Annotated in this window: 113 protein-coding genes, 1 tRNA gene and 1 other RNA gene (2 of these 115 running past the window's edge); 30 read left to right on the forward strand and 85 right to left on the reverse strand. The window is 57.6% G+C overall.

Going from position 1 to position 112,663, the window contains the following annotated elements; all coding sequences use genetic code 11:
• On the forward strand, positions 1 to 288 hold the 3' end of the coding sequence (locus tag AVI_RS11400) for an MFS transporter (RefSeq protein ID WP_015916502.1). The gene continues 1,017 nt to the left of window position 1, outside the view; the window shows 288 of its 1,305 coding nt (coding positions 1,018-1,305); its start codon lies beyond the left edge, outside the window; it ends in the stop codon at positions 286 to 288.
• Between the two features lie 116 nt (positions 289 to 404).
• Here AVI_RS11400 and murB read toward each other — a convergent pair whose 3' ends face one another.
• From murB to AVI_RS11480, 17 genes are all read right to left on the reverse strand, one after another.
• On the reverse strand, positions 405 to 1,379 hold the full coding sequence (gene murB, locus AVI_RS11405; protein ID WP_015916503.1) for a UDP-N-acetylmuramate dehydrogenase: 975 nt from the start codon (positions 1,377 to 1,379) through the stop codon (positions 405 to 407).
• The gene (gene murC, locus AVI_RS11410; protein ID WP_015916504.1) at positions 1,376 to 2,791 is read right to left on the reverse strand and encodes a UDP-N-acetylmuramate--L-alanine ligase; all 1,416 of its coding nucleotides are present in this window, start codon (positions 2,789 to 2,791) and stop codon (positions 1,376 to 1,378) included. Before murC ends, murB begins: the two co-directional genes overlap by 4 nt.
• Positions 2,788 to 3,909 (reverse strand): undecaprenyldiphospho-muramoylpentapeptide beta-N-acetylglucosaminyltransferase, encoded by a 1,122-nt coding sequence (gene murG / locus AVI_RS11415; RefSeq protein WP_015916505.1) that lies wholly within the window; start codon positions 3,907 to 3,909, stop codon positions 2,788 to 2,790. Before murG ends, murC begins: the two co-directional genes overlap by 4 nt.
• Positions 3,910 to 3,927: 18 nt before the next feature.
• Complete coding sequence (gene ftsW / locus AVI_RS11420) at positions 3,928 to 5,082, reverse strand: putative lipid II flippase FtsW (protein ID WP_015916506.1); 1,155 nt, start codon at positions 5,080 to 5,082, stop codon at positions 3,928 to 3,930.
• Position 5,083: 1 nt separating this feature from the next.
• Positions 5,084 to 6,499, reverse strand: a complete 1,416-nt coding sequence (murD, locus tag AVI_RS11425) for a UDP-N-acetylmuramoyl-L-alanine--D-glutamate ligase (RefSeq protein WP_015916507.1) — start codon at positions 6,497 to 6,499, stop codon at positions 5,084 to 5,086.
• Positions 6,500 to 6,506: 7 nt separating this feature from the next.
• The gene (gene mraY / locus AVI_RS11430) at positions 6,507 to 7,607 is read right to left on the reverse strand and encodes a phospho-N-acetylmuramoyl-pentapeptide-transferase (RefSeq protein ID WP_015916508.1); all 1,101 of its coding nucleotides are present in this window, start codon (positions 7,605 to 7,607) and stop codon (positions 6,507 to 6,509) included.
• Between the two features lie 52 nt (positions 7,608 to 7,659).
• Positions 7,660 to 9,093 carry a UDP-N-acetylmuramoylalanyl-D-glutamyl-2,6-diaminopimelate--D-alanyl-D-alanine ligase gene (locus AVI_RS11435; protein ID WP_015916509.1) on the reverse strand — a complete coding sequence of 478 codons (1,434 nt, stop codon included), beginning with the start codon at positions 9,091 to 9,093 and terminating at the stop codon, positions 7,660 to 7,662.
• Positions 9,090 to 10,550, reverse strand: a complete 1,461-nt coding sequence (locus tag AVI_RS11440) for a UDP-N-acetylmuramoyl-L-alanyl-D-glutamate--2,6-diaminopimelate ligase (protein ID WP_015916510.1) — start codon at positions 10,548 to 10,550, stop codon at positions 9,090 to 9,092. The genes AVI_RS11435 and AVI_RS11440 overlap by 4 nt, the downstream gene beginning before the upstream one ends.
• Positions 10,551 to 10,614: 64 nt before the next feature.
• Positions 10,615 to 12,363 (reverse strand): peptidoglycan D,D-transpeptidase FtsI family protein, encoded by a 1,749-nt coding sequence (locus tag AVI_RS11445; protein WP_041696803.1) that lies wholly within the window; start codon positions 12,361 to 12,363, stop codon positions 10,615 to 10,617.
• Positions 12,363 to 12,782: a cell division protein FtsL gene (gene ftsL, locus AVI_RS11450; RefSeq protein WP_015916512.1), complete on the reverse strand. Its 420-nt coding sequence runs from the start codon at positions 12,780 to 12,782 to the stop codon at positions 12,363 to 12,365. The genes AVI_RS11445 and ftsL overlap by 1 nt, the downstream gene beginning before the upstream one ends.
• A 3-nt stretch (positions 12,783 to 12,785) precedes the next feature.
• Entirely contained in the window at positions 12,786 to 13,811 is a 1,026-nt protein-coding gene (rsmH, locus tag AVI_RS11455) for a 16S rRNA (cytosine(1402)-N(4))-methyltransferase RsmH (protein ID WP_015916514.1), read from the reverse strand.
• Between the two features lie 116 nt (positions 13,812 to 13,927).
• Positions 13,928 to 14,368, reverse strand: coding sequence for a division/cell wall cluster transcriptional repressor MraZ (gene mraZ / locus AVI_RS11460; protein WP_015916513.1), 441 nt, complete (start codon positions 14,366 to 14,368; stop codon positions 13,928 to 13,930).
• A gap of 430 nt (positions 14,369 to 14,798) precedes the next feature.
• An RNA gene (rnpB, locus tag AVI_RS29225) (RNase P RNA component class A) lies at positions 14,799 to 15,198 on the reverse strand.
• A gap of 50 nt (positions 15,199 to 15,248) precedes the next feature.
• The gene (locus AVI_RS11465) at positions 15,249 to 16,442 is read right to left on the reverse strand and encodes an NAD(P)/FAD-dependent oxidoreductase (RefSeq protein ID WP_015916515.1); all 1,194 of its coding nucleotides are present in this window, start codon (positions 16,440 to 16,442) and stop codon (positions 15,249 to 15,251) included.
• A gap of 162 nt (positions 16,443 to 16,604) precedes the next feature.
• Entirely contained in the window at positions 16,605 to 17,198 is a 594-nt protein-coding gene (locus AVI_RS11470) for a lytic transglycosylase domain-containing protein (protein ID WP_015916516.1), read from the reverse strand.
• A 295-nt stretch (positions 17,199 to 17,493) separates the two neighbouring features.
• Positions 17,494 to 18,252, reverse strand: coding sequence for an N-acetylmuramoyl-L-alanine amidase (locus tag AVI_RS11475; protein ID WP_015916517.1), 759 nt, complete (start codon positions 18,250 to 18,252; stop codon positions 17,494 to 17,496).
• Positions 18,249 to 18,986 (reverse strand): J domain-containing protein, encoded by a 738-nt coding sequence (locus tag AVI_RS11480; RefSeq protein ID WP_015916518.1) that lies wholly within the window; start codon positions 18,984 to 18,986, stop codon positions 18,249 to 18,251. The genes AVI_RS11475 and AVI_RS11480 overlap by 4 nt, the downstream gene beginning before the upstream one ends.
• Positions 18,987 to 19,306: 320 nt before the next feature.
• Here AVI_RS11480 and AVI_RS11485 point away from each other — a divergent pair, with 320 nt between their 5' ends.
• The 3 genes from AVI_RS11485 (at position 19,307) to AVI_RS11495 (ending at position 22,757) form a co-directional block, all read left to right on the forward strand.
• Positions 19,307 to 20,521, forward strand: a complete 1,215-nt coding sequence (locus tag AVI_RS11485; RefSeq protein ID WP_015916519.1) for a pyrophosphate--fructose-6-phosphate 1-phosphotransferase — start codon at positions 19,307 to 19,309, stop codon at positions 20,519 to 20,521.
• Positions 20,522 to 20,760: 239 nt separating this feature from the next.
• Positions 20,761 to 21,396: a LysE family translocator gene (locus AVI_RS11490; RefSeq protein WP_015916520.1), complete on the forward strand. Its 636-nt coding sequence runs from the start codon at positions 20,761 to 20,763 to the stop codon at positions 21,394 to 21,396.
• A gap of 254 nt (positions 21,397 to 21,650) precedes the next feature.
• Positions 21,651 to 22,757, forward strand: coding sequence for a transglycosylase SLT domain-containing protein (locus AVI_RS11495; RefSeq protein WP_015916521.1), 1,107 nt, complete (start codon positions 21,651 to 21,653; stop codon positions 22,755 to 22,757).
• Between the two features lie 54 nt (positions 22,758 to 22,811).
• On the opposite strand, the gene AVI_RS11500 is transcribed toward AVI_RS11495, so the two are convergent.
• On the reverse strand, positions 22,812 to 24,191 hold the full coding sequence (locus tag AVI_RS11500) for a serine hydrolase domain-containing protein (RefSeq protein ID WP_015916522.1): 1,380 nt from the start codon (positions 24,189 to 24,191) through the stop codon (positions 22,812 to 22,814).
• A gap of 292 nt (positions 24,192 to 24,483) precedes the next feature.
• On the opposite strand from AVI_RS11500, the gene AVI_RS11505 reads away from it, so the two are divergent.
• The 6 genes from AVI_RS11505 to AVI_RS11530 all read left to right on the forward strand — a co-directional run bounded on the left by AVI_RS11505 (position 24,484) and on the right by AVI_RS11530 (position 30,521).
• Positions 24,484 to 25,731 carry a BtaA family protein gene (locus tag AVI_RS11505; protein WP_015916523.1) on the forward strand — a complete coding sequence of 416 codons (1,248 nt, stop codon included), beginning with the start codon at positions 24,484 to 24,486 and terminating at the stop codon, positions 25,729 to 25,731.
• Positions 25,728 to 26,414 carry a class I SAM-dependent methyltransferase gene (locus AVI_RS11510; protein ID WP_041696805.1) on the forward strand — a complete coding sequence of 229 codons (687 nt, stop codon included), beginning with the start codon at positions 25,728 to 25,730 and terminating at the stop codon, positions 26,412 to 26,414. Before AVI_RS11505 ends, AVI_RS11510 begins: the two co-directional genes overlap by 4 nt.
• A 221-nt stretch (positions 26,415 to 26,635) precedes the next feature.
• Complete coding sequence (locus AVI_RS11515; RefSeq protein ID WP_015916525.1) at positions 26,636 to 27,439, forward strand: glycoside hydrolase family 25 protein; 804 nt, start codon at positions 26,636 to 26,638, stop codon at positions 27,437 to 27,439.
• A gap of 116 nt (positions 27,440 to 27,555) precedes the next feature.
• Positions 27,556 to 28,746, forward strand: coding sequence for a lytic murein transglycosylase (locus AVI_RS11520; protein ID WP_015916526.1), 1,191 nt, complete (start codon positions 27,556 to 27,558; stop codon positions 28,744 to 28,746).
• 201 nt (positions 28,747 to 28,947) lie between these two features.
• Positions 28,948 to 29,514 carry an isochorismatase family protein gene (locus tag AVI_RS11525; protein WP_015916527.1) on the forward strand — a complete coding sequence of 189 codons (567 nt, stop codon included), beginning with the start codon at positions 28,948 to 28,950 and terminating at the stop codon, positions 29,512 to 29,514.
• Positions 29,515 to 29,519: 5 nt separating this feature from the next.
• Entirely contained in the window at positions 29,520 to 30,521 is a 1,002-nt protein-coding gene (locus AVI_RS11530) for a GlxA family transcriptional regulator (protein ID WP_015916528.1), read from the forward strand.
• 579 nt (positions 30,522 to 31,100) lie between these two features.
• Here the strand turns inward: AVI_RS11530 and metF are convergent.
• The 6 genes from metF to AVI_RS11560 all read right to left on the reverse strand — a co-directional run bounded on the left by metF (position 31,101) and on the right by AVI_RS11560 (position 40,769).
• On the reverse strand, positions 31,101 to 32,018 hold the full coding sequence (gene metF / locus AVI_RS11535; protein WP_015916529.1) for a methylenetetrahydrofolate reductase [NAD(P)H]: 918 nt from the start codon (positions 32,016 to 32,018) through the stop codon (positions 31,101 to 31,103).
• Positions 32,018 to 33,019 (reverse strand): ArsR/SmtB family transcription factor, encoded by a 1,002-nt coding sequence (locus AVI_RS11540; protein WP_041698089.1) that lies wholly within the window; start codon positions 33,017 to 33,019, stop codon positions 32,018 to 32,020. Before AVI_RS11540 ends, metF begins: the two co-directional genes overlap by 1 nt.
• Before the next feature lie 226 nt (positions 33,020 to 33,245).
• A complete protein-coding gene (locus AVI_RS11545) occupies positions 33,246 to 35,438 on the reverse strand; it encodes a methyl-accepting chemotaxis protein (RefSeq protein WP_015916531.1) in 2,193 nt (730 codons plus the stop codon).
• Between the two features lie 304 nt (positions 35,439 to 35,742).
• Complete coding sequence (locus tag AVI_RS11550) at positions 35,743 to 38,121, reverse strand: methyl-accepting chemotaxis protein (protein WP_015916532.1); 2,379 nt, start codon at positions 38,119 to 38,121, stop codon at positions 35,743 to 35,745.
• 129 nt (positions 38,122 to 38,250) lie between these two features.
• A complete protein-coding gene (gene ettA, locus AVI_RS11555) occupies positions 38,251 to 39,900 on the reverse strand; it encodes an energy-dependent translational throttle protein EttA (protein ID WP_015916533.1) in 1,650 nt (549 codons plus the stop codon).
• A gap of 146 nt (positions 39,901 to 40,046) precedes the next feature.
• Complete coding sequence (locus AVI_RS11560) at positions 40,047 to 40,769, reverse strand: ribonuclease T2 family protein (RefSeq protein ID WP_015916534.1); 723 nt, start codon at positions 40,767 to 40,769, stop codon at positions 40,047 to 40,049.
• Between the two features lie 187 nt (positions 40,770 to 40,956).
• Between AVI_RS11560 and AVI_RS11565 the strand changes: the two genes are divergently transcribed.
• The 3 genes from AVI_RS11565 (at position 40,957) to AVI_RS11575 (ending at position 44,638) form a co-directional block, all read left to right on the forward strand.
• Complete coding sequence (locus AVI_RS11565) at positions 40,957 to 41,907, forward strand: alpha/beta hydrolase (protein WP_015916535.1); 951 nt, start codon at positions 40,957 to 40,959, stop codon at positions 41,905 to 41,907.
• Between the two features lie 76 nt (positions 41,908 to 41,983).
• Entirely contained in the window at positions 41,984 to 42,955 is a 972-nt protein-coding gene (locus tag AVI_RS11570) for a DMT family transporter (protein ID WP_041696807.1), read from the forward strand.
• A gap of 30 nt (positions 42,956 to 42,985) precedes the next feature.
• On the forward strand, positions 42,986 to 44,638 hold the full coding sequence (locus AVI_RS11575) for a thiamine pyrophosphate-binding protein (RefSeq protein WP_015916537.1): 1,653 nt from the start codon (positions 42,986 to 42,988) through the stop codon (positions 44,636 to 44,638).
• 60 nt (positions 44,639 to 44,698) lie between these two features.
• Here the strand turns inward: AVI_RS11575 and AVI_RS11580 are convergent, their stop codons facing one another.
• Positions 44,699 to 45,175, reverse strand: coding sequence for a MarR family winged helix-turn-helix transcriptional regulator (locus AVI_RS11580; RefSeq protein ID WP_015916538.1), 477 nt, complete (start codon positions 45,173 to 45,175; stop codon positions 44,699 to 44,701).
• 95 nt (positions 45,176 to 45,270) lie between these two features.
• On the opposite strand from AVI_RS11580, the gene AVI_RS11585 reads away from it, so the two are divergent.
• Entirely contained in the window at positions 45,271 to 45,711 is a 441-nt protein-coding gene (locus AVI_RS11585) for a carboxymuconolactone decarboxylase family protein (RefSeq protein ID WP_015916539.1), read from the forward strand.
• Positions 45,712 to 45,766: 55 nt separating this feature from the next.
• Here AVI_RS11585 and AVI_RS11590 read toward each other — a convergent pair whose 3' ends face one another.
• From AVI_RS11590 to AVI_RS11600, 3 genes are all read right to left on the reverse strand, one after another.
• Positions 45,767 to 46,108 carry a RidA family protein gene (locus AVI_RS11590; protein ID WP_015916540.1) on the reverse strand — a complete coding sequence of 114 codons (342 nt, stop codon included), beginning with the start codon at positions 46,106 to 46,108 and terminating at the stop codon, positions 45,767 to 45,769.
• Positions 46,109 to 46,183: 75 nt separating this feature from the next.
• Complete coding sequence (locus AVI_RS11595) at positions 46,184 to 46,519, reverse strand: protein tyrosine phosphatase family protein (protein ID WP_015916541.1); 336 nt, start codon at positions 46,517 to 46,519, stop codon at positions 46,184 to 46,186.
• 103 nt (positions 46,520 to 46,622) lie between these two features.
• A complete protein-coding gene (locus AVI_RS11600) occupies positions 46,623 to 47,456 on the reverse strand; it encodes an aldose 1-epimerase family protein (RefSeq protein ID WP_041696811.1) in 834 nt (277 codons plus the stop codon).
• Positions 47,457 to 47,849: 393 nt separating this feature from the next.
• Here AVI_RS11600 and AVI_RS11605 point away from each other — a divergent pair, with 393 nt between their 5' ends.
• On the forward strand, positions 47,850 to 49,187 hold the full coding sequence (locus tag AVI_RS11605; RefSeq protein WP_049777198.1) for a L,D-transpeptidase family protein: 1,338 nt from the start codon (positions 47,850 to 47,852) through the stop codon (positions 49,185 to 49,187).
• An 87-nt stretch (positions 49,188 to 49,274) separates the two neighbouring features.
• On the opposite strand, the gene AVI_RS11610 is transcribed toward AVI_RS11605, so the two are convergent.
• The 3 genes from AVI_RS11610 to AVI_RS11620 all read right to left on the reverse strand — a co-directional run bounded on the left by AVI_RS11610 (position 49,275) and on the right by AVI_RS11620 (position 53,201).
• Positions 49,275 to 49,991, reverse strand: coding sequence for a ParA family protein (locus tag AVI_RS11610; protein ID WP_015916544.1), 717 nt, complete (start codon positions 49,989 to 49,991; stop codon positions 49,275 to 49,277).
• Positions 49,992 to 50,167: 176 nt separating this feature from the next.
• A complete protein-coding gene (locus AVI_RS11615) occupies positions 50,168 to 51,313 on the reverse strand; it encodes an iron-containing alcohol dehydrogenase (protein ID WP_015916545.1) in 1,146 nt (381 codons plus the stop codon).
• A 316-nt stretch (positions 51,314 to 51,629) separates the two neighbouring features.
• The gene (locus AVI_RS11620; protein ID WP_015916546.1) at positions 51,630 to 53,201 is read right to left on the reverse strand and encodes an amino acid permease; all 1,572 of its coding nucleotides are present in this window, start codon (positions 53,199 to 53,201) and stop codon (positions 51,630 to 51,632) included.
• Between the two features lie 912 nt (positions 53,202 to 54,113).
• Between AVI_RS11620 and AVI_RS11625 the strand changes: the two genes are divergently transcribed.
• The 6 genes from AVI_RS11625 (at position 54,114) to AVI_RS11650 (ending at position 61,070) form a co-directional block, all read left to right on the forward strand.
• Positions 54,114 to 55,172: an ABC transporter substrate-binding protein gene (locus AVI_RS11625; protein ID WP_049777301.1), complete on the forward strand. Its 1,059-nt coding sequence runs from the start codon at positions 54,114 to 54,116 to the stop codon at positions 55,170 to 55,172.
• Between the two features lie 87 nt (positions 55,173 to 55,259).
• Positions 55,260 to 56,252 carry an ABC transporter permease gene (locus AVI_RS11630; protein ID WP_015916548.1) on the forward strand — a complete coding sequence of 331 codons (993 nt, stop codon included), beginning with the start codon at positions 55,260 to 55,262 and terminating at the stop codon, positions 56,250 to 56,252.
• Entirely contained in the window at positions 56,249 to 57,100 is an 852-nt protein-coding gene (locus AVI_RS11635; RefSeq protein ID WP_015916549.1) for an ABC transporter permease, read from the forward strand. Before AVI_RS11630 ends, AVI_RS11635 begins: the two co-directional genes overlap by 4 nt.
• Positions 57,097 to 58,155, forward strand: a complete 1,059-nt coding sequence (locus AVI_RS11640) for an ABC transporter ATP-binding protein (RefSeq protein ID WP_015916550.1) — start codon at positions 57,097 to 57,099, stop codon at positions 58,153 to 58,155. Before AVI_RS11635 ends, AVI_RS11640 begins: the two co-directional genes overlap by 4 nt.
• A gap of 139 nt (positions 58,156 to 58,294) precedes the next feature.
• A complete protein-coding gene (locus AVI_RS11645) occupies positions 58,295 to 60,022 on the forward strand; it encodes a methyl-accepting chemotaxis protein (protein ID WP_015916551.1) in 1,728 nt (575 codons plus the stop codon).
• Positions 60,023 to 60,176: 154 nt separating this feature from the next.
• A complete protein-coding gene (locus AVI_RS11650) occupies positions 60,177 to 61,070 on the forward strand; it encodes a protein phosphatase 2C domain-containing protein (protein WP_015916552.1) in 894 nt (297 codons plus the stop codon).
• A gap of 2 nt (positions 61,071 to 61,072) precedes the next feature.
• Here the strand turns inward: AVI_RS11650 and hisC are convergent, their stop codons facing one another.
• Positions 61,073 to 62,131 (reverse strand): histidinol-phosphate transaminase, encoded by a 1,059-nt coding sequence (gene hisC / locus AVI_RS11655; RefSeq protein WP_015916553.1) that lies wholly within the window; start codon positions 62,129 to 62,131, stop codon positions 61,073 to 61,075.
• A 310-nt stretch (positions 62,132 to 62,441) separates the two neighbouring features.
• Between hisC and AVI_RS29100 the strand changes: the two genes are divergently transcribed.
• The 3 genes from AVI_RS29100 to AVI_RS11675 all read left to right on the forward strand — a co-directional run bounded on the left by AVI_RS29100 (position 62,442) and on the right by AVI_RS11675 (position 65,414).
• Positions 62,442 to 63,185, forward strand: coding sequence for a helix-turn-helix transcriptional regulator (locus tag AVI_RS29100; RefSeq protein ID WP_187152357.1), 744 nt, complete (start codon positions 62,442 to 62,444; stop codon positions 63,183 to 63,185).
• Between the two features lie 314 nt (positions 63,186 to 63,499).
• Entirely contained in the window at positions 63,500 to 63,904 is a 405-nt protein-coding gene (locus AVI_RS11670; RefSeq protein ID WP_015916555.1) for a helix-turn-helix domain-containing protein, read from the forward strand.
• A gap of 340 nt (positions 63,905 to 64,244) precedes the next feature.
• Positions 64,245 to 65,414, forward strand: a complete 1,170-nt coding sequence (locus tag AVI_RS11675) for an acyltransferase family protein (protein WP_015916556.1) — start codon at positions 64,245 to 64,247, stop codon at positions 65,412 to 65,414.
• A gap of 44 nt (positions 65,415 to 65,458) precedes the next feature.
• Here the strand turns inward: AVI_RS11675 and AVI_RS11680 are convergent, their stop codons facing one another.
• The gene (locus AVI_RS11680) at positions 65,459 to 65,941 is read right to left on the reverse strand and encodes a GNAT family N-acetyltransferase (protein WP_015916557.1); all 483 of its coding nucleotides are present in this window, start codon (positions 65,939 to 65,941) and stop codon (positions 65,459 to 65,461) included.
• Positions 65,942 to 66,027: 86 nt separating this feature from the next.
• Complete coding sequence (locus AVI_RS11685; RefSeq protein WP_015916558.1) at positions 66,028 to 66,408, reverse strand: MerR family transcriptional regulator; 381 nt, start codon at positions 66,406 to 66,408, stop codon at positions 66,028 to 66,030.
• A gap of 78 nt (positions 66,409 to 66,486) precedes the next feature.
• Between AVI_RS11685 and AVI_RS11690 the strand changes: the two genes are divergently transcribed.
• Positions 66,487 to 67,302 (forward strand): aminotransferase class IV family protein, encoded by an 816-nt coding sequence (locus AVI_RS11690; protein WP_041696818.1) that lies wholly within the window; start codon positions 66,487 to 66,489, stop codon positions 67,300 to 67,302.
• A gap of 104 nt (positions 67,303 to 67,406) precedes the next feature.
• On the opposite strand, the gene AVI_RS11695 is transcribed toward AVI_RS11690, so the two are convergent.
• Together AVI_RS11695 and metH are read right to left on the reverse strand one after the other, a co-directional pair.
• Positions 67,407 to 67,979 carry a hypothetical protein gene (locus AVI_RS11695; protein WP_015916560.1) on the reverse strand — a complete coding sequence of 191 codons (573 nt, stop codon included), beginning with the start codon at positions 67,977 to 67,979 and terminating at the stop codon, positions 67,407 to 67,409.
• Between the two features lie 79 nt (positions 67,980 to 68,058).
• Positions 68,059 to 71,832 carry a methionine synthase gene (metH, locus tag AVI_RS11700; protein WP_015916561.1) on the reverse strand — a complete coding sequence of 1,258 codons (3,774 nt, stop codon included), beginning with the start codon at positions 71,830 to 71,832 and terminating at the stop codon, positions 68,059 to 68,061.
• 258 nt (positions 71,833 to 72,090) lie between these two features.
• Between metH and AVI_RS11705 the strand changes: the two genes are divergently transcribed.
• A complete protein-coding gene (locus AVI_RS11705) occupies positions 72,091 to 73,347 on the forward strand; it encodes an AGE family epimerase/isomerase (RefSeq protein ID WP_015916562.1) in 1,257 nt (418 codons plus the stop codon).
• A 175-nt stretch (positions 73,348 to 73,522) separates the two neighbouring features.
• On the opposite strand, the gene AVI_RS11710 is transcribed toward AVI_RS11705, so the two are convergent.
• The 5 genes from AVI_RS11710 to AVI_RS11730 form a co-directional block, all read right to left on the reverse strand.
• Positions 73,523 to 74,002, reverse strand: a complete 480-nt coding sequence (locus AVI_RS11710) for a hypothetical protein (RefSeq protein ID WP_139192273.1) — start codon at positions 74,000 to 74,002, stop codon at positions 73,523 to 73,525.
• Positions 74,003 to 74,147: 145 nt separating this feature from the next.
• Complete coding sequence (locus AVI_RS11715; protein ID WP_041696822.1) at positions 74,148 to 74,372, reverse strand: hypothetical protein; 225 nt, start codon at positions 74,370 to 74,372, stop codon at positions 74,148 to 74,150.
• Positions 74,373 to 74,754: 382 nt separating this feature from the next.
• Positions 74,755 to 75,576 carry a thermonuclease family protein gene (locus tag AVI_RS29105; RefSeq protein ID WP_015916565.1) on the reverse strand — a complete coding sequence of 274 codons (822 nt, stop codon included), beginning with the start codon at positions 75,574 to 75,576 and terminating at the stop codon, positions 74,755 to 74,757.
• Positions 75,577 to 75,761: 185 nt separating this feature from the next.
• A complete protein-coding gene (locus AVI_RS11725) occupies positions 75,762 to 76,193 on the reverse strand; it encodes a plastocyanin/azurin family copper-binding protein (RefSeq protein ID WP_015916566.1) in 432 nt (143 codons plus the stop codon).
• Positions 76,194 to 76,273: 80 nt separating this feature from the next.
• Positions 76,274 to 77,677: an aminotransferase-like domain-containing protein gene (locus AVI_RS11730; protein ID WP_015916567.1), complete on the reverse strand. Its 1,404-nt coding sequence runs from the start codon at positions 77,675 to 77,677 to the stop codon at positions 76,274 to 76,276.
• Positions 77,678 to 77,784: 107 nt separating this feature from the next.
• Here AVI_RS11730 and AVI_RS11735 point away from each other — a divergent pair, with 107 nt between their 5' ends.
• The gene (locus tag AVI_RS11735) at positions 77,785 to 78,648 is read left to right on the forward strand and encodes a DMT family transporter (RefSeq protein WP_015916568.1); all 864 of its coding nucleotides are present in this window, start codon (positions 77,785 to 77,787) and stop codon (positions 78,646 to 78,648) included.
• Positions 78,649 to 78,945: 297 nt separating this feature from the next.
• Positions 78,946 to 79,584: an outer membrane protein gene (locus tag AVI_RS11740; RefSeq protein WP_015916569.1), complete on the forward strand. Its 639-nt coding sequence runs from the start codon at positions 78,946 to 78,948 to the stop codon at positions 79,582 to 79,584.
• A gap of 59 nt (positions 79,585 to 79,643) precedes the next feature.
• On the opposite strand, the gene AVI_RS11745 is transcribed toward AVI_RS11740, so the two are convergent.
• Positions 79,644 to 80,390 carry an SIMPL domain-containing protein gene (locus tag AVI_RS11745; protein WP_015916570.1) on the reverse strand — a complete coding sequence of 249 codons (747 nt, stop codon included), beginning with the start codon at positions 80,388 to 80,390 and terminating at the stop codon, positions 79,644 to 79,646.
• Positions 80,391 to 80,552: 162 nt separating this feature from the next.
• On the opposite strand from AVI_RS11745, the gene AVI_RS11750 reads away from it, so the two are divergent.
• Positions 80,553 to 80,628, forward strand: a tRNA-Ile gene (locus tag AVI_RS11750).
• A gap of 219 nt (positions 80,629 to 80,847) precedes the next feature.
• Here AVI_RS11750 and AVI_RS11755 read toward each other — a convergent pair.
• The gene (locus tag AVI_RS11755; RefSeq protein ID WP_041696824.1) at positions 80,848 to 81,651 is read right to left on the reverse strand and encodes a hypothetical protein; all 804 of its coding nucleotides are present in this window, start codon (positions 81,649 to 81,651) and stop codon (positions 80,848 to 80,850) included.
• A gap of 222 nt (positions 81,652 to 81,873) precedes the next feature.
• Here AVI_RS11755 and AVI_RS30540 point away from each other — a divergent pair, with 222 nt between their 5' ends.
• On the forward strand, positions 81,874 to 82,764 hold the full coding sequence (locus tag AVI_RS30540; protein ID WP_015916572.1) for a hypothetical protein: 891 nt from the start codon (positions 81,874 to 81,876) through the stop codon (positions 82,762 to 82,764).
• Between the two features lie 114 nt (positions 82,765 to 82,878).
• Here AVI_RS30540 and AVI_RS11765 read toward each other — a convergent pair whose 3' ends face one another.
• From AVI_RS11765 to AVI_RS11955, 42 genes are all read right to left on the reverse strand, one after another.
• Positions 82,879 to 83,403 (reverse strand): SDR family oxidoreductase, encoded by a 525-nt coding sequence (locus tag AVI_RS11765; protein ID WP_041696828.1) that lies wholly within the window; start codon positions 83,401 to 83,403, stop codon positions 82,879 to 82,881.
• On the reverse strand, positions 83,403 to 85,658 hold the full coding sequence (locus AVI_RS11770; protein WP_015916573.1) for a hypothetical protein: 2,256 nt from the start codon (positions 85,656 to 85,658) through the stop codon (positions 83,403 to 83,405). Before AVI_RS11770 ends, AVI_RS11765 begins: the two co-directional genes overlap by 1 nt.
• Positions 85,659 to 85,666: 8 nt before the next feature.
• The gene (gpJ, locus tag AVI_RS11775; RefSeq protein ID WP_015916574.1) at positions 85,667 to 89,002 is read right to left on the reverse strand and encodes a TipJ family phage tail tip protein; all 3,336 of its coding nucleotides are present in this window, start codon (positions 89,000 to 89,002) and stop codon (positions 85,667 to 85,669) included.
• Entirely contained in the window at positions 88,999 to 89,418 is a 420-nt protein-coding gene (locus AVI_RS11780) for an NlpC/P60 family protein (protein WP_015916575.1), read from the reverse strand. The genes gpJ and AVI_RS11780 overlap by 4 nt, the downstream gene beginning before the upstream one ends.
• A 171-nt stretch (positions 89,419 to 89,589) precedes the next feature.
• Positions 89,590 to 90,105, reverse strand: a complete 516-nt coding sequence (locus AVI_RS11785) for a hypothetical protein (RefSeq protein ID WP_041696831.1) — start codon at positions 90,103 to 90,105, stop codon at positions 89,590 to 89,592.
• A complete protein-coding gene (locus tag AVI_RS11790; protein WP_015916576.1) occupies positions 90,102 to 90,524 on the reverse strand; it encodes a hypothetical protein in 423 nt (140 codons plus the stop codon). The genes AVI_RS11785 and AVI_RS11790 overlap by 4 nt, the downstream gene beginning before the upstream one ends.
• Positions 90,521 to 94,327, reverse strand: a complete 3,807-nt coding sequence (locus AVI_RS11795) for a phage tail length tape measure family protein (RefSeq protein WP_015916577.1) — start codon at positions 94,325 to 94,327, stop codon at positions 90,521 to 90,523. Before AVI_RS11795 ends, AVI_RS11790 begins: the two co-directional genes overlap by 4 nt.
• Complete coding sequence (locus AVI_RS11800; RefSeq protein ID WP_041696833.1) at positions 94,324 to 94,629, reverse strand: DUF1799 domain-containing protein; 306 nt, start codon at positions 94,627 to 94,629, stop codon at positions 94,324 to 94,326. Before AVI_RS11800 ends, AVI_RS11795 begins: the two co-directional genes overlap by 4 nt.
• 50 nt (positions 94,630 to 94,679) lie before the next feature.
• Positions 94,680 to 95,132 (reverse strand): hypothetical protein, encoded by a 453-nt coding sequence (locus tag AVI_RS11805; protein WP_041696835.1) that lies wholly within the window; start codon positions 95,130 to 95,132, stop codon positions 94,680 to 94,682.
• 32 nt (positions 95,133 to 95,164) lie between these two features.
• On the reverse strand, positions 95,165 to 96,091 hold the full coding sequence (locus AVI_RS11810; protein ID WP_015916580.1) for a phage tail tube protein: 927 nt from the start codon (positions 96,089 to 96,091) through the stop codon (positions 95,165 to 95,167).
• 2 nt (positions 96,092 to 96,093) lie between these two features.
• Positions 96,094 to 96,264, reverse strand: a complete 171-nt coding sequence (locus AVI_RS31095; protein WP_156753170.1) for a hypothetical protein — start codon at positions 96,262 to 96,264, stop codon at positions 96,094 to 96,096.
• Positions 96,261 to 96,677 carry a phage tail terminator protein gene (locus AVI_RS11815; protein ID WP_015916581.1) on the reverse strand — a complete coding sequence of 139 codons (417 nt, stop codon included), beginning with the start codon at positions 96,675 to 96,677 and terminating at the stop codon, positions 96,261 to 96,263. Before AVI_RS11815 ends, AVI_RS31095 begins: the two co-directional genes overlap by 4 nt.
• Entirely contained in the window at positions 96,674 to 97,249 is a 576-nt protein-coding gene (locus tag AVI_RS29110; RefSeq protein WP_015916582.1) for a phage virion morphogenesis protein, read from the reverse strand. The genes AVI_RS11815 and AVI_RS29110 overlap by 4 nt, the downstream gene beginning before the upstream one ends.
• A 1-nt stretch (position 97,250) precedes the next feature.
• Complete coding sequence (locus tag AVI_RS11825; RefSeq protein ID WP_015916583.1) at positions 97,251 to 97,688, reverse strand: gp436 family protein; 438 nt, start codon at positions 97,686 to 97,688, stop codon at positions 97,251 to 97,253.
• Between the two features lie 11 nt (positions 97,689 to 97,699).
• A complete protein-coding gene (locus AVI_RS11830) occupies positions 97,700 to 98,041 on the reverse strand; it encodes a hypothetical protein (RefSeq protein WP_015916584.1) in 342 nt (113 codons plus the stop codon).
• Positions 98,042 to 98,148: 107 nt separating this feature from the next.
• Positions 98,149 to 99,045, reverse strand: a complete 897-nt coding sequence (locus AVI_RS11835) for a Mu-like prophage major head subunit gpT family protein (RefSeq protein ID WP_015916585.1) — start codon at positions 99,043 to 99,045, stop codon at positions 98,149 to 98,151.
• A 12-nt stretch (positions 99,046 to 99,057) separates the two neighbouring features.
• Entirely contained in the window at positions 99,058 to 99,465 is a 408-nt protein-coding gene (locus tag AVI_RS11840) for a hypothetical protein (protein ID WP_015916586.1), read from the reverse strand.
• On the reverse strand, positions 99,462 to 100,544 hold the full coding sequence (locus AVI_RS11845) for a phage protease (RefSeq protein ID WP_049777203.1): 1,083 nt from the start codon (positions 100,542 to 100,544) through the stop codon (positions 99,462 to 99,464). Before AVI_RS11845 ends, AVI_RS11840 begins: the two co-directional genes overlap by 4 nt.
• 365 nt (positions 100,545 to 100,909) lie before the next feature.
• A complete protein-coding gene (locus AVI_RS29115) occupies positions 100,910 to 102,205 on the reverse strand; it encodes a phage head morphogenesis protein (protein ID WP_015916588.1) in 1,296 nt (431 codons plus the stop codon).
• Positions 102,202 to 103,755 carry a DUF935 domain-containing protein gene (locus AVI_RS11855; protein ID WP_015916589.1) on the reverse strand — a complete coding sequence of 518 codons (1,554 nt, stop codon included), beginning with the start codon at positions 103,753 to 103,755 and terminating at the stop codon, positions 102,202 to 102,204. Before AVI_RS11855 ends, AVI_RS29115 begins: the two co-directional genes overlap by 4 nt.
• A complete protein-coding gene (locus tag AVI_RS11860; RefSeq protein WP_015916590.1) occupies positions 103,755 to 105,398 on the reverse strand; it encodes a hypothetical protein in 1,644 nt (547 codons plus the stop codon). Before AVI_RS11860 ends, AVI_RS11855 begins: the two co-directional genes overlap by 1 nt.
• On the reverse strand, positions 105,395 to 105,979 hold the full coding sequence (locus AVI_RS11865; protein ID WP_015916591.1) for a DUF3486 family protein: 585 nt from the start codon (positions 105,977 to 105,979) through the stop codon (positions 105,395 to 105,397). Before AVI_RS11865 ends, AVI_RS11860 begins: the two co-directional genes overlap by 4 nt.
• A gap of 2 nt (positions 105,980 to 105,981) precedes the next feature.
• Positions 105,982 to 106,299 carry a hypothetical protein gene (locus AVI_RS11870; protein ID WP_015916592.1) on the reverse strand — a complete coding sequence of 106 codons (318 nt, stop codon included), beginning with the start codon at positions 106,297 to 106,299 and terminating at the stop codon, positions 105,982 to 105,984.
• The gene (locus AVI_RS11875; protein WP_015916593.1) at positions 106,280 to 106,663 is read right to left on the reverse strand and encodes a DUF2730 family protein; all 384 of its coding nucleotides are present in this window, start codon (positions 106,661 to 106,663) and stop codon (positions 106,280 to 106,282) included. The genes AVI_RS11870 and AVI_RS11875 overlap by 20 nt, the downstream gene beginning before the upstream one ends.
• The gene (locus AVI_RS11880; RefSeq protein ID WP_041696838.1) at positions 106,660 to 106,878 is read right to left on the reverse strand and encodes a TraR/DksA C4-type zinc finger protein; all 219 of its coding nucleotides are present in this window, start codon (positions 106,876 to 106,878) and stop codon (positions 106,660 to 106,662) included. Before AVI_RS11880 ends, AVI_RS11875 begins: the two co-directional genes overlap by 4 nt.
• Positions 106,868 to 107,062 carry a hypothetical protein gene (locus AVI_RS11885; protein WP_049777204.1) on the reverse strand — a complete coding sequence of 65 codons (195 nt, stop codon included), beginning with the start codon at positions 107,060 to 107,062 and terminating at the stop codon, positions 106,868 to 106,870. The genes AVI_RS11880 and AVI_RS11885 overlap by 11 nt, the downstream gene beginning before the upstream one ends.
• A gap of 10 nt (positions 107,063 to 107,072) precedes the next feature.
• Positions 107,073 to 107,426: a hypothetical protein gene (locus AVI_RS11890; RefSeq protein ID WP_041696840.1), complete on the reverse strand. Its 354-nt coding sequence runs from the start codon at positions 107,424 to 107,426 to the stop codon at positions 107,073 to 107,075.
• A complete protein-coding gene (locus AVI_RS11895; RefSeq protein WP_041696842.1) occupies positions 107,423 to 107,695 on the reverse strand; it encodes a hypothetical protein in 273 nt (90 codons plus the stop codon). Before AVI_RS11895 ends, AVI_RS11890 begins: the two co-directional genes overlap by 4 nt.
• Positions 107,695 to 107,871, reverse strand: coding sequence for a hypothetical protein (locus tag AVI_RS31100; protein ID WP_156753171.1), 177 nt, complete (start codon positions 107,869 to 107,871; stop codon positions 107,695 to 107,697). Before AVI_RS31100 ends, AVI_RS11895 begins: the two co-directional genes overlap by 1 nt.
• Complete coding sequence (locus tag AVI_RS11900) at positions 107,868 to 108,374, reverse strand: M15 family metallopeptidase (protein ID WP_015916596.1); 507 nt, start codon at positions 108,372 to 108,374, stop codon at positions 107,868 to 107,870. Before AVI_RS11900 ends, AVI_RS31100 begins: the two co-directional genes overlap by 4 nt.
• 101 nt (positions 108,375 to 108,475) lie before the next feature.
• On the reverse strand, positions 108,476 to 108,835 hold the full coding sequence (locus AVI_RS11905; RefSeq protein WP_015916597.1) for a hypothetical protein: 360 nt from the start codon (positions 108,833 to 108,835) through the stop codon (positions 108,476 to 108,478).
• A complete protein-coding gene (locus tag AVI_RS11910) occupies positions 108,828 to 109,019 on the reverse strand; it encodes a hypothetical protein (protein ID WP_041696845.1) in 192 nt (63 codons plus the stop codon). The genes AVI_RS11905 and AVI_RS11910 overlap by 8 nt, the downstream gene beginning before the upstream one ends.
• Positions 109,020 to 109,021: 2 nt before the next feature.
• The gene (locus AVI_RS11915; protein ID WP_080516989.1) at positions 109,022 to 109,279 is read right to left on the reverse strand and encodes a hypothetical protein; all 258 of its coding nucleotides are present in this window, start codon (positions 109,277 to 109,279) and stop codon (positions 109,022 to 109,024) included.
• A complete protein-coding gene (locus tag AVI_RS11920; protein ID WP_041696847.1) occupies positions 109,276 to 109,713 on the reverse strand; it encodes a hypothetical protein in 438 nt (145 codons plus the stop codon). Before AVI_RS11920 ends, AVI_RS11915 begins: the two co-directional genes overlap by 4 nt.
• Positions 109,713 to 109,883 (reverse strand): hypothetical protein, encoded by a 171-nt coding sequence (locus AVI_RS31105; protein ID WP_156753172.1) that lies wholly within the window; start codon positions 109,881 to 109,883, stop codon positions 109,713 to 109,715. Before AVI_RS31105 ends, AVI_RS11920 begins: the two co-directional genes overlap by 1 nt.
• Positions 109,883 to 110,530 (reverse strand): regulatory protein GemA, encoded by a 648-nt coding sequence (locus tag AVI_RS11925; RefSeq protein ID WP_015916600.1) that lies wholly within the window; start codon positions 110,528 to 110,530, stop codon positions 109,883 to 109,885. Before AVI_RS11925 ends, AVI_RS31105 begins: the two co-directional genes overlap by 1 nt.
• Positions 110,527 to 110,817 (reverse strand): hypothetical protein, encoded by a 291-nt coding sequence (locus AVI_RS11930; protein WP_015916601.1) that lies wholly within the window; start codon positions 110,815 to 110,817, stop codon positions 110,527 to 110,529. Before AVI_RS11930 ends, AVI_RS11925 begins: the two co-directional genes overlap by 4 nt.
• Positions 110,817 to 111,023 (reverse strand): hypothetical protein, encoded by a 207-nt coding sequence (locus AVI_RS11935; RefSeq protein WP_041696849.1) that lies wholly within the window; start codon positions 111,021 to 111,023, stop codon positions 110,817 to 110,819. The genes AVI_RS11930 and AVI_RS11935 overlap by 1 nt, the downstream gene beginning before the upstream one ends.
• Positions 111,020 to 111,331, reverse strand: coding sequence for a hypothetical protein (locus tag AVI_RS11940; protein WP_041696852.1), 312 nt, complete (start codon positions 111,329 to 111,331; stop codon positions 111,020 to 111,022). Before AVI_RS11940 ends, AVI_RS11935 begins: the two co-directional genes overlap by 4 nt.
• Positions 111,328 to 111,762: a hypothetical protein gene (locus AVI_RS11945; RefSeq protein ID WP_041696854.1), complete on the reverse strand. Its 435-nt coding sequence runs from the start codon at positions 111,760 to 111,762 to the stop codon at positions 111,328 to 111,330. Before AVI_RS11945 ends, AVI_RS11940 begins: the two co-directional genes overlap by 4 nt.
• Before the next feature lie 11 nt (positions 111,763 to 111,773).
• Positions 111,774 to 112,427, reverse strand: coding sequence for a DUF3164 family protein (locus AVI_RS11950; protein ID WP_015916602.1), 654 nt, complete (start codon positions 112,425 to 112,427; stop codon positions 111,774 to 111,776).
• A gap of 4 nt (positions 112,428 to 112,431) precedes the next feature.
• On the reverse strand, positions 112,432 to 112,663 hold the 3' portion of the coding sequence (locus tag AVI_RS11955) for a hypothetical protein (protein WP_041696856.1). 56 nt of this gene lie beyond the right edge of the window; the window shows 232 of its 288 coding nt (coding positions 57-288); its start codon lies off the right edge, out of view; the stop codon is at positions 112,432 to 112,434.

Raw genomic sequence — 112,663 nt, forward strand, 5'->3', positions numbered from 1 at the left:
GCAGGTGAGACAGGCGTGGCGATCTTCGCCGCAGGCTCCATGGCCTTGATGGGCATGACCTACGCGCTGATCGGGGCTGCCCTGTCGGCCCCCTTCCCGACCAATGTTCGCTATACCGGCGCTTCGCTGACCTTCAACTTCGCAGGCATTGTCGGCGCGTCGCTGGCGCCCTATGCAGCCACCTGGCTCCAGGCCAATTACGGCATGGCCTATGTCGGCTACTATCTCGGCCTTGCCGCCGCGATCACGCTGGTCTGCATTCTCGCATCGCGTAAAGGTGAAGTTTAACGTGTCGATGCCCGGCTTGCCGGGCATCGAATGCAAAGTTGAATCAGATTCTGAACAATAAAAAACGCCGCCAAGTGATTCACTTGGCGGCGTTTTTTATTAATTAGCCGTTTCGTTTATTCGCTTGTCACGCCCATGAACGGCTTCACTTCGCTGCCAGGCATGAACAGGCCGAGACGCTTGATTTCCCATTGCAGCTTGATGCCGGACTGTTCGAATACCTGACCACGGATTGTCTCGCCCAGATATTCAAGATCATAGGCCGTGGCATGGCCGACATTGATCATGAAATTGCAATGCAGCGACGACATTTGTGCGCCGCCTATCATCAGACCGCGTCCACCAACTTCGTCGATCAATTCCCAGGCGGAATGGCCTTCCGGGTTTTTGAAGGTCGAGCCACCAGTCTTTTCCTTCACAGGCTGCACGGTTTCGCGGTGCTGGCGCACGGCGTCCATTTCAGCCCGGATCGCCGATTTCTCCTGGGAGAAACCTTCAAACAATCCGCTAATGAAGATCAAACCTTCCGGCGCTGAGGAGTGACGGTAGCCATAGCCCATATCAGCCTTGGACAGCACATGCAGATTGCCCTGGCGATCCACGGCCTCGACCTCGATGACCCGCTCTGCCGTCTCGCCACCATTGGCACCGGCATTCATCCTGAGTGCGCCGCCAATCGAGCCGGGAATGCCGTAGTAGAACGCGAACCCGCCGATATTATTGTCCATCGCCATGGCGGCGATATGCTTGTCCGGGCAGATGGCACCAGCGCGGATGCGATTTTCGCCTTCCAGCTCAAGGCCGCCAAACCCCTTAGCCGACAGGCGGATCACCACGCCGGGAATGCCGCCATCTCGCACCAGCAGGTTGGAGCCGACGCCGACCACGGTGAGCGGCACATCATCGGGTAGCAGTTTCAGGAAGGTGACCAGATCGTCCCTGTCATGCGGCTGAAACATCAGTTCCGCCAAACCGCCCGCCTGGAACCACGTCACGCGGTCCATCGGCGCGTCCGGCGTCAACCGTCCCCGCAGCGCATCCACACCCGGCCCCAAGCGGGCCAGCAGCTTTTCCCCATCCACCTGTTTCATTCCGATTTTCCCGAAAGCGCTTGCAATTCTGAAGGCAGCGCCGCTGCCCATTGTGTAATATTTCCAGCCCCCAACAGGACCACAAAATCACCCGGCTGTGCAATGGTCGAAATAATTCCGGCCAGCTGATCCGGCGAGGCCAGATAGCGCACATCCCGATGACCGCCCGACCGGATGCGCGACACCAGCGCCTCAGAATCGATGCCCTCGATGGGATCTTCTCCCGCAGCATAAACTGGCGACAACAGAATACTATCGGCATCGTTGAAGCAATTGGCGAAATCCTCGAATAGACTCGACAAACGCGAGAAGCGATGCGGCTGATGCACGGCGATGATCCGCCCCTTGCAGCTCTCCCGCGCCGCCTTAAGCACCGCCTTGATTTCCACCGGATGGTGGCCGTAATCGTCAAACACCTGCACGCCATTCCAGGTGCCGGTCAGGGTGAAGCGCCGCTTGACGCCACCGAAGGTGGACAGACCCTTGCGGATTGCTTCCTCGGAAATATCCAGCCGGTTGGCCACCGCAATCGCCGCGCAGGCATTGGAAATATTGTGGCGGCCCGGCATCGGCAGAGTCAGGTCTTTGAAGCTAAAGACACGGCCCGTGCGGCGACGGCGGATTTCCACATCGAAAATCGACTTGGTGCCTTCGTTGCGCACATTGAAAAAACGCACATCGGCCTGCGGATTTTCGCCATAGGTGACAACCTTGCGGTCTTCGATCCGGCCAACCAGCGCCTGCACTTCAGGGTGATCGAGGCACATGACCCCAAAACCGTAGAAAGGCACATTCTCGACGAACTGGCGAAACGCGGCCCGCACGGCGTCAAAATTGCCGTAATGGTCCAGATGCTCAGGGTCGATATTGGTGACGACAGCCACATCGGCGGGCAGCTTCAGGAAGGTGCCGTCCGATTCGTCGGCCTCGACCACCATCCACTCACCCTCGCCCATGCGGGCATTGGTGCCATAGGCATTGATGATACCGCCATTGATCACAGTCGGGTCGAGCTGGCCTGCCTCAAGCAGCGCCGCCACCATTGAGGTGGTCGTCGTCTTGCCATGCGTGCCGCCGATGGCGATGGCATTGCGGAACCGCATCAACTCGGCCAGCATTTCGGCCCGGCGAACCACCGGCAGCAGCTTTTCACGCGCAGCCACCAGCTCGGGATTGCTTTTCTTGATGGCGGTGGAAACGACAACAACCTCGGCATCGCCCAGGTTCTCCGGCTTGTGGCCGACAAACACCTCAATGCCCTTGGCGCGCAAGCGCTGCACATTGGCGCTTTCAGCCTGGTCCGATCCCTGTACCCGATGGCCGAGATTGTGCAGCACTTCGGCAATGCCGCTCATACCGATCCCGCCGATCCCGATGAAATGCACCAGACCGATGCTCTTCGGCATTTTCATGCTTTCACGTCCTTTAAAGTCTTTAGGTTCTTACCTTCGGCAATAGTCTGAACCAGATCAGCAAGCAAGCCTGCTGCTTCCGGTTGTCCCGCACTTCGCGCCGAGGCAGCCATTTGGGCCAGCTTGGCCGGGCTGGTCATCCAGTCCTTCAACAGTGCCGACAGTTTTTCCGGCGTCAAATCCGATTGTGGCACGACAACCGCCCCGCCCTGACCGGAAATCGCCGCCGCATTGGCGGCCTGATCGTGATCCAGCGCATAGGGATAGGGCACCAGCACCGCAGGGCGGCCAATGACGCCAAGCTCCGACACGGTCGATGCGCCGGAGCGGGAAATAACCATTTGCGATGTGGCGATCCGCTCGGCCATATCGCCAAAGAACGGCGAAACCGACGCGGGAACCTTGAGCTTCTCATAGAGCGCTTTCACCCGGTCGGCATCTTCAGGCCGCGCCTGCTGGGTGATGCGCAGGCGCGCGCGCAACACGTCGTCCAGAATGCAGATGGCGCTTGGCACAGCATTGGAAAAATGCTGGGCGCCCTGGCTGCCGCCAAACACCACAAGCTCAAATGGATCGCCATCGCCGGACGGCTGATAATCCGTCTCGGAGGCCGCCAATACCGCAGGCCGCACCGGATTACCTGTCACCACAGTTTTGTCGGCATAGGCACCGCCCGCTGGCAAGAAGCCACCGGCAATGGCCTTGACCCTTGGGGCCAGAAACCGGTTGGCCCGGCCCATGACGGCATTCTGCTCATGGATAACGGTTGCAACACCAAGCGCGCGCGCCGCCAACAACGGCGGAATGGTCGGATAGCCACCAAAGCCGATGACCACAAGTGGTTTTAAGCCAGCAATTAACGAGCGGGCGGCACGGTAGCCGCGCCACAGTGTCAGCAGCGCTTTCGCGATGGCAACAGGATTTTTCGAGCCTATGGTAGCAGAAGGTACGACATGGATGGCGTCGGCTGGAAACTTGCCCGCATAGCGTTCGGCGCGGCTATCCGTCACCAGATGCACGCTATAGCCCCTGGCTCTCAGTTCATGAGCCAGCGCTTCAGCCGGAAACAAATGGCCGCCGGTTCCCCCGGCGGCAAGAAGAATGAGACCCTTGGTCATGATTTACTCCGCTGGCCCCTATTCTGCTGGAACACCCTGGACCGACCTGAACAAGCGTCGCTCCTGTGAGCGCTTTTCAGGCCGGTGGCGGGTCAGCGCCAGAATGAAGCCCGCTGTGACCCCAATCGCCACCATGGAAGACCCACCATAGGAGATCAAGGGCAGCGTCATGCCCTTGGCCGGCAGAAGTTCCAGGTTGACGCCGATATTGATCATCGACTGCACGCCGATTTGCAGGATCAACCCGGCCACCGCAAAACGGTTGAAGTCGTTGCGCTCGCGAAAGGCATGGCCAAGGCCGCGAATAACCAGAAAGGCGAAGATCGACACCAGCAGCAGGCAGAAAATAATGCCGAACTCCTCGGCGGCGACCGAAAAGATAAAGTCGGTATGGGCATCGGGAATGATCCGCTTGACAATGCCTTCACCCGGCCCGACGCCGAACCAATTGCCTCGAATGATCGCCTCACGCGCCGTATCCACCTGGAACGTATCGCCCTCGCCGGTCAGGAAGCGGTCGATACGGCCAGCCACGTGCGGCATAGTATAATAGGCAATTGTCGAACCGGCGCCGCCGACCAGGGCCAGCACGATGATGAAGATCCACGGCACGCCCGCCATGAAGAACATGCCGCTCCACACGACAGAGGTCAGGATGGTCTGGCCGAAATCCGGCTGAACCATCAACAGCGCCACGACGACCATGAACAGCAGGATGGCAAAGAAATTGCCGGGAATATCAGGCTGGCGGGCATGTTCGGCAAACAGCCAGGCACAAACCACCACGAAGGCGGGCTTCATGAATTCTGAAGGCTGGATCGACAGGCTGCCGAAATTGATCCAGCGATGCGCACCCTTGACCTCCGGTCCGAAGAACAGCGCCAGGATCATCAGGGCAATCGAGGCAAGCAGGATGAGGACGGCGGCGCGGCGCACCTGCCGGGGCGACAGGAAGGACAGGCCGACCATGGTCGCAAGGCAGGGAATGGTAAAGGCCGCCTGACGGCGCACGAAGTGGAAGCTGTCCAGCCCGATGCGCTCGGCCACCGCTGGCGACGCGGCAAAGGACAGCATGAAGCCGATGCCCAGAAGCACGATGAATGTTACCAGAAAGAGCCGGTCGATGGTCCAGAACCAATCCGCCAAAGCTCCACGTTCTGCACGGCTTACCATGTCATGTCTCTCCTGAAGCCTGTTGGATCAGCATCGTCACATCGTCAAGCCCGGCTACCAGCGAAACGAAGGCTTCGCCCCTGACTTCAAAATTCTTGTACTGGTCGAAGCTTGCGCAAGCCGGGGAAAGCATCACGGCAACCTCGCCGCCATTCCCATCGTCTTGCGCATCGGCGCTGGCATGGGCAAGCGCCCGGTCCAGCGTACCGGAAATCTCGTAAGCAACGGCATTGCCAAGCGTAGCCGCAAAGCCGGACGCTGCCTCGCCGATCAGATAGGCCTTGGCAATGCGCGGAAACAGCGGCGAAAGGCTGGCAATGCCACCCTGCTTGGGCAGGCCGCCAGCAATCCAGTAGATCCGCTCATAACTGGACAAGGCCGGTGCAGACGCCTCGGCATTGGTCGCCTTGCTGTCATTGACAAAGACCACATGTCCCCGCCGCCCAACCGGCTGCATCCGGTGCTTCAACCCTGCAAAGGAGGACAATCCGGCCTGAATCTGGTCTTTGGACAATCCCACCGCCATACAAGCGGCAATGGCCGCTGCCGCGTTCTGAGCATTGTGGCTGCCACGCAGCGTGGCGATCCCGTTCAGGTCGGCAATCACCTCGGCGGCTCCACCAGAGCCACGCACAATCCGCTGGCCGTCATTGTAAAGACCGTCGGTCAAAGGCTGGCCCTTGGAAATCCGCACGACCTCTTTGCCCGCCTCTTCCAAACGCTTGGCGATCTCAAGGCAATAGTCGTCATCGACGCCGATGATCGCCACATCACTGCCTGAGACCAACCGCTCCTTCACAGCCGCATAATTTTCCATGCTGCCATGGCGGTCGAGATGGTCGGGGGTGAGGTTCAGGAGAATGCCTGCCGTTGGATCAATGCCGGGGGCAAGATCAATCTGGTAGGATGAGCATTCCACTACATAATAACGATCAGGCGCGGGCGGCTCCAGGGTCAGCACCGCCGTGCCGATATTGCCGCCGATCTGCACATCATAACCGTTGTGGCGCAGAATATGGCCAATCAGCGCCGTGGTGGTCGATTTGCCATTGGTGCCGGTAATGGCGATGAACGGGCAATCCGGGGCTTTCGCCTGCCGCTCGCGCACGAAAAGCTCGATATCGCCGATGATCTCGACGCCTGCTGCCCTTGCCAGATCCACCGTCCAATGCGGCTTGGGATGGGTCAGCGGCACGCCCGGCGACAAAACAAAGGCGGAAAGCCCGCTCCAGTCGATCTGGCGTAGATCCCGTGCCTCCAGCCCTTCTGCCCGCGCTTTCTCAACGCTGTCAGGATTGTCATCCCAGACCGTCACCGCCGCACCCCCGGCCACCAGGGCGCGCGCCGTGGCAAGGCCGGAGCCGCCAAGCCCGAACAGGGCGACGCTGCGATCGGAAAAGCTTGAAACCGGGATCATCGCGCCCTCACCGCAGCTTCAGTGTGGCAAGGCCGAGCATGGCGAGACCGACAGCAATGATCCAGAACCGGATGACGACCTGGCTTTCCGTCCAACCCTTCTTTTCGAAATGGTGATGGATCGGTGCCATCAGGAACACCCGCTTTTTGGTGCGCTTGTACCAAAACACCTGGATGATGACAGACAGGGTTTCCATGACGAACAACCCGCCGATGATCACCATGACGATCTCGTGCTTGGTGGCCACCGCTACCGTGCCGATCAACCCACCCAAAGCCAGCGAACCGGTATCGCCCATGAAAATTGCCGCGGGCGGCGCATTGAACCATAGGAAACCAAGCCCAGCCCCGATGACCGAGCCGAGGATGACGGCAAGTTCGCCGGTGCCCGGCACGAAATTGATCTGCAAATATCCTGAGAACACCGCATTACCGGCGAGATAAGCAATCAACCCAAAAGCAGCCGAAGCGATCATCACAGGCACGATGGCTAGCCCGTCCAGCCCGTCTGTCAGGTTGACGGCGTTACCAGCGGAAACGATAACGAAGCCGCCAAAGACGATGAAGAAATAGCCGACATTGAGCAGCGCATCCTTGAAGAACGGAAAGGCGATGGAGGTCGCCAGATGCGGGCCTTGCGGCGCGGAAATCTTTGCCGCTTCCATCATGAAGAACACCGCGATCCCGGCAATCAGAAACTCGATGGCCAGCCGCGCCTTGCCGGAGAAGCCCTTGTCAGATTGTTTGGTAACCTTCAGGTAGTCGTCGTAAAAGCCGATGGCACCAAAACCCAGCGTCACCAGCAGCGTTGCCACCACATAAACATTGGAGAGATCAGCCCAGAGCAGTGAGGAGCCGACAATACCGGCCAGAATCATCAGCCCGCCCATGGTTGGCGTACCGGACTTCTTGAAATGGGTCTGCGGCCCATCGGCACGGATCGGCTGGCCCTTGCCCTGGCGCACTTTGAGAGAGGCGATGATTTTCGGCCCGAACAGGAAGACGATCAAGGCTGCCGTGAACATCGCCGCCCCGGTCCGGAAGGTGATGTACCGGAACAGGTTGAAAAATTGTACGTGGTTTGCGAGTTCGACAAGCCAAATCAGCATCAAAGGCACTTTCTAACATCTATCCAGCCCGCGACGCGGGTCCGGCATTAGCCTATTCTGGGCGGCGGGTGTCGTCCAATGGGGGATAGTTGTCAAGCAGAGCCGCGACGATCTTGCCAAAACCGATGCCCAGTGACGACTTGACCATCACCACATCACCACCGTGAACCGAGGCGACAGCAAAAGCGGCCAGATCTTCAGCGGTATTGAAAGACGCAACCGAAACGGTCTCCGGCAATTGCGCCCGCAGTGCTGCCATGGCGGGTCCGGCCAGCCAGACATGCTCGATCCCGGCGGCCAGCAACGGCCCTGCCAGATCGGCGTGCAACTCCTCGGAAAACTCGCCCATTTCCAGCATATCGCCAAGCACGGCGATGCGATGGCCCTCGCCGCGCGGCTGGGCTGCGGCCAGGACAGCAATGGCGGCGCGCATGGAAGCCGGATTGGCGTTATAGCTTTCATCAATCAGGGTGAAGAGACCAGAGGCGCAGCGCAGCCGATGGCGCTCACCCCGGCCCTTGACCGGTGACAGTCTGCTCAATGCATCGACCGCACCATCCAGATCGGCACCCAGAAGACGGGCAGCGCCCAGCGCCGCCATGGCGTTTTCTGCGATATGGCGGCCCGGCGCGGCAATCACCACTTCACGGGTCTCACCGTCGATGATCGCCCAGGCGGTCGAGCTTTCGGCAGCGCCATCAAATTCCGCCAGCCGGAATTCCGCCTTGGCATGCTGGCCAAAGGAATGGATATGGGTGATGCCCGCTTCCTGCGCCTTGTGTTCCAGATATTCGAAATAGGGATTGTCGTGGTTCAAAAGCACGCCGCCATTGGCCGCGACACCGGAAAAGATTTCCGCCTTGGCATCGGCGATCTCATCGACACTGGTGAAATTGCCGAGATGGGCAGGCGCAATGGTGGTGATAACAGCTAGATGCGGGCGGACCATCTGCACCAGCGGAGTGATTTCGCCGGAATGATTCATGCCGATCTCAAACACGCCGTATTGTGCAGTGGCGGGCATCCGCGCCAGCGTCAGCGGCACACCCCAGTGATTGTTGAAGGAGGCAACAGCCGCATGCACTTCGCCTGACGGTGCCAGCACCTGGCGCAGCATTTCCTTGGTCGTCGTCTTACCGACCGAACCGGTCACAGCAACAATCTTGGCGCGCGATCGGGCACGGGCGGCAATCGCCAGCCTTCCCAACGCCTGCAACACATCGTCAACAACGATCATCGGCACGGTCAACCGGCCAAGCGCGGGCAGTTTGGCCTCATTGACCACCATCAGCGCCGCGCCATTCGCCACAGCAATGCTGGCATAATCATGCCCGTCTACCCGGTCGCCCTTGATAGCGAAGAAGGCTTCTCCGGGCTGGATGCTGCGGCTATCGATGGAAATGCCGGTAATGCCCGGCGGCATGGTGCCGACCGGGCGTCCGGTCATGGCCGCAACCAGATCTTCAATGGTCCAGAGCAAGGTCAAGGGTGAAACTCCTCCATGGCTTTGCGGATTTCGGCGTGATCGGAAAACGGCAGCGTCTGCGCGCCGACAATCTGGCCCTCTTCATGGCCTTTGCCTGCAACAATCAGCGTATCGCCAGTCGCCAGCATTGCCACAGCGGCGCGAATTGCCTGGGCGCGGTCCCCGATCTCAATGCCTTTCGGTGTCGCTGCCATCACCTCACTGCGAATGGTGGCGGCCACTTCCGAGCGTGGATTGTCATCGGTGACGATGACAATATCGGCCAGCCGGTCGGCGATCTCGCCCATGATCGGCCGTTTGCCCTTGTCGCGGTCGCCACCGCAGCCAAACACCACGATAATTCTGCCGCTGGTAAAAGGCCTGACCGCCGTCAGCACCTTTTCCAAAGCATCCGGCTTGTGAGCATAATCGACATAGGCGAGCGCGCCGCTGTTCGCCTGCCCCACCAGCTCCAACCGGCCCGAAGCACCTTGCAGCTTTTCCAGTGCTTTCAGGGCAAGCGAAGCCTCGACGCCGGTCGAAATGGCAAGACCGGCGGACACCAGCGCATTGGCAATCTGGAAATCCCCTGCCAGCGGCAGATCAACCTCAAAGATCGCCCCCTGATGATGAATTTCAGCAATCTGCTTGTGGCGGAAATGCTCGACCCGCTTCAGGCTGAGGAAATCCCCGGCCCGGCCAACGGTGCGCACATCATGACCCGCCTGCCTTGCCACCCGGATTGCTTCCGCCGACCATTCGTCATCGGCAAAGATCACCGCTGGAGACCCTTTGGGCAGCAGGGTGTCGAACAGGCGCATCTTGGCGGCCATGTAATCGGCAACGGTCGGGTGATAATCCATGTGGTCGCGGCCAAGATTGGTAAAGGCGGCAGCGGCAAGACGCACGCCGTCCAACCGGCTCTGGTCGAGACCATGGCTGGAGGCTTCCATGGCGGCGTGGGTCACGCCCTCTTGCGCAAGATCTGCCAGCAATTGGTGCAGGGCGACCGGATCAGGCGTGGTCAGTGAACCGTAATCGCTGCGGGTTGGGGAAATCACCCCGGTCGTGCCAATCTGCGCACTGGCAAGCCCGGCATAAGCCCAGATCTGACGGGTGAAGGAGGCAACCGATGTTTTCCCAGCCGTGCCGGTCACCGCCACCATGGTTTCCGGCTGGCCGGAATAGACGCGGGCAGCAAGAAGCGCTAACGCATGACGCGGCTGGTCGGTGACCAGAGCCGGAACGGCAATATCCAGATGAGAACCGGAGAGCACGGCAGCAGCGCCCCGCGCTACGGCATCGGCAACGAAACCCGCACCATCAGCCTTAACGCCCTGCAAAGCCACGAACAGCATGCCGGGTTCAACCTTGCGGCTGTCGGCGGTTATTCCGGTGATCTCCACGTCGCCGACCGGCCCATCCAGTGGTCCGGTCAGATCCCCAAAATCGCCGCTGGCGAGATCTCGCAATTTCATCGTCTACCTGTCCCCTGCCGCGCAGCAGGAGCAGAGCCCTGCGGCAACGGCGAATCAATCGTCCTCAATATGAGACGAGCATATCATTGCCCACCTGTCCGTAATTGGGTTCTACACCGAGAATTGGGGCAGTTCTGCGAATAACGTCGCGCACGATCGGCAAAGCGGTAAAGGCCGAAATCGTACCACCGCCCTCGCCGCTCAAGGGTTCGTCGATAAAGCTCAGAACTACATAGCGTGGCTTGCTCATCGGGAATGCACCCAGAAAGGCGTTGAAATTCAGCTTGCTGTCATAACGGCCATTGACGACCTTATCGGCTGTCCCTGTCTTGCCGCCGACATCGAGACCTGGGACACGCGCGCCACGGCCGGAGCCGTTAATGCCATTATATTCAAAGAGATAACGCATATCGGCGCTGGTGGATGGCTTAAGCACCGCCTCGGCCACTTCATTGGCCTCATCCACAGTGCGCGGCAGGAATGTCGGCTGGATCAACTTGCCGCCATTGATGAGCGCCGCACCGGCGACCGCTGTCTGCAGCGGCGTCGTCGCGACACCGTGGCCGAAGGAAATCGTGACCGAGCTGATCTTCTTCCACTCACCCCGTGGCTGAGATGGCATTTTCACTTCCGGCAATTCCGTCTTCATCTTGGTCAGAAGACCCAGGCGGTTCAAATATTCCTTCTGTTCGGGAATGCCGACCACGTCGATGATCTTTGCCGTACCGATATTGGAGGAATATTTGAAGATATCGGGAACGCTCAGGAATTTGCTCTGGCCGTGAAAATCGTGGATGGTAAATCCACCGATCTTCAGCGGATAGCGTGCATCGAACACGTCGCTCAGTTTTACCCGACCGGTATCCAGACCCATCGCCATCGTGAAGGATTTAAAGGTCGAGCCCATTTCGAACGTGCCGTTCGACATCCGGTTCAACCAGCCTTCCTTGGCACCTTCCTCCGGCTTGTTGGGATCGAAATCGGGATAAGACGCCATGCCCAGCACTTCGCCGGTCTCAACGTCCAGCACCACGGCACCCGCCGACTTGGCCTTGAAATTCACCTGGGCAGCGGCCACCACATCATGAACGATATTCTGGACGCGCAGGTCGATGGAGAGCTTGACCGGCTCCAGCGGCGCATTGCTGGTCATGCCGAGATCGGCCAGATCCGCCAGGCCCTGGTTGTCGATATATTTTTCCATCCCGGCCATGCCGCGATTGTCGATATTGACGAAGCCAACAATATGGGCCGCTGTAGAACCGCCGGGATAGAAACGGCGAATTTCCGGCCGGAAACCAATGCCGGGAATGCCCAGCGCCAGGATCTGGCTCTGTTGCTTGGGCGTCAACTGACGGCGAAGCCACTGGAAATGCGATTTCGACGAGAGTTTCTTGTAGGTGTCGCGGCTGTCTAGGTCGGCCAGCACCGTTTGCAGCTTTTCAACGGCTTCATCGACATCGACAATCTTGTGCGGTTCTGCAAACAGCGACACCGTCCTGATATCGGTGGCCAGAACCTGGCCATTGCGATCGAGAATATCGGGACGCGCCGCCATCAACCGATCCGGTGGCATGATGCTGGAGGTGCTTTCCGGATGGGCATAGCCGTATTGCACCAGCCGACCGCCGATTACGCCATAGACCAGCGTAAAACCGAGGATCAGCAGGCCGACGCGACGCTTGGCCATATCGGCCTTGCGCTTGCCAGCGCCTTCGAACGCGCGGCCCTTGCCGCGCACAGCGCCACGGCGCACATCGGTGGAGAAATGGGCCCGGCTTTTCAGGAGCATCATACGGGAAAGAAAAGTCATCAGCGTTTCACCGATCCGGTTATGACCTTATCCATCGGCACTGGGACCGGCTTACCATTCACAATCTTAATACCATCGGCGATCTTGGGACCGCCTGTCTTTGCCGCCGGGGCCTGTACCACAGGCACCTGGGATTTCAACATCGGCAATTCATTGGCCCGCGCCAACTGGTTGGGATCGGTTTGCTGGAGCTTCAGCTCCTGACCGAAAGTATTGGCCAGTTTTTCGAGGCGGTTCGGCTGGGTCAACAAGGCCCAGTCGGCCTGGAGAAGCTCGATCGTATCCTTCTCCAGCTTGATCTCGGCTTCGATGCGCTTCAGATCCTGCACTTTCTCATCGGTATTGTGCTTGATCTGGTAAGTCACGGCTGCCGCTGCCGCCATGGCGCCGATCATCACGATGTCAAAGGTTCGCAGCATGGCTCAGGCCCCCAATCGCTCGATTTCCGCGAGATCCGGCAAATCGAAAATGGAAAAATCGGCCTTCATGGCTGGATGCGCGGTACGGATGCCCGCGCGTAGTTTTGCAGAACGGGCACGAGGATTGATCTCGGCCTCCTCTTCGGTGGCTGTTACCATTCCCTTACCGACCGGCTCAAAGGTTGCCGGACGCTCGAACGCCATGGGCATATGCCGCGAACCGGCGGCCTTGCCGGAACGGTCTGAGAAGAATTTCTTGACGATTCGGTCTTCAAGCGAATGAAAGGTGACGACAACCAGCCGCCCCCCCGGCTTCAAGGCCCGCTCGGCGGCAAACAGCGCCTCGGCCAATTCGCCAAGCTCGTCATTGACGAAAACCCGCAGCGCCTGAAACACCCGCGTCGCCGGATGGATCTTGTCCTTCGCCTTGCGTGGGGTGACGATCTCAATCATGCCCGCCAGATCGCGCGTGGTCTGGAAAGGATGATTGACCCGGCGCTTTTCGATAGCGCGGGCAATTCGTCCGGATTGCTTTTCCTCGCCCAGAAAGCCGAAAATCCTGATGAGGTCGCCAACCTTGGCTCGGTTGACGACATCGGCGGCAGACACACCCGTGCCGGACATCCGCATATCAAGCGGCCCGTTGCGCTGGAAGGAAAACCCACGCTCGGCCTCATCGATCTGCATGGAGGAAACGCCGATATCGAGAACGATGCCATCCAGCCCGCCTTCGGGGGCAAAATTATCCAGCGTGGAAAACCGGGTATGATGAAGCGTGAGACGACCGGCGCGAGCGGCGACCATGGCTTGCCCGCCAGCAATCGCATTCGGATCACGGTCAAGCGCGATGACATCGGCACCAGTATCGAGAATAGCTGAGGTATAGCCACCCGCCCCAAACGTGCCATCCAGGATGACCTTACCGGCAGAGGGCTCGAGGGCTTCTATGACAGGCTCGAGAAGAACCGGAATGTGACGGACCGGTCCGCCTTCGGCTTCAGCATACCCTCCGCCAAGATCCGTCACCATTCCGCTTCTCCGCCTTAGACTATCTCCCTTTTTCTTTGAAAAAGGGAGATAGTCCACATCATTGCATTTGCGCATTTCCGGACGGAAAACCGTTTTCCACTTTTCCTGGAAATGCTCTAACTTGAACCCGCCCTCTTCAGACCGAGCGCCTTTCTTGCCGCCGCCTGCGCCTCGTGAAACGCCTGCGGCTGCCACACTTGAAAATGATCCGAACGACCGACAAAGGTCACCTCGGACGTAATACCCGTAAAGTCGCGGATAAAATCCGTGACCATCAGCCGCCCCTCGCTGTCGAGGCGCATGAAAACGCCGCCGCCATGTACGAGAAGCGACATCTCGTTGGCAACCGACGAAAACGGATCCTCGCCGACAATTTGCCGCTCGTAACGCTCCAGCAGATCCGGCCCACCGATACTGATCGCCGGAAAGGTGAAATCCTGGAAGCAATACAACTCCTGAATTTCTCTGGCCGCCAGAACAGCACGGAACGCCGCCGGAACGGAAACCCGCCCCTTCGTATCGATCCGGTTCGTCGCATTGGACAAGAAGCGGTTCATTACGCGCTACCGCCGCCCCTTTTCGATCAACGCGGTCCACACACCCGCATTTCCATTGATACACCCGAGCCGACAAGCCCCTTGCCGCTAGGACGAAACAGGAAAAATAGCCACTCCAGGCCTGCTTCTCAGTCTCGCATGTCGGGGCTGTTATCCGCCCCTCGGCAGTGCACTTATGGGATAACATGGGACACCATGGGCGTCAATGGGATTAGGGTTGGCAAACCAGTCTACTTCATCGGAAATTTATAACCCGTTAAGATTAATGAATGGTTATTATGGCTTGACGGAAGCAAGCCACCCATATCCGCAAGTATGCTTTCTAATAATATGAAAATAAACGAAAATTAGCAAAAGAGGGAAAAAGGGGCGCAACGGCGCCTATGGTTTTTCAACCTCAAGCAAGGCCTCCGCACGGCCCTCGGCAGGAAATACCAGTCGGCCTGTAAGCCGGGTTCTGTATGGCCCCGGTTTCCCGGAACGTGGCAGCCATTCATCTGGGACGATACTTGCGCACCGCCTCTCGCAACCCACCCGGATGACTGGCCCGAAAACCGGCTGTAGCGCAACTTGCGTTGCACCCGCGTCATCCCTATTCGGTCTTGCTCCCGGTGGGGTTTACCATGCCGTCCCTGTCACCAGCGACGCGGTGGGCTCTTACCCCACCCTTTCACCCTTACCCCGATAAACGGGGCGGTCTGCTTTCTGTGGCACTTTCCCTGAGGTCGCCCTCGCCGGACGTTATCCGGCACCGTGTTTCCGTGGAGCCCGGACTTTCCTCACCCTACCGCCTTTCGGCATTGGTAAAGCGCGGCTGCCCGGCCGACTGGTTCGGCGTGATTAACGGAGACATCTGGAGAAAGCCACCGAAATCATGCGCTCAAACGAAAACAGGCGTGAAATCTGCATCATACTCCTCATGGACAATCGTGCCGCGCAGGATCAACTCGGCACCCAGCCGGCCAATTTCGTCCGAGCTTTTCGCCGCCGCCCCGCAGCCGCCAGTCAGCACCGCGATGCGTGGGCTGTCGCTAAACCCGATGGCCGGATAGCCACTGCCCGTAAAGGAGGTCACGCAGGAGGCCATCGACACCGGCGCCTGGGCAACGCCCGGCACCAGCGATCTGCAAATGCGCGCCAGATGATCACGCGCGCTTTCCCGTCCGCCACCCCTGAACCAGGCGCGGATTTCGGGCTCGGTCTTCAGCCTGACATCATCGGGATCGCCGCCGATCTTGAGATAGGTTTTACCATCAGGGTAGCGCACGGGCGGCAGCAGATAGATATGATCGCGTGGATTGGACGGCTCGTGAATGAGCGACGGCATACCGTGATAGGCGGGCAGATCCTGATCGGCGATTTCGAAAAAGGTCACCGTGCGGGCATAAACCGACAGATCAATCCGGCGCGGCAACAGTCTTTCGGCAATGGAAAATCCGCCCGTGGCAACCAGCAGCTTTTCGGCTTTCAACGCCTTGCCGCCTGCGGTCGTGACCACCGCATGGCCGCCCTCGTCGCGAATGTCTATGACCACATCGTTGATCAGAGATGCCCCCGCCCGAGCAGCCAGCTCCGACTGGGCCTCCACCAAACGGCGCGGATTGACGTAGCCGGCGTGATGCGCCTCATAAATCCCAATGGAAACAGGCTCGAACCGGAAATAACTGAAACGCTCGGCAAGACCGGCATGGTCGAAAGACTGGGTGGAAACGCCGAGCCCTTCGGCAGCGCGCGCCGCCTTGGCGACATAGTCGGAATGACCATCCGGGCTCGTTCCGACGATCAGGCAACCAGCCTCGTGGTAAAACCGGATGCCGCTCTGCTGTTCGATTTCACTATAGCGGGCAATCGACGCATGCGCGAGCTTTGCCCAGACAGGATCGCTATCGATGGTACGGGTGATTCGCGCTTCGTCGTAATGGCTGGCAAAGACGCCTTCGTGGCTTTGCTTGTCAGCGGGCTCATCCGGCCCGACCAGTGCCACGCCATCCGTTTGCAGTGCCAGATGCCGCGCCGCCGCCGCACCCATCATACCGCGTCCGATAATGAGATATTTGAAAACCTGATCCATCATGCCGCTCGTCCAAAATGATTTGCCAATTGGATAGCATTATCGATCAGACTTGCCACATAGTTTGATTGATCTGACGCAAGAACCGGCAGAAACTGCGGTTCTTGCGTGATCGTCAAACCCGATCACCCCACAAGATCGGCAGAGGGGACGCTGTCAGCGTTTTCAGCTATTTTCCAGCGCAGCTTCCACCTGACCGCAATATTGTTTGGAAACCGGGTTCATGCGTGTCGCGCCGTGGCCGGCATTATAGCGCAGGATGGCGCCGCAAGTATCGCCGCCGCCGAGCTGGTGGGCCATGGCGAGATATTTCATCCCATATTTGAGATTGGTGGATGGGTCGTAAAGCCCGGCGACAGTACCGGTATAGCCCATGGCGCGGGCGGTGGCGGGCTTGATCTGCATCAGGCCGACTTCGCCATGCGTGCCGCGCGCTTTCGGATTGAAGCCGCTTTCGATTTTCACCACGGCGCTGGCCAGTTCCACCGGCACGCCATATTGCTTGGCATAGGACGAGATCAGGGCATGATAGGGCGCCTTGCCAGCAGCCCCCTGCATATCGGCTTTCTGATCATCAGTCCCGGTTTTATTCGAGAGCCTGGTTTTCTCCAGAGGCTTGGCGAGGTCGGCTTGCTGTTTATTGGCACGCAACATGTCCATCAGGGTCAAGCCCTTGCCGGCATCAGCCGCCTCGGCTTGGGAAACAGCAGACATAGAAACGGCGATGCATGCCGCGGCAGCGAAAAGCGAGGTTTTCATGAAAAAAGTCAGTCTCCAGACAAAGGGGCGGACACGGATGCCAGCAAAGCGCACTATTTACCCGTCCACTGCCCAGCAAAGGACAGCGATGTTCATCGCCCTCATCGTTGATATTTGCGAAAGACTTCCATTTCGGAAATCACATTCGCTGTTCATCTCAACCGCTGCCGAGGAATACCATGGCTGCGACGGCTGCTGTTAGACAGACTCAATAAGGAAATCCTATGGCATGGCAAAAAGAGGTGATTTTCGACCCTGCCGAAAGCCGTCTGCGGACGACAACAGCCCGCAATCCTCAGCTGAAACGCGGCAACGCCGCCAGCAGACGATGCAGGGTGTCGATGGTCGAATAATCAGCCACGCCATCGACCTTGGAGGGGCGGAAATGCAGCTGGAAACTTCTGACGACACCCTCGGTCACAGCATCAAAATCCGCATTTATTTCAACAGGGTATCCATAGAGAGACAACATGGATTGCAATGCCTCGACCGGCTGGCCGCGATCGCCTCTCTGGAAGAACCGGCCACCAGTGATCGCGGTTGGTTCCACCCAATGCCCTACGCCCAGGGCGTGTAGCTGATCCCAGGGGAAATGTTCGCCCGGATCGACCTTGCGAACCGGGGCAATATCGGAGTGGGCCAGCACCCGCTCCGGGGCGATGGACCAGCGACTTGCACAATCAAGACACAATTGCGCGACGGCATCCACCTGTTTTTCGGGATAATCCGGCAGAGACGGATGTCCGGCATTGGCAATCTCGATACCAATTGAGCGGGAATTGATATCGGTCGCGCCTGCCCAGAAACTCTTGCCGGCATGCCAGGCTCGGCGGCTTTCCGGCACCATCTGCACGACATCACCGTTTTCACGCACCAGATAATGGCTGGAAACCTGGCTTTCCACAGTGCAGAGCCAGGAGAGTGCTGCCTCTTCGCTGGGCATGCCGGTATAATGCAGAATGATGGTGTCAGGGGCCGCGCATTCGATGCGCTCACCGTGATTCGGGGATGGCACCACCACGGCGTCTGGATAATCGGCGATGAATGCAGTCATGCGGCCCGGCGTTCCTTTTCAATCGCGGCATAGGCTGCGTTGAAACTGGCCATGCGTTGATGGGCAGCGGCGTGCATTTCCACTGGCAGGCCGCGCGCATGCAGCCGGTCGGGATGGTGCTCAGAGGCCAGCGCCCGGTAGCGTTTGCGAATCGTGCCAAAATCATCGCTGCGCGACACGCCGAGAATACCGTAGGGGTCCTGGTCGGGCGCGAGATGACGGGCAGAAATCTGTTCGAAGCGATCCTCACCAATCTCGAAAATTTCGGCGATGCGAGAGAGAAAAGCCAATTCCTTCTCGTGGATCAGCCCATCCGCCGTGGCGATGTGAAACAGGGCATCGACAATCTCTTCAAGCACCGGGCAGCCTCTGGTGCGCGAGCCGCAGAGATTGGCGAGCTTTTCGGCATAGGCCTCGTAACCGGCAATATCCTGCTTGGCAAGATTATAAAGGCGCGCGACATTACGGGCCTCTTCCGGCGGAAAATCGAAAATGCTGCGAAACGCATTGACCTCAGCCTGCGACACGACGCCATCGGCCTTGGCCATCTTGGCCGAAAGCGCGATGATCGCCACGGAAAAAGACACGCGCCTGCGCGTTTCCGGATCGCCCTCAAAGACGGTGCGGATCGCTTCGACAATCGACGACAAGGCATTGCCAGCCGCGTCGCTGACCGCGCCGAGCAGCCGCTCCCAGAGGGACGATAATTGTTGGCAAGCGAAATCGAAAATCATTTTGACAGATTGACCAAATTATCACTTGAAATGCAAGAGAAGCACCCCACTGTTTCGGGTTAAACTTTGTTCACTTTCCGGGTTTTACCGCAGTGCAGAATCAGCGGATGCTTCACGTCTTCGTTGGCATACTAGCTTTTCCACAAGCCTCCCGCTTACCGCTTTCCATTTGAAACGATTATATTTCCGCGGCTGATGACATTTCCACGAAACTGCGGATTTTGTTCAATTTTTCGCTTTACAGCATCCGGCCTCTGTCGCATCCATTGGCACCATTTCGTAAACGTCTGCGGCACTTTGTCCGCAAGAAGGAGGATTTGATGGCCAAGACCAAAGTCGCGTTGCTGACCGCCGGGGGCCTTGCGCCCTGCCTCTCATCGGCAGTGGGCGGGTTGATCGAGCGCTATAGCGACATCGCACCCGATGCCGAGATCGTCGCCTATAAATCCGGCTATCGCGGCCTGTTGATGGACTACAAGATCGAGATCAACCAGCATATGCGCGAACAGGCCCATGTCCTGCATCGCTATGGCGGCTCGCCGATCGGCAATAGCCGCGTCAAGCTCACCAATGTCGCCGATTGCGTCAAGCGCGGCCTGGTCAAGGAAGGCCAGAACCCGTTGCAGGTGGCCGCCGAGCGCCTGGCCGCCGATGGCATCACCATTCTGCACACAATCGGCGGTGACGATACCAATACGACGGCTGCCGATCTCGCCGCCTATCTCGGTGCCAATGGCTATGACCTGACCGTCGTCGGCCTGCCCAAAACGGTGGACAATGATGTCGTGCCGATCCGCCAGTCGCTCGGTGCCTGGACCGCGGCGGAAGTCGGCGCCCGCTTCTTCGACCATGTTTCCAACGAGCAGAGTGCCGCCCCGCGCACGCTGGTCATCCACGAAGTCATGGGCCGCCATTGCGGCTGGCTGACAGCGGCGACCGCCCGCGCCTATATCCAGCGCATCCAGCATAATGAATATGTCGAGGGCTTCATGATGAATGAAGAACTGAAGACCATTGACGGTCTTTATCTGCCCGAGACCCATTTCGACATGGAAGCCGAGGCAGAGCGGCTGAAGGAGTTGATGGACCGCACCGGCTTCGTCACGCTGTTCGTCTCGGAAGGGGCCTGCATGGACGAAATCATCGCCGACCGGGAAAAGGCAGGCGAAGAGATCAAGCGCGACGCGTTCGGCCATGTGAAGCTCGATACGATCAATGTCGGCGGCTGGTTCCAGAAGCATTTCGCCAAATTGCTCGATGCCGAACGCTCGATGGTGCAGAAGTCAGGCTATTACGCCCGTTCGGCCCCGGCCAATTACGAGGACTTGCGGCTGATCCAGAGCATGGTGGATCTGGCCGTCGAAAGCGGGTTGAACGGCGTCTCCGGCGTCACCGGTCATGACGAGGACCAGGGCGGCAAATTGCGCGCCATCGAATTCCCCCGCATCAAGGGCGGCAAGGCTTTCGACCTCTCTACGCCATGGTTCAAAGATGTGATGGACCATCTGGGCCAGAAATTCCGTCCGGCACATTGACCTTGACGGCGAATGGTGGCTTCTGTTTGCAGGCGATGCTGACGGCGTAATTGCCCGAAGCATGCCTGCATGACTGCTCGGACCCGCCTGGGGTTTTGAAACGGACATGACAGACTATTTATTGTGACAGCGCCGGTGCCAAGGGCATGCGGCGCTGCTATGTTTATATCGGGAGTGCCCGGGCCGGGATGAGGTTGATGATATCCCGCCACAGGCTGACCGAACACGGAGGCAGGCCCATGACATTTCAGGATTGGCTGTTGTTTTCAGCAGCAAGCGCTGCCTTCCTTGTTGTGCCTGGACGCAATACCAAGCGGATCATCGCCTGCCGGCAAGCGGGCGGCGGTCGGGCTGCCACACTCTGCGTGCTGGGCAGCATGACAGGCTATGGTATCGCCGCGTGCCTGGTATTCGGAATGGCCCAGGCGCTCAGCAATATCAACGCCACGGCACTCTCTGCCCTGCGCTGGCCGGGCATGGCCATATTGATGGTTCTGGCACTCAGGCTCTGGCGGGCGCCGCTGCATATTGGCCCGGTGGCCGATAACGACAATCTGGCCGACCGGCGCGCCATGGTCATTGTGTCGCAGGCCGTGATCGGTTCGGCTCTGGATGCGCGCACACTGGTCTTTCTGTTGGCGATCACCACTCAGATCACATCGGGCTTTTCGCCGTTCAGCGGCGATTTTCTGACCATGGAACTGGCTTTCATGGCTCTCGCGGCTTTTGCCTGTGGGCTTCAGGCAATTTATGCACACGCTTTCGACCGGATGATTCGCCGCCGTTCGGCACGCCGTATGGTGCAGCCGAAGGGCAAATCCATGCTGATTTCCGCCCGCTCCGTCAGCGCCGGTTATCGCCGGATTGCCGCCTGAATCACGGTCTTTGACAGGTTATCCCCTTTTAGACCAAGGCATCGAAGATGTGGACCACATCCTCGCCTTGAAGGTATTGCAAATATCTCAAATGCATCAGTGGCTTGAGATATTTGCAAAGGGAATACCAACGGTCATTTTCAGTGATCGTTAGCATTAGACTTCAAGGGGGCTGTCAAATTTGTGAATCCGATGTTAATAGTTCGTGCGTTGCCTGTGGGCAGCGCTCGTTTCAATAGCCGACGGACATCTGCATGACAGCGAAAACGGACCGCACGATTGCCATCAGCATCACTGCTGTCATCGTCGCAGCCCTTTCCAGTTGCACCAATGTCAATGACAATTCCAAAGCCGATATAGCGCCCAAGCCTGCATCGGCTCATCAAGCCGTTTCGGCCGCAGCGCAGCCGGGCGTCACACAGCCCGGTGCCAATACCGTAGCATCGGCAAATGGCAGCGTCGCAACAGGTGCCTCGACAACGGTAGCTGCCGCAAATGGCACGATGACGCCGGCTGTTCCTGGCACGCAGGCCATGACACCACCTTCGCAATCGGCTGTTACTGCGCTTGCCAATACCGCGTCGGGAAATAATGCGCTGGCCGCCATAAATGGCGCCTCGGGCACAGGCCAGACGGTTAACCTGGCGACAGGCCAAGGCCCATACCCGATCCAGAAACCAGGCCTGACGCAGGTCGCCTCGCTTGGACCAACGGTCAGCACCGTGCCTTCTTCCGCCAATGCACCAGCCCGGATTTCGGACAACGAGCCGATCGGCCTTGAAAACGAAGCGTTGCAGCCGGATGTGATGGCCATGCATTCCGCCGTTCCCACGCCGCGCCCGGGCTCTGCGGCCTCATCGTCCGTCGCCTATGCCTCACCGGCCAAGCCGGTCGTCAAATCCTTCGCGCTGCTTGATGCACAATTCGACACCAGCGCCCCCGGCCCCGTGCCAAGTGCCACGCCGGAAGCCTCCAAAAGCACCGCGTCTGGCACAAGCGAAACGGCAAGCCGCGGCCCGACGGTCATCAATGGGCTCGTCAACAAATATGCCGCCCTATACGGAATGCCATCCGCGCTGATCCATCGGGTCATTCACCGCGAAAGCCGTTATAATCCGTCGGCCTATAGCCGCGGCAATTACGGGCTGATGCAGATCCGCTATAATACGGCCCGTTCGCTTGGCTATGAAGGTCCGGCAGAGGGTCTGTTCGACCCGGAAACCAACCTGAAATACGCGATCAAATATCTGCGCGGTGCGTGGATGGTGGCCGAAAACAACAATGATAACGCCGTTCGCCTCTATGCCCGTGGCTATTATTTCGATGCCAAGCGCAAGGGCCTGCTGGACGAAGTGCAGTAAACCACTTCGTCCATGCCGACACGGACCATTGCCCCTTTCTGTCGATTCGGTTTCCTACGGCATTGCGTCCAGAACCGCCTTCAGCAGTTTCTGCGGCCTGTAGTTATCCCAGGCAGGCGTCAGCCCCATCCTCAGCACAATCAGTTTACGTGACGGGACAATCGCAATTGTTTGTCCGTCATGGCCCTGAAACCAGAGGGTTTCTTCGGTAATGCCGAAGGTGGAATCCGGTTCCCGGCCCGGCCCGCTCCGCCAGATTTGCCCCTGTCCATAGGTGCCGCCTGATGCCTTTGTCGGGGTCCCCATGGTCTTTACATAGCCTTCCGGCAACAGCCGCCGTCCCTGCCAGACGCCGTCCTGCAACAGGCATTGGGCAAGCTTGGCCCAATCGCGGGCATTGGCATAGAGATAGGACCCACCTGCCAAAGTGCCTGTCTCGTCGGCCTCCAGCACTGCACTGGTCATGCCCAGCGGCTTGAACAAGGATGTTTGGGGATAAGACAGCGCCTGTTCCGGTGGCAAGCTGTCCATCAGGAGGCGGGCCAGCAGCACGCTGGTACCGGTCGAATAGTGAAACAGCGTCCCGGGTGTCGCGTCCAGCGGCTGAGAGGCGACGAATGCCGCCTGATCCGGCTCCAGAAACAGCATGCGCGTTGCATCACTGACATCGCCATAATCCTCATTGAAACGCAGGCCGCTTTCCATGCCCATCAATTGGCGCAGGGTGATTGCCGCGCGCCCATCGGTCCATTGCGGCAACAAATGATCCTTGTCGAGATCAAGCCCGCCCTCCCCCATCCGCTGGCCGATCAGCATGGCCATGACTGTCTTGGTCATCGACCAGCCGATCAGCGGCGTATCGGGCCCGAATCCCGGACCATAGGCCTCACCAAGCAACTCTCCATCCCGAATCACCAATGTGGCGCGCATAGATGGCCCGGTCAGGGCTGGATCAGCAAGAATGCCCGCCAGCACCGGGTCGGTGTGCGGTGCGCCGGTTCCATCCGGCCAGGGCGCAGGGTTCGGTGCTGGGTTCGGGGTTGCCGAAGCCGCAAGCGGTTGCGGCAGATGCACCTTGCGAGCCGCATCGATTTTTCCATCGGGAACGTTGGCGCAGCCCAGACCCGGTCGGGCAATGGCTGTGCTGGGGGCAAAAGCGCCAAACATATAGGCCGTGACCATGCCTGCATCCCGATCGACATCCAGCCGCAGGAAACGCAGCAGCGGATGGCCCGGCGCCTGTACATCCTCTGACAAAACATCCATCGGATCACGCTTGGCGATAAACACGTTGGAGCAGACAATTTTGGCGGCGTAGCCTGTCCCGACTCGCAGCAATTCCGGCGGCGCCAGCCAAAGCCACGTGGCAGCCCCGACGATAACCACCAGGACAGCAAGCAGCAGTCCTTGGACAAACCTGATCAGCAAACGCATACGATTTCCTCCCGCGCCGGATGGTGTCGCGGATCGGGAACTGGGAACCGATGTCCGGAAAATCCGATGCTTAAACAATAACCTGGAGCGGAAAAGTGATTCTGTTTCACAACCCGCCACACGAGGTCTGCATGCAAGCATGATTACAGCGGGCATGAAAGGGTATGACGGTTGAAAAACCATGGGATTTTCCATGGGCGCACAGCCCAGCCACTGGTCAACAGCCCCCGTCATCAAACTGTAGTGGACAGCCACTATTCCGATAAAAACTTCAGAACGGGGCACCCTTCACATGACAGAACTTGTTCCAGATGCCGGATTCCGCAAAAACCAGAAGCTGAAATCGGCGCTGCTTCAACATAATGCACTGTCACGCAAGGGCCTGTCGGAACGGTTGTTCGGCCTGCTGTTTTCCGGCCTGGTCTATCCGCAGATCTGGGAAGACCCGGATGTCGACATGCAGGCCATGCAGCTTGGTGCTGGACACCGTGTTGTCACCATCGGCTCTGGCGGCTGCAACATGCTGGCCTATCTGTCACGCGAACCTGATAGCATCGATGTCGTCGATCTCAATCCGCATCATATTGCCCTCAATAAGCTGAAACTGGCCGCCTTCCGGCATCTGCCCGATCACACCGCCGTCGTGCGGCTGCTTGGCACCGACAATGCCCGCAGCAATGCCTCCATGGTCGAGCAATATGTGGCACCGCATCTGGACGCCACCACGCGGCGCTACTGGAGCCGCCGCACGCTGACCGGACGCCGCCGCATCCGGGTGTTCAACGGCAATTTCTACCGCACCGGTCTGCTGGGCCGCTTCATCACCGCCACCCATCTTCTGGCCCGCCTGCACGGCGTCAAGCTGGAAGAAATCACCCAATGCCGGACCCCCCGCGAACAGCGGCAGTTTTTCGAGACCCGCATCGCGCCGCTGTTTGAAAAGCCTGTTATCCGCTGGCTGACCAATCGCAAAAGCTCATTGTTCGGCCTCGGCATTCCGCCGCAGCAATATGACGAACTGGCCAGCGTTTCGGAAACCGGCACCATCGCCCCGGTGCTGAAAGGCCGGCTGGAAAAACTCGCCTGTCACTTCTCGCTGCGGGACAATTATTTTGCCTGGCAGGCTTTCGCCCGTCGCTATCCGAAATCCCATGAGGGCGCATTGCCGGATTATCTGCGGGCCGATTATTACCGCACGATCCGCACCAGCGTTGACCGCGTCAATGTCCACCATGCCAGCTATACCGAATTGCTCTCCACCAAGCCCGCAGGCAGCGTAGACCGCTTCATTCTGCTCGATGCCCAGGACTGGATGACCGACGAGCAGTTGAACGATCTTTGGACCGAAATTACCCGCACCGCCTCCAAGGATGCGCGGGTGATCTTCCGGACCGCTGCCGAAAAAAGCGTGATCGAAGGTCGGATTTCCCCGGCGCTCGCAGAGCAATGGTCCTATCTGAAAGACCTGTCCGTCCATTTCAACGCGCTCGACCGCTCGGCGATCTACGGTGGCTTCCATATCTATGAGAAGACGGCATGAGCGATGCCCGTATTGGTCAGGACCATTCCGGCCCGAACTTGGACCGGCAGCATGCCAGCAAGATGGATCAGGTCTATCGCAGCCAGCGTCATATCTATGACCTGACCCGCAAATATTACCTGCTCGGGCGTGATACGGCTATTGTCGGCCTGGATCTGCCAAAAGATGGCAGCCTGCTGGAAGTGGCCTGCGGCACGGGCCGCAACCTGATCTGCACGGAGCGGCTTTATCCGATGTCGCATCTCTACGGTCTGGACATTTCCAGCGAAATGCTGGTGCAGGCAAGGCGTAATTTTCGCGGTCGCCCGCGCCAGCCGGATCTGCGCATCGCCGACGCTTCGGCATTCACCGCCGCCGATTTTGCCATAACCGGTTTCGACCGCGTGCTGATCTCCTATGCCCTGTCGATGATTCCCGACTGGCAAAAGGCAATTGCCTGTTCGCTTGCCGCCTTAAACCCCGGCGGCTCGCTGCATATCGTCGATTTTGGCCAGCAGGAACATCTGCCAGGCTGGTTCCGAACAGGCCTGCATGCCTGGCTCGCCCGGTTTCACGTCACGCCACGCGCCAATCTGCGCGAAGAACTGGCCTCCCAGGCCGAGGCCGCAGGCGCAACACTGAGCTTTTCACCGCTCTATCGTGGCTATGCGTGGCATGCCATTATCCGCCGCCCAGCGGCCTGACAGATCACCGTGCTTTCCGCCCAATAGGCCGGTATTTTCGATCTATCGATATGAGCGGTTGAAAATAACCACATTTTAACGATGATGAAGCAAAGTCAGGCTCGAGGTTTCCCAGTCTGGCTTCATCGGATCGGTGATCTCCAGTTCTGATTTTCCGCGTCTTTTGATCTTGCCATGGGCATGCGCTGCCTTGGCATAACAGTTGAATGAATGGGTTTTCGATGCGGTCGCTGGTCCTGGCACTTATTCCGATTTGTTTGGCGATGGCGTCCTGCACCTCGACGAGCTACGATTTCATGGAAACCGGCTCGATCCAGCCAAAATTCCAGGACAAGGACCCGCAGGACTTCGGCATCAATTCTCCGCATCGCCATCAGGTGCACGGCATCGACGTGTCGAAATGGAACGGTAATATCAACTGGATGCAGGTCCGCCAGTCCGGCGTCTCCTTCGCTTTCATCAAGGCCACAGAAGGCAAGGATGTGATCGATCCGAAATTTGCGGATTACTGGCAGCAGGCCAATGCCGCTGGCCTGCCCCATGCGCCCTATCATTTCTATTATTTCTGCTCCAGCGCCGACGAGCAGGCCGACTGGTTCATCGCCAATGTGCCGAAAGCCTCGATGGACATGCCGCCCGTTCTGGATGTTGAGTGGAACCACACGTCCAAGACCTGCACCAAGCGGCCCCCGGCTGATGTGGTGCGCAGCGAAATGAAACGCTTCATGGACCGGCTTGAGGCCTATTACGGCAAACGGCCGATTATCTATACATCGGTCGATTTTCATAAGGACAATTTGCAAGGCGCGTTCCAGGATCATTATTTCTGGGTCCGTGCCGTCGCCAAGCACCCCTCGGAAATCTATCCAGACCGCCGCTGGGCCTTCTGGCAATATACCTCGACCGGCGTTATTCCCGGCATCAAGGGCGATACGGACATCAATGTCTTTGCGGGTACCCAGCAAAACTGGCGCAAATGGGTGCAGGCCGTCTCATTGCCGACCCAGCAGACCGCTGCAAACTGACCATTCCGGACCGGAGTTTTGCGTCATGCCGGGCAAAACCCGGCTCCTCTCCATGCTTCCGTCACAAAGCTTCGGCAGAGCGGAGCATGTTCTTTTCATATCCGGGGGCTTTATCCATGCATATCCTGTCTCGCTTCACGCTCGCAGCCATGTTGAGCGGCCTTATGGCCGGCACGGCCTTTGCCCAGGCACCGCAATGCGGCGGTGATCTCAGCGCTTTTCTGGCTGGCGTCAAGGCGGAAGCTGTTGCCAATGGCGCGTCTGCTGAGGCTGCCGACAAGGCGCTGGCCGGTGCGCAGATCGACCAGAAGGTGCTGGGCCGCGACCGCGCCCAGGGCGTGTTCAAGCAGACCTTTACCGAATTTTCCACCCGCACCGTTTCCAAAGGCCGGTTGGACCAGGGAAAGCAAAAATTGCAGCAATATAGCGCGGTCTTCGACCGGGCCGAAAAAGAATATGGTGTTGCCCCCGGCGTGATCGCCGCTTTCTGGGCGATGGAAACCGATTTCGGCGCCGTGCAGGGCGATTTTAACACCCGCAACGCGCTGGTGACGCTGGCGCATGATTGCCGCCGCCCGGAACTGTTCCGCCCACAATTGCTGGCGCTGATCACCATGGTTCAGCATGGCGATCTCGACCCCGCCACCAACACCGGTGCCTGGGCCGGTGAAGTTGGCCAGGTGCAGATGCTGCCCAAGGATATCGTTGCCTTCGGCGTCGATGGCGACGGTGATGGCCATGTGGCGCTGAAATCCAGCTCACCCGATGCGATCATGACGGCGGCGAAATTCATCCAGCACCTCGGCTTCAAGCGCGGCGAGCCGTGGATTCAGGAAGTCACCGTGCCGGACACTCTGCCCTGGGAAAAGAGTGGCTTCGACAGCGGCATGAAGGCGGGCGACTGGTTCAAGCTCGGCGTCAAGCCGCGTGATGGCAATACCAAATTTGCCGATCTGGAAGGCGAACTGGTACTGCCGCAGGGCCGCAAGGGACCGGCCTTCATCACCTATCCCAATTTCGGCATTTATCTGGAATGGAACAAGTCGTTTATCTACACGACCTCTGCCGCCTATTTCGCCACCCGCCTGGAAGGTGCCGAGGCCTATCTGAAGGGCAACCCGGAACAGGGATTGACCGATGTGCAGATGAAGGAATTGCAGACCAAGCTGAAGGGCCTTGGCTATGACGTCGGCGAGATCGACGGCATTCTAGGCGGCGGCACCCGCGACGCCGTGCAAAAGGAACAGCTGAAGCGGAATATTCCCGCCGATGGCTGGCCGACGCCAGCGCTGTTGGCAGCACTTTAAGCCTCAGCAAAAATTCCGGTTGTTTTAGCCGCGCATTCTCATGAATGCGCGGCTTTTTCATGCTCGACAGTGCAATCCCCATCGTCAATAAAGATTGGCGTGATTTGTCCCATCCTCGTCAGAAAGCGGTATTTCGCCGGGGAATTTCATCGTTAGACTGACATCATCTTCACGATAAAAGCTCCCATGGAGGCAATGGCCATGACACATTCCGACACCGCCCTGCTGGTCATCGATGCACAGCAATCCTTCCGCCACAGTTCCTATTTCCGCGAGGACGAGTTGCCCGCCTATCTGGAGCGGCAGCAGGCGTTGATTGATGGCGCCCGCAAGGCGGGCATTGCCACCGTTCAGATTTTCCATTTGAACGACACTGGCCCTTTTAGCGAGGCCTCCGGATTCGTCTCCACACTATCCCCTTTGACGATTGAACCGGATGCGGTTTTCCGCAAGCATCGGCATAGCGCGCTGGTCGGTACGGGGCTTGATGTCTGGCTGACCCGAAACAATATCCGCCATCTGATCGTATCAGGTATCCGTACGGAGCAATGTTGCGAAACCACGACACGTCATGCTTCGGACCTGGGCTATAGCGTGGATTTTGTTGGTGAAGCCACCCTCACCTTTCCTATGACCGACGATCAGGGCCGTGAATGGAGCGCGGCGGAGATCCGCGCCCGCACCGAACTGGTTTTGGCCGGTCGCTTCGCGCGCATTGCCACGGTCGTGCAGGCATTGTCACTCCCACCCACAACACTCGCGGCATAGACTTGATGACAGGACTGATCCCGCCGCAGCGCCTTATCGAAATGATCGTCGTCGTGCCGCCACGCCTGCTGCTGCTGGATCTGGCAGGGCCGATGGAAGTCCTGCGCAAGGCCAATCTTGAGCAGGACAGTGTGCGATTCACGGTTCGATATGTCGGTCCCTCCCCCCACGTCACCAGCTCGGTCGGCCTGGCGCTTGCCGGGATCGAGCCGCTGCCGGATGCCGTAGCCGACGGCGCGATGATTATCGTCCTGGGCAATGCCGCACAGCCGCTCGGTGCAGTCGATGCGGAGCCGGAGCCGGACGATCTTCTCCATGAGGCAGCTATCGTCGCCTGGTTGCGGTCTGCTGTCCGGCCAGGCGTAAAGCTCGTCACCATTTGCTCGGGCGCCTTGTTGGCGGCCCGCGCCGGACTATTGGAAGGTTATACCTGTACCGCGCACCACACCGAGATTGATGAGTTGCGGCAGTTGGCACCCACAGCAAAAGTGGCGGAAAATCGCCTCTATATCCAGGACCGGGACAGGTTGAGCACGGCAGGCATCACCGCCGGTATCGACATGATGCTGGCCTTGGTAGCAGAAGAGGCAGGACACACGATAGCACTCAACGTTGCCCGTTACCTGGTTGTTTATCTGCGCCGGGCGGGGAACGATCCGCAGCTCTCCCCATGGCTTGAGGGGCGTAACCATATCCATCCTGTCATTCACAAGGTCCAGGATGCGGTTTCGGCTGACCCTGCCGGCAACTGGACGGTTGCCAGCATGGCAGCCATTGCGGCCACCAGCGCCCGTAGCCTCTCGCGCCTGTTTAACGAGCAAACCGGCATGAGCGTAACCGATTATGTCAACCGCCTTCGGGTCGCCTTGGCCCATCAGCTGGTCACCGCTTCGCGGTTGGATATGGAAACCGTTGCGCAACGCTCTGGTTTTGCATCCACCCGACACATGCGCCGCGCCTGGAAAAAGTTGCACGGCGGAACGCCAACAGCATCGCGCAGTCCCTGACCTCACCAAAACCGAGTCGTCCGTCCTGGAACGGTGCAGATTCAAGCCGATGACATTGCCGCCATTAACGATGAAATATTTCGTTATCACGCAATTTTAACAATATGTTTCCGTACGTTACCTTTTCTTCCAAGGGCTTATACAGACAGACTGCTGCATCGCAGCACAAATTTCGCTTTTCAAATGACACGAAACGGTCATATTCTTTAACTGTTAACGCAAGGGAGACCGAGATGGGACTGACACGTTCGTTCAACATCCTGGCAGTCGGAGTAGCGTTTCTTTTTGTCGCAGCGATGCTTTTCATCTGAGGACGACAACAACTCCAACACCGTATGCGGCGGCGGCGGCATGGACCGCCATGACACTTTTCATCATCAACGATGCTAAAAACGCCGTGCGCCCTCGATGGCGCACGGCGGTTTTTATTGAGCGAGACAGTTGAGCAGTCGATCCGGCTCATGAGCGCATGACGTATGCGGACAGCCGCACTCGTCACCGTGCTTAAACATCGCGCTCGGGCGAACCTCTCACACTTGGCGTTTTTGCTTTATCGTTATCGCAAAATTGTTGCACGCTTTACGCCACAACCCCTGCCCGGTCGGCGGCTGCGGTATCAGAGCGCTGCAATCCCAGCCGTTCCAGCGTGGCATTGACCAGCGGGGCCCGGTTCATCGTATAGATATGGAATTCGTCGATACCGCGCGCCTGCAGGTCGGCGATCTGCTCGGCAGCCAGTGCCGCAGCGACACTGGCGCGCTCAGTGGGTTTGTCGTCCAGCCCTTCGAAACGCTGGTCCAGCATGGCGGGAACGGATGTGCCGCACATTCCAGCAAAGCGCTTCAACTGGGTGAGGTTGAGGATCGGCATGATGCCCGGCACGATAGGAATGCTGATCCCGGCGGCCCGTACCTTGTCGAGATAGCGTTCGAAAATATCGTTATCGAAGAAAAATTGGGTGAGCGCCCGGGTCGCGCCATTGTCGACCTTGCGTTTCAACATGTCGAGATCCATAGCGAGATCGGCGCTTTCCGGATGCTTTTCCGGATAGGCGGAGACAGAGATCTCGAAATCTCCAAGCTCTTTCAAGCCCTTCACCAAGGCTGCCGCATTCTCAAAACCACCCGGATGGGGTTGATAGGCCGAACCGACACCGGTCGGTGGATCGCCACGCAGCGCCACGAAATGCTTGACGCCAACCGCCCGAAAGTCTTCGACCACCTGGGCGATTTCCTCGCGTGTCGCACCGACGCATGTGAGATGCGATGCGGTGGCGAGTGGCGTTTCCGCCAGCAAGCGGCGCACAGCGGCCAGGGTCGGCGCCTTGGTGGTGCCGCCAGCGCCGTAGGTAACCGAGACGAATTCCGGCGCCCAGCCGGTCAGCTCATCGACCGTTGCCCAGAGCTGAGCTTCCATCTCCTCGGATTTCGGCGGGAAGAATTCAAAGGACAGCTTGAAGGGCCGTGCCTGATCTCTTTTGGAAGATGTGTGTGCCATCAGTAAACTCCCGCCCGCGCGGCCTGTTGCGCCACGGATGCTGTGGCTTGACCATAGGTCGCCAGCCAGATTGTTGCTGTAAGCGCCTCCCCATCCCTATGGTTCGGCGCAATATCGATTGCGTTTGTGACGTCAAAACCTGTCTTGACGAGCCAGCCCGCCATTAACTGATGGGAAAAGCCCAACCGCACATGCGCATGATCTTCGCGCAAATGCTCCAGCTTATGCGGGGCAAGATCAATGATCACCAGCCGCCCGCCGGGCTTCAGCATACGCGCCGCTTCATTCAGCGCCAGCTCCGGCTCCACCAGGAAATGCAGCACCTGATGAATGATCACCACATCGAACTCGCCACCATCCAGCGGCAGATTGAGAATATCCCCTTGGCGTACGGCAGCCTTGGCCACACCAGCCTTATCGAGATTGACCCGGGCAACCGCCAGCATGTCGCGGCTGGCATCGATACCCACCGCCCGTTGATAGCGGCTTTCCAGCAATTGCAGGATACGCCCGGTCCCGGTGCCAAGATCCAGCAAAGCCTCGACTGTGTCTTCGCCGATCAGCTTCACCAGTGCATCTTCGACCTCGCGGTCATTGATATGCAGCCGGCGCAACTCGTCCCATTCAGCGGCGTTGCGACTGAAATAGGCCTGTGCCTTTTCCGCCCGCGCCCGTTTGACCGCTCCAAGCCGCTCGCCGTCACGCGCTAAAACAGGATCGGACGTGGAAGCAACCGCCAGCAGATGACGCGCGAGATCGCCCGCAGCCCCTTCCTGCTTCAAACGAAAATAGGCCCAGGCACCTTCCTGGTAACGATCCACCAATTCCGCCTCAGCAAGAAGCTTGAGATGGCGCGAGATACGCGGCTGGGATTGACCGAGAATGTCGGTCAGGTCAGATACGGTCAGATCTCCCGCCGCCAGAAGCGCCAGCAGACGCAGGCGGGTGGGTTCACCTGCAGCCTTGAGAAGATCGACCAGACCGTCCAATGTAAAAGACATGCTCATGCCGCTTCCGTCAATCAAGATATAAACATATCTTTATGTGATGCGCGGAGTTTTCGCAAGCCCCAAATTGCCGTTGCCCATCCTTGCGGCACGGTGAATCAACAAAAATCCGCCGGTGACGAGTGCCACCGGCGGTATTGAAAGCCCTGCGTGCTGAACCAAACAGGCTCGGCATCGTTTGCCTTTTCGGAAAAATCGGTTGGATTTTCCCTGACGAACTCTAGGCGACCCGCTGGCGCGCGAAATCCGCCCGTCCGGAAGAGATCGTAGCACGACCGGAGTTCTGGTGGCCTGTCTTGAAATTCGCCAGCAGTTCCGAGAGCTTGGCTGCTTCATCGGCAAGCCCTGCACCGGCAGCATTCATCTCTTCGACCATTGCGGCATTCTGTTGCGTGGCCTGATCCATATGATTGACGGCGACATTGACTTCGCCAAGCCCCACCGATTGCTCCTGGGCGGCTGTCGCGATGGCATCCATATGTGCATTAATCTCCTCGACCACCTGCGCGATGGCACCCAGGCCCTCACCGGTATCGTGGACCAGCTTGACTCCCTCGGAAACCGCAACTTCAGAATTTCCGATCAGCTGTTTGATTTCCTTTGCCGCATTGGCGGAACGTTGGGCAAGCTCGCGTACTTCCTGAGCAACGACCGCAAAGCCCTTGCCCGCTTCTCCAGCTCGCGCTGCCTCAACACCGGCATTGAGCGCCAGGAGATTGGTCTGGAACGCGATTTCATCGATCACGCCAATGATCTGGACAATCTGCCGAGACGCATTCTCGATCCGGCCCATCGCGGTTACCGCATTGCCGACCACGTTGCTGGACTTGTCGGCACGGCCGCGAGCATCCCGAACGAGATCACGGGCCTGGCCGGTTCGCAGCGAGGTCGCCTTCACATTGGCGGTGATTTCTTCCAGAGCCGCGGCTGTCTGCTCCAGTGAGGCTGCCTGGGTTTCGGTCCGCTTGGAAAGATCATTGGAGGCATCGGAAATTTCACCGCTGCCGTTGCGCACGCCAGTCGCGGATATGCCGACGGAAATCAGAACGGAGCGCAGCTGGTTGACCGATGTATTGAAGTCATGCCTCAATGCCTCAAATTGCGGTGCAAACTGCTCCTGGATTTCGCAGAGCAAATCACCCGCTGCCAGCTGGCGCAGCCCTGAGGCCAGGGCACCGGTGGCGCGGGCGAGACGCTCATTTGCCTCGGCCTCGGCCTTGGCCTGCATTTCCTCGCGCTCTATTTCGGCAAGACGGCGGTTTTCCTGGGCCGACCGTTCCAATTCATCGTTGCGAAGTGCCGCCTGGCGGAACACCTCGACGGAGTGGGCGATGTCGCCGATCTCATCTTTGCGGTCAAGATAGGGAATAGTGGTGACCTTGTCCCCCTCGGCCAGGCCGGTCATCCGGCCCGATATCCGGCGAATGGCATTCGAAAGAATCCGCAGGACCGAAATGCTGAACAGCGCGGTGACCAAAACCAGGATGCCGAGGGCCGTCACCATGAAATAGAGGGAGTTACGCGCGTCCGACAGCTGCGCATCGGCAAATGCGCCCAGATCCTGCGACGTGGATTTGATCAGGTTGGCAACGAAATCCCGTCGCTTGGCCATGATGGTGTTCCAGGTGTCGAGATCGCCTGTGGCGGGGGTATAGGTACGACCCACGGCCATCGCATCTACGGCGTTCTGGACAGGCGCGACATCGCTTCCTCGCCAGAACTGGTCGTACTGATCGTTCAACGGCTTGGGCAGGAATTGCTGCATCGGCTTCAAGTAGATCATGGCCTTATTGAAACCAGCATGGAAACGGGCCGACTCTTCTGGAGAAAGCGTGCCTTTTTGGGTATAAACCTGGCCGATCCGGTTGATGATCAGATAGGAATCGTTGACCTGCAACAAGGAATAATAGCCCTGGATGCCTTGTGACAGGAGGCGATCATCAACGAGATTGGCAGCGCGGCCGGCCAATTCCATTCCCATGGCGGAAATAGGCTGGAGATATTTCAGCGGCATGATCGGGTCAACGCGATCGGCATCGACAGCGGACCGGAATTCGCCGATCTTGGCGAAAGAATCAACAAGCCGGTTCTTCAGGCCGTTCAGGATTGCATCATCATAGCCAGCGGAGATGGCGTCGTCATAGGCGCTCACCACCTTCGCATAGGCCGCATCCGATGTTGCCCGCGCCTCAGTCCTGGCTGCCGGCGGCGCCGCGCCCTCCAGGGGCATGACCAACAACAGATTGCCCCCGGCCCGTGCCAGTTGCTCCAGAGTCACGGCCTTGGACGTTTTCGTATAGTTTTCCCAGGCCTCCCAGCTCAGGATCGCACCCAGCACGATCGCTGCCAATAAAGGCACGATCCCAAGGCTCGTCAAAAGCACCTTAAACGGCAAAGCCGAAATAATTCGCATAAATACCCTCCAAAAATTACAGAATTTGCTGCACGGGGCAACAAACGCTCATATTGATTGTCAATTTGCGAGAAATTTGTTATTTTTCCGTAAGTAAATTACAACAAACGGAATCAACTTGGAGATGTTTTTTTCTTTATTAATCGCAAAGATAATAAGCTTTGCGTCATATAAATCGAAAAATGCCCTTGAGATTTTTCGAGCACAATTCTCTCAAGCGGCGGGCGAGGCATCGGGCCAGTCCTCACCTTGAACAAAAAAGCCCCACCTGAGCGGTGCAGGCTTTTCTGGGTTGGAGAGGGGGTTAGAATTCTTCCCAGGCATCCTTTGAAACGGCAACGGCGGCGTTACCTCGGCTCTGAATTGCTACCGGTCGACTGGCTCGCGTGAGGCTGGCTGGCTGCCGCTCCGTACGGGCCGGGGCTGCCGCAGCCGGTCGGGTGGAGCGCTGCACGCCACCTGTCGAGGCGAGAGACAAACCAGCCTTTTGCCCGCCCGTCTCGAAATTTGCCAACAGGTCGGCAAGCCTGGTTGCTTCACTGGCAAGGCCCGCCCCCGCCGCGCTCATTTCCTCTACCATGGCCGCGTTCTGTTGGGTGGCATGGTCCATGTGATTGACGGCGGTATTGACTTCGCTAAGACCGACCGACTGCTCCTGCGCCGCCGTCGCGATGGCATCCATATGCGCATTGATGGCCTGCACGAGTTCGGCGATTTCGCTCAGGCCCTTGCCGGTATCGTTCACAAGCCTAACGCCATCGCCGACTGCCACTTCCGAATTGGCAATCAGCGCCTTGATTTCCTTGGCCGCATTGGCGGAACGCTGCGCAAGCTCGCGTACTTCCTGGGCAACGACGGCAAAACCCTTACCGGCCTCACCGGCGCGCGCTGCCTCGACGCCCGCGTTGAGCGCCAGGAGATTGGTCTGGAACGCGATCTCATCGATGACGCTGATGATCTGGGTAATCTTTGAGGAGGCCTCTTCGATACGCCCCATGGCCGTGACCGCATTGCCTACCACCGCCCCGGAGTGTTCGGCGCGCGTGCGCGTATTGCGCACCAGATCTCGCGCATCGCTCGTGCGTTGCGACGTTGCCCTGACATTAACGGTAATCTGCTCAAGTGCGGCGGCGGTTTGCTCCAGGGAGGCCGCCTGCTGTTCCGTCCGCTTTGACAGATTGTCGGACGCCTGGGAGATTTCCCCGCTGCCATTGCGCACTGCATGCGCGGCACTGCCGACGTCCAGCAAAGCTGTTCGCAATTGCTCGACAGAGCGGTTGAAATCATGGCGAAGCGCTTCAAACCGGGGAGCGAATTCCTCGCGGATTTCACAGAGCATATCCCCTGACGCCAAGCGCTTCAACCCGGCTGCAAGCGAACCCGTCGCGCGGTTCAGACGCTCCTCGGCCTCCGCTTCCGCAACGCGCTGAACTTCAATGCGTTCAAGCTCACCACGGTGCCGCATCTCTTCGGTTTCAGATTCAAGCTGCTTGTTACGAATGGCGGCTTCCCGGAAAATCTCAACCGAGCGGGCCATGGCTCCCACTTCATCCTGACGGATGGTGAAGGGGATATTTTTCTGCGTATCGCCATCGGCAAGGGCTCGCATGGACTGTGTGAGAGTACCGATGGGAGCAACAACGCGTCTTACGACAATCGCCATGCCTGCAATGGTCAGGAGGATTGAGCCAACCAGCAAGGCGCTATACAAAATAACCAAGGAGAATGCGGCGTTAGCCAACGAATTCGCTTTATCATTCACAACCTTCATGGCCGTAACCACGACATCAGCTATGCTGGCTTGCGCTTTGGAACTCGGAGACAACCATTGATCCAGCGTCAAATCAGCTGGTTCGCGAGCAACGACTTTTTTGTAGAGGGTATCGCGCATATCCGCGAATGCGCCACCAAAATAGACTGATTCAGCCTTGCTAAGCGCCTGTTTCAATTCTTCCGGCATCGTCGAATGATTGACGAGTGCGCGAACCTGAAGCCAGCCGGTGATGATTTTTGAATGTTGGTTCGCAACCTCAAGAACATCAGGCATAGCGAGAGGTGTTTGCAGAGCGATAGCCTTGTTGAGCAGGATGTTTTCCGCTCCGGCCGCTGAGCGGGTTACCCATGCATTGGTCCTGACCTGCAAAAGATCTGTCAGGCTGTTATCCAGCGAACGAATGGCGGATTCGGTAAAAACCGAGCTTTTTTCAAGATCATCAAGCACGCTATCGCCATACGAAAGCTGCTTTGCATTCAACTCCTTATTGCGACTTTCCAGAGGAAGGGAAAACTGCGCATCAAGCGGCTGGCGCATCGAGACGATCGTGTCGTAATGTCCTTTGATCTTGTTCAACATCGCCGCGAATTCTGGCGTACCGACAACGGTGACCGCTGCGGTAAAATCCTTCATCGCCGCGTCGACCTTCTGGCGGTCGACAGGAACATCCTTGGCAGTCGTTCCAGCCTTTTCCGGGCTTGTCATAAAGACGGTGTTGGTATGGCCGCGCTCCAGGCGGTAATTCAACAGAAAATCAAACAGCGCCTTATTAACCGCCGTCAGTTTTGCGACATCGCGGAACACACCGAACTGGTTGTAAGCGACATAGAGCGATCGCGACACCATGGCGCCCAAGGCAATGCTGATAATAAGAAAAACTGAAACCAGAACGTTCCGGATAGAAAACATAATCCCCCCAAAGGCACTAAACCCCTGGATGAATTTCATCACGCAAACAACTAATATACTGTTAAAATTACAATATCGGACAAACAACCCTGAGATGAAAAAACACCTCAGGGTTGTCAATAATCACAATTACCGGGTCAGGCGCTTGTAGCTGACGCGCTTCGGGTTGACGCTTTCAGCACCCAACCGACGGATCTTGTCCTTTTCGTAGTCCTCGAAATTGCCTTCGAACCATTCCACGTGGCTGTCGCCTTCGAAGGCGAGAATGTGGGTGGCCAGACGGTCGAGGAACATGCGGTCATGCGAGATGATGATCGCGCAGCCGGCAAAGCTTTCCAGCGCATTTTCCAGCGCGCCGAGCGTTTCGGTATCGAGGTCGTTGGTCGGTTCGTCGAGCAGCAGAACATTGCCGCCAGCCTTCAGCATCTTGGCCAGATGCACGCGGTTGCGCTGACCGCCGGAGAGATTGCCGACCTTCTGTTGCTGGTCGCCGCCCTTGAAGTTGAAGGCACCGCAATAGGCGCGGGAGTTCATGTCGAACTTGCCGAGCTTGATGATTTCGGCCCCACCGGAAATTTCTTCCCAAACGGTCTTGTCGGCAGCCAACGTATCGCGGCTCTGGTCGACGTAACCAAGCTGCACGCTGTCGCCAACTTTAACCGAGCCGGAATCTGGGGTTTCCTGGCCGGTGATCATCCGAAACAGCGTCGTCTTACCGGCACCGTTCGGGCCAATCACGCCGACAATGCCGCCCGGCGGTAGTTTCAGGCTCAGGTTGTCGATCAGCAGACGGTCGCCGTAGGATTTGGAAATCCCGTCCAGCTCGATGACCACCTGGCCCAGTCGCTCGCTGACGGGAATGATGATCTGCGCATCGCCGGGACGCTGCTTTTCAGCCGCTTCCACCAGTTGCTCATAGGACTTGATACGGGCCTTGGACTTGGCCTGACGGGCCTTGGGGCTGGATGCGATCCATTCCTGCTCGCGCGACAGCGCCTTCTGACGCGACGCATCTTCGCGGCTTTCCTGCATCAGGCGCTTGGCCTTGGCTTGCAGATAGGCCGAGTAATTGCCTTCGTAAGGAATGCCACGGCCACGGTCGAGTTCAAGAATCCAGCCGGTGACATTGTCGAGGAAGTAGCGATCGTGGGTAATCATCAGCACGGAACCGGGATATTCCCGCAGATGGTTTTCCAGCCAGCCGATGGTTTCAGCGTCCAGATGGTTGGTTGGTTCGTCGAGCAGCAGCAGGTCGGGCTTTGACAGCAGCAGCTTGCACAGCGCCACGCGACGCCGCTCACCACCGGACAGGCTGGTCACATCGCTGTCGCCCGGAGGGCAACGCAGCGCATCCATGGCCATTTCGACCTGATTTTCCAGATCCCAAAGGTTCTGGCTATCGATGATATCCTGAAGCTTTGCGCCCTCGTCAGCCGTCTCATCCGAGTAATTCATCATCAACTCGTTGTAACGGTCGAGGACGGCGGTCTTGGAGGCAACGCCTTCCATGACGTTTTCGAACACGGTCTTATCAGGGTTCAGCTTCGGTTCCTGTTCCAGATAGCCCATGGTCGCGCCTTCGGCGAGCCAGGCTTCACCGGTATATTCCTTGTCGAGACCGGCGATAATGCGCAGAACCGTCGATTTACCGGCACCGTTCGGGCCGAGAATACCGATCTTGGCATCTGGATAGAAAGACAGGTTGACGTTCTCAAGGATCTTCTTGGCGCCATAGGCTTTGTTAAGCCCGGACATGTGGTAGATGAACTGACGTGCCATCGGTAAAATGCTCCGCACGGGTAAATGGAATTGCCCGCTATGTAGGCGAAACCGCAAGCCGGGGCAATGCCGCCCGCGCAATTCCTTCAGGTCTTACCCTGTTTACGGGATAGGATGCGGGCGCACTATTCGCTCTCAAAGCAGGCTCATTGCAGCCCAACCGGATCGACAATACCCTGGGTGCAATCAAACTTGGTTGAGCCTGCCGCCTGGATGCGCTCTTGCAACGGCGTCCCGGCATCGCCATCCCCAAGACCTATCGTCAATTCCGTCACAATCCGTCTGTTGCCGTCTTGTTCGCAGCTCATTTTTACCCGCCGTCCAGCGCCCGGACCAAAGCTGGCATCAAACGCCGTCTGTACATCTTCCTGGGTCACCGCCTTGCCCACATTCGCCGCAAACAGACCATTGACCGCCGAACCGTTCAGGGTCTCGATCAGCGCGATTGCCTCGGCAAAATAGTCTTGTTGATTAAGACCGGTGCAGGTGCCATGCTTGATCCATTCATGCCGCTCCAATGATGACTGCGTGCCGGGCATGACCCGGTCCAGCACTTGGCGGGTCGAGGCGGACAGCTTCACTTCCGGCAGATCGGTCCAGCGGCTTTTCTTGTCGGTATCGATATCGGCCTGCGCGACGCCGCAATAGTTCTGGCGCATCGGCCAAAGACCATGCAGGGTAAAATGGCTGGCATCATAACGATCCGCCGTCTGGCTCTTGCATTCCGGCTTGTCCGGCTTGGTTTCGCAAAAACCCGGCTGCCAACTGACGGCCAGAATGCTAGTCGTCCTGCCTTTTTCCGCTGCGAAAGACGGAGGACAGGTCAGAAAGACCGCCGCAGCCAGACCCAGATAGTGAAAATGCTTCATGATGTTCTCTCCACCGAATCGCTTAAGGTCTTCATGGAACGGTTGAAACAGGCTTGCAACCTTGAATAACGGCATGAACCTGCCTTTCAGCAATTGCACTTGGCTGCAAAATCACGTCATTTTTCGGGGCGGAGCGGATTGAGACTCGCGATATACCATTCGCGTTCGGCACTATCGGGAGAACAGCATGTTTGACGAAACGCTTTATCTGCAAAGGCCGGATGGTGCCCGGATCGCCTATCACCACCATCAGGCAACGGATGCGCAGGCCATTCTCCTGATCAATCATGGGCTGATCGAACATTCGCGCCGCTATCGCCGCTTTGCCGCCTTCATGGCCGCGTCGGGTTTTCACGTCTATGCCCATGATCACCGTGGACACGGAGAAACCCAGGCCCAGGATGCACCGCTTGGCCGCTTTGCGCGAAAGAATGGCGTTTCGCTGGTGATCGAAGACGCCAAGGCAATCCGCGACCTGGCCATTGCCAACCATCCCGGCCTGCCGGTTCTGCTGTTTGGTCATTCCATGGGCGGGCTGATCGCGCTGCGCACCGCAACGGAATTTCCAGAAAGCTTTCAGGCGCTGGCGGTGTGGAATTCCAATTTCAACAACGGCATCGAGACCCGGTTCGCCCGGCTGGTTCTGAAGATCGAGCGGGCCTTGAAAGGCTCTGACGTGCCAAGCCTGCTGATGGCCAAGGCGACCTTCGAGGCCTGGGGCAAGGCGGTGTCGGGAAGGCGCACTTTGTTTGACTGGCTGAGCCACGACGGCTCGGAAGTCGATCTCTACGCCAATGACCCGCTCTGCCGGTTTCAGGCCAGCAATTCCCTGTGGATGGACGTGCTTGACCTGACTGCTCAGACCGCAACCCTGCCCCGCCTTGCCCGGCTGCGAACCGACCTGCCCATTCATCTGGTCGGCGGCGGGCAGGACCCGGCCACCAAAGGTGGTGAGGCAACCCGCGCGTTGGATCATCGCCTGCGGCAATCCGGTCTGACTGATGTGACGCTGACCCTTTATCCGGCCATGCGGCATGAAACGCTGAACGAAATTGGTCGTGACGAGGCCATGGCGGCGTTTCGGGATTGGGCGCGAAAAGCGCTTGGCCTAACGGCAGTTCATTCCGGTTTGGAATGACCCTATAACAGAAAGTCACGTGCCGTCCGGCATGATGGACGGTATAGACAGACGATCAAAAGCGAGACAATCCCGCATGTCCACTCCACCGCGTGCCACGTCAGGCACATCCAGCCAAGCGACGGTTTTCTCCGGCGTCACGTTCGGACTTGGCATGATGGTCCTGTCGGTGCTGATCACGCCGCTGGTGGATGTGTTTTCCAAGCTGGCAACGCAAACCATGCCTGCTGCCGAAATCAGCCTTGCCCGGTTTTTCTTTCAGATCCTTTTCATGCTTCCCGTGCTGATAATACGCCGCACATGGCCGAAACTGTCCTGGTCCAACACCCGCCTGCATATGGTGCGTGGCGGGGTGCTCTGCCTGTCGATGCTGACCTTTGTTACCGCGCTGCGCACCATGGAAGTGGCGGATGCGGTGGCAATCTTTTTCGTCGAGCCGATCATCCTGACCATCTTGAGCGGCATCATCCTCAAAGAAAAAATCGGCTGGCAACGCTACCTCGCCTGTGGCACCGGGTTTATCGGCGCCATGCTGGTGGTGCAGCCCAGTTTCCAGGAAGTCGGAGCTGTCGCCTTCCTGCCGATCATTACGGCCTTTTGCATCGCCATTTTTGCAATTTTGACGCGGCTATTGTCACGCCATCAGGACCCGTTCGTCATGCAGGTGGAAACCGGCTGCTGGGCCATGGTGTTTTGCACCATCATGATCGCCATAGGCCAGACGATGAACCTTACCATGTTCGATCTGGTCCAGCCGGACCTGACCGGCACCATCTGGCTTGTCTGTACCGGGGCCACTGCCGCCGTCGGCGGTGTGCTGGGTGTGTTTGCCTATCGCGCAGCACCACCCTCGATGCTCGCGCCGCTGCAATATCTGGAAATCGTCACCGCCACCCTGTTTGGCTGGCTGGTCTTCCATGACCTGCCGGATGCGCTGAAATGGCTGGGCATCGCCATCATCATCGGCTCCGGCCTCACCATCATCTGGCGGGAGCGCAAACACGCATCCCGGCCTGTTTCCGACAGCAGCGGGCCGCCACAACCTTAATTTCGGCCCAACCCATCCAAGGATCGCTACATGAAAAGAACCGGCGGACAATTGATCGTTGAAGCCCTGAAGGCCAATGGCGTCAAGCGCGTTGCCTGCGTGCCGGGCGAAAGCTATCTGGCGGTGCTGGATGCGCTGGTCGATAGCCAGATTGAAACCGTCGTCTGCCGCCAGGAAGGCGGCGCGGCGATGATGGCCGATTGCTGGGGGCGTCTCACTGGCGAGCCCGGCATTTGCATGGTGACGCGCGGTCCAGGCGCCACCAATGCTTCGGCGGGCCTGCATATCGCCCGGCAGGATTCGGTGCCGATGATCCTGTTCATTGGCCAGGTCGCACGCGACATGCGCGAACGCGAGGCCTTTCAGGAGGTGGAATATCGCCGCGCCTTTACCGAATTTGCCAAATGGGTCGGCGAGATCGATGACGTCGCCCGCATCCCGGAATTTGTCAGTCGCGCCTTTGCCGTGGCCACATCGGGCCGTCCCGGCCCCGTGGTGCTGACCCTGCCGGAAGATGTGCTGGTGGAAGAGGCGGATGCGCCAGACGCCCGCCCCTATATGCCGGTGGACGCGCATCCCGGCCCTAGCCAGATTGCCGCGCTTGGCGCAATGCTGGAGAAGGCGGAGCGTCCGCTGGTCATCCTCGGCGGCACCCGCTGGGACGAGGCCTCAGTGAAGGCGTTTGAAGATTTTGCCGCACAGTGGAAACTGCCGGTCGGCTGCTCCTTCCGCCGCCAGATGCTGTTTGATCATCTGCACCCCAATTACGCGGGCGATGTCGGCATCGGCATCAATCCGGCGCTTGCGAAAGAGGTGAAGGACGCCGATCTGATCCTGTTGCTGGGCGGTCGTTTTTCAGAAATGCCATCGTCATCCTACACGCTGATGGACATCCCCTACCCCAAACAGAAGCTGGTGCATGTCTATCCCGACCCGTCGGAGCTTGGTCGCGTCTATCGCCCTGATCTGGCGATCTGCGCCAGCCCGAAGGATTTTGTCGCCGCTTTGACTGATCTAAAAGCACCCGCCTCGCCAGTTTGGGCCGAGCGGACAAAAGCCATGCACGCTCATTATCTGACCTGGTCCACCCCGCCCAAGACTGGCCCCGGCACGGTGCAGATGGGACCGATCATGGAGTGGATCGAAGCCAATACCGCGAAAGACGCTATCTTCACCAATGGCGCCGGTAATTACGCCACATGGCTACACCGCTTCCATCGTTTTCAGGGCTACAACACGCAGGCCGCCCCCACTTCCGGCTCGATGGGCTATGGCCTGCCCGCCGCCGTGGCCGCTAAGGCGCAGTTTCCCGAACGTGAAGTCATCTGCTTTGCCGGTGACGGCTGCTTTATGATGCACGGGCAGGAATTCATCACCGCCGTGCGCTACAATCTTCCGATCATCGTGCTTTTGATTAACAACAGCACCTATGGCACCATCCGCATGCATCAGGAGCGCGAATATCCAGGCCGAGTCAGCGCCACCGATCTGGTCAACCCGGATTTCAAAGCCTTTGCGCAGGCCTATGGCGGTCATGGTGAATTGGTGGAAAAGACTGAGGATTTCGCGGCGGCGTTTGAGCGCGCACGGGCCTCGGGCAAACCATCGATCATCGAAATCAAGCTGGACGCGGAAGCGATTACGCCGACCCGCACCTTGACTCAAATTCGCGAGAAAAGCTGATAAAGCTTTGAAACTAAAGCCTTCACCCCAGAAGCGAAGCCTGGCAATGGTCTCTCCGCATCATGCTGGAGAGGTCATTGCAGCAAGCCGCACCAGCCAGCGCCGAATAACGGGTTCATCATTCTGCGAAAGACCGGATATTAGTTCATTTTCAAGGGTATAGACACGTTTCTTTGCCTCATTCAGGCGGCTATGCCCGATTTCGGTGAGATCGAGTTGTTGAATACGGCCATGAATGGGGTGCGGTCGCCTCTCCACGAGCCCGGCCTTCATAAGATTGGCGACGATCAGGGTCATGGTCTGCGGTGTCAGCAGCGATAAGCGCGCCATATCCGCGCTGGAATGTCCTGGATAGGCAGCCAGCATGGTCAGGACGGAAAACTGCGGCTGGGTTAGATGGAGGTCAGCCAAAACCTGCTCAACGCGGTTTCGATAGGCATTGGCCCCTTGGCGCAGCAGGTAGCCCAAATATCCATCCTCACCCCGTTTCCCTTGGCCTGCCTCAGGCAGGACTGAATCGTTTTGCGTCTTGCACATTGTAAGAGCCCTGATATGTTATTCGTACACTGATAATAGCATCCAAACCGGGCAAACCCAATATGACAAATCCAAATGCGCCAGAACCGCAGAGCATGACCTATGAGCACTTTCGCCAGACGTCAGCGGCGGCCCATGCAGCGCTTTTAGCGATGGGAAAAGCTGTCGATGACAGCGGCCTCGAAAAAGAACTGACGGAACTGGTAAAATTGCGGGTGTCACAGATCAATGGATGCGCGTTTTGCACGCAACTCCATCTCAATGTCGCGCGCCGGATTGGCGTGGAGACGCAAAAACTTGATCTGCTGGTCGCATGGCGAGACGCAGGCGTTTATTCGGCCAGAGAAAGAGCAGCGCTTTTGTGGGCGGAACAGATCACAACTATGGCAACACACCGCACAACAACCGATGATTATACAGCGCTTTTCAGAGATTTCAGCGAGGAAGAAGCTATCAATCTCACTGTTGCCATTGCCAATATCAATGCATGGAACAGGATTGCAGGCGGACTGCATTTTCCGCCACCGGCAGCGTAAATATGACAAACAAGAAGGCCGGCTTCCACCGGCCTTCAAGGTTAAAGGCAGTGCCTTAAATCGCAGCCGTTACGATAAACTCAACCTTGTAATCCGGGGTTGCCAAAGCAGCTTCGCTGGTGGCGCGGGCTGGTGGGTTGGCGGGGTCGATCCATGCTTCCCAGACAGCGTTCATTTCGGCGAAGGTGGACATGTCGGAGAGGTAGATGATGGTTTGCAGGATCTTCGACTTGTCGGAACCGGCAGCGGCCAGCAGGCGATCCACTTCGGCCAGCGCCGATTTGGACTGTTCGGTGACACCAGTGCCTTCGCCGACCTGGCCAGCCAGATAGACGGTATTGCCGTGAACGACAGCACCGCTCATACGCTTGCCGGGCTCGATACGCTTGATGGACATGGACTATCTCCTTGAGGTTATGAAACACGAAAACGCTGCGGGTTTTGCCGCAGCGTGGGTAGGTTTTTTGAACGCTTAGCGCTGGCGCAGGCTGTGTTCGTAGGTCGCCGTAGAGCGGGCGCCGGAACGGCAATAGCCGAGCATCGGGCGCTCCAGATCATCAAGCGCATCAACCATGGCGGCGACGGCATCCGGCGTGACACCCATCGGGCCAACCGGAATATGGCGGATGGCAAGCCCAAGTTCTTCGGCCCGCGCAGCAATAGCGGCAAAATCCGGCTGGCCGGGCTCTTCGCCATCCGGACGATGGCAAACGATGGATTTGAAACCCAGCGCCTTGATATCATCCAGATCATCCAGACTGATCTGACCGCTGACGGAATATTCCTCGTTGATCGGCCTGATATTCATCGTCGCATCCTTTTCAAAACCGGCTTAATCGAAACCGGCCAAACATTTACGATGTGGATACCGGGGCGTCAACGCTGCAAGCGGATTCCAGACGCGCCAGATTTCACATGAAGAAGAAATCCAGTCCGAATTCACGGCTCTCACCGGGCGCCAGCAGATCGAGTTCGCCGCCCTTGGCGAGATCTTCCCGTCCGACCCAGCGATGCGAGACCGGCTCGATGCCCACGACATTGGCCGGAGCCTGCTGGTTGCGCCAGATTTGCAGGAAAGGCAGGCTTGCCGTGTCGAAACGCACCACCAGCGTCAGCCCGCCAACCGAGGCGATTGGGCCGAGCCGAAACTCTGCCCAGCCATCCGCTCCCGCCGTGTCGCCGTTGGCGGCAACGCAGAACACCCCGCCCGGTTCCGCGCCGAAACGCCAGCCGAAACCGCCTTCGTCCAGCATTGCCCCTTCCATTCGCACTGCATCGTCGAACAGTTTAGCGGCGACATTCATGTGATACATCAACATGGCGGGAAACGGCGCATGGCCGCTATTGGTGATCCGGTCGCGCAGCGCAACAGCACCGGTTTGCGCGTCGATGCGCCAATGGCGTGTCAGAAGCGACTGGCCGCCATCGGCATGGCGCACTGGAATTTCAGCCCGGCACTCGGTGTCGCTCTGGTCAATAATCCTGGCCGGATGCGATGAAAACGAACCATGCAGCGGGTAGCGCCGGTCGCTTCCATCGCCAATCGGTTCCGGGTGACGGATATGGTCAGGGCCGCAGGTAAAGAGAAAGCCTTCCAGGGAATGGTCAATGCGCGGATCGCCATCATCAGGGATGGCCCGATGCGGCGACAGATCGACCCCATCGATGATCAATGTGCGAATATCCAGAACCGATGTCGGGTCCAGTTCAACGATTGGACCCTTGGCTGCCTGTAGCTTCATGATTCGTCTCCTCCTACAATCCGCTCAGCATTACCGCGCTGATAGCGGCGTATGCCATGTCCTAAACCGTGTAAAAACGCGGTAGCCTATGATTTTCCCGTGTAAAACTCTGTTAATTTTGATGGACTGATGTATTCAAGTCGTTCACCCTATCGTTCGCTAGCACGTTGTTTATGCAACGATTTCTTCAAGCTTGGCTGGGGCGTCCATCTGGAGCGGTGCGCACTGGTTTAACAGTTTCTTCACTTCGTTTTCATTTTTCCATATTAGCGTCAAAATTACGGTGTTTCAGCGCATGATAAGCAATTGTCCATGCTTTGGCGCGAGCGCCTCGATTTCCCCTGAACCGGATAGGGTTTGGGGCGTTATGCAAGAAACCAACCGGAAAGATCACCCGTGCAGCCGCTTTGGAAAACTGGTCTCATCGTCGTCGCGCTTCTCTCAACCGTGTCGCAGCCCGCGCTGGCGCGCAGCCCCTATACGGGGCAGAACGCGAATACCGTGCTGATTACTCCCTCAGGAGAGGTTCTGGATTTCGTACCCGAACAAGGCTCGGTGATGATTAGCCGCGACCGCATGGGCCGCACGGTTTTGATTGACCGCTCTGGCAATCTGATCGCCACGGAAATGCCTGCGGACATGGTGTATGGCCGTGCCGACCGTAACCGCTATCCCAATGATTATTATCCGCCAGCTCCTTCTGGCGGCGGCTACGACGACGAGGACATGGCGACCGGCGGCATTCCCGGGGACCAACCCGTTGAGCGCCAATCCCTCGATCAAGGCTACCCACAAAACGTCAACCACGATCCTTCGGTGAGCGACGATGCCCTGGCGCGGCCGGCCTCTCCTTCGACCGCAGCACCGTCGACGCTTGGCAGCAGCGGCAAGGCCAAGCCGGAAATCACCGCGCTTCAGGTCTTTCTTGCCCGCGAAGGATTTTCCCCAGGTGCTATCGACGGCCATATGGGCATGAACGTTCAAAAGGCTCTGGAAGCCTGGCAGCAGAAGACCGGCGAAACGCTGAACCCTAACGACACCGACGCCATCATGGAGCGGCTGCGGATGAATGGCGGCCTGCCCTTCACCAGCTATACGCTGACCGCTGCCGACGCTGCGGGACCCTATGTGGCGGAAATCCCCGAGGATTACAGCCAGAAGGCTGCGATGCCGTCGCTTGGCTATACATCCACCACGGAAATGCTGGCTGAGAAATTCCATATGGATGAGGGCTATCTGAAGGCGCTCAATCCCGGTGTCGATTTCACTGTTCCCGGCAGCACGGTTAAAGTGGTCAGCATCGGCCAGCCCCATAGTGGACGGGTTGCCCGCATCGTTGCCGAAAAGGGCCGCAAACAGGTTCTGGCTTACGGCGAGGATGGTCAGTTGATCACCGCCTATCCGGCCAGCATCGGCTCCAATGACACGCCATCGCCATCCGGCACCGTGCAGGTGCAGCGCGTCGCCTTCGATCCCGGTTACACCTATAATCCGAAGGTCAATTTCCAGCAGGGCGCCAATGACAAGGTGCTGAATATTCCGCCAGGCCCGAATGGTCCTGTTGGTACCGTGTGGATTGCCTTGTCCAAGCCCACCTACGGCATCCACGGCACGCCGGAACCCTCGAAGATCGGTCGCACCCAAAGCCATGGCTGTATCCGTCTGACCAATTGGGATGCAACGGAACTCGCCAAGATGGTACAGCCGGGCGTCACTGTGGAATTCATTGACTGAGTGCAGTCAATTTTAAGCACAATAAAACGCCCCGCCGACGGTTGTCCTAGCGGGGCGTTTTTATGTGGCTTCTATCAATTACAAATCTCAGGCGGCATCGCCGATCAGCCGCAAAAGGCGCGGGCGCAGGCTGCGCACCACTTTTACCGGAAGCAGATGCACGACCTCAGCAGCAAAGGCGCGTGAATTGTCCTGCGCCTTATCCAAATTGCTGACCTTGGCCGGGTCCATCGAATAGACAGTACCACCGGTTTCAAAAATGTCGCGGAAGGCATTACGCTCGGCAATCGGAGTATTGATGACATTCACCCCACGCGCCGCCAACAGGCCCTTGATGGCGAGAAGCGCCCGTGTGGTGACCATCGAGGCAACCCGTGTCAGAACCACCGAATGCGGGATGACAAGATTACCGGCGATCCGCATCTGTTCGATCAGGTCGAGGATCTGGGCGGCTCCCTTGGCATCCATCGCACAGCCCTGAACAGGGATCATCACATGGTCGGAAAGTCCGATCGCCATGGTGACGATGGCGTCCCGCGCACCGGCCAGATCGATGATAACGTAATCGGCAGTTTTGCGGCCTTCCCGGATATGGCCCTGCAACGACCCAACGCTGACTTCGGAAATGACTTCGATATTGTGCTGCAACCCGGCGGCTTCCGACCATTGGGTAATCCAGCGTTGCGGATCGGCATCGAGAATACAGATCCGGTAGCCCTGATGAGCAAGTTCTGTGGCAAGCAGCAGCGCTGCGGTGGTTTTACCTGCGCCGCCCTTGGCATTGGCAAATGAGATGACTGGCATTGGTGTCCTCGATGCTATGATTGAGCCACTCATCGCTCTAACAGGCACCCGGCTATTCATGGCGCCCGGTTAATACATCCTTGCTAAAAATGGTTAATAAATAGCAAATGACATATATCAGTTCTTGTGAATGAAATTCTAGGTTACCTTGCTTGCCGTAAGCTGGAGCCAGATTTTCAAAAACATTCCGCCAGCAATGCGGTGGTATTTTCCAAAGTCATCTTGACAGGATTGCTCGCGGCACTTGCATCGCGGATCGCCATGGCAGCCAGATCGTCCAGCCGGTCACCCGGCACGCCAAGCTCGCTCAGATTATGTGGGATGGCGAGATCCTCACGAAACACCATCAGAAAATCATGGAAACCATCGAAGCCGCCCTGGATTTCCAGGTAGCCCGCCAGTTTCTCGATCTTGCGCTCTATGGCCTTGCGGTTGAAAGACACCACCATCGGCATCAACACCGCATTGGTTGTGCCGTGATGGGTATTATAGACCGCGCCGATCGGGTGCGACAGCGCGTGAATGGCCCCCAGCCCCTTTTGCAAGGCAATCGACCCCATGACCGCCGCCGACATCATGTTGAGCCGGGCTTCCAGATCCACCGGATCACGATAGGCTTTGGGCAGAAACTCCTTGACCAACCGCATCCCCTCGATAGCAATACCCTGGCCGAGTGGATGGTAGACCGGTGAACAATAGGCTTCCAGGCAATGGGCGAAGGCATCCATGCCGGTGCCAGCGGTGATGGATTTCGGCATGCCGACTGTGAGTTCCGGGTCGCAAATGACGATTGCCGGAAGCATTTTCGGATGAAAGATCGCGGTCTTGACGTGGGTGACTGTATTGGTGATCACGCAGGTGCGTCCCACTTCGGCACCGGTCCCTGCGGTAGTTGGCACCGTCACAACCGGCAGGATTGCCGCCTCATTGGCATCACGCCAGCCCTCAGTGCCCGCGGCGAAATCCCAGACCGGGCGGGTCTGCCCCGCCATGAAGGCCACGCATTTGCCAAGATCAATGCCGGAGCCTCCGCCAAAGGCAACGACACCGTCATGACCACCTTGCCGGAAGGCCGCAAGCCCGGCTTCCAGATTAAGCTCCGTCGGGTTGGGATCGACATCGGCAAACAGCGCGTTGTCCAGCCCTGCGTCACTCAACGTTTCCTGCGCCACCCTGGTAATCGCCAACGCTGCCAGCCCACGGTCAGTGACCAGCAAAGGATTGCGCATGCCCAAGGATTTGCAGGCTTCACCCAGCTCTTCTATCCGACCGCGCCCGACCCTGATGTCGGTCGGATAACTCCAATTCGCAAAGATTTTCATGATCGCATCACTCCTTCCACCGGAGGATCGAAGAGGGGATCGGAAAAGGCAAAAAGGATTAGCGAGGGTCATGCCGCTGCTTGCGTCTGACCAGTGCAAACCTCAGAGAATTTGAACCTCCCGAATGCGGGCTTTCCTCCTCACCCACAACGGCCATGGTAGGGTATCTAATATAAATAACTACTAATCAAAAAGGGAAAATCGGTGGCTTCGCCACCACAATTTCAAATTTCAAAAGAAAACAATCTCACGCTTTCATTTAGATAAACAGAGGCCGCCGATCCGGGCGACCCCTCTTCGTATCAGGTCAGGCTATTCAGGCTTGGCCGACAGCTTTTTCCGCAGCGGCAATTTCCGCCTGCCGCTTTGCCACTTCATCGCCAATCGGCGGGCCCTTGAAGCGACGCTGCTCGAACAGAACCCAGATCAGCGCCGTCAGCGCCAGAAAACCGACAGTGATATACAGCGCCCACTGGTTGGGCGGCTGCACCCCGATGATAAAGATGGCAACCATGGCCAGGATGACCAGAAGACCGACAAACCGGTAAGCGCCGATCCCCATATTCCACGGTCCCATTTTCGGCCATTTCGCCGTACCGATCACCTTCATACCGAGCACGATCGGAATGGCGAAGGACAGGAACAGGAAGATCACCGTGCAGGACACGACAATCGTATAAGCCGAGGCACCGGCAATGGTGACAAGCGAGGCACCCCAGACGAACAGCACTGAAAGCACAGCCCCGACCCAGATGGCCGTCGCCGGAGTACGGAACCTTGGGCTGACACTGGAAAGCGCCTTGGAGGCAGGCAGGCCGCCATCACGCGAAAAGGCATAGATCATCCGCGACACGGAGGTGACGGTTGCCAGACCGCAGATGAATTGCGCAACGAAAATTGCCAGATACAGGATATTGGCGACAACCGGATGGGTGACGCTGTTCAGCGTCCAGAAGAATACGTTCCAGCCCTGGGCTGCGGCTTCATTCATATCGGGAATAGCCAGGAGAAAGGCCAGCAACATGATATAGCCGAACAGCGATGCCCAGAAGACCGAGGAAATAATCCCCTTCGGCACCGATTCCGAAGCCTTGATGGTTTCCTCCGAGGTATGGGCGGAGGCATCGTAACCGGTGATCGTATAGATCGGCAAAAGCAGGCTGAGAGCAAAAATATACCAGACACTGCCGGTCTGCGGCCAGACTGGCGCATCGCCCGCTGGTGTGCCGGAATAATTGGTGAAGGTCCAGATGCGGGAGAAATCCCAGGTTTTAACGCCGATCAGGCAGACGATTGTCAAGGCGATGGCAGTGATGAAGATCAGATAACCCGAGAGATCCGTCAGCTTGGCGGTCAGCTTGATGCCGAGATGGTTGATCAGCGCCTGAGCTGCTGTGATCGCCGCCACGAACAGGATCTGATTGGCAAAGCCGCCTGCGGTCGTCGTATCGACATTGATGCCGAACCAGCCGGCAATCGATCCGGCGAAAAAGCCCCAGGTGCCGACATTGATGGCACCGAGCACAGTGACCAGGCCGATCAGGTTAAACCAGGCCGTCACCCAGCCGGTGAACCGATTACCAAGAATCGAACCCCAATGGTAAAGCCCGCCCGCCGTGGGATAGGCCGAGGCAATCTGTGCCATGCCGAGCGCGAAAACGCCGGAAATCAGGCAGCCCAACGGCCAGCCGATGCCGATGGCCGCCCCACCGGCTCCGGATGTCGCCTGGGCCAGCGAATTGATGCCGCCGGACAGAATACAAATGATCGAGAAGGAAATCGCAAAGTTCGAAAACGAACTCATGCGCCGCTCCAGCTCCTGCGCATAGCCCATGGAATGGAGGATATGCAGGTCTTCCTGCTTATCGACGTCGCTATAACCGGTCATGATGACCCCCAGTTAAGCCGAGGCAAAACACCTCGGCAGCCTCTGCCTTTCGGTTTGCCGGTTGTTACCGTTGCAAGCCGCACGCAGTCTTCGCTGCTCCCTTTGGATCTTGTTATCTTGAGCCGGACCGGCATGGCCGAATGGCTTGGAGACCCGTCACGATCCTGTGATGCAGGCCCCTGTTTTTAGTCTTTGCCTAAAATCAATTGCAGTCGAGAAAAAAATCAATCTCCAGCTTTTCAAATGCCAATGCAATTCACATGCCTGTTCGCGTCATTCCCCAGCCTGCAACCGTCGTAACAACAGGGAATGCTGGAAAAGCGCCTCATGAAACCCCGCTATTTGCACAGGCACAGAGGCGCGAATGACAACGAGTACCCCACGGGCATGCCTGCGCAACAAAGCCAAAGGACTGAATCTTCGAGACAAAGAACTTATTTTCTTTTTTAAATCAATGAACTAAGCGCCAGTTCCCCGATGTTGCCTTAGGCTGAACAGGGAAAAGTCATTTTTTCCAGTTGGGGCAGATTGACTCGGTGACCCTCTGTCGTCTTATCTTTGCGCAATAAACCGGCAAAGACCGGAGGGGAACAATCGACGCTTGCAGATACCTGTCATCTCAGCAGCAGCGCGCGCAAAATCCAGGGTCATGGCTTTTACCTGCTCGGCCGGGTCATCCGTGCTATCAGCGATACCGCAGATTGTCTCCAAGAATACCGTTGCAGAAATACTTGAAGATATGCCCGTTATAGCAGTGCTCACCCACCCTATCCGTCACATAACTATCATCTGCGCCCCCTATGCAGTCGCTCGGCTTACCGCAGACAATTTTGCAGATCGAAGATTTGCAGATCCACAAGGAGGACACCCGTGAACATCCGTTTGCACCGCATTCTTTCCCTCTCGACCGCCATGGTCGTCGCATCGGCCGCCTATGCGAGCGCCGAGCCAAGCGCCGAGCTGATCACAGCTGCCAAAAAAGAAGGCATGCTGACCACCATCGCCCTGCCCCATGACTGGTGCGGCTATGGTGACGTGATCGCCGGTTTCAAGAAAAAATACCCTGAGATCAAGGTCAACGAGCTGAACCCGAATGCAGGTTCCGGCGACGAAATCGAAGCGATCAAGGCCAATAAGGGCAATACCGGCCCGCAGGCTCCCGATGTTATCGACGTCGGCCTGTCCTTCGGTCCTGCCGCCAAGAAAGACGGCCTCGTTCAGCCCTACAAGGTTTCCACCTGGGATTCGATCCCCGCTTCGGCCAAGGATGCCGACGGCTATTGGTATGGCGATTATTACGGCGTTCTGGCCATCGGTGTGAACAAGGATATCGTCAAGGACGTTCCGAAGAGCTTTGCCGATCTGACCGCTTCCAAATATGCCAATTCCGTTGCCATGCCTGGCGATCCACGCACCGGCAATAGCTCGATGATGACGGTTTATGCCGCTGGCGTCGCGCAGTCCGGCAAGACTGGTGCCGATGCCGCCAAGGCAGGCATCGAGTTCATGAAGTCGCTGAAGGAAAAGGGCAATCTCGTGCCGGTCAACGGCTCGGCCCAGAACATGGCGCAGGGCACCACGCCGATCCTGTTCGATTGGGACTATAACGTGCTTGCCATGCGCGACAAGCTGGCTGGCAACCCGCCGATGGACGTTGTCGTTCCCTCGGATTCGGTCATCGCCGGCGTTTACGTTCAGGCGATTTCGGCTTTCGCGCCACATCCGAACGCTGCGAAACTGTGGATGGAATATCTCTATTCCGACGAAGGTCAGCTCGGCTGGCTGGCTGGCTATTGCCATCCGATCCGCTTCAACGATCTGGCTGAAAAGAAGAAGATTCCGCAGGCACTGCTCGACAAGATGCCGGATGCCGCAGGCTATGCCAAGGCGATCTTCCCCACTCTGGACGAACAGTCCGCTGCCAAGGCAGTGGTTGCCGCCGATTGGGCAAAGCAGATGGGCGCGCAATAAGTTAGCGCCAGTGCTGAAATTTCACTCCACCTTTGCGCAGGCCGGTTTTTACCGGCCTGCGTGCCTAATTTGAAGGGAAAAAGTGGCATGACCGTTGCGGAGACCGAGCTTCATTCGCCAGCCAGTGCATCCGTGCCAAATTCATCCAGGCCCAGTGCGCCGACGCTCAACGCCCCCCTGCCCAGCCTACCCATCGTCGAAGGCTCCAGACAGCAACCAGCACCTCGCCCCAAAAGCCGGGTAAACTGGGATTGGCTGGGTGTGCTGCCGTTTTTCCTGTTTGCCATTCTGTTTCTGATCGGCCCGATCCTTTATCTGGTCAAAGGCTCTTTCCAGAATCCGGCCGGTGATTTCACGCTGGAAAATTTCATCAGCCTGGCCACACCCAATATCATGGCCGCCTATTCCCTGTCGCTGCGCCTGAGCCTGGCCGCAGCTTGTCTTGGCGCCATCGCTGGTCTTCTGGTGGGCTATGCCATTATTCTCGGTGGCTTGCCGCGCTGGGTGCGCACCGCCTTCATGACATTTTCTGGCGTTGCCTCGAACTTCGCTGGTATTCCGCTGGCCTTTGCCTTCATCGCCACTCTTGGAAGGTTGGGCCTTGTCACGGTTCTGTTGCGTGACATGTTCGGCTTCAATCTCTATGGCACGGGCTTCAGCCTGTTCTCATTCTGGGGCCTGGCGATCACCTACCTTTATTTCCAGCTGCCGCTGATGGTGCTGATCATCACCCCCGCTCTCGACGGCTTGAAGGGTGAATGGCGCGAAGCGGCGGAAATTCTCGGCGCCACCCGCCGCCAATATTGGCAAATGGTCGCCCTGCCGGTGCTGACCCCCTCCATTCTCGGTTGTTTCCTGCTGCTGTTTGCCAATGCCTTTGGCACGCTGGTCACTGTCTATGCCCTGACCGGCTCCAGCTTCGGCGTGGTGCCCATCGTGCTTTACCAGCAAATTCAGGGCAATGTGCTGTACAATCCCAATCTTGGCTATGCGCTGGCGGTTGGCATGGTGGCTATCATGGCCGTTACCAATACGCTCTATCTTATCCTGCGCAGCCGCGCCGAACGGTGGCAAAAATGAAAAAGCCCTTTCCGCTGGTCTCGACCGTCATCGTCCTTATCGCTGCCGCCTATTTCCTTGTTCCGCTCTATGCGACCTTCCAGTTTTCGCTGCAAATGCTGCGGGGCCAATGGAGCTTTGCCGCTTACCGTTCGGTGTTTTCCAGCGACGAGTTTCTGTCTACCCTTGGCTACTCAGCCTTTGCCTCCCTGATGGCCATTGTCGTTGGTGCCGTCATCGTCGTGCCCACCGCCTATTGGGTACGGCTGCGGCTGCCGAAACTGCGGCCCATCGTTGAGTTCGTCAGCCTCCTGCCGCTGATCATTCCGCCCGTCGTCCTGGTCTTCGGTTATATCCGGCTGTTCGGCTCCAATTCCTATCTGCCGCTCACCATGTCGGAAAACGGCACCAATATCCTGCTGGTGATTGGCTATGTCACATTGTCCTTGCCCTATATGTTTCGGGCCGTCGACAATGGCATGGCCGCCATCGACATCACCACCCTGACGGAAGCCGCCGAAAGCCTTGGCGCATCGCGGCTGCGCACCATTGCCGAGGTGATTTTCCCCAATGTCCGCTCGGCCATCGTCTCAGGCGCCTTTCTGACCTTTTCGATCTCGCTGGGCGAATTCGTCTTCGCCAGCCTGCTCAATCGCCCGGCCTTCGGCCCCTATATGGTCAAGATGGGCCAAGACCGCGCCTATGAACCGGCAGCGCTCGCCGTTCTGTCCTTCGCGCTGACCTGGGGCTGCATGGTCCTCATGCAATTATTCGCCAATAAAAAACCCGGACAGCGCTGGTTGCCACGCCGTATGACACGCCAGGCCCCGATGTCCTCTTCCATGCCCCCAAGGAGTGCAACCCGATGAGTTTCCTCAGGATCGCAGCGGTCAGCAAGAGTTTCGCTGCCAATACCGTCGTCAAGGAATTCGATCTCCCGGTGAATAAAGGCGAGTTCATCTCCTTCCTGGGACCGTCCGGCTGCGGCAAGACAACCGTTCTGCGCATGGTGGCCGGGTTTGAAACGCCCTCCTCCGGCTCGATTGTCATCGACGGACAGGATGTAACGAAACTGCCGCCCAATCGCCGCCGGATCGGCATGGTCTTCCAGGCCTATGCGCTGTTTCCCAATATGAATGTGTTCGACAACGTCGCCTTCGGCCTGAAGATCGCCAAAAAGCCCAAAGCGGAAATCCATAGCCGGGTGATGGAAATGCTGAAGCTGATCCATCTCGATCATCTGGCCGAGCGCTATCCCTACCAGATGTCCGGCGGCCAGCAGCAGCGCGTCGCGCTGGCCCGGGCGCTGGCGCCAAAGCCGCAGGTTTTGCTACTGGACGAGCCGCTATCGGCGCTGGATGCCAAGATCCGCGTCTCGCTACGCGAAGAAATCCGCCAGATCCAGCGCCAGCTCGGTATCACCACCGTGTTCGTGACCCATGACCAGGAAGAGGCTCTGTCGATTTCCGACCGGATCGTGGTGATGAACGGCGGACGCGCCGACCAGATCGGTACACCCTCCGAGATCTACAATCATCCCCAGACCCGATTCGTCGCCTCCTTCGTCGGCACGCTCAACCTGATCGAAGCGAAAGTGACGGACACATCGAGCAATACGATCCTGATCGGCGACCAGCAGATCAGCCTGAAAAAGCCGCTGGGCAAGGCCAATGGCGAAACCGTCACCGTGGCGCTGCGCCCGGAAGCCGGATCGCCTGCCGAAGGCGCCAAGGGGGATGTTCGGATCAGCGGCAAAGTTACCTCAAGCCATTTTCTCGGCTCGGTGATCCGCACCCGGCTGGATGTCGGCGGCGCCACGCTGTCCTTCGACATGTTCAACGATCCGGGCGTTACGCCGGCAGTGATTGGCGAAACTGTCACCCTGAAATTTGCAGGTGACGATCTGATGGTGGTGGCGGATTGATGATCTTTCCGCACCATACCCAGAATTGACAGAGCGCAAAAATCCACTCGTGAATTGAATTTAAACATGCTAATTCATGTGTTTACGCATTATCAATAGAAATCAAATATAAAGCCTCATCACGTAGGAGGCATCTTAAATGGGACTGTTGTCGTTTGGCTTCGGTGCGGACAATAAAGGCGTTTTGGAAGCCGTCAATCGGTCCCAGGCCATTATTGAATTTGACCTCAATGGCAATATCCTTGATGCGAATGAAAATTTCTGCAAAGCGATCGGCTATAAAAGATCGGAGATCGTCGGAAAGCACCACCGGATTTTTGTCGATCCCGAAGACGTGAAAAATCCAGCCTATGCAGAGTTCTGGGCGAAACTCGGCTCCGGTCAGTTCGATCAAGGGCAGTACAAACGATTGACCAAGACCGGGGAATCGATCTGGATCGAAGCCTGTTACAATCCGGTTTTTCGGGGCAAAAAGCCCTACAAGGTCGTGAAAATCGCAACCGACATAACGGCTGCGAAGACCAAAACCATGGACAGTGACGGCAAGATTGATGCGCTGATGCGCTCTCAAGCCGTCATTGAATTCACGCCAACCGGCCAGATTCTCACAGCCAACGAGAATTTCTGCAAAACATTGGGCTATAGCTTAAGCGAAATCGTCGGCAAGCATCATTCGATGTTCTGCGAACCCGCCTATGCTGCCTCGCCTGAATACAAGCAATTCTGGCGCAGCCTCGCTGCGGCCGAATATCAGAGCAACGAATTTCTGCGCATCGGCAACGGTGGAAAACACGTTCATATTCAAGCCACCTACAATCCAATTTTCGATGAAAAGGGGAAAGTCATTAAGGTTGTGAAATTCGCAACCGATGTGACTGGCCGCGTCAAAGCCATCGACGCCATCGCTGCCGGTCTGGAACGTCTTTCAAACTGCAATATCCGCATGACAATCGACGAACCGTTCATTCCGACCTTCGACCACCTGCGCAAACACTTCAACATGTCGATCAGCAAGTTTCAGGAGACACTTGTACAGGTGCTGACGGAAACGGCATCCGTGGCCGCCAACAGCCGGGAAGTCCAGGAAAGCTCCACGAGTCTCGCCCAACGCTCTGAACAACAGGCCGCCGCACTTGAGCAAACCTCAGCCGCATTGGAGGACATTACCACCGTCGTTAATCAATCCAGTGCGAGCACCAAGAACACCAGAGATCTGGTGCGTGATGCGCGCCAGGCAGCGACCGAATCCGTGAAAGTCGTCAACTCGACGGTGGACGCGATGAGCCGCATCGAGGGTGCTTCGCAGGAAATCAGCAACATCATCAGCGTCATCGATGAAATCGCCTTCCAGACCAATCTCCTGGCCTTGAACGCGGGCGTGGAGGCCGCCCGTGCTGGCGAAAGCGGCAAGGGCTTTGCTGTCGTGGCACAAGAAGTGCGCGAACTGGCCCAGCGTTCCGCCAAGGCCGCCAAGGAAATCTCGGAGCTGATCGGCAAATCCAGCAATGAAGTAAAAGACGGTGTACGTTTGGTCGGGGAAACAGGCAGTGCTCTGAACCGGATCGAATCCTTCGTTCAGTCCATCGATGACAATATCGAGGCCATTGCCACAGCCGCAATAAAGCAATCCACCAGCCTTGGCGAAATCAGTTCCGCAGTGAATGCGCTGGATCAGATGACGCAAAAGAACGCCGGCATGGTCAATACGATCAACACCATCAGCGACGCGCTTTCCAGCGGCGCTGCCAAGCTGACAGAACTGGCCAGCCGGTTCCAGCTGAACAGACGATCAACGATCCGTGGGCCGGGAAGCAACGCTGCAATGCGCGTCGACAGCAGGCGGGACAGCAACCGCAACGCGGCCTGACTGAGAGCCTTTTGAGGCAGCACCACCTTTCAGCAACACATTGGCGAAAACATCGGCAGTGTGTTTCGTTTTCGGCATTTTTATTTTGCGGTCCGTGAGGCGATAGGCCAATTTTCGCGCATCTTCCAAGCTGCGGCTGAACGAAAGAGTGCCTATGTCTGCCAAGCCAGCCTTGACCACCCCTGCCCTGGCCATCATCGACACGATCAGCGATCCGGGAAAAAGCGACCGCAGCAACGAGGACAGACTGGGCTATAATGAGCAAGCCGCTTTCGTGCTCGACGGCGCAACCGGGCTGGGCGATGTCCAGTTCATGGACGGTTACGGTTCCGACGCTGCCTGGATCGCCCAGTTTGCGGCAAAGCGGCTGACCACGGAACTAACCTGCGACACCAATGTCACCGAGGTGATCCGCGCCATCGCTTTCGACGCCCATGAGCTTTTTACCGCAGCCGCAGGTGACCAGCCCCGCTATGCTTGGCCGCTGGCGGCTCTTGCCGCCTTGCGGGTAACGCCTGATGGCGCAGAATTCATTGGCCTTGGCGATAGCGTGCTCTACCTTCTGCATGACGATGGCCGGGTGGAAACCCATATGGCCCTGCCGGATGCATTTGAGCGTGAACAGCAAGCCGCCCGCGCCCATGTGGAGCGGGCGGGCGGCATCGGTGCAAGCGGCATGGCCCACACAAGCGACATCGAAACATTGGAAAATTTACGCAGCAAACGCGAACAGCAAAACACGCCCGGTGGCAGTGTCTGGTCTCTGGGTCTCATACCCGATACCGCCGATCATCTGGTTCGTACAGCCCTGACCATCGAGACCGGCGCCACCGCCCTGATCTGCTCGGATGGGCTGGCCGATCTCGTCAGCCTCTACCAGGCCTATGATCCTGCCGGTCTGGTCAAACGCGCCGCAACCGCCGGATTGAAGGCCCTGGTCACCGAATTGCGGCATCTGGAACGCGAGGTCGATCCAGACGGGCTACAATTTCCACGTTTCAAGCAAAGCGACGACACGACGGCGATCCTCTGCCGGATCGATCGTTAAGCTTAGTCTAATATCTCTCTCAGAGCCCCAAGCAGCCGGTCGCATTCGGCATCCGTGCCGATGCTGATGCGTAGAAAATCACCGATCCGTGGCTTTTGAAAATTGCGCACCAGCACGGATTTTTGCCGCAGCGCCAATGTGAGATCCGCACCACTCCGCTCCGAATGTCGCGCAAACACAAAATTGGCAGAGGATGGCAGGACCTCGAAGCCCAAACCCTGAAGGCCAAGGGAAAGACGCTCCCGGCTGGCGACGACCAGATCGCGGTGACGCTCGAACCATTCCCGGTCTTCCCAGGAGGCAACGGCCCCAGCAAGCGCCAGCCGGTCGAGCGGATAGGAATTGAAACTATCCTTGACCCGCTCCAAGGCCTCGATCAGCGCCCGTTGTCCGACAGCAAAACCAACCCGCAATCCGGCAAGGCCCCGCGATTTCGAAAAGGTCTGAACCACCAGCAGGTTCGGATAGGTTTTGACCAGCGGAATGGCGCTGTCCGCACCGAAATCCACATAAGCCTCATCAATCACTACGACCTGGTCGGGATGGTCGCGCACGAGAGTTTCAATCTCCGAAAGCGATAGGACAATACCCGTCGGCGCATTGGGATTGGGCAGGATGATCGCACCACACGGCTGCCGGTAATCCTCAATCCGCACTCGCATGGCATCGTCCAAGGCAACCTCCCGGAAATCGATACCATAGAGCCGACAATAGGTTGGGTAGAAACTATAGCTGACATCCGGAAACAGCAGCGGCTTATCGTGATTCAACAGGGCCTGAAACGTGTGCGCCAAGACCTCATCGGAACCATTACCGACAAACACCTCGCCCGGGTCGAGATTGTGGCTCTTGGCAATCGCGTGGCGCAGCGGCAGACCGGTCGGGTCGGGATAAAGCCGAAGCGTGTCATCCACCGCGTCTCGCATCGCGGCAATCGCATGCGGCGAAGGACCGTAAGGGCTTTCATTGGTGTTCAGCTTGACCAGATCGCTGATGGCGGGTTGTTCGCCCGCCACATAAGGCGTCAGGGATTGAACGATCGGGCTCCAGAATCTGCTCATGGAAATTCTCCACGGATGGGAGGAAGAATAGAGTGCGGCGGCAATCAATTTTCATTTTTGATATCTCAGGCGGAGATTGATGCCAAGGCACCGGAGATGCTCATGCATCATACCGCTTTCGGCATTGCCGCCGGTTCGAATGCCGCAAGAAAAACACTATTCACCAGGTTCAATGGCGACTGCGCTCACAGCCCAAAAGCTTAAGCCAAAATGATCCCCTCTCGCGGGGTTTGACTTTTTTTGATAGTATGTCTTATATAATCTTCATACAAAACAAGTAATATAAACCCATTAAAAAATGGGGGTAGCCATGACTAAAGACATGACATCGCCAAACCTTGATAAAACACTATCATTTCTATCTCAAATAAAGCAAACAGACACAGTCAAAAATCTTGTAGATTTAACAAAACATGCGACAAGCCGATACGGTGTTAAAAATATCGTTCTAGGATTTCCACCAGAAATCGGAATGCTACCCAGCCAGCAAATGCAGGGTATTTTACTTGCAGACTGGCCTGACGAATGGTCGCATCTTTATTTTCGCGACAACCTGGCATTTCAAGACCCTGCCATCCGACACATCGTCAGTTCGGAACCCTCCTTTGTCTGGTCGGATTTTTCCAAAACATTACCCATAAGCCGTGACGAAAAATGGCTGATGGATCAGGCCAAGGAGTTTTTTGTCAGCAATGGCTTCACCCTGCCCATCCTATCCTTGGATGGACGCCGCGCTGGCGTCACATTCGCCGGCAGCGACATCGATGATTCACCCCAGGCAAGAACCGGCATGGCGCTGATCGCAAGCCTCGTCTTCGCACGCGCGCTAGAACTATATGGCGCAAACCAGAAACAGACCACTCGACTGACCCCGAGGGAACGGGAAGTCATCGGCTGGATTGCCAATGGCAAGACGGATTGGGAAATCAGCGTGATTTTCGGAGTCTCCGAAAAGGCCGTGACCAAGCATGTTGGCAATATCATGATGAAACTCGGCGCCGTCAGCAGATCACACGCCATTGCAGAAGCCTTCCGGCAAAAATTGATATGCTGAAATCTGTCAAGGTGGCTTTTCCTCTACTACGTGGATTTCAAATTTTTTGTAATATTTAAAATTTTCAATACTTACGCCAAAATCAACCGTTCAAATGATTAAAACGCTGATTAAAAAATTCCACCTAAGTTTTTCAACACATAAAATACCGATAATTGATTAGCAAGCTCAAAAAATAAACACAATTTACAATATTACGTCTTAAAATAAGACGGACAGCCGACAATATTCTCTCATTTTTTGACCATCGATCATATTGTAAAACACAGATCGAAACATGAGATAATTTCCGCTGTAATGTATTGAGATAGCCAATGACATTGCTCAAAAAAACACCAGACGTGCACGATTATAACATTCTGGCGGGTGAACGTTTGAAAAGCGCCCGCAAGAATAAAGGGATGAGCCAAGCCGACGTTGCAAGAAAACTGGGCGTGACATTCCAACAGCTGCATAAATATGAAAAAGGCATCAACGGCATGAGCGCCAGCAGACTTGCCGCTGCAGCCACTCTCTTGGGAATGGACCCCGATTTTTTCTATACAGCCGATAGTGCCGTGGCACCGTCCAAGGATACCTCAAGCGAGCTGACAGATCTGGTGAAAGCGACATCGCGTTCAGACGCGCTTGAACTCAACACATGTTTCGCCAGCATTAAAAACTCCAATACACGCAAAATCATTATTTCCATTATCGAGCAGATTGCATCTGCCCGTTAGAGCTAGTCCGGCACGGCGGCAAAGTCCGCGCACCTCCAAGCTCCTTAAGCCGGTAAAATACCAGGCCTAACCTCTCCATAATCCCCATCACCTGCGATCACAGGCCTGAATTTTGATGGCAGCGCCGAGGCCTGAGCACCGTCCATTTTCTGGTCCATCGCTTGGGCAAAGCAGCCCCCTTCCCACGAAATTGCAGTATCAAAAATTTCAACCAAATATATCGATCAAAATTTGAACAGTATTTTCCTGAATATGGAAATTAATTGATCAAATAACGAATTAGTTCATATCAGTTTTACAATATAACTAATTCTAGTCTTTTGTAATCGAGGTATTTCAGATGAAGTCGATTGGTTCTGTCTTGGATGAGCATCGAGGCATCGGTCCGGGATTTGATTTTCTGCGAATTTTCCTGGCAGTCATGGTTTTACTCGACCATTCGTTCCTGATTGCCGAAGGTGAAAAACATCAGTTTTCGCAGCCCGGAATCACGGTCTTGCAGGCTGCTATCCTGCCAATGTTTTTTGCGCTGAGCGGCTTTCTGATTACCGGCAGCGCCATCCGCCTTCGCCTGAAGGACTTCCTGCTCAATCGCGGCATCAGGATCGTGCCCGCTCTTGCGGTCGACATTGTGTTTGCTGCCCTGATCCTCGGTCCACTGTTTACCACGGTCAGCCTGTCGGCCTATTTTCAGTCCTATGAATTCTGGGCCTATTTCGCCAATATATTTGGCGTTATCCATTATGTCCTACCGGGCGTCTTCGAGCACAATCCGTTTCCATCGACCGTGAACGGATCTTTGTGGACCGTTCCCTATGAGATCGGTTGCTATGCCATCATGTCTGCGCTGATCATTTTTGGCTTTCTAAAGCGCCCTATGATGGCACTGGTGGCGACGGCATGTGTCGCCGTGATCATCATCGCCCTGAAGGTCGAAAACATCAGCCCCTCGAGCCTGGGCGGTCTTTTTGCACCCGAAAGCTCCGGCTACACCCTGCTTAACCACTTTATCGGCCTGCGCGGCCTGATGCTCTATGTCAATTTCATGCTGGGATCTGTGTTCTTCCTGTTCCGCCGCTTCATTCCGAAACACTGGGTGCTGGCGGCAATCTCCTGCATCGTGCCGATTGCCATCTCTTTCGCTCTTCCTGACGTCAGCGGCAGTACGCTCTGCACCATTTTTGCGCCAATGCTGGTCTATCTCACCGTCTATGTCGGAATGGTGCGCATTCCACCCATCCCGATCTACCATCGGGGAGATTATTCCTACGGGATCTATCTCTATGGATATCCCTTTCAGCAGGCCCTGGTGAACCTGTTTCCGAAGCTGACATCCCCATGGCTGCACTTTGCCATATCCCTTCCCATCGCAACCGTAATTGCCATGGGGTCGTGGCATTTCATTGAAAAACCGATCCTGCGGCTAAGGAAGAAATTCAGCTTTACGGCCCAGAAGGGTGAGGAGAAGGAAGTTTTGCCACAGGCTGCTGCCGTTACACGATCAGCGTGACATAAAAGCATTTCTGCGATCCACCCCATCGCAGAAATGCACCCTCAAACAGGCTTATGCGCATCAGCCTCGATACGATACACCTTGCAAATCGTCACTTCTGAAGAGCGATAGGTCCGAAAACCCATTGCCTCATAGTAAGCCAAGCCTGCTTCGTTATCGGCACCAATCGCGGCTTCAATATTATCCAACGGAAAACTCTTTGCGGCCTGCAATGTTGCGCGGAACAGGGCCGAACCAATGCCTCTTCTGGCCGCAAGCGGACTGATATGCGTGCCGATGATGCCCCACCCCTCTGGCGTGCCATAGGGATTATCCACAGTCGCAAATCGTAGTGACTGAAAGCCGAAAATACGGCCCTCATCATCCTGCGCGACTGAGCACTCGATACGGTCCTTGTGCTCAATATAGTTCGCCAGCACCAATTGCGGATCACCAGCACTTTTGCGCAAGCCTGCTGCAAAAATCTCGTTCAGGGCATCGCTCATCCCTTGTGCATCAAGAGAGGTCGAAGGTCTGATTAACATTGTCAACTGTTCTCCAAATATCACAGGGACACAACAATACTGCTTCTACCTTTGGAGCCAAGCTGCAACCACACGGCAAGATCAAATCAAGCTTGGGTTTCAACCAGATTTGGGTCCTGCTCATCCAGCGTGGTCAAAAGCTCCGAGAGCAATGTACGGCTTTGCACCAGCTTATCGACACGCTGGTCAACAAGCGCAACATGCTGGCGCAGGATTGACCGAAGCTCGTCGCAAGGCTCAAACTCAGCGCGGGCATCAAGGGCGCATGGCAAAAACTGCAAAATCACAGGAAGCGTCATGCCGGCAGCCCCAAGCAGCTTGATGCGCTCGATAACATTTTTCTCCGCTTGCCCATAGTCGCGATATCCGCTGGCCGTTCGTGTGGGTGTCAACAACCCTTCCGCCTCGTAATAACGCAGCATGCGTATGCTCGTGCCCGTCTGCCGGGCAAATTCGCCAATTTTCATAAATCCTCTTGACCCTGACAGTGCTGTCACAGTGTAGAGCCAATGCTCACTAATGTGAACCCACACAGGAGCATCACCATGTCCACTTGTTTTCCTTCCAAGATTACGCTCAATGGCCACGCCGTATCGGCGGACGATCTCGCTCCACTCGCCTTCTCAGGCTTTGCGCATTTCACCGCCATGCAAGTGCGGCAAGGGCGCGTGCAAGGACTTGAGCTGCATCTGGAACGCCTGCGTCTGGCATCTCTTGCTATGTTCGGAATGGCAATGCCCGATGAGCAGGTCCGCGCACATTTGCACGCAGTTCTCGATGGAGCGCCAAATGATCTGTCACTCACCGCAACGATATTCTCCCGCAGCGGTGAATTCACAGCTCCTGCTGCACCAGACAATCTCGCCATTCTGGTGCGCACAGCCCTCCCCTCGAATGGCCCAGCAGGACCTTTGCGACTGGATGTCGTTCTTCATGAACGCCCTCTCGCCTCGATTAAGCATGTCGGCGAATCTGCCAAAACATATTACCTGCGCAAAGCCGTTGAACGTGGCTTCGACGATGCCGCTTTTCTGGATACCAAGGGTCGGCTGAGTGAGGCAACAATCTGGAATCTGGTGTTTTGGGATGGTGAAGCCATTGTCTGGCCCCGCGCCGATATGTTGCATGGCGTAACAATGGGCATCATTCGCCGTCAGTTGGAAAAACTGGGCATTCCTCAGCGGCAACAGGAGGTCAGGCTGGAAGACCTTAAAAACATGACAAGCGCCGCCCTGATGAATTCATGGACACCCGGCATTGCGATCAGCAGCATAGAGACTACGAATTTCACACAGACCAGCACGTTAACGGAGCTGCTCCACCGCGCCTACCAAGCCGAGCCTGCAATTGCAATAGGATGAAGAAGACGCAAAGCGGGAGAAAATATCATAGGCTGCAATAAGCAGCCTATGTGGCTCCCATCGACCTACGCCATTGTGCGAGCTTTACATCCAAAATCAGCACCTTAGATGATAACGGATGGAGAGGCACTTTCGCTCGCTCGCTTCATCGCAGCCAATATCCGACGCCGGATAAGGCCGCTCACGGGGCGGATCACATACCAATAGGGCGCAAATTTCAGCCAGCAGACGCGATCCGGGCAGAACACACGGGTTTCAGTGATCAGCAGTGTCATGCCATCCGCTTGGCCGGCAGCCGAAAAACCCAAAACAAGCTTTGCCACGCTTGGCGTATCAAAACGGAGAAACGCGCTTCCATCTCTGATAGGAACAAGACCAAAATCAGGCCGCCAGAACCGGCCAACCAGACCATAGGCCAGTTCGGCACCATCGCGCCGTTCAAGCAGCGTAAAATTGTGCATACCGAAGGGTGGCGGCAGTTGCGACTGCTTCCCTCTCAGAAAACTGGCAAAGCGCGTGGGCCACTCCCGAAGACCAATCATCTTTCGAAAAACCGGGTCGGCCTCCGGTGAATAGTTGGCCGCCGCGCTGATGACGGTGCCCGTCGAAGCCGCAATCACGCAGGAGTGCACTTCCCGGAAGCTATAGTTTGGAAGATACGTTGCAATCAGCGTCATCGTGACCTCCAAGGCAAAAGGTTGCTATGCCACATCATATCGCTTTGATGCAGCACAACAACCGATACGCCTTGAGGCGTTACGCCGCAGCATCCTCTTCCACCGCTGCCTTCGGCACGTAATTCAGCACTGGCCCCAGCCAGCGCTCAATCTCGCGCACTTCCATCCCCTTACGGGCGGCGTAATCTTCCACCTGATCGCGCTCTACCTTGGCAACGCCGAAATAATAGCTATCGGGGTGGCCGATATAGATGCCGGAGACGGATGAGCCGGGCCACATGGCGTAGCTTTCGGTCAGCGTCACGCCCGTGGTGGCGGTCGCATCCAGCAGGTTGAACAGCGTGACCTTTTCGGTGTGGTCTGGCTGGGCAGGATAGCCGGGGGCTGGGCGGATACCGGCGTAGGATTCGGAGATCAGCTCTTCCGGTGTATAGGTTTCGTCTGCGCCGTAGCCCCAGAACTCCTTGCGCACGCGCTCGTGCATGCGCTCGGCGAAGGCTTCGGCGAAGCGGTCGGCCAATGCCTTGACCATGATGGAGGAGTAATCATCATTGGCGCGCTCGAACCGCTCAGAGATCGCCACTTCTTCGATACCTGCCGTCACCACGAACCCGCCGACGTAATCTTCCACGCCACTATCAACCGGGGCGACGAAATCGCTCAGGGCGACATTCGGGCGGCCATCGCGCTTGGAAAGCTGCTGGCGGAGCGTGAAGAAGGTGGCCAGTTCCTGGCTACGCTCTTCATCGGCAAACAGCCGGATGTCATCGCCAACGGTGTTGGCGGGCCAGAAGCCGATCACCGCACGGGGGCGGAACCATGTCTCGTCGATGATTTTTGCCAGCATGGCTTGCGCATCGGCATAGAGCGCGCGGGCGGCTTCGCCCTGCTTTTCATCTTCCAGAATAGCAGGATAGCGGCCTTTCAGCTCCCATGTCTGGAAGAAAGGTGTCCAGTCGATGTATTTCGCCAACTCTTTGAGGTCGTAATTCTCAAAAACCTTGATGCCGGTGAAACTTGGTTTCTTCGGCTTGTAGCTCGCCCAATCCACCTTGGCGGCGTTGGCGCGGGCGCGGGAAATGGGAAGGCGTTGTTTTTCCAGCTCGGCGCGGGCGTGGGCATCGGCCACCTTGGCATATTCCGTGCGCAAGGTTTCAATGGTGGTGTCGCGGGTATCGGGCGACAGCAAGGACGAGACAACGCCCACGGCGCGGCTGGCATCCAGCACGTAAACCGCTTGGCCCTTCTGATATTGCGGATGGATTTTCACCGCCGTATGCACCCGGCTGGTGGTGGCTCCACCAATCAGCAGCGGCACGTTAAAGCCTTGGCGCTGCATCTCGGCTGCCACATGCACCATTTCATCCAGCGATGGGGTGATCAGGCCGGAAAGGCCGATGATATCGACATTTTCCTTGATCGCCACTTCCAGAATCTTCGCCGCAGGCACCATCACGCCAAGGTCGATGATCTCGTAATTGTTGCAGGCCAAAACCACGCCGACAATGTTTTTGCCAATGTCGTGCACGTCGCCCTTCACGGTGGCCATCAGGATTTTGCCAGCCGCCTCGCGCTCGCCTGTGCCGCCATTGGCGCGCTTTTCTTCTTCCATGTAGGGCAGCAGCACGGCCACGGCCTGCTTCATCACGCGGGCGGATTTGACCACCTGCGGCAGGAACATTTTGCCCGCGCCAAACAGATCGCCCACCACATTCATGCCCGCCATCAGCGGGCCTTCAATGACGTGCAGAGGCCGCGCCGCATTCTGCCGCGCTTCCTCAGTATCAGCATCGATAAACTCGGTAATGCCGTTGACCAAAGCATGCTCCAGCCGCTTCTCCACGGGGAGTTCGCGCCAGGACATATCCTGCACGCGGGCTTTCGCCTCGCCAGTGCCGCGATAGCGCTCGGCGATTTCCAGCAGCCGTTCCGTGCCGTCTTCACGGCGGTTCAGCACCACGTCCTCGCAGGCCTCGCGCAGTTCGGCATCAATGCTTTCATACACCGCCAACTGGCCAGCGTTGACAATACCCATATCCATACCCGCCTGAATGGCGTGGTAGAGAAACACGGCATGCATCGCCTCGCGCACCGGCTCATTGCCGCGGAACGAGAAGGACAGGTTGGAAACGCCGCCGGAAATATGCACCAGCGGCATGCGCTGGCGAATGGTGCGGGTGGCCTCAATAAAATCAACACCGTAATTGTTGTGTTCTTCAATGCCGGTAGCAACGGCAAACACGTTGGGATCGAAGATGATGTCTTCCGGTGAGAAGCCCGCGTCTTCGGTGAGAATTTTGTAGGCCCTCTCACAGATCGCAACCTTGCGCTCGTAAGTATCGGCCTGCCCTGTCTCGTCAAAAGCCATGACAACAACGGCGGCACCGTAATTGCGGATCAGCTTGGCTTGGGCGACAAAATTCTCCTCGCCTTCCTTCAGCGAGATGGAATTGACGATCGGCTTGCCCTGTACGCATTTGAGGCCGGATTCGATGATCTGGAACTTGGATGAATCGATCATCACAGGCACGCGGGCAATGTCGGGTTCTGCGGCAATCAGGTTGAGGAACTCAACCATGGCCTTTTCAGAATCGATCAGACCTTCATCCATGTTGATGTCGATGATCTGCGCGCCGTTTTCGACCTGATCACGCGCCACCACGAGGGCGGCGTTGTAATCACCAGCGGTGATCAGCTTGCGGAATTTGGCCGAACCGGTGACGTTGGTGCGCTCGCCGACATTGACGAAGGGAATATCCTTGGTCAGCACGAAAGGCTCGAGGCCAGAGAGTGACATGAAAGGACGATGCTCGACCGGCTGGCGTGGCGTCTTTCCCTTTACCGCTTCGGCAATGGCCTGGATATGCGCAGGTGTGGACCCGCAGCAGCCGCCAACCACATTGACGATGCCTTCTTCGGCAAAGCCTTCCACAAGCTTGGCCATATACTCAGGGCTTTGGTCATACTGGCCAAATTCATTCGGCAAACCGGCATTGGGGTAAGCAGAAACGAAGGTATCGGCAAGGCCCGACAGTTCCTGCAAATGCGGACGCATGGCATCGGCACCCAGCGCGCAGTTCAGGCCAATGGTAAATGGCTTGGCATGGCGCACCGAGTTCCAGAACGCCGAAGGCGTCTGGCCAGATAGGGTGCGGCCTGAAAGGTCGGTGATCGTGCCAGAAATCATCACCGGCAGACGAATGCCCTTGGCAAGGAAGCGCTCCTCACAGGCAAAAATCGCCGCCTTGGCGTTCAGCGTATCGAAAATCGTCTCGATCAGGATGAGATCGGCACCGCCATCAATCAGGCCATCGATCTGCTCGCCATAGGCAAGGCGCAGATCATCAAACGACACAGCGCGGTAGCCGGGATTGTTGACGTCGGGCGAGATGGACGCCGTGCGGTTGGTCGGGCCAATCGCACCGGCCACAAAACGGCGCTTGCCATCTTCGCGCTCGGCACGAAGAAGCGCGCGGCGCACGACCTGCGCCCCATGCTTGTTGAGATCGTAGACCGCGCCTTCCATTTCGTAATCCGCCTGGGCGATGCGGGTCGAGGAAAAGGTATTGGTCTCAACAATATCCGCCCCCGCCATCGCGTAGCGAAAATGGATGTCTTCAATGGCTTCCGGCTGGGTCAGGATAAGAAGGTCATTATTGCCCTTCTGGTGGCAGGCGCAACCAATGAAACGCTCGCCGCGAAAATCATCTTCATCCAGGCCAAGGCCCTGAATTTCCGTGCCCATAGCACCGTCGAGGATCAGAATACGCTCACGCGCCGCCTGTTGCAGAGCTTTGAGGATCTCTGCGCCGTCGCGGTTCGCCCCTTCACGTCCAAACAATTGATCGAGCATGAGCGACTTCCTTCCGTTCCCAGGGTTACGTACCCAATCACATAAAGATATGTTTATGTCAATATACGACCACATCATTAGATCGCGCCGTTCAGCCGGCACCGTGCCTTCCAAACGCATCGCGGCACAGTCTATCATAAAGGGTGAACGGAGCGGTAACACTCTATGGCTGCTGGATAATTTTCTCCTTAAATCGATTTCGATTTCGTCGATTATGCAGTATAGACACGGGCGATTTTGTACCGCGTGGAGGATGATATGTCGAACGTCAATCAAGGAAAATCGCTGGCTGACCAATGGAGCGGACGGCCTTACCATCGCAAATGGCTGCTGGATCAGGCCAATGGCCTGTTTGATTTCTTCCAGACGGCAGCGATCAACCCCAAGGGCGGCTTCTACGATCTTGCCCGCGACGGCACACCATTGACGACAGACAATCCGGTGCGCGGCATCCACGCCAGCGCCCGCATGGTTCATTGCTATGCCATCGGCGATCTGCTGGGCCGTCCCGGCGCTGCCGATGTGGTGGACCACGGCATGCGTTATCTATGGCGCAAGCACCGCGACGAGAAGAACGGCGGCTATGTCTGGCAATTGAACGACGATGGCGTCGCCGATGGCTCCAAGCAGGGCTATGGCCATGCTTTCGTGCTGCTGGCCGCCTCTTCGGCCAAAACCGTCGGCCATCCGCTGGCCGACCGGCTGCTGGAAGACATTACCGAGGTGCTGGAGACCAAATTCTGGGAGGAGCGCCACGGCGCCATTGCCGAGGAATTCTCCCAGGATTGGCAGCCGGTCGCCGGCTATCGCGGCCAAAATTCCAACATGCATCTCACCGAAGCGCTGATGGCGGCATTCGAGGCCACCGGCGAGCAGCATTATCTCGACAAGGCCACCCGGATCGCCGATCTGATCATCAACCGCCGCGCCCGCGAAGAAGCCTTCCGCGTTGCCGAACATTTCGATGAGGAATGGGTGGTGGACCGCAATTACTATCACCCCAATGAAATGTTCCGCCCCGCCGGCACCACACCCGGCCATTGGCTGGAATGGGCGCGTCTGGTCTTGCAGCTCTGGGTGCTGACAGGCAAACAGCATGACTGGATGCCAGAAGCGGCAAGCGGCCTGTTCTATCAATCGATGCTGCTGGGCTGGGACCGCAAGAAAGGCGGCTTTTACTACACGCTGGATTGGGACAATGTCCCCGCCAAAACCTTCAAACTGTGGTGGCCGCTTTGCGAGGCCGCAGGCGCTGCCCATTACCTCAACCAGCACCAGGGCCGCGACCTGAACGAGGAAAACTACCGCAAGATCTGGAGTTTCATCGCCAACCACACGATCGACAAGCAATTCGGCGGCTGGCATGAAGAAATGACGGAAGACCTTGTGCCGTCAAACAGCCTGTTCCCCGGCAAGGGGGATATCTATCACGCCCTTCAAGCCTGCCTCATCCCGCTGTTTCCAGCCGAAGGCAGCCTGACCAAGGTCATCCAGGAATATCCGCTGGACGTGTAATCCAAGAGCGACAAGCACCTGTTGCAAGCCCGCCTTCAATCCGAAGGCGGGCTATCTAGGCCATTTTCGCATTTCCGGGCGGAAAACCGCTTCACACTTTTCCTGGAAATGCTCCAGGTCTTTGCCTCACGCATTTCCGGACGGAAAACCGCTTCACACTTTTCCTGGAAATGCTCTATTTCAGCGATTTGTCGATTTCAAAACTGGCCGCGAATTTCGTGCCTTTTTGCAGCGTGCCAGTGCAGGCCACCAAGAAACGATCATTATTGATCTGGCTGGTATTGCAGGCGCCATTGGCAGCGATCCGCTGCAACCCGCTCTTGGTGCTTCCATCATTGAGAATGACTTCGTCCAGCTTGAGCGTCTCAATCTGGCCCTTGTCGCGCGGCTTTTCCTTGGAGGGGATACCGGTAAAGGTAATGATATGCGTAGTGCCCATGAAGAAATAAAGGCCGGAGCGGCCATCGCTATGCAGGCTGCGGCCAATTTCAGAAGAACAGGCCTTGGTCAGATCCTGATCGCCAATGGAAACCCGCAGGCATCGCCCCTTGACCGACGCAAACTGCGGCTGGGCCGTTTCCTTGGCACCTGCGGCATGGACAACTGTCGCAGAACCAATAGCAGCCACGGACAGCGCCAAAAACAACCGAGCCATCTTCATTGCCAACCCTTACGCTCGCCTCAACTTCGGACCATGCATCTTGGTAGAAGACGAAACTGCCGCGAGCCTTGCGTGGTCATCGCGGCAGAATAAGAGCGGCCATTGAAAATGGGGCTGCTGGCACAGATTACGTCAAACGTTACAGGCAGTCAGCTGGCGCCTGCACATGGGAAAGACTGTCGATCACATGGGCTGCGGGAACGCCGGCTTTGCGGCAACGCAAGGCCAGATTACGCTGACGGGCCGCATCGTCCAGCAAGACGGCAAAAGCGCTGAGAGATACTCCGTCTGCCCGCAAGAGCTGACGGATCATTGGGTCCTTGAGAACTTCGGACATGGTCAGGTCAGTCATATCGTAGGTCACTGGTCTTTTCTCCCTTTGTCCGTGCTGTGCGTGCCGCGCAATCTTTGCCTTAGGCTTCTTTGAAGTCAGCAAACAATTAGGAACGCCGCAAACCGGATTTTGCTCCATGAGTTCCAAAAGTTTTTTATTCTCTGCTTATGGCGGAAAGCATAAAGCCAAGGTGTTACGATCTGATGTCGTGCAGATGGCGCAAAAGTGGCAAGACTGGCAAGTTTTGGAGGCGTGCGACACGAAATGGCACAACATAGGCGTGCACCCCTCAAAACGGCACAGAAAAAACATCCGGAGTGTGTCAGGTTCAGATTGAGCCAGACACACTCTTAGCTTCTTTCGTTTGTCTTTTCGGGAAAACCGGGTTCCACTTTTTCTAAGGCAAACTCTCTCAGCACCAGGGCTGGCGATGGCCGGTCCAGGGCCTGACCAATCCCTCATCGACCATCATCGCACCGAGTGAACGACCATTGCGGCTCACCACGCGCAATTTCCGGCCATATTGGTCTTCATCCCGCATGCCAAAGGGAGAAAGATCGAAACTGCCGGCACTGAGCAGATCACGCAACCGGACCTTTGCAGCAAAGCCCCGGTCGCGCTCGGATTTGCATTTTGCCTGTTCAGTTTCCGGCGCATCGATATCGGCAACCCGGATCTTGGTCTTGTTGACCCAGAACGTGTCGCCATCGACAACGCAATTGTCGAGCCCGCTCGTGCCGCAATAGTAGAATTTACCGGACACCCGCTGCTTATCGACACCGCGCGGCTGTAGCGAGGCAACGACCTGTCCCGGTACCAGCGTGGTGGCGGGCGGCAAGGGACTGTCATCTCTTGAACGCGGCATCATCGATGCGGTCGGTATCATCGTCGTGGCAGGTGGCAGTGGCGTCGGATCAAGCCTGCGGGCCATCGGCGTTGGAACGCTTGCGGGCGGAACCGGGCCAGTCTCGCTGCGGCTACTGGTCTCGCGGGGTGCATGGCCCTGCAATTGCGCGATATATTTGCCACCGGTCCCGAACGTCTTGTCGATCAGTCCCGGCAATTCCTTGCGGTGGTCATAGGCCGAAACACCGGCCACCACCACGACAAGCGCACCAAACCATGGCCAAAGGCTGCCGCCCGACCCGGTCCGTTTTGCTCTCGTCCCACCGGATGACCGGCGTTTGTTTGCGCCCCCGCGCCTTGCCCCTCCCGCTGCTTTTCTAGCCGCCATGTTTTACTCCTTGTCGAATGGCGGCATTATCGTCGTTAAGAGTTTCTAAAAGGTTGGCGCCTTCAAGGGAAAAGCTCTTCCAAAATGAAACAGCATGCCCCTGCACCGGCCCAGGACGCAGACATGAAAAAGCCCGCAACGCTGCGGGCTTATCATTAAGAGGCAATCAAACTATCGGATGCCGATCAGGGCGTAACGGTCAGGGTGCCCTGCATACCGGCCTCGTAATGGCCCTTGATATTGCAAAACACCAGATAGCTGCCTGGCTTCAGCGTCACCTTAAGCTTGCCATCGGCGCCGGGCTTCAAATCCGACACTTCGCCAAGGCTCTTCAACTTCTTTTCGTCAACGCGGTGCTTGGCTGTATCGAGCGGGATCTTGGCATCCGGCGTTGCCAGCTTTACCACGATCATCTCATGGTCTTCCGACATGGCATCGTTATGAACGTGGAACACCGCCGGACCAGCGGCAACCGTTGCAGGCTCCATCTTCAGCCCCATGGCACCACCACCCTCACCCGTTTCGGTGACCTTGATCTGGGTTTCAGCCGCGAAAGCCACCGATGCCGTCAGGCTCGTTGCAATAAGGGCTGCGTAAAGACCGGTCTTGAACATCATGATGTAAACTCCTGATTGGGTTTCTTCTGACACCACCTATGATGATCATTGCTGACAGCGCTCTGAACGCGCCGTACCCTTCACCGCAATTGATGCAAACCCGCCTTCAATGAGCCAAGAACCCTCGCATCCATGGTTTGCGCCACGTTGAAACGCATGAACCGGCCCGCATTCTGCGACAGGCTGAAGACATTGCCGGGTGCCAGGATGACACCATCGTCAAGGCAATGGCGGGCCAGAGCGCCTGATTCGATCCCATCAGGCATTCGACACCACAGAAAAAGTCCCGCCTTCGGCTGGAGCCAGGGCGTGAAGCCAAGCGACGACAACTCCGCCGCCACGGAGCTGCGCGCTCCGGCCAGCCGGGTTTTCAGCCCTTCAAGATGTTTGCGATAGCCGCCATCCGTCAACACGGCCAACACCAGCTCGGCGGAAAGCCGCCCGCCGCCAAAACTCGTGGCAATCTTCAAGTCGGTCAGTCCCTCGATCCAGTCGCGCCGGGCGGCGATATACCCGCAGCGCACCGAGGCCGACAATGTTTTGGAAAAACTGCCGATCTGCACCACCCGGTTCAATCCATCGAAGGCAGACAGCCGCGCCGAAGCGACATCTTCAAAATCGGCAAAAATATCATCCTCAACGATGGTCAGGTCGGCCCGGTCGGCAAGGGTCAGCAAACGATGGGCATTCACCGCCGAGAGGCTTGCGCCGGTGGGATTATGCACGCCCGAATTGGTAATATAGAGCCGCGGCTTATGCGCCTCGACAATAGCTGCGAACGCCGCCAGGTCTGGCCCATCCGCCAGATAAGGCACGCCGACGATGGTGGCACGGTGCGCCCGCAGTAGAGCATGAAAATTGAAATAGCAGGGATCATCGACCAGAACGCAATCGCCCGGCTCCAGAAAAAACCGGCAGACCAGATCGATGGCATGGGTGCCCGATTCCGTCAGCATGATCGCATCCGCCGCAACCGTCAGCCCATGATCGGCCATCCGCCGCGATAGCAATTGCCGAAGCCCTGGCAGACCCAACGGAGAACCATAATCCGTCAGCACAGCACCATCGGTACGGCCAAGCATACGGACCGCTCGCCGAAGGGCTGCCTGCGGCAACCAATCGGGCGGCAGCCAGCCGCATCCCGGTTTCAGCAGATCGCCACCGGCCTCTAACGATTGACGAGAGACCCAGAACGGATCGATCTCCCGCTCCAGCCGAGGTCCGAGATTGGTCAAGGACAGCGGTGCCAAGGGCGCCGCCACGAAAAACCCGGAGCCCGGCCGCGAGCGGATCAACCCTTCCGCCGCCAACCGTTCGTAAGCCTCGACCACTGTGGATACCGAAACCTGCATGGTTTTGGCAAAGCCGCGCACAGAGGGCAGTCGCGCGCCCGTCGCCAGACTTCGGGAGGAAATGCGCGCCCGAATAGCCGCCATTACCGTCTCGATCCGGCTTGTTCCCTGCGCGTCCAAATCGCTCACCATCGCCTCTGTATTGCTCAAACATCCATAACAGTTTGGCAAAATTGTATTGCACCGTCTCTGGCATAACCATCACCTCGGCGCAAGAACAACAAAAACAGGAGCATCACATGAACAAGACGACGAGCGGGCTGATCAATGGTTTTCTGGGCATGCTGATCTTCAGCGGTTCGCTCCCAGCAACCCGGGCTGCGATCGGCAGTTTCGACCCGTTTTTTCTAACCGTCGCCCGCGCCAGCATCGCCGGCTTGCTCGGCTGCGGCCTGCTTCTGATGTTTCGCCCGGCAAAACCCAACCTCGCGGAGATCGCAGCGCTCGCCATGGTCTCGCTCTGCGTGGTGATTGGCTTTCCCTTGCTGACCGCCTACGCCTTGCAACATATACCCTCGGCCCGTTCGCTGGTTTTCATCGCATTGTTGCCGCTTTCCACCGCTCTGTTTGCCGTTCTGCGGGGCGGTGAGCGTCCGCGGCCGATCTTCTGGCTGTTTTCCAGCCTCGGCAGTGCGCTGGTTATCGGCTTTGCCCTGTCTCAAGGGGCCGCCACCGCATCCTACGGCGACATGCTGATGATCCTCGCCATCCTGATCTGCGGCCTTGGCTACGCCGAGGGAGCGAGACTATCGCGCCGGCTGGGCGGTTGGCAGGTGATCTGCTGGGCGCTGACGTTGGCCTTGCCTATCAGCGTCGTGGCCGCCGCCTTCACCCTGCCATCAACGCTCAGTGGTGTCACGGCTGGTGCCTGGCTCGGCCTCGGCTATGTCTCGCTGTTCAGCATGTTGATCGGCTTCATCTTCTGGTATCGCGGCCTTGCCCAAGGTGGCATTGCCGCCATCGGTCAATTGCAATTGCTGCAACCGTTTTTCGGCCTGGCGCTCGCCGCCGCCCTTCTCCACGAAACCGTCAGCGCCTCCATGCTGGTCACCACCCTTGCCGTCGTAGCCTGCGTCACTGGTGCCAGAAGGGCTACACTATAGCCTTCACCAAAACACCAGCCAGGAAATACCAAGGCGCTGAGCGCCCTGGGCATTCCCTGCCCCCAATAACTAAAAATTCATCACAAAAGCAAAATGCACAGGCTTTTCCCTGCCCTATCGAAGCGAAAGAACCAGCAAAAACCCGGAAAATTTGACAGGAAACACACGAATAAGCTGCGTACTGGCCTCATTTGCGGAATTTAAAGCTCATAATTGCATAAACCGTGATATTTTTGCTACATACACGCAAATGAATAGATTATATCTCACTCACTCATTAAACGAGTGGAGACGACTATGAACAAACTGACCCTCCTTGCAACCGCTGCAACCCTCTTCGTATCGACAGGCATTGCCATGGCCGCCGATGCAGTCGACCAGGTTCCGACAGCTCCTGCTGCTGTTGAAACCCCTGCGGCGTTTTCATGGGCAGGCGGCTATATCGGCGTTTACGGTGGTTACGGCTGGCTGGATGCCACACTGTCGCAGGGCGGCGCATCGCTCTCGGATAATTTCGATGGCGGTCGCATTGGCGGCTTTGGCGGCTGGAATTTCGATGTCGGCCACAACGTGATTCTCGGCGTAGAAGCCGATGTGAACTACGACTGGAACGAAAACAACTATTCCGGCGTCAAGGTGGGCATGGATGTCTCCGGCTCTGCCCGCGCCCGCGCCGGTTACGCCATTGACCGCGCCCTGATCTTTGTGGCTGGCGGCTGGACGGCGGACAGAACCTATATCAAGTCTTCGTCCGGCGATTTCAACAAGACCCTGAACGGCTGGACCATCGGCGCTGGTGTGGACTATGCGATTACCAATCGCATCTTCACCCGCCTCGAATATCGCTACAACGATTACGGCACCAAAAATATCAGCGGCATCGATTTCGACAGCAAGCAGAATGTCGTCAATCTCGGCATCGGCATCAAATTCTGATAGACTGCCTCAGACATCAGCCCCGGTTTAACGACCGGGGCTGTTTTTGTGATTGCTGACTATTGCTCCAATGCAAAGCTGACATTCACAGTGACGCGATAGGTATTCTCACCCGCCGCCATCGGCGTTGGGGCGGGCGCCATATCCCGGGCCATACTGGCTTTCATCATCATGCCCTGCTCGAAGGGCCGCGCTGAATTTTCATTGATGGAAATGATTCGGCCAAGCTTAACCCCAGCCGCTTGCGTCAGCACTTTCGCCTTGGCCAAGGCATCCGCCATGGCTGCTTTGCGCGCCTCATCAATGGCCGTTTCCGGCTTGTCATTGGTGAAGCGGATCTCTCCACCCTGGTTGGCGCCAAGCCCAACAGACGTATCGATTACCCCGCCCAACTTGGACAGATCACGCACCCGGATCGTCAGCCCATTGCTGACGGAATAGCCCTCAATCACCGGCGGGCGGCTATCGGCCTTGTCTTCCGGCTCCTGCCGATAGCGCGGCGTAATCTGAAAGCCGGATGTCTGCAAATCGCGATCCGCCAATCCCTTGTCCTTAAGAGATTTCAACACCTTGGCCAAAGCCTCGTTATTGTCCTTCAACGCCTGGGCAGCCTCGGCAGCCTCAGTCACGACACCCAATTGCATCAAAGCCATATCCGGCGCCAGACTGACCTCTCCTTCACCCGACACATTGATGACCGCCTCCTGCCGTGAGGCCTCCTGCGCCATAGCCGGAGAAACAAAAGCCAGAGACGCCAACATAAAACCAAACCGTCCAAGGCCCAAAACCGCACCCAAATTCACCATCTCGTCTCCCAGGCTCCGCTTTCTGATTGCTCAATCGCTCTCTAAACAACCTATTGCGAAACCATTGCGGCAAACACTTGTCGCACCCAACGTTTTCCGCTAGAGCGTCACCATGGACGTTGGAACCATTGCCAACCCCACCGCCGGCCCCCGCGCCAGGCCGGGCCTGTAGCTCAATGGTTAGAGCCGGCGGCTCATAACCGCTTGGTTGGGAGTTCGAGTCTCTCCAGGCCCACCATTCTTATCTCACCGGCGTCAAAATCAGATTGTATGTAGCTCGCTGTAGCTCGCTGTAGCTCGCCGCGGACTTCCGGAATTTTGACACGAAGAATCGGAAAAATGAAATTTCCAGAGCCGATGTCAAAAGCTGCCCTTTGAGGCGCCTTTGAAGACACCTGGAAGACAAATTGGCGGTTTCCGTTTAAAGCTCTCATGCCTACTGAGGATCGCTTACCCTTTAGCTTATTGGGACCAATGTAAGTTGTCCGGCCGAGTCAAATTCCAAGTCGCTATGGTACAAAGTTAAATATTCGTCAGGAGTTTCAGCAAGGACACTAGCTTTAGGTGGCCCGCGAAATACGACCATTAGAATCGCTGGCACTCCGTTGAACTCTTTTGCCTTTAGTTCACATAAAACGTTTAAACGCTCGTTATCTAGATCGGCATATAAAGTCACTCTACCACCATCTGCGAAAAGCACTTCAGACCGGTGCATAGTCGCGACTGTAAAAGACCCAATGAAGTTGGAGGCCTTTCTAAATACCTCTTCCTCTCCCTTCTTAAGCAACCCCTGAGACCGCAAGGCAGATGCCATCTGCGAAACGAGTAGCTCGTTTGTCGTCTCGGTCGTGGCCGCTAGCACGCTCGTTAGGCTATGCAGGACCGGGTTTTCTTGGGCAGTCGGCAAGCGACCAAGCGATAATCTTCCATTAGGCAGTACCTTCAACGCTTTGATCACATCCGACAGAATTCGGTCGGCGACCTTCACCTTCAGCCCGTTCTTCTCAATTTCTTTCCTGGTCAAACGGCGTCGTGTTGCCCGCAAATAGTCAGGAAAATAATCTGGTAGATTACCAAAATCGATCACACGATCCCCGCCGTTTAAAACTTCGAGATGGAAACGTGCAATAACGAGGTTGTCCCAGACCTCCCCGTGGATAAGCCCGCGAGTGCGCTCAGTCCGGTGAGCAACGAGATCGCCTATATCTCTGAGAACTTGCCGCCCATCATGTTTTTCGCGCAGGAAAAGCAGGAGTGCCATCACGTCATCAGGTCGATAGTCGCCCGCTAAAATTCGCAGTACCCTTCGTCTATACCCTGACAAGACCAAAATTACCTCCACCCGTGCCTTTTGCTTCTTTCTCCATCTACATCTGAAAGAAACGGAATCAATTTCGAAGCGTACCCAATTTTAGTTATCTGAATCGACTGGTTTGGAGAAAGGAGAATCGACTAATCTCAATACGAGCATGGAGGAGCAACAATGAAACCGAAAATCACGATTAAGAATGTTGGGTTTGACGGGTTTGGAACCGGGGTTCACTCAAACGGACCTATTGAGGCCGACTTTTCAAACAATACGTTCAATAACGTTACAACGCCTTATGATCTCGCGCCGGGCTCAACCGGAAGCATTCAGAATGAGCGGATTGTCAACGATCCAAAGTTAGGATTCTCAGGCAGAAACGAGGCATCAAAAAGGGCTGAGCAAACCTCATCAGGATGGCGCATGCCAGCAGGTCCCCCAATGCCATCTTACTGTCCAAAATGCCAAAACATTTTCCCTTCGAAAAACTACCGCTTTGCAGGCACATTTTTTACATGCTGGGGCAATAAGGAAGAATGCCCAGTTTGCAGCTTTCCGAACGCAGAATTGCTTGAAGGAACGTTTGATCTGTCGCGGGAAACGGCGACCATTCTTAAGGCTCCTGATTTTAGTTACGAGATGCTCACGAGGCTGAAACAACTCGGTGCCGACGTCGCGTTCGGAAAACTGAAGGTGGAAGAAGCCATAGAAATTGCAGAGTCGATCTATGGTCCTGCAGGAGCATCTCTCAAGAAATGGGTGTGCTTTGGCATAGGATTCGAGATAGTTCGTTTTTTCTTTGAGATCGTTGGCGGTGTTGACGCCACGTGGAGCATGGCGCAGCGACTGACAGATAACAATGTCGTAGTTGACCGCGTGTTGGAATCTGCCTTCTCGTCTTTTTCATTCAATTGGCAGGATTATCTTGAGCAGCCACGTGGGAGCATACATTCTGAGCCACCAACACACGAGCTTAATAGTGAGGAAGGCAGACAACCAGCCAACGAAAAAGCCGCCGAGCCGCAGCTTCCAAAGGTTGGCCCTGTTCCCCAGCCGAAGCCAAAATGATATCTCATGAGATCGATCGCGCGTCATAAACAAAGCCTCGATTTTCACTGTAGTGCAGGTCGAACGCCAAGCTTCTGCCCTACGTTGGATGAAGCGTCTCCCGACGTGGGCCGGTTATTCGCCCATCCAATCTTGATGAAGCGGACGGATCAGATGGTACCCATTAGGTTTCAGTAGAGCTGCTCGATAGGCTGCGAGAATCTGATCTTCGCTCATCGCCCATGGCATAGAAACATCAGTTAAGGGGCCGTACCCTCCCATTCTGATGGCGACTCCCGACCGAGAGGCGTCCTCTTCAGTCCAAGCCTTCAAAAATGCTTCAGCTGCTATTTTCCCGGCGGCGTAAGCGTTGATCGCTTCCACGCCGTTGCCTGTCTCGATGCCAAAAGAACTGGTAAAAATCACACGGCGATATGGTCGGTGCAGAAGCCGCATGAAGGACTGGAAATCCTCCCAGAATGGCTCCATCCGATTATGCGGTGGCGGCGAGGTCGCACACCAGATCGCAATATCATGCAGCGACGCAGGAGCCGCCAGCTCGTTGTCGGTATTAATCGGCACTACCGACTGTCCCATTCCCTGCAAATCCGCGACAACCAGTCTGCCGATCTTACCTAACGCCCCATAAACGGCAATCATCAGAACGATCTCCAGATCTCGCGCACCACGGACCCTTCGGCGAACGCCCTGAACGTCATCATCCCACCGTTGGGCATCGTCACGCTTGCCGCCCCCTTCAGGAGCAGAGTTGAACCATGTGCAACGGTGGTGTTTGCATCCTTGGCAAGGACGGTCCAGGTTTGGCCAGCAAACCAGTTGGTGAACGTCGTGATCGTCGTCGCCGCTGTATTGGCCGTGGTGAAATACCCCCAGATCGCGCTGTTGACCGACGGCGTTGCAGCGTTAGCAGCAAAGGCTTCTTCGCCGGCCGGCCGGATATTTCGAAAATCGTTAGACAGATGATTTGACTTGTCCGTGGCAAACGCAACCGCAGGATTGCCGGCATTTCGAATGTCATCAATCGTATTGTTATCGTTACTGGTACCGGAAAAGACCACCATGTTGTCGATGGTGCTTGCGCCGGTGTGACGTCGCAGGCCTTTAATTTTGTTGTGATCGCTTCCCGATGCCAGTTCGACACCCCAGAACAAGCCAGATGCACCGGTGTTGCCGAATGTGATGTCATCGATCTGCATGCCATTGCAGTTTTCGAGCCTGATGCCACGGAAATCGGCCGCCGAACCGCTGATCTTATAGATGTCGAGGTTTTTTATAAACCCGACATGCTTTGCATAGAGATCGACGCCGACCTGGTAAGCATTGATATGACCATGTGCGATCTGGCACCCCGCCTCGGCGGCCGGTGTCCTGTATTTGATGCCCGTGTTTGACGACAGGATCGTAAAATGCGTGAAGATGATTCCTTCATCATCCCCTGCATCTTGCCCGAAATTCGCGCCAGTCTGGAAGCCGTGCAGGCCAACGTCGTAAAACTTGCTATCCGTGCAGTTCTTCGTGAGGATGCCTGCTGTTCCGATAACGGTTTCACCAGCGGTCAATGTGCGACCGAAACCGTAGAGACCACTGACGGACGAGTTCCAGCAATTTTCAAGGTCGAGCAACACGTCCCAGCAGTCGCTGAAGACGTCGACCCCAACAAATTCCAGATCTCGGATCACCGGTCCGCGCCAGAGCGACGATGCCAGTACAGGCTGGCTGATCTTGACGCCTTTACCGGTGCCCTTACCTGATGTCCTCATTCGGATACCTTGCAGATAAGCGGTCACAATCTGGTCTGTGAACGTCAAATCAAGGCCAGGACTTACGACGGTATCGGGCCATATAAATTCAGAGATCGGCGCTCCACCCCCTAAGATCCTTACGCTTTTGTTGCCGGATCTGGCATAGCGCGACGACATCAAAAATGAGCCGTCGGGTTTAACGGGGATGTTACGAGCCTGAGAATAGGTAATCGCGTCATCGAGCGCCTGGACGGCATCCTGCGTACCGTCGTTTTTAATGTCGAGATCTGCGCATAGACGAATTTCTCGCGCGTCAGCTCGGATGAATGCACCGCCGCCGATGGCCGGAGCATACAGACCACCGTCACTGGCAATAATCGGTTTTGTATTGCCGGCCGCCGCCTTCGCTTGAGCAGACGTCGCAAAGTCGCTGGAAGACAGGATATCACGTAATTTATCGACAATCGGTCTCGCGATCTGTCCAGTGGCGCCGGCTGTGTAGATGGTAAGGCTCTCAGCCGTCTCTTTCGCCTGAACCGCCTCATCACGCGCGGTTTCTGCTTGCGTGACCAACACTGCAACGTCTTCATCCGTAATCAATCGGAACGTAGAGCCGAAGATCTTGCCAGCCATGACCATGCCAGACGCCAGCGCGCTGGCATCTGTCCCACGATTGGTTTTGATCGTCAGTGCCTCTCCATCATTAAAGCTGATCGTCGCCGGCTCACCTGTCGTTGCCCGAAACAATTCGACCAGAATGAACATCTCCTCAGACACCGGTATCGTCGTTGTCGCCTTGACAGCATTTGCTGTGCCAGCGCCGGCATCCTCGGCTGTCAAAAACGAGTAGGGCAATGGCAGCGCCCATTCCCAGGTCGTACCGGTCCACCGCCAGATGCCATTGTTCGCAGCGGTTGCGTCTTCATAAACCCAGGCACTGATTTTGCTCGCCAGGGCAGATGCGGCAAGATCCGCATAGGTCTTGAACAACGGAGCCTGATTACCAAGCAGATTAATTGGGCTGGTCCCGGCAAGTTGCTTGGCGAGATCGGTCATCGACTGGAGACGTGACGAGCCTTTTCGGTTGCCAATGATGGTATCCAGCAAGCCGGTAGCCGCGACATTGGGGGATCTGACGCCGAGATCGGTCATGGACGCTCCTATCGAACCGAGATGGTGAAGGGACCGGTGATCGGTCCACTCACGCCGTTCGCGTTCCGTGGCTCCAGCCACAGATAATTGGTGCCTTGCGGCAGACAGGTGGATGTTTCGAGATAGAGGACGAGGTTATCGACCTGTCCGGAAAAGGCGTCGGTGGCGGCAAGCGCGAGCGCGGTATTGCCGCTCAATGCCTGCACGGTCTCGCGGATCGTCGCGGAAGCGGATCTGTTGCCGGCAAACACCGTCGTTCCGCCCGTCAGCTTTGGCTGGATCGAGCCGGCCGAGCGGGTCAAATCATAGCTGAGGCGATAGGTGGCACCTGCCGTCAACGTCACGGCCTGGCTGATATTGCTCGCCGTCCCGGAGCTGTGAACCGCCGCGCCGGATGAAACCATCCAGCCGTCGCCAAGTGTCCAATTGCTGGAGCTGTCAAAGCCACCATTCACCAGCATGTTCGAGCGGGTCGCGTCACCCACCGCAACGGTATAGGATCGCGATGCCTCGACTGCGATTGGCGAACCGATCGCATCCGTTGTGGTTTCGAGGTCGTTGACGGTCGAGCAATAGATCTGAATGGCAGATGTTGCCGCATCATCCGTGGTCTGGAAGGCGATGGTTGCCCCGCCCAGGATCGCCACGACATTGATATTGCCGGACGGCAATTGTGCCGGCGTGGCACCATCATCCGCGCCGATCGTCACCGTGACGGGCAATGAAAAGGCACTGATCAAGCCGGTATCGCCAAGTGCCGCCACCCGCACCTGGACAACATCGCCGGTCACATAGGATGTGATCAGCACCGCACCATCGCCCACGCCAAAATCAATTGGCGTCCATACGGTCGTACCGGATTTGCGATGCTGGAGCCGATAGGCCACCGTCACCACATTCCCAACACCCGGTGAGGCGGACACGCTCAATCCGCCAGAGATCTCCGTTCCGACAACACCGGTGTCGATCGACGTGATGGTCGGCGTTGGAGGGGCGCTGCTGGATGTTTCGACATCCGCCCCCGCGCGGCCGGACCATGCCGGTGCCACCTCTTCGTCGGTCAGCTCGTCAATGATCGTTGCTGCGTTGACCAGGCGCAGATGCGACGACATGTCTTCCCCGGCCTCGACCCGCGTGACGATCATCGGCAGGCTTTCGGAGGTCAGCAAGCCGACATGCACCAGCGTTCCGGTCTCCGGCACGATGTCGGGGTTCTGATCGGCCATCACGACGGTCTTGCCAGTGCCGACAACGGTGAGCAACGTCACCAACACGCTGACGCCGATCGTGTCGTCCTCGTCCGCAAAGTGCCGAAACCGCAGACCATAGGTCAGGCCGGAGGTCATCTCGACTTCGCTGTCCAGCTCGATGGTGCGGCCAATGACATCGAGGACGCGGGCTGCGACCTGTGTGCGCTCCAGAACGTCATAGGAGGCCATGACCAGATCGCCGCGTGTGGCGACGCTGATCGGCCCGTCCTGGACGGCCTCATAGATATCGATCCGGTAGAGCGCCTCGTACATGCGCCGGCGCGCTTCGACCCAGATCTCGTCCGGATTGGTCTTGCCGGGCAGTTCCAGGGCTTCCGTCAGGGTGATTGGTCCGGAATGGCCCGGCCATGGCACCAACCGTTCGTTCTGCTTGTAGTCATAGGTCTGGTCGAAGAACTTGACCCGGAACCCATGCGGCGGATCGAAGTAGGTGCGGCTTGCCTTGAAATTCGAGGAGTTGCGCGGGTTGATATGGTCGATGACCAGATCCTGCGGCCGATCGACGATCACACTCCAGCGCACACCGTCATAGCGCGACCGCGCCCGGCCAGCCCCGGCGATATCGTCCAGGCGCTCCCGCAGCGTGCGGTCATCATCATGGACCGCATTGTATTCGAGGCCTTTGGATACGCAGAAGACGTGCCAGTCGGCCAGCGCATCGAGATCGATCTCGCTGTCAGCAACCGGTTTGGGATTGGATTTCGATTGCAGGCAGTAGCGATAGAGTGAGGCCGGGTTGTTGGTCTCTCGACCGATCCATGTGCCGGTCGCGGCATCCCAATCCAGGCAGCGGCGCGATGCGATGATGTTGAAATTATCGAGCTGGCCATTGAGCTGATAAGTCGCCTTGACCCGCATGGAAATCATCGCCAGCGGATAGGGAAAGTCGATCGGATATTCCGGCCGGATCGTCTGCAAGGCCACCCAGGTGGTGCGGCTCTGGTAGTTCGACTTGGTATGCTCGTCCGTCATCCGCGTGACTTCGATGTCGTATCGGCCGCGTGTCGCGAAAGACCATGTGTATTGCCGATAGAAGGCTTCGAGCTTCTGGCTGGTGATCGTCATCGTGGTGACCACGACATATTGATCGTCGGCGGCATTGGCGGGCTTCTGCCGGATGCGGATCTGCACCGACAGGTTCTTCTTGTTGCCTTCGTCATCGACACGGCCAAGGCCAGCCGGAAAGCCGATGATCACCGAACCTGCCGAGGCATCGGCACCCGTGGTGCGCACGACCGGATCTTCCTTCGCCGCGCCGCTGATCACCTTGCCCTGATCGTTGCGGGGCCTTTCGCGTGTCAGCTCGACGCCGAGGGACAGTTCATAGACCTGCCGATAATAGAGCGTGAAGGTACCATCACTGGCGAGACCTTCGTGGGTCTCGATCGTCAGCTCATCATATTCGTCGATACTGGTGTCGCCGATCCAGAACTCAGAGAGCGCCACGCCATAGTCGCCGCCATAGCCGACCAGAAAGATCGAGCGCAGATATTGGATATTGCCGACGATTTCCGTGTAGCTGGTGGCGGCGAACGGTGGTGCAAACCGGATCTTGCCGTAGACTTCTGGAATGACGCCGTCCGGATCGAGATTGTTGCGCCAGCCGTTGATGTAATAGGTGGTCTTGTCCTTCTTGTTGCTGGCGGGCGGAATGAGCGCGTTGATCAGCAGATTGCCAAGCACGGTCAGGCCAAGCGTGATGCCGGCCGCAACGACCGTGGTGGCCGTTGCACTGCCAAGCGCCATGGCGGTCGCCCAATACTGGCCGATCGCAGCAGCTGCAATGGCCACGACAACGGTCAGGACAGACCGAAGGGCGCTCTTGCCCGGCACAAGGCGGATGACGACACGCACACCGGCATAGGGCCTGACGCGGTGCCAGTAGCGCGGATCGATCACCGCAGAGCCGCGATCGCTGACCAGCACCACCCGCAGCAGCGCCAAATCATGATCGGACAGACCCGGCATGGTCACGCCGATGATCTCGGCAATGGTCAGGCCTTCGGGCAGTTCTTTGGAAATGCGTCCGACTGAAGGATCGAGAAACGGTACGGCCAAAACAGGAATGGTCATGCCGCCACCTGAAGCCGTTCGAGGTGCCTTAAAAACCGCTTCAAACGCGGTTTCCAGACCCCATTGTCGTAACGTTCAAGCTTGGCCTGATCCTCACCAACGACATGCAACATCACGCCAGGACGGACGATCACGCCAACATGGGTTTCGAACCGTCCGCGCCGAAAGATGGCGAGATCGAATTCGGCTGGCGTATCAACTACGCTCCAACGGATTGCAGCCTCGTCGGCAAACAGCGTCTCGATCTCGGCTGCTTCGTCGATCGAGACGAAGTCACCCGTGTATGTGGGGAGATCGATGTCGAACTGCTCTCGATAGGTCAGGCAGACAAGCGTCCAGCAATTGACCCCACTCTCACGATCAATGCCGTGCGGAGCATGCGGGATACCGACGTAATCTTGGGACCAGTGCGCCATTGCCAACCATGAAAAAGGCCGGGAAGTGACCCGGCTGGATTGGAGGCATCATCGCGCGAGACGGGCATGGCAAAACAGCCGGTAGGGTGACCGGGTTACTTCTGGTTGGATTTGGAGGGACGAAAAAGCCCTACACTATTTCGGGCGGGCTTGCCAGTATCAGGGCCAGCATCAGGAGAACAGGCCAGGAAACTGGCTGCGGGTCATTCGGCCGCCCGGTGACTTCTCTTCTTCGATGTCCTGTCGGCTGAAACTCAATGTCACCTCGCCTGCGGTCAGGTCGGCGCTGACGATCTGCATGTTGCGATACTCGATTTCCACATAGTCCGGCGACGATGCCAGCACCACGGCCATGTGAATGGTGGCAAGCGTCGTGAAGGAACGCAGCACCTTGGCAATATCATTATCGACATTCTCCAGCACAAGATTGCCGGAGGTCGGAGCGTCATCGAGATCCGACGGAAGGATGGTCGAGGCCAGCACGAAGTAAAATGGCTCCGTGCTGTCCATCCAGGTCGAGCGCGTGCCATACATCAACGGCTCGTCCGACAGCCGTTCGGTATTGTCGGTCGAAAGCCGGACAGGTTCATCGAGATCCGGGTGGGTGATGTAGAACAGCGCGACATAGACCTCGTCCGTCATGCCCATTTCCATCGCCAGCCGGGCATTGAGGGAAACACGTCTCATGGCATCACCGTCACGCTGAAGGAAATTCGAAACTGGACACCGACAACCGCGTCACTGGGTGGCTGGTCGCCAAATACCACCAACCATTGCTCCGCCAGCAGGATTGGCTGGCCGGTATCGGTCAGGAGCGGATTGCCGCTATCATCGAGCAGCGGCCAACTGTCAGTGGTCGGGTCCGGCATGTAGAAGGGCGTCGCGCCATAACCGGTTAGTTCCTCATAAAACTGATCAAACACGGCCTTGTCGGCGCGGCTGACGAGAATGGATAGAGTGACCGATCTGGCGACGGCGGAAAAGCGACGGCGATAGCTTGGCACCGCGCCGTCGTTTTGCCGCTTGAGGCGAGGATCGGTCGTTGTCCGCTGCCAGGTCTCGCGCTCCGGACGCGGCAGGACATCGGGCCAGATTGGAACCGTCATCGGGCGATCCCTTTCTTCTTGAGGCCGTATTGCTGCTCAATGGTCTTGGAGGCTTTGCCACCTTTGGTGCCGATCGCATCCCCTGTCATGTCCGCAATCACGAACTTGGTCTGGCGGCGGCCACTCGCATCCGTGGTCTGTTCGGCCTGAACATTGGCTTTCGAATAATTGTGAACGGTAATGTTGCCGCCACCATTGTCGTTCGACGACTGAGCAGCGCCACCCGATCCACCAACCACGCCACCCTTGTCATAGCCGCGATAGCCGAGCCGCATGGCATCGACCGTGGCCGCACCGCCCGCCCGCGCCACGTCGTCCTGGCTCCAGACGACTTCGCCCTTATGCACGACGCCAGCAGGTTCCTTGCGGCCGCCTGCTCCGGTGTAGCCGCCACTATCAAATCCCAGAAAGGAACTGAACGTCGTGTTTGGACGCCAGAAAATGGAGGTCGGATCGACAGAGCCACCGAACAGCGACGACATCAGATTGGTCGTTCCCTTGGAAAAGGACGATGCGAGACCACCAAAAATGTTCTGGCTACCACCGCCAGCAGCACCGGCATTTCCACCGCCTGAGATCAAATTGGTGAGACCGTTGCCGAGCTGGCCAAGGCCATTGCCAAATGTGCCAAGGTTCTGGTTGGCGGCAGCCGTGCCCGTCGAAAACCGATTGAGGGCATCGGCAGCCTTGGTGCTGGACGATTGAATGCCCGGCCATAGGGATGACTGCGCCGAGGTCAGGCCCTTATCCCAGGAACCACCGCCCATGCCGGCCTTGTCACCGCCGAGGTCGAAATGCATGGTATCGAGCGCGCCGTATTTGCCCTTGCCGCCGCCGAAATAACCACCCCAGCGGAACTGGTTGGCCAGCTCCGGATATTTCTCCATCTGGACGGAACGCGCCGTCTGGGCAAACTTCTCGTAAGTGCCGAAGCTGCCGGCGTCCTGGTAATTGCCAAGCTGCTTGCCACTGGCGAGATCGGTCAACTGAACGTCGGTTGCCAGTCCCTTGCCGTGGAAGCGCGGATCGCCAGCCCGAAAGCCGGAAATCGCATCGACCTTGTATCCCGGCGTGCGCTGGGCAGCGGTATTCAGGATATCAGTCAAACGCGGATCGACGCCACTGCCCTTGTAGTTGCCGGCGCTGGACATCGACTGGCCGAGGCCGGTAAGGGCATTGGCAGACGAAGTGCCCGCCGTGTTGGTGTTGGCGGCTTGAAGCCCGGCCGGCGCAATGCCGGTCCCGGCCACGCCGCCATTGATCATGACCGTGCCGGCCGTCACCGCCATGGAGCCGACAGATTTGCTATCGCCGAGTAGGTTGCTGGCAACACCCTTGACGCCCCCAACATCCGCCAGCGTGCCGTAGTTTGAACCGGTCAGCGCGTTCTTGAGCGGGTTCTTCACCGCGAGATCCAGGACGGTCTTTTGAATGTCCTTCGAAATCCCTTCAAGCGCCCCGGAAATGTCTCCCGACGACAGGCCGTCAACGATCCCGTCGATGGCGCTTTCGGATGATTTACGAATGCTGCTCCAGGCTTCACTGGTTCTGGAAAGCTCGGCATTCATCTGCGCCTGGGCACTCGCACCACGCCGGATCTGGTTAGCCTGGGCACTGGTGGCCTCCAAGCCAAGCTCGCGGATCTTCAGCTCGGCGTCGTATTGCGCCAGCAAACCCGTCTGTTCGGTCTGGCTTTTGCCGGCAATGCCGATCTGAAAACCAAGCCGGTCATTACCCGTCTTCTGGTCACGCAGATAGGAGGCGACATTTGCCTCTCGCTGGGCAGCGGCAAGACCGGAATAGCCGGATCGAAGCTGCTCGATCACGGCCAGCAACTGTTCCTTCTCCTTGCCCTCCGCCTTGGCCGCAGCTGCGATCAGCGGGCGCAACTGGATTTCCGATTCCATCTGCGTTTGGGCCTGAGACGCGGTCAACGTCCCGGCTGCCACCTGGGCGGCAAGCCGCGCCCGAACGGCCACCTCGGAAGTCATATCGGCGGCTTGCGTCTGGGACGATGCAATCGTTTCCTGAATGACACGGTTGCGGGCCTGAGCTGCGGCGGCCGACACCTGGTCGGCGCTCATCTGCTGGTCGGCAAGCTGCAACCGGGTTCGCTGAGCCGTTAGATCAGCCCGCACAAGTGGATTGCGTTCGTTCTGGATCTGGATGTCGAGGCGGTCCAGTTCGATCGCGCGGCTCTGGCGATTGTTGAGCGCATCAAGCGCCCGCGTCTGCGCCTCGATGCCAACCGTAAGCTTGGCGCGGTCCTCTGGGCTAAGGGACTGGATGGTCAGGCCGGATTGCATGGCCGCGATGCTATTGGTCAGGCTCTGGCGCTGAGCCGCGTCAGCATTGGCGGGCACCGCATCGGCCGCACCCAAGGCGGCTTGGCTCTTCCGGATTTCGGCAGCCTTACGCTGGCGTTCCGCCTCGGCAGCCTGTTCGCTGGCCTGTTGCGCTAACGCGGCATCCAGTTCAGCCTGAATTTTATCAGCCCCTCGCGCGCCACGCCCTGTGGGTCCACCGACAGAAAGCTGGTTTCGAAGGCCTGCAATCCGTTCTGCCAGGGTCTTGATGCCAGCTGCCTTATCAACTGTTTTTCCCATCCAATCGAAGGCATTGCTGGAAGCCGTGCTAACCCCGTTCCAAGCCCGACCTAGCGCGGTCGTCGCTTCCGCAGCCGACGCCAGTTGCGGGGGTAACGCCTTGAGCAACACGGCTTGCGCTTCGGATTGCCGGTTCTGCGCCGCCAGATTGGTCGCCTGCTTGGCCGTGGCCGCATCGATCAACCCATATTGCTGATAGAGCGTCTGGGCTGCCTTTGCCGGATCGGCGAACAGATCGGCCAGCGCCTGGCCAGCCGAGGCGGCATCCGTGCCAATCGTCGCGGCAAAATCCTTGCTGATCGAGATCAGGCCTTCGTAATTCTCATTGCCGATCCGGCCAGTGCGCAAGAAGGCCGCTTCCATCGAGCGGGCAGCCTTGACCGAGATGCCAGCGCTGGCAGCTCCGGCCTGGGCAGATGCTTCCATGCTGGCAGCAGATCCGGCAACAGCACGGCCGAGACCATTTGCCGCCGTTTCGACCTCCTTGATCGAGGACAGGTAGCCGCTCCAGGCAGCAGCCCCAACCGCAGCAGCGGTGGCAAGAGCACCGATGCTGACAGAGAGCGGTGTGATCAAGCGGCCCGCATTGGCGGCAATAGTGCCGAGATCCTTCAGCGCAGCATTCACTCCGCCCTGGCCGGCATACATCTGGATAACCTGCGGCCCCTGTTGCATGGCCACCATGGCGAGCGGCATGCCAAGTGCCGCCGATTGTCCAGTGTCGAATACTTGATACATGAGGTTCTGGCGGCGGAACTGGCCCTCCCTGTCGCCATTCATCGCCGCATTGCGGCCCTTGATCGCATTGATCGAAGCAAGCGTCGCTTGCCGATTGCGCGAGATCGCCGCCGTCATTTCGTCGGTGGACAGCACGCCCTGAGCATGAAGGGTGCGGATCTCGGTTAGCGACGCCTTGTACTGATTAACGGTCGCAAACAACGGATTGTATTTGGCCCGCAACTCGTCAAGCGAACGCCCCTGCATTGCCAAGGCACCGGTCCACTCGCGGACATTCTGATTGGCGGCAGGAGATCCTAAACCGGTCTGCGCGGCAATCATCTGCTGGAGTTTGGTGGCGCTGGCCGAGGCCTCAGTGCCGATACCGGCAATCGCCTGCTTGGTGGCCTGCGCGCCGGCAGGCACCTGGCTGGCATCAAGCGTGACGGTCGCGGCGAGTTTCAAAGGGGTGGCCATCATTCGTCTCCACTGTTGAGGACAGGCAGTGCTGCTTCCTCCATCACCCGCAAATCAGCCCAGACCGGGTCGGCATATTTGCCCCTACGAAACACAACGTCGCAGGCGCTATAGTCGAGGCCGATCCAGATCATTCCACCAAGGCCGACGCCGACGACACGCCACTGCGTATCGCAGGCCAGAAAAGCCATCAGGCTTTCCCAATTGCAGGCCGCGACCGGATCGAAGTCTTCTTCGACATCATCATCCGCAGCCGCGACAACCGCACCGAAAGCGGCAAATTCAGCCCTGACATCCGCCGTCATCGACTGTGGCTTGGTCCGGTCGATCTTGCCTGTCCGGTGACACGCCCAGCTCAGTGCAAGCCTTTGGAGTTTCCCAGGCGGGCCTTGTCGTTGGAGACGGCTTCCTCATAGGCACGGTTGAGGCCGACGCGGATGCGATCAAAGCCGAGCGCCATGTTCAGATTGTCGGCACTGAAAGAGAGCGCCTGGTCGTCAGCATCGAAGACCCCGCGCCAGTTGGTGATCATCAGATGAAACATGTTGCGATCATGCGCTTCAATCAGCGCCTTGGTTGCTTCCGCCTTTTCCGAAGCCGCCTGATAATTGGCCGCGAACTCTTCTGCTGTCGGCAGTTGCTTCAGCAGCTCGGCCCGCTTGTCGTCATGGGGCTTCATCTGTTCCTTGCCCCGGATGACGAATTCGGCCTCGAAGGTGAATTCCTTCAGCTTGCCCGGATTGTCATTGTCCGGCTCCAACACGGAAACCGGCCACCAGGCAGTCAGGGTTGGAACGATCTTGAACATGCTTCAAAGCCTCTTTGAAACGCCCTTAGGGCTTACTTGACGGTGATGGTGAATTCGTCGTTACCGGCAGTCGGCAGCAACATCAGCGGCATCTTGTTGTTGAGGATCTTCTGGTTTTCCTCGTAGGTCGTGCGGCCGATCTGGACACGGGCGGCATCGAACTGGACGATGTTGCCGGCGACCGTACCGTGCTGGGCGGCCATGACGCCGGTCTCGTGCGCCTGGGCTTTTGCAAACCAATCCACCTCTGCCAGCGTTGTGGCCGACATCGTGGCTTCGCCCGTCATCTGCCGATCGGTAAATTCGATGCTCTCGTGGTTGATCAGCAGGCGTGGCTGGATGTCACCGGCCAGATCGAACGAAAACGCTTCACAGGCCCCTGCATAGCCAAGCAGCGTGAAGGTGGTATTCGCCTTGGAAACCGGGACTGGCTTGATGAATTTGGTGAGATCAATGGTCGGATTGGCGGCATCGGTGATCGTGCCAAGCAAGCCGGTCAATGTGAAGCTGAAACGAGCAATCTGGTTCGGCTGCATGGACAGCTTCCAGGTGCCCCGCGCGCCAAGCAATACGTGCTTGATGCCATCATTGACAAAGTAGATCGAGACCGCTTCGAACCCACCCGAAATCGGCGTGTATTTGACGTCGGTCGCTGCCGTGATCACTTCCGCCATGCCACAGGCACGCAACGGCGGCCCCCAGGCTGGAGCTGTCCCAGCCGCACCGGAACCGGCGACTTCGACATCAAAGCCGACGCGGGCATAGTTGCCGGTCAGGATCACGCCCTGATGACCCATGTAAGGCAGAATAAGGTCACGGCTGACATCGGTACCCAACAGCGGCTCGAAATTGAAATTCGAGGCCTGAATAGCATTGGCAGCACCTGTGGGAACGACATCGGTTCCATAGACCGTTTCAGGCTTGACCAGCAGGGCCTTGTTGCGTGCGTATTTCGTCATGATCAGGCCTTCCCCTTCTTGGCGCTGGTCTCGTCAACCGCGTCCGGTGTTTCTGTTGTTGGTTCGGTGGCTGGCGTTTCCACTTCGACAGCGGCAGGCGCATCGGCCTCGATCCGGGTCAGGCTGCCATCCGCGTTGCGGCGGTAGCTGCCGCCCTCGTGTGGGTTGGTCATGACTGTTCCTCCTGGTAAAACGCCGTGCCGAACACGTCTTCGAACCAGACCATGCCGTCCTTGGCCTGCTGCAATTTGCCTGTGATGTGTTCGAGCGGATCGGCCTCGCTTGGGGTAAAGCCGAGCAGCTTGCCGCGAACCCACGCCTTCAATGTTTCGATGTCGCGGGCGGCATTTTCGGCCCCGGCCGCATTTTCCGTGATGATGACAACGGAAATATCCATCGACAGGCGCTGGAGCACCGGTCCCGTGATGCGCTGGTTTTCGCCGGAGGTTTCACCGCTGACGAACACATAGGCCACGGGCGTATTCGTTGGTCGGTCTGTGACCTGTGCCAGCTCGTTGGCACCTTCGACCAGGATGAAGGGCGTTCCGGTCTGTTTCAGGCGGTCCATGACTTCAAAAACGATCATTCAATTGCCCTTCCAAAGTCAGTCATAATGATGGCGCCGATTTCGTCGCGATCGGCATCGTTGATGCCGAGGTATGGCCGGGCGGGCATGGTGATTTCCCGTGCACCGATCGTCGCCTCGCGCTCGATCGCGCCCTTGGTCCCGGCTTTGACGAACCGGACCTTCTTCGATCCGCGTATCCGCTTCAGGCTGAGTTTCTGGGTGCGTTCGCCCTGTTTGATCACACCGCCGAACTGATGGATGGCGGCATATTCGACATTGGTGCCCACGGTGGCGCTGGTGGCATCGGCACTGGTGGTCAACGAATTATACAGGCGACCGGTATCGCGCAGGATATGCTCGCTGCCTCGCAACTTGCGTCCGCGACCTGCTCTGGCGCTGGCCGTGCGTCCCTTGAGCGGCTGCCATTTCTGCCCGTCCGGCCCGATCTCCCGTTCGAACCGCTGCTGGGTCGAGGTCAGCAGATAGCCCGCGACATCGCTCATGATCTCGGCCGGGTTTTCCGAGATGGTCACAAGCCGGTTGAGCGTAGGCGTCAGACCATCGCGGATCTCGATCGATGCACCGGACATGTCAGTAGCCTCTCAGCGACTGGCGCGAAAACACCTTGGCCGGCGCGACCACCTGGACCTGACCGCCGCCCGGCGCTGGCGGCACTTCGCCCGTGTCGGTTTCGATCAGTTGAACGACACCCTTGGAGACATCGCGGAAATATGAGAGCGCCTGGTCGTAGGCCCGCTGGATCGGGCTGTCCTTCTCGACGCCCTTGAAATGCAGATAGTAGCGGGCGACATCGCAAGTCACCTTGGTCAGCACCTCGGGGACGGTCACCAGCGGCAACTTGTAGGCTTTGCCGATATAACCGTCCGCAAATGCCGTGGCATCCGCAATGGCGCGGGCGACCACGGTGTCGTCGATTGCCAAAGCAGGCGGCGTGGTGCGGTCGGTCAGTTGGAGCAGCTCCCGTTCACCAAACCGCTCAATCAGGTCCTGCTTTGTGCAATAGGTCATGGCAATGCCCCTCAGGCTTGCGAGGTCTGGGTGTCGACATCAGCTTCCGGTTCGGCAGGCTTTTCCACCAGCTCGGCCGTCAAGGCAGGCTCGGCCAGGATCTGCTCGATCTTTTCCGGATGGAGATCTTTCAGGTCATAAAGAGTGGGTTCAGTCGTGTGGGTAAGGCCTCCACGGCGGAAACCTGCGACGGTGGAAATAACCCGCAGCACGGGTTCAACGGCCTTGTCCCAGGCACGCACCAGGGCATGGGTCAGCGGATAGAGCTTCTTGAACTCTTCCTCGGCCATATCCTTAAACTCATCCAGCCAGCTTTGCTCGGTGCTGGCAGTATCGTCTTTCTTCGAAGCCATGATGTGGTCCTTTTCGGTTCCTGGTGAAAAAGCCGAAACCCGGCTCTTGCATCAGGAACCGCCAGCCGAAGCTGACGGTCTCTTGCCCTGGGAGGCGATCGTTAGGATCAGGCGAGATAGGGGCAGACCAGTACCTCGGCCGTGCCGTACCACTGGTTGGTGCCGCCATTGTCGGTGAGCTGGTTGCCGACGATCTTACGGGCCGCCCCTTCCAGAGACGGCGGCACGATGAGCAGACGCGGATTGATGGCCAGCGGTTTGCCATAGTCAGCCTTCAGGCTGCCGAGACCGACGCGCGCCACTTCGTAGTTCGCAGCGTTAAGGGTCTGCTTCGAACCCCAGGCCTGTTGCCAGAAGCCGAAACCAACCTGGCAGCGGCCATCCAGGCCGTAGACGTATTCCTTCTTGAAGAAGACGTTGTCGTCACTCTCCTGGTCCTTGCGGATCAGATTACTGAAGGGCTTGCGCTGCTGGTAAATCAACGGCTTTAAGGCACGGCTATTGTCGACCAGGAACCAGGCAGTACCCGTTCCGCCATCCGTGTTGGCGACAGAGGTCACGTTGCCAGCAGCATCGAGGACAGGATGGTCCGTGTCGAAGAAATACTGGCCATCGTAGCATTTGGTGGCAAAGCCGTTCTTGACAAGACCCCACACCAGTTCGTCAGGGAACATCGTGGCATTCTGGCCAAGCTGTTTGAACATCGGCCCGTAGATGCCGAGATTGTCGTCTTCGAAGTCATCGCGATCGACACCGATCGTCGTCTCGTAGGACTTATTGGTCAGCGCATAACCATGACGGGCCAGACCATTGACGACCCGGTCGCCGATCCATTCGCGCATGCCTGGAAACTGACCGAGCCAGCCGTATTCCTGGGTCTTGGTGGTCGATGGTACCAAGGTCGCGACCTGAGACCATTGCGGCGTTGACATCGCGAGGCCCGCTTGAAAGGCGGTATTAAAGCCGACGAAAGCCGACTGGAGAGATTGACGAGTGATCAGCATGGACGGGCCTCTTTAAGAGAACTTGACCCACACGCCCTGGTCATCGACATCGAAGATCGTGCCGGCAACAGGACGCGCGGAGGAATTGGAGGTTTTGGCGACCGTCTGATCGTCGGCCGCATAGCAGCTCGATCCGATGTCGGCCAAGGTGATGGCGTCCGTCGATGCCGAATTGGCAAACCGGAAGATGCCAGTCTTGACGTCGGCGCGGACACTGCCGTCAGCGCCAGCATTAACGATCTGGCGCTCGTTGCGCCCAACAACCTTCAGGGTCGCCGTCGCACCGGCCGGGACCAGCATGCCGGTCGCATCGATCGCCACCATGGCACCGGCAAAGAGGGTAGCCGATGCCTTAACCGGGAAATTGCGGTTATCGCCGCTCCGCTGGGCGGTGTTGCGGTCTGCGGTCAGAGCCGTCATGCGTCACCGCCTTTCTTGGCCTTGAGGAAGGCTTCCTTGCTGAGACCCATCTGGCTCATGACCGCCAGATCCTCCGTTGTCAGATCCGCGTCAGTGCCATTGCCGGGCGGCGTAACCCCGGCACGCTGGGTTGCCGTCAGAACCGGAGATGCATCAGCAAAAGCCTTGAAGGCTGCGGCATCTTTCTTGTGCAGGTCAAGGCCCCAGGACTTCAGTGCCGGCGCAAGCCTGCCTTCGGTGATCGCCCGGTTAACGGCCGTCTCAGCCTCCTCGCCTTCCATTTTGGTTTGAAGGGCCTTCAAACCGGTCTGGAGCGCTGTGACCTGCTCGATTGGCACGAACTTCGTGGGATCAACATCGGCGCGCGCGGAGTTAATCGCAGTGACGATCTCGGCGGGTTTGGCGGTGGCCGACAGACCAGCCGCAGCGGCAATCGCCGCATTGCCGGTCAGCACACTGTTGATCGCGATGAGAATAGCATTCTCATCCGCGTCCTCGGAAAGCCCCAAGGCGGCGGCAATTCTCTTCATATCGTTTTCCTGGTTGGGTTGAGCGCAATTTTGCTGAGCACTGGCGGCCACGGCCGCAAGTTCGAGATTGGGCACATTGGTCAATCCGGCCGAAATCAGCCGCAGCACCTGGCCGGCCTTATCGTGCTGGTAGACGGGGGAAATGTAGCGATACTCGCCAGCCCGGATGGCCTGGGCTGCCTTGTCCGTCCATTCGACGAGACCATAGAGGCCGTCGGGACGGGCGTCGAGCTGCTTGATCCAGCCGGCAGCCGGAGCCTGGCCACCCACACCGGGCACGGCCGAGAACTGCGTCTGATGATCGTAATCGACCACGAGGTCGGTGCTGCCGGCGCGCTGCTCGGTGGAAGCAATCACGGCCCGCATGCCTTCAAGACCATTGGTCGAATAGGGACCACGACCGTCGCGGCCGGAAAACGATCCGATCGGGAGCAACATGATCCAGTGTCCGGAAGAGCCTTCGGCAGGCAAAGCGGCATCCGCCCCACCCAGCATCACAGCATGGGCGGCAACAAGGCCGGAAAAGAGGTTTTGGGTGCGTTTCGTCATGGGGCGAGATTGCCCCGGCCCGATAAAGTAAAACAGCCGGTAGGGTTACCGGGTGAGTTGCTTGCCGTGACGATGCGGCCAACCAACTCATATCACGACGGGGGAGAGAGGCAAGGCTTCGAATTTGAAGCCGATTTGAAGCCCTTGGGCGCGTTTGAGGGCTTTGTCCTGCGTCACTGGCCGTTCAACCGTCTTGTGCGCGTCTGTGGCGCTTAAATTCGTCCTCCTTGAAATCCTTCTACACCGGGAGTATCTTTGGCTGTGGCCATCATGACAACCGGGAAATCGCACGTCCGGTTTGGTGCCCTGCTGAGGCAGGCTACTGTTACGGGGAGAGTGGCGTACCCCCTTGATGGCCGCATCACCTAAATCGTCCCACTGATAAGCTCGTAAGTCTTCTCGTCTGTCAGGACGCGGGCTTCAACCAGCCCCGCAGTTCGGATCGAATTGGTGACGATCGTCTGGGCTTTTCCCCCTGGTGGCCGGGCCTTATCTGCGAAATCGACCTTCACAACGATCTTGGCCAGACGCGGGTCTTGGCCGCTGTCGAACACATAGAGAAGCGCACCGTCGCGCTTATCCCGCAGGACCGCCCTCGGCCGGCTGAGATTGGCCGGCAGTTGCCGAAGCGCCGCCATATCGACGGTCTTTCCCACTCCGGCCTTGGCATCGCGGATCATATGCAGAGCAGCTTGCTGGGTCAGGGTGATCGCGCCTGACTGCGGCGCAATCCCGCCCTGGGCAAGAGATGCCAGGACATCCTCGGACAAAGCGCCAACCACGATGATGGACCGGTCCACGCGCCCGCCCGCTGTGGCCGCATCAAACCACCTCGCAAAGTCATCGCCGAGCGGCTTGACCAGCCAGTCCGGATCTTTGTTGACCTGGGCGGCCATGATCGGCGGTGCATTGATCAGCTTTTCCGCCGCATCGAAGGCCCGAAAGCCAGCCTTGCCGGGATTGTGGTCCCAACCGGGATCGATGCCGCGCGGGATCATCCGGACTTCGCCAGTGCGCTTGTTGGTGAAGGCAACGAAGTCATCTTCGGGCGGCGTGAACTTCAACTCACCCCGCATCCGCTCGACATCCCGATCCGACAGGCTTTGCAGCGTGCAGCGGCAATTCCAGCCACAAGGCGGTGCCCATGTGTCCCAATAGGGATGATCGACGGGCAGGCAAAGATTGTGGCGCTTGCGGTGTTCCGGCCGGGTGTGGTCGTCCAGAATACAGACATAGCGCAGCCAAGGCCGGCGCGCCTTGTTGCGCTCAAAGGCCGCCCAATGACCCGCCGCATAAGAGACGCGAAGGTTCACGTCGAAGATCAATTGCAGGCGACGGGTCGAGCCGAGCTGCGCTTTGCGAAGCTCCCCTGTCACTGGATCGGTCACGTCCTGGACGCCCCACCAGCCCTTAGCCTGGAGAACCGGCGTCACCTGGCTGGCGAAATCCCGAAACGTCTTGCCCTCTTCAAGGCTGGTTTGAAGCCCGTCGAAAAGGTCTGTGAGGATATCGAAACCGGCCGACTTGGCGACCGTGAACTGTTTGGCATGCTCCTCGGCATAAACGTCCTGCCAGGAAAAGGACGGCGCGAGCTGTTCGCCGCGCGCCTTCAGAGCCTTGATGGCATCGTCCGGCTTCAGCGCTGCGATCGTCGCCGTCATGAGAGCGGCTCATCGGCTTCACCGGAGATCCGGGCCGAGAACGCAGCACGAGCGAGTTGCTCGACAAAGGCATTGACGCCCATGGCGCTGACTTGAGCCGCAAGGATCGCCTGTGCCTCCGCGATCGACGTCGCTTTGCTCAATGCCTCGGCCAAACCATCGACCACGGGCGGTGTCATCTCCTGCCAATCATCAGCCGAGATCTGGCCGGCTGCCGCATCGATAGCATCGCGATCGGCGCGGGCCATCTGGCTTTGGGTGGCAATCGCAGGCGGTGTGCTGTCCGCCTGATCGGCAGGCGGCTGTGCTGCCGCTGCGGCCGGCTTCAGGATTTCCTCGTCCTTGCCTGGGTCAGGCAGGCCAATCTTGTCGCGCATGGTGGACATGCCGACTTTCAAGCCGAGCGGGACGAGCTTGACGACATTAGCAACCAGATTGTTGACATCGATATCGTCGGGACGTCCGATGCAGATCTTCGGATAATTTTTTCGGGGGCCACGATTGAACGATACCAGTGGCACGACAACATCCCGATTTAGGGTCGCGGCCAACTGGCGGGCATCAGCCCGCTCGATATCTTCACGCACACCGTCATGCACCTTGCCGACCGCATAGCCGCCAGCCTGTGCATCGGTGGTAGCCGTCTGTCCCAGGACAAGCTTGGATATTTGCCGGTCCAGCCAGTCGGACCGCCGTTCATAGAGATCGAGGCTACCGGACAATTGCGCCTGGACAAACTCAATCGCCATGCTTTCTGGCACGATGGCGGCATAATCGGCCGCGATGCTGGAGACGGCCCGCAGCAGCTTTTCTTTGTCGGGCTCGCTTGCGCCAGCGCCATATTTGCCCAGCCGCAACGGCTGGCCATAAGCCTCGCAGAAGATGGCCCAATCCGAAGTCGTGAAGGTCTTGAATAGATAGGTCCAAGCCGCTGATCGGGCCAAGCCGCCACGAATGGTCAGGCCCGATTTGACCTTGGCGCGATGCACAATCCATTTGGCTGGCCAGAGATCTTCGTCACCGGCCGGACCACGCAGTCTCAAGGTCTCTCCATCATTGCGATCGAATCGGAACCATCGTGGATCATTCCATTTGAGCGCCCTGATTGACCACTGGCCTTCGGATGTGTCCCAGATGATTTCGGTGGCGCTGAAGCTCTTTCCGACGGCATCGAGGATATCGAACAGCTCGTCCTCAAAGGTATCGCGGGATATAAAGTCGCGCACGAGGTCGGCATCGCGGACATCATCTGCACTATCGCTGGCTGCCTCAACCGTGATGTCCAGTCCGGCGACCTGTCGTTTGCGCACACCCAGAACACCAGCATAATGCTCGTTGCGTTCCTCCATGTCCTCCGCAAGCTCAAGGTAGCGCTCCGGATCGCCATCAATGGCCTCGCGCAGAATGCGGGCAAGTTTCTGGGGTGTCAGACCGGGTGCCTGATGATTGCCAGCCGCTTGGCGAACGCCAGTCGTCGTCGGCCCGCCTTGCTCCTGCTTCATCGCGGCCTTGACGATCGGGTTGCCATACTGGTCGAGGATCTGGGCCATCAAAAGCCTCCACGTTTGTTTCTGAGCGACGACATGCGAAACGGTCGCTCATCGTCTCTGGAGGGTGTTTCTGACGAGCGGGACGCAGACGGCGGTGCTGGTTGGTAATCGAATTCACACCACTGCATACGGCTTGCGAAATGGGCCAAGGCCAGCGCGATCGCATAGTCCCCGTGGCGTTTCTTGTTTTTCTCGCCCGTACGCGCTTCCGGCACCATTGGAATGCCGCGTATCACTTTGACCAAGCGAAGATCGGAAAGATGGTCTGCGTTCTTGGAAATGGAAATTGCCGCGTCTTCAAACGCGGTTTTAAGCGGCGGCATATGGATACGATACCAGTCCTGCGAAAACTTGATCGCGTGAACCAGACCACCTTCATTGTCCTTATCCCTCAGGCCAAAAAGCCGCCCCATGTCTTCGGCAACTGTCCAACCCATGCCGGTGGCGTCGAAGGCCGCCCCGACCAAACGCGGGGCACGTCGAAGGATTTTCTCTGTGATTTGTTTTTGTTCGTCGCCCGGCACCTTGCGCAGTTCGACGGTCAACGCGCTTTTGCGATTGAGCTTCTTGTCAATCGCCAACAGTTTCCCGACCGAAAGGTCAGCAACGCGCGCAAAGTCAAAACCGAAGGCATGCATCAATGCCGGATCAAGCTTGTCCAGCGCCTCGTCCAGCTCCTCCATGAATGGAGCTAGCAATTTTGCGCGTTCAAGTTCCGACAGATGCAAATAGTTGTCAGGAAGATCAAGCGTCAGGACCGGAGCATCCGACGTCATGCGCGCTTCGATCAGGGGCGAGGTCAACCAGGCGCCAGACCCCATGGAGGCAACACAGAACAACTCTTCGTCCGCACCATCGCCGTAAAAGTCGATGATGTCTTCGCGCCAGTCGGCTTCGTTTTCAGGGGACCATTCCTGATTGGTGACGAGGCAAATCCGCTCGTAGAGGCCATCCCGCAGCGCGTCGTCAAAGTCGATCTTGATGTGATCGTATTTGTTACGACCGCCGAGGATGTTTTGGATCTGGAGGTTAAACTCGTTTTCCGCGCCATTGTGAGTGGAGCAAACGACAACTTGGCCGCCCCACATCAGGAACGCCAGTGCGGCCTTCAGCAGCTCCGGCAAGCTATCGACGAACGCCGCCTCATCGATCATCACCACACCCTGCTTACCGCGCAGAGTGCGTGGCGCTGAAGAAAGGGCCAGCACTTCGAACCCTGAGGCAAAGCGAATACGGAAGGCCTGAATAGAGCGATCACCGTCTTCGGTCTTATCTTCGAAGACGAACTCTTCCATTTCCATGGCGGCCAACGAGTAGGCACGAGCCCACATCGCGCAGGCGTCGATAAACTCGCGGGTCATCTCCTGGCTATAGGAGATATACATCACGTCCATGCCACCGGCGCTCTTTGCCCTGGCGGCGCGCAATGCGGCATAGGAGGCAAAGCCCCATGTCAGACCGATACGACGGCTTTTCTCAACGAAGAGAACCTTGCAAGCCGAGCTTTCAAGGAGACCAACTGTCCGCGACTGATACGGCAATAGTGCCTTGCCAAGGCCTTCCTTCCCGACCAAGCCGAGGACGGCATCTGTAGAAAACCGTCGAGCTTTCGCCCATTCTTCCTTGCTGACAGGACCGGTCATTTCTCGACACCAAGAATTTTCGCGAGGATTTCATCAGCAGCTTCAGCGGAAAGGCCCTTGGATTTGGTGACGGTCGCCACGGCTTCCTTTGCCTTCTCTGCAAAATGTGCCTCGACTTTCCTGCGCCGGTCCGACGAAACCGATTGGGCCTGGGCCGCTTTGTGAACGGCAGCAGCAAGCGCGGCGATGCCTTTCGGATCGATTGTTCCTTTTTTGGTTCGGGCACAGGCCAAAACGAGACCCTTGATGGCTTCTGTCGCGACAAGCGTTAGATCGTCGCTTTTCCCGGCATCAAAGGTTGAAGCAACGGCCGATGCCATTTCTCTCGCTTCGTTGATCTGACGCGTCAGTTCGTCCAGGTTCACCGAGTATCTGTTGAAAGAGCTGAGGCTGGGGATCTTGAATTCGAGTTCGCCACGGGATTCCCTCTGCACCTGTTCAAGCCTAGTGACAAATTCCTGGTAGATATCCACCTGAGAGGTGGTGGTATCCTGAAGCTGCTCTGCCGCCCATTGGACCACATGGCTGCATTCCCTCGGCAGCAGTTGGAGCGAACTCAGTCGGCCGCGTCCCTTCGCCATGATCAGATCCCCGGCCGGCGCGGGCGCTGGACACCCTGAATGGTGATTTCCCGGTCAAGGTGACGTTTTCCATGATCCGTCAGGGTGGCGATTTTCACGTCCTCATCAACATCGAGAACCTTCACCGCACTCAAATTGCGCAGATATTCGATCTGCTGATTGACCCATGGCAGATCCTGATAGATGGCACTCAGACGAAGCGCCCCGTCGAAAAACGGGGACGACAGACTTTCGTTGGTCTGCTTTGCCAGCTCCTGAAGAATGACCAGACGGGCTTTCTCCCTGGTCAGTTTTTCATAATCAACCGCGATGCTGTTCATGCTTTGCTTGCTCCAAAAGGACTTCGTTCAGCCGTTCGCCCATAGCCTGGATGGGGGCTAGTTTTTGCTCCATGGCCGAAAATCGGCCTGCTTGTGCAACTTCGATCGTGTTGAGACGCCCGGCGATTTCCGCCATGGACAGTTCAAGGCGGTGGGTCGTTCCGCGATCAGGCAGATGCTTCAGCTCGCTCTCGATCGCCTGGATGCGCCGGTCGTATTCGACCAGCTTCGATTCCGCTTTGACCATCCGCTCTTCGAGCTTCTTTTCACCGGTCGACATCATCGTGCGGAACTGCGTGAGCAGGTTGATGCTGTTGAGCGCCAGCGAGATCAGGACGCCGATGGCTGTCATATCGAGGATCATCGGCAATAGACCTCACGCTCGATCGACGTCTGACAATCGATGCAACGGGCAGCGGCCGGATAGGCCAGTCGGCGCGCCTGGGGGATGGCTTGCCCGCAATCGATGCACTCGTCTGCGCCGGCCTTGTTCAGATCCGCACGGGCTGCGGCGACCTTGGCCGCGCGCTCTTGCTCAACCCGTTCCTCCGCCAACTCAAAATGAATGTTACTGAGCATTGGAACCCCCGGACACGCCGGCAGCGCGGCGCGCTTCACAAGCCCGTAGGGCAGTGCGATCCTTGCCCCAATAGGACGTGGTTTCCGGCTCATTCAGCCGACGATCGGGCAATGGAACAGGAGGATCGCAGGGCACCTTGGATGCCTTCGGGACTTCGCGCTCGACATAGACTGTCTTGACCACTGGCGGGGTCTCAGCGCTGATTGAGCAAGCGGACGCGATCGCGGCCAATGCCACCAGTGCCATCATCGGGCAGAGACGCATTCTGTTTCTCCAAGGTGTCGGCACGTTGATTGGCGGCCTCGATCTGATCGCGAGCCGCGTCCTGCGCGGCCATGGTTTGTTTAAGGGTCTCGGCAATCTTTGCCTGGGCTGCTGCGTTCGATTTCTCGATCTCCGCGCGCCAATAGTTGTCTCGCTCGCTGCGGGCCGTTTTGGCAGCCTTGTCGACCATGCTCTCGATCTTGCCGATCGCGGCTACACCGCCCCAGACGATGGCGGCAAGAACCGCAAGGGCAACCAGACCGGCGATAAGGTAACGGCTCATGACTGACCTCCGGCGGGAGGCTCAAGACAAGGCGGGTCCGGCTTTGCGCCCCGCGTCATTGCCCGCATATCAAGAGAGCCGAAGGCACGATGGACACCCAGCAGCGCAACGATAAGGCCGACCATGCTTGGCACGGTGACATTGCCGAACGCCACGGCCTGTTCAGAACCAAGGCAAGCGCCGATGGTCAGGGTCAGGATGACAGTCCAGGCCAAGGCACCTGAACACCAGAGCCATTGCTTGGATGTGGTGTAGGACGGCTTTTCCATCAGTCGTCACTCCATGTCTGGCGGACCATCCAGGCAAACGGAATGACCAACAAACCGCAGGCAACCGTATGCAAAAAGCCAGCTCCAATGATCCAACCTGAAGCGACGGAAACAAACAGGTAGACGGCGACAAACAGCGCCGTCATCCCGATCTTGCGCTTGAGGCTGATCTTCATACGATGGCCGCCTGAAAATGCATGCCGTCACGGCGTTGCGGCGACCAGTCACCACCCCATATCCAGCCTTCGGCCTTGAAGGCATCGACCACGCGCGGGTCCATGTCAGGCGTAGGATCGCCAAGACCGTTATGAGACGGGTCGAGATCGACCGCGCAGCCGTAAGCATGCATGGAAAGCGCGGACTTGCCGCGCATCTGCCGCCAGTTATAACCACCACCGATCAGATGCAGGTTCTTGGCTTCAATGGTCTTCTGGTTTTTGCCGAAGATATCCCAGATATTGCCGAGAACCCGGCCAAGGCTGCCAGCGACCTTCGTGTGAACGCGAAAGGATTTGAGCGGGATTGATGTGTCCCAGGCGGCAACAGCCTTCCATGGGATCGGCACGAGGACAAGGTTCGCCTTCTCCCAGGCCAGATCAGGCCCGGCAACGCCCTTGGTGATTTTGAGGTTCTTGCCGTAGAAATCGGCAACGGCGGACTGTTGAGGCCAATTGTTCATGATCGTTCCCAGCTAAAGAAAAAAGCCGGGCAAGACCGGCTTTGCTGAGGACGAGTTTTGCTCGTTACGGGCGCATCAAAACAGCCGGTAGGGTAACCGGGTCAAAATTCGAAAAGATCGAGTTGATTGGTTTCGCCGGAACGCAGCCATTTGCTCACTGTCTTATGTGTCGTGTGCAGTTGGCGGGCAATGTCGTTCGTGTTCAGCCCCTTATTATACTTTAAATGGCTGGCGATAAAGGGCTTTGCTGTGGGCACATATAATGGACCAGAACCGACCTTGGCTGCCAGACTGATAGCGGCGGCCTTGCCGAGTTCTTCGGCCACTGCGGACCCCGTCTGAGGACTTTCCGAGAGGTAGACATACGACCCTCCGAAGGCCAGGAGGAACTGGATAGCCTTCTCGATGCCGACCGCCGTCACATACGGCTGAACATGGGCGGGAACGCGGATTTCAGCCACGGCGCACCTCCAGCTGCTGTTCGAGGATCAGGATTTCGCGGGTCACGGCTTTCAATTCTCCAAGCTTTTCGAATTTGCCGCGTTCGTGCGGCCTCATGGTTTCAATGCGCCTTACAAGCGCTTCACGGCGGTCCTGAAGCCTCTTCAAGTCACCCTTGAGAAAGAGAGGCAGGACCGGCGTCATCTTCAGATCCTCTTGCCCGGCTGGACGCGAAAGCAGGTCACGACGCCTTCGTCCTGGATGACGAATTTCATCCCATCGGCAATCACCTTGGCCGCGCCGAACCGAACGCCGGTGCTGCACATGATGCGGATCTCGGTGCGGATCGCCTCGACATCGATGCCGTGCCGGCGCTCCAGAAAGCGCAGAACAGCGTGGTCGGTCACGACGGCAATGGTGAAGCCGGTTTCCGGCATGGGCTTGGCTGGCGGCTTTTGGCTCATGCGCGCCGCTCCCACTTGATCAAGACACCTTGGAAGACGTTCTTGTCATGACTGTCGCGCCAAAACCGGCCCATGGTTTCCCGTGCCGTCGCGCCGATCAACTTTGCCGGTGCGATGCCTTTCAGCCGGATCGGATCAAAACCGTCCGAGGCCGCGAATGGCTCAATCTCATCACGGTGCAGCGGTTGGCCGTTGATGGCGATGTAGGCAATGCCAGCGTCGATCAAGTCGCTCGACATGATGACGATCGGCAGTACCTCAATGCAGATCGGATCGTCGATGATCTTTCGGCAGTACCGGGTCCGCAGCCCCTGGAAGAGCTGGACGGGTTCGCCAACATGGGCATGGCGGCGGCGATGCCCCCGGATGGTGTGGGTTTTGGTGCCATCTTCGATCTGTGCCGCGAAGAATTTTTTGAAGCCGTAGGATACCATCAGGCACCTGCCTTTTTGACGGTGTCCTGCTCAACCGGATCAGTCGGGTTATCCTCGGACTTGGCCGGGAAAAGCTTGCGAAGATCGAAGCCACCGGTGGAACGGATATTCATGGTTCCATCGCGGTTCAGCTTCATGGTGATAGTGGCCGGCTTTTTTTTCTTCGCCATCACGCACCTGCCTTCTGGGCGCGTACCCGTTCGCCCAGGGCGTTCATGACGGTCTGCCACTGGCTCGGCTTCAAATCAGCCAGCCAGACATTTGACAGGCCGAGCAATGAGGCGACTTGCGCGTCAAAGCCCTTGCGTACGATCAGGCTTACGCCGGGATTGAGGATCTTCCACTGCGCCCAGGCGATCTTCGCGCCATCGCTGGCGAGCCACTCTTGGCCGTTGGTGTTGCCGAAGCCGACACCAGCCTCGCGGGCCAGCCATGTTTTCAGCCCCTCAATCGCTTTCTTGGCATCATCGGCGTGGTGCAGGAAGCGAACATGATCGAGACCGGTCTGGCGGGTGACAAAGGCCAACAATGCCGCATCGTCCCGGTTCTCGACCACACCGAGGTTCCAGCCCGCGATCCACAGCGCCTGGAGCTTCTTGGCGAATTTTCCGACCAGCGGCTTGCGCTTGCCTGCGCTGGCCGGAGCCGGAGCAAAGCCTTCACCCCGAAACACCTTCAGCACCTTCTGGCGCTCTGCCTCTGTCATGTCTTTCGCGGATGGCTTGCCGGTGATGTTTTCGAGCTTGGCCCGGTAGGTGTCTTCGTCTAGGCCGAGATGCTTTTTGGCTACGTGAATGGCTGCGATCGAGGAGGTCATGACAGCACGCCTTCCTCGGTTAAATGGTGATACCAAACCTCATTTGGAAAAGCCCAAGCATGCCATCGTTCAAAGGCTGTAAGAGCCTCTTCTGTGTCGGCAGCTTCCGGGACGCCGGGTATCAACAGCACACCATCCGTGTAGCCATGGCGCGCCTTTGCGTTTACCGCGTCTTCTATGGTTTCTTTTTCGCCACCAGCAAAGACGATTACGCCGTGGGGGATTGCGGCCTCGTCCTCAACAATGCCGATAACGCCAGCGCGGTCACAGTAGGCAACTGCAAACATTACTTGATCCTCCTATCGATCTGATCCGCCAATGCGCTGAGATTGATTTCGGACAAGGAAACTGCACCTACAGTCTTGGCTTGAGCTGCGTCGGAGATGTACGCATAGGTCACACCTTCATCCGTCGAAATCGTGCAACCTTCAGCGCTGAACTCAGCGATAAGTGCGGCCAAGATGGTGTCGTGGCGGGATTGGTCGGTGCTCATGCCGCACCCGCTTTCGTCGATCTACGTTCTTCTGCCGATTTTACTTGCGGCGCATACGGCGATGGAACAACGCGACCCAGAGATGGAGCTGCATTTTTCTGCATCAGATGATCGGCGCCGACCTGAGACGGCGCGGGGCATGGCTCAATGGCGTTGATGGTGTTCAGGATGCCGCTCACCCCAAACGTCGCGCTGCACTCGAAGCGCACCAGCAACATGCGCTCCTGCTGTTCGTTGACGGGTCTGGCGTCTGCGCCGCAGACAGGGCAGGTCTTTTCGGCTTTCAGTTTTGCGTAAAGGTGGTTCATGCTGCACCTACCTTCTTGGCCTGGGCAGCATGCAAATCCGCGGCTCTTTTTAGAAGCTCCGGCTCTATCGCATCGACGCTTTCTACGTAGAACCAAAGCTGCTGGGTATAGCCCCAGCCGCTCTTCCATGTGTCGGGAGCAAGGTACGTCCTGATACATATCGAGGCGGTGGCCATGAAACCTCGGCGACCGTTCAGCTCCCAAAGTTCAGCGACGGTCTCGCGCAATCTGCGGGGTGAAGTGAACTCGTCGATGTGAGCTACCAGTTTGGCTAGTTCGGGAAAGCTGACGGCCAAGTCGGCGTTGGCCGTAACGTCGATCGCATCACAAAACTCCTCCAACCAATCAGGGGGAGATTGCGGATCTCCGAGCATGTGGATCGGGTAAATGGCGTCAACGCGGGCTTCAGCGTCATAAAGATTTTCGTACATGGCTTTCCTCCTCACGCCTTGGCAATATCGACGGTGACAGCGATCCATTCGTCCTGAACGGAATTTCGTACATGAAACCGGATATACTGTTTGGAATAGGCGACGTTGATCGCGTCGTTGATGGCGCGAACAGCCTGCACCCACCGCTCGTCCTCAATGGCCAGCTTCGTGAGCTTCTTGATTTCCTTGAGGTTGACCTTGCCCTCTTTATCCGTATCGAAGGCACGGGTGATAAGGGCGCGGATCTCGACGCGGGCGTCGGATGTCCATTCGTTGAGGCATTCGTCAATGAGGCTCTTTGCCACCTGAAGCTCAGGACCGGCTGTCTCAAAATCATTGATCGCAACGGATACACGCATCAGGCCGTCAATGGTCTGATAGGTACGGTTGCCCTTTATCCCACCTGACTTCGCTCCGTATTCCTGCTCCAGGACAGCGTCCAAAGCGTCGAGATCATCCATGCAGTGGGCACGAAACCGGGCAATCCGAGCCGAGATATCGACAGCATAGGCCATGACCTTGCGGACCGATTCGTCGCGCAACTTCTCCTGCGGCTTCACCAGCTCCAGCGGCACCAATGCGCCCTTGGCATTGGCCATGTATTCTTTGCCGTTGACGAGCGTAACGCCGTCGGTGGGCTTTTCTTCGAGAATAATTGCTTCCATGAGTTCAATCCTTCTTGTGTAGGTTTTTGGCGGCGCTTCGAACGCCCTGTGAGGCGGCAAGGAGGGCGTTCAGCGCCCGCCTTTCATCGCGTGTCCCTTTGCTGGCCTCGTACCGGTCAAGGGCTTGCCAAAGCAGCATGGCGGCGTTGACGAGGGTTTCGTCGCAGGGGCGGCGGTTCAGCGCCGCCCGCTCGTCCTTCTCCGCTGCCCGGATCGTCCGCAGCAGCTTGGGACCG

This window comes from Allorhizobium ampelinum S4 (assembly GCF_000016285.1).
In the GTDB taxonomy this organism is placed as follows: domain Bacteria; phylum Pseudomonadota; class Alphaproteobacteria; order Rhizobiales; family Rhizobiaceae; genus Allorhizobium; species Allorhizobium ampelinum.

What these genes read in the sequence shown, in the direction of transcription:
- AVI_RS11620 (WP_015916546.1), bottom strand. Translation starts at nt 53,201, where the DNA reads ATGACCGGTTATAGCGACGTCGATAAGCAGGAAGACCTGCATATCCTC.
- AVI_RS11630 (WP_015916548.1), top strand. Translation starts at nt 55,260, where the DNA reads ATGACCGTTGCGGAGACCGAGCTTCATTCGCCAGCCAGTGCATCCGTG.
- AVI_RS11790 (WP_015916576.1), bottom strand. Translation starts at nt 90,524, where the DNA reads ATGACGGTTCCAATCTGGCCCGATGTCCTGCCGCGTCCGGAGCGCGAG.
- AVI_RS11490 (WP_015916520.1), top strand. Translation starts at nt 20,761, where the DNA reads ATGACATTTCAGGATTGGCTGTTGTTTTCAGCAGCAAGCGCTGCCTTC.
- AVI_RS11950 (WP_015916602.1), bottom strand. Translation starts at nt 112,427, where the DNA reads ATGGAAGCAATTATTCTCGAAGAAAAGCCCACCGACGGCGTTACGCTC.
- ftsW (WP_015916506.1), bottom strand. Translation starts at nt 5,082, where the DNA reads ATGGTAAGCCGTGCAGAACGTGGAGCTTTGGCGGATTGGTTCTGGACC.
- AVI_RS11635 (WP_015916549.1), top strand. Translation starts at nt 56,249, where the DNA reads ATGAAAAAGCCCTTTCCGCTGGTCTCGACCGTCATCGTCCTTATCGCT.
- AVI_RS11745 (WP_015916570.1), bottom strand. Translation starts at nt 80,390, where the DNA reads ATGGTGAATTTGGGTGCGGTTTTGGGCCTTGGACGGTTTGGTTTTATG.
- AVI_RS11705 (WP_015916562.1), top strand. Translation starts at nt 72,091, where the DNA reads ATGTCGAACGTCAATCAAGGAAAATCGCTGGCTGACCAATGGAGCGGA.
- AVI_RS11520 (WP_015916526.1), top strand. Translation starts at nt 27,556, where the DNA reads ATGCATATCCTGTCTCGCTTCACGCTCGCAGCCATGTTGAGCGGCCTT.
- AVI_RS11675 (WP_015916556.1), top strand. Translation starts at nt 64,245, where the DNA reads ATGAAGTCGATTGGTTCTGTCTTGGATGAGCATCGAGGCATCGGTCCG.
- murB (WP_015916503.1), bottom strand. Translation starts at nt 1,379, where the DNA reads ATGAAACAGGTGGATGGGGAAAAGCTGCTGGCCCGCTTGGGGCCGGGT.
- AVI_RS11485 (WP_015916519.1), top strand. Translation starts at nt 19,307, where the DNA reads ATGGCCAAGACCAAAGTCGCGTTGCTGACCGCCGGGGGCCTTGCGCCC.
- AVI_RS11590 (WP_015916540.1), bottom strand. Translation starts at nt 46,108, where the DNA reads ATGTCCATCAAGCGTATCGAGCCCGGCAAGCGTATGAGCGGTGCTGTC.
- AVI_RS11685 (WP_015916558.1), bottom strand. Translation starts at nt 66,408, where the DNA reads ATGAAAATTGGCGAATTTGCCCGGCAGACGGGCACGAGCATACGCATG.
- AVI_RS11565 (WP_015916535.1), top strand. Translation starts at nt 40,957, where the DNA reads ATGTTTGACGAAACGCTTTATCTGCAAAGGCCGGATGGTGCCCGGATC.
- AVI_RS11670 (WP_015916555.1), top strand. Translation starts at nt 63,500, where the DNA reads ATGACATTGCTCAAAAAAACACCAGACGTGCACGATTATAACATTCTG.
- AVI_RS11470 (WP_015916516.1), bottom strand. Translation starts at nt 17,198, where the DNA reads ATGAAAACCTCGCTTTTCGCTGCCGCGGCATGCATCGCCGTTTCTATG.
- AVI_RS11640 (WP_015916550.1), top strand. Translation starts at nt 57,097, where the DNA reads ATGAGTTTCCTCAGGATCGCAGCGGTCAGCAAGAGTTTCGCTGCCAAT.
- AVI_RS31100 (WP_156753171.1), bottom strand. Translation starts at nt 107,871, where the DNA reads ATGAAGATCAGCCTCAAGCGCAAGATCGGGATGACGGCGCTGTTTGTC.
- AVI_RS11870 (WP_015916592.1), bottom strand. Translation starts at nt 106,299, where the DNA reads ATGAACAGCATCGCGGTTGATTATGAAAAACTGACCAGGGAGAAAGCC.
- AVI_RS11940 (WP_041696852.1), bottom strand. Translation starts at nt 111,331, where the DNA reads ATGAACCACCTTTACGCAAAACTGAAAGCCGAAAAGACCTGCCCTGTC.
- AVI_RS11735 (WP_015916568.1), top strand. Translation starts at nt 77,785, where the DNA reads ATGAACAAGACGACGAGCGGGCTGATCAATGGTTTTCTGGGCATGCTG.
- AVI_RS11920 (WP_041696847.1), bottom strand. Translation starts at nt 109,713, where the DNA reads ATGGTATCCTACGGCTTCAAAAAATTCTTCGCGGCACAGATCGAAGAT.
- AVI_RS11910 (WP_041696845.1), bottom strand. Translation starts at nt 109,019, where the DNA reads ATGACGCCGGTCCTGCCTCTCTTTCTCAAGGGTGACTTGAAGAGGCTT.
- AVI_RS11785 (WP_041696831.1), bottom strand. Translation starts at nt 90,105, where the DNA reads ATGAGACGTGTTTCCCTCAATGCCCGGCTGGCGATGGAAATGGGCATG.
- AVI_RS11780 (WP_015916575.1), bottom strand. Translation starts at nt 89,418, where the DNA reads ATGGCGCACTGGTCCCAAGATTACGTCGGTATCCCGCATGCTCCGCAC.
- AVI_RS11770 (WP_015916573.1), bottom strand. Translation starts at nt 85,658, where the DNA reads ATGACCGATCTCGGCGTCAGATCCCCCAATGTCGCGGCTACCGGCTTG.
- AVI_RS11890 (WP_041696840.1), bottom strand. Translation starts at nt 107,426, where the DNA reads ATGAGCCGTTACCTTATCGCCGGTCTGGTTGCCCTTGCGGTTCTTGCC.
- AVI_RS11925 (WP_015916600.1), bottom strand. Translation starts at nt 110,530, where the DNA reads ATGACCTCCTCGATCGCAGCCATTCACGTAGCCAAAAAGCATCTCGGC.
- AVI_RS11690 (WP_041696818.1), top strand. Translation starts at nt 66,487, where the DNA reads ATGTCCACTTGTTTTCCTTCCAAGATTACGCTCAATGGCCACGCCGTA.
- AVI_RS31095 (WP_156753170.1), bottom strand. Translation starts at nt 96,264, where the DNA reads ATGACCAACCCACACGAGGGCGGCAGCTACCGCCGCAACGCGGATGGC.
- AVI_RS11500 (WP_015916522.1), bottom strand. Translation starts at nt 24,191, where the DNA reads ATGCGTTTGCTGATCAGGTTTGTCCAAGGACTGCTGCTTGCTGTCCTG.
- AVI_RS11610 (WP_015916544.1), bottom strand. Translation starts at nt 49,991, where the DNA reads ATGCCAGTCATCTCATTTGCCAATGCCAAGGGCGGCGCAGGTAAAACC.
- AVI_RS29100 (WP_187152357.1), top strand. Translation starts at nt 62,442, where the DNA reads ATGACTAAAGACATGACATCGCCAAACCTTGATAAAACACTATCATTT.
- murG (WP_015916505.1), bottom strand. Translation starts at nt 3,909, where the DNA reads ATGACCAAGGGTCTCATTCTTCTTGCCGCCGGGGGAACCGGCGGCCAT.
- AVI_RS11465 (WP_015916515.1), bottom strand. Translation starts at nt 16,442, where the DNA reads ATGATGGATCAGGTTTTCAAATATCTCATTATCGGACGCGGTATGATG.
- AVI_RS11540 (WP_041698089.1), bottom strand. Translation starts at nt 33,019, where the DNA reads ATGTCTTTTACATTGGACGGTCTGGTCGATCTTCTCAAGGCTGCAGGT.
- AVI_RS11755 (WP_041696824.1), bottom strand. Translation starts at nt 81,651, where the DNA reads ATGGCACTCCTGCTTTTCCTGCGCGAAAAACATGATGGGCGGCAAGTT.
- ftsL (WP_015916512.1), bottom strand. Translation starts at nt 12,782, where the DNA reads ATGCTGCGAACCTTTGACATCGTGATGATCGGCGCCATGGCGGCAGCG.
- AVI_RS31105 (WP_156753172.1), bottom strand. Translation starts at nt 109,883, where the DNA reads ATGGCGAAGAAAAAAAAGCCGGCCACTATCACCATGAAGCTGAACCGC.
- AVI_RS11855 (WP_015916589.1), bottom strand. Translation starts at nt 103,755, where the DNA reads ATGGCCCAGATCCTCGACCAGTATGGCAACCCGATCGTCAAGGCCGCG.
- AVI_RS11935 (WP_041696849.1), bottom strand. Translation starts at nt 111,023, where the DNA reads ATGAGCACCGACCAATCCCGCCACGACACCATCTTGGCCGCACTTATC.
- AVI_RS11550 (WP_015916532.1), bottom strand. Translation starts at nt 38,121, where the DNA reads ATGTTTTCTATCCGGAACGTTCTGGTTTCAGTTTTTCTTATTATCAGC.
- AVI_RS11695 (WP_015916560.1), bottom strand. Translation starts at nt 67,979, where the DNA reads ATGACGCTGATTGCAACGTATCTTCCAAACTATAGCTTCCGGGAAGTG.
- AVI_RS11865 (WP_015916591.1), bottom strand. Translation starts at nt 105,979, where the DNA reads ATGGCGAAGGGACGCGGCCGACTGAGTTCGCTCCAACTGCTGCCGAGG.
- AVI_RS11645 (WP_015916551.1), top strand. Translation starts at nt 58,295, where the DNA reads ATGGGACTGTTGTCGTTTGGCTTCGGTGCGGACAATAAAGGCGTTTTG.
- AVI_RS11945 (WP_041696854.1), bottom strand. Translation starts at nt 111,762, where the DNA reads ATGTACGAAAATCTTTATGACGCTGAAGCCCGCGTTGACGCCATTTAC.
- AVI_RS11680 (WP_015916557.1), bottom strand. Translation starts at nt 65,941, where the DNA reads ATGTTAATCAGACCTTCGACCTCTCTTGATGCACAAGGGATGAGCGAT.
- AVI_RS11875 (WP_015916593.1), bottom strand. Translation starts at nt 106,663, where the DNA reads ATGATCCTCGATATGACAGCCATCGGCGTCCTGATCTCGCTGGCGCTC.
- AVI_RS11505 (WP_015916523.1), top strand. Translation starts at nt 24,484, where the DNA reads ATGACAGAACTTGTTCCAGATGCCGGATTCCGCAAAAACCAGAAGCTG.
- gpJ (WP_015916574.1), bottom strand. Translation starts at nt 89,002, where the DNA reads ATGACCATTCCTGTTTTGGCCGTACCGTTTCTCGATCCTTCAGTCGGA.
- AVI_RS30540 (WP_015916572.1), top strand. Translation starts at nt 81,874, where the DNA reads ATGAAACCGAAAATCACGATTAAGAATGTTGGGTTTGACGGGTTTGGA.
- AVI_RS11710 (WP_139192273.1), bottom strand. Translation starts at nt 74,002, where the DNA reads ATGGCTCGGTTGTTTTTGGCGCTGTCCGTGGCTGCTATTGGTTCTGCG.
- AVI_RS11805 (WP_041696835.1), bottom strand. Translation starts at nt 95,132, where the DNA reads ATGTTCAAGATCGTTCCAACCCTGACTGCCTGGTGGCCGGTTTCCGTG.
- AVI_RS11815 (WP_015916581.1), bottom strand. Translation starts at nt 96,677, where the DNA reads ATGATCGTTTTTGAAGTCATGGACCGCCTGAAACAGACCGGAACGCCC.
- metF (WP_015916529.1), bottom strand. Translation starts at nt 32,018, where the DNA reads ATGGCACACACATCTTCCAAAAGAGATCAGGCACGGCCCTTCAAGCTG.
- AVI_RS11740 (WP_015916569.1), top strand. Translation starts at nt 78,946, where the DNA reads ATGAACAAACTGACCCTCCTTGCAACCGCTGCAACCCTCTTCGTATCG.
- AVI_RS11510 (WP_041696805.1), top strand. Translation starts at nt 25,728, where the DNA reads ATGAGCGATGCCCGTATTGGTCAGGACCATTCCGGCCCGAACTTGGAC.
- AVI_RS11475 (WP_015916517.1), bottom strand. Translation starts at nt 18,252, where the DNA reads ATGACTGCATTCATCGCCGATTATCCAGACGCCGTGGTGGTGCCATCC.
- AVI_RS11525 (WP_015916527.1), top strand. Translation starts at nt 28,948, where the DNA reads ATGACACATTCCGACACCGCCCTGCTGGTCATCGATGCACAGCAATCC.
- AVI_RS11580 (WP_015916538.1), bottom strand. Translation starts at nt 45,175, where the DNA reads ATGTGCAAGACGCAAAACGATTCAGTCCTGCCTGAGGCAGGCCAAGGG.
- AVI_RS11845 (WP_049777203.1), bottom strand. Translation starts at nt 100,544, where the DNA reads ATGACGAAACGCACCCAAAACCTCTTTTCCGGCCTTGTTGCCGCCCAT.
- AVI_RS11765 (WP_041696828.1), bottom strand. Translation starts at nt 83,403, where the DNA reads ATGATTGCCGTTTATGGGGCGTTAGGTAAGATCGGCAGACTGGTTGTC.
- AVI_RS11795 (WP_015916577.1), bottom strand. Translation starts at nt 94,327, where the DNA reads ATGATGGCCACCCCTTTGAAACTCGCCGCGACCGTCACGCTTGATGCC.
- AVI_RS11880 (WP_041696838.1), bottom strand. Translation starts at nt 106,878, where the DNA reads ATGCTCAGTAACATTCATTTTGAGTTGGCGGAGGAACGGGTTGAGCAA.
- AVI_RS11585 (WP_015916539.1), top strand. Translation starts at nt 45,271, where the DNA reads ATGACCTATGAGCACTTTCGCCAGACGTCAGCGGCGGCCCATGCAGCG.
- AVI_RS11560 (WP_015916534.1), bottom strand. Translation starts at nt 40,769, where the DNA reads ATGAAGCATTTTCACTATCTGGGTCTGGCTGCGGCGGTCTTTCTGACC.
- rsmH (WP_015916514.1), bottom strand. Translation starts at nt 13,811, where the DNA reads ATGGTGACGGATCTTGGCGGAGGGTATGCTGAAGCCGAAGGCGGACCG.
- hisC (WP_015916553.1), bottom strand. Translation starts at nt 62,131, where the DNA reads ATGAGCAGATTCTGGAGCCCGATCGTTCAATCCCTGACGCCTTATGTG.
- AVI_RS11570 (WP_041696807.1), top strand. Translation starts at nt 41,984, where the DNA reads ATGTCCACTCCACCGCGTGCCACGTCAGGCACATCCAGCCAAGCGACG.
- AVI_RS11530 (WP_015916528.1), top strand. Translation starts at nt 29,520, where the DNA reads ATGACAGGACTGATCCCGCCGCAGCGCCTTATCGAAATGATCGTCGTC.
- AVI_RS11860 (WP_015916590.1), bottom strand. Translation starts at nt 105,398, where the DNA reads ATGACCGGTCCTGTCAGCAAGGAAGAATGGGCGAAAGCTCGACGGTTT.
- AVI_RS11810 (WP_015916580.1), bottom strand. Translation starts at nt 96,091, where the DNA reads ATGACGAAATACGCACGCAACAAGGCCCTGCTGGTCAAGCCTGAAACG.
- AVI_RS11495 (WP_015916521.1), top strand. Translation starts at nt 21,651, where the DNA reads ATGACAGCGAAAACGGACCGCACGATTGCCATCAGCATCACTGCTGTC.
- AVI_RS11515 (WP_015916525.1), top strand. Translation starts at nt 26,636, where the DNA reads ATGCGGTCGCTGGTCCTGGCACTTATTCCGATTTGTTTGGCGATGGCG.
- AVI_RS11545 (WP_015916531.1), bottom strand. Translation starts at nt 35,438, where the DNA reads ATGCGAATTATTTCGGCTTTGCCGTTTAAGGTGCTTTTGACGAGCCTT.
- AVI_RS11480 (WP_015916518.1), bottom strand. Translation starts at nt 18,986, where the DNA reads ATGATTTTCGATTTCGCTTGCCAACAATTATCGTCCCTCTGGGAGCGG.
- AVI_RS11625 (WP_049777301.1), top strand. Translation starts at nt 54,114, where the DNA reads ATGGTCGTCGCATCGGCCGCCTATGCGAGCGCCGAGCCAAGCGCCGAG.
- AVI_RS11830 (WP_015916584.1), bottom strand. Translation starts at nt 98,041, where the DNA reads ATGGCTTCGAAGAAAGACGATACTGCCAGCACCGAGCAAAGCTGGCTG.
- mraY (WP_015916508.1), bottom strand. Translation starts at nt 7,607, where the DNA reads ATGCTGATTTGGCTTGTCGAACTCGCAAACCACGTACAATTTTTCAAC.
- AVI_RS11800 (WP_041696833.1), bottom strand. Translation starts at nt 94,629, where the DNA reads ATGACGGCGGATGTCAGGGCTGAATTTGCCGCTTTCGGTGCGGTTGTC.
- AVI_RS11615 (WP_015916545.1), bottom strand. Translation starts at nt 51,313, where the DNA reads ATGAAAATCTTTGCGAATTGGAGTTATCCGACCGACATCAGGGTCGGG.
- AVI_RS11445 (WP_041696803.1), bottom strand. Translation starts at nt 12,363, where the DNA reads ATGACTTTTCTTTCCCGTATGATGCTCCTGAAAAGCCGGGCCCATTTC.
- metH (WP_015916561.1), bottom strand. Translation starts at nt 71,832, where the DNA reads ATGCTCGATCAATTGTTTGGACGTGAAGGGGCGAACCGCGACGGCGCA.
- AVI_RS11725 (WP_015916566.1), bottom strand. Translation starts at nt 76,193, where the DNA reads ATGATGTTCAAGACCGGTCTTTACGCAGCCCTTATTGCAACGAGCCTG.
- AVI_RS11440 (WP_015916510.1), bottom strand. Translation starts at nt 10,550, where the DNA reads ATGAAATTGCGAGATCTCGCCAGCGGCGATTTTGGGGATCTGACCGGA.
- AVI_RS11930 (WP_015916601.1), bottom strand. Translation starts at nt 110,817, where the DNA reads ATGTTTGCAGTTGCCTACTGTGACCGCGCTGGCGTTATCGGCATTGTT.
- AVI_RS11595 (WP_015916541.1), bottom strand. Translation starts at nt 46,519, where the DNA reads ATGAATATCAGGCCGATCAACGAGGAATATTCCGTCAGCGGTCAGATC.
- AVI_RS11840 (WP_015916586.1), bottom strand. Translation starts at nt 99,465, where the DNA reads ATGACGGCTCTGACCGCAGACCGCAACACCGCCCAGCGGAGCGGCGAT.
- mraZ (WP_015916513.1), bottom strand. Translation starts at nt 14,368, where the DNA reads ATGAACCGCTTCTTGTCCAATGCGACGAACCGGATCGATACGAAGGGG.
- AVI_RS11900 (WP_015916596.1), bottom strand. Translation starts at nt 108,374, where the DNA reads ATGAACAATTGGCCTCAACAGTCCGCCGTTGCCGATTTCTACGGCAAG.
- AVI_RS11895 (WP_041696842.1), bottom strand. Translation starts at nt 107,695, where the DNA reads ATGGAAAAGCCGTCCTACACCACATCCAAGCAATGGCTCTGGTGTTCA.
- AVI_RS11835 (WP_015916585.1), bottom strand. Translation starts at nt 99,045, where the DNA reads ATGCTGATCACTCGTCAATCTCTCCAGTCGGCTTTCGTCGGCTTTAAT.
- AVI_RS11730 (WP_015916567.1), bottom strand. Translation starts at nt 77,677, where the DNA reads ATGGTGAGCGATTTGGACGCGCAGGGAACAAGCCGGATCGAGACGGTA.
- murC (WP_015916504.1), bottom strand. Translation starts at nt 2,791, where the DNA reads ATGAAAATGCCGAAGAGCATCGGTCTGGTGCATTTCATCGGGATCGGC.
- AVI_RS29105 (WP_015916565.1), bottom strand. Translation starts at nt 75,576, where the DNA reads ATGGCGGCTAGAAAAGCAGCGGGAGGGGCAAGGCGCGGGGGCGCAAAC.
- AVI_RS29115 (WP_015916588.1), bottom strand. Translation starts at nt 102,205, where the DNA reads ATGACGGCGACGATCGCAGCGCTGAAGCCGGACGATGCCATCAAGGCT.
- AVI_RS11575 (WP_015916537.1), top strand. Translation starts at nt 42,986, where the DNA reads ATGAAAAGAACCGGCGGACAATTGATCGTTGAAGCCCTGAAGGCCAAT.
- AVI_RS11650 (WP_015916552.1), top strand. Translation starts at nt 60,177, where the DNA reads ATGTCTGCCAAGCCAGCCTTGACCACCCCTGCCCTGGCCATCATCGAC.
- AVI_RS11915 (WP_080516989.1), bottom strand. Translation starts at nt 109,279, where the DNA reads ATGAGCCAAAAGCCGCCAGCCAAGCCCATGCCGGAAACCGGCTTCACC.
- murD (WP_015916507.1), bottom strand. Translation starts at nt 6,499, where the DNA reads ATGATCCCGGTTTCAAGCTTTTCCGATCGCAGCGTCGCCCTGTTCGGG.
- AVI_RS29110 (WP_015916582.1), bottom strand. Translation starts at nt 97,249, where the DNA reads ATGTCCGGTGCATCGATCGAGATCCGCGATGGTCTGACGCCTACGCTC.
- ettA (WP_015916533.1), bottom strand. Translation starts at nt 39,900, where the DNA reads ATGGCACGTCAGTTCATCTACCACATGTCCGGGCTTAACAAAGCCTAT.
- AVI_RS11825 (WP_015916583.1), bottom strand. Translation starts at nt 97,688, where the DNA reads ATGACCTATTGCACAAAGCAGGACCTGATTGAGCGGTTTGGTGAACGG.